Source organism: Cytobacillus sp. NJ13 (genome assembly GCA_030348385.1).
In the GTDB taxonomy this organism is placed as follows: Bacteria; Bacillota; Bacilli; order Bacillales; family Cytobacillaceae; genus Cytobacillus.
Genome location: JAUCFP010000006.1, coordinates 3,052,501 through 3,167,843, shown reverse-complemented (window position 1 = coordinate 3,167,843; position 115,343 = coordinate 3,052,501). Strand labels below are relative to the sequence as shown.

The window sequence follows — 115,343 nt, the reverse complement described above, 5'->3', positions numbered from 1 at the left end:
TGGATGCAGAGCGAAATCAACAGGTTAGAAAATTGTCCTATTCACAAAAAAGACGTGTCCATTTTGGCCGTATGCTTTTTCAGAACCCTGCATTGTATATTTTTGAAGAGCCTGACCAAAATATTGATTTGGAAACAAAGCGTGTCTTCATAAAACTGATAAGGAAACTTTGCCAAAATGGGAAAGGTGTTTTAATACTAACTGGTAATTTGGAGAGTGCTCTTGCAGTGACCAACAAGGTTTATAGGCTTGGTGAAACCGGTCTGCAGGAGCTTGACGTTTTACAGGATGAAGCGGATACAGCAGAAACAGCAGCGGCCCAGGAACAGCATGCTGGTCTGCTGAATGAAGAAACGCCAGCGGTACAGCCCGTTCGCTTCGAGAAAATCCCCACAAAAGTAAATGATAAAATCGTATTATTCGACCCGCCTGAAATTGATTACATTGAAAGCAGCGATGGCCAATCCAATATTTTTATAAAAGGTGAAGTGTATCCAAGTGTATTTACACTGGCAGAGCTGGAAAGAAAACTGCACCCCTATGGCTTCTTCAGATGTCACCGGTCCTATATTGTTAATTTGCAGAAGGTCCGGGAGGTTGTGACATGGACGAGAAATAGTTTTACACTGGTGCTCAATGATGCTTCTAAATCATCAATCCCTTTATCAAAAGGGAAAATGGCGGAGTTAAAAGAAATGCTGGGGTTAAGATAAGCTCCGTTCCACCTCTGTAGTGTTCCATTCAACCTCCATTTAGCTCTTTTCATCTTGAAGATAGTGTGGGGGTTTTCTCTATGGATTATGATGAATGCATAAAGAAAACGAATCGTATCTGCATAGGAGGATAAAAATGGAAAATATCATTGAGGTCAAATCATTAGCAAAATACTTTTCAGACAAACCGGCACTGGAAGATGTATCATTTAATGTAAAAAAGGGAGAGACTTTTGGGTTTTTAGGTCCAAGCGGATCCGGCAAAACAACTACCATTAAAATCTTAACCGCTCAATTAGCTCAGACAGATGGGGAGGCTTTAGTATTTGGGGTTAATGCTTCCAATCTGAAGAAAGAAGAATACCGTAAGAAAATCGGAATTCTGACTGATAATAGCGGTTTATATAGCCGTTTAACAATTTATGATAATTTGAAGCTGTACTGTGATCTTTATGATGTACCGGATAAGAGGATTGATGAGGTTTTGGGCATGGTCAATTTAATAGATGAAAAGAAGAAGGCTGTTTCTAAACTATCAAAAGGGATGACTCAGCGTGTGACACTGGCAAGGGCATTCTTGCATCAGCCTGAGCTGCTGTTTCTTGATGAACCGACTTCGGCACTTGATCCAGTAAATACAAAACATATATATAAAGGCTTAAAGGACTTAAAAGAAAAAGGAACCACGATCTTTTTGACCACGCACGATATGAATGAGGCTGAAACGCTATGTGACCGCGTTGCGTTCTTAAATAATGGGGCTATTCAATTGCTGGATTCACCTAAAGCGCTTCGCCGGAAATTTGCCGATCATACATTGACTGTTGAGCTGACCGATGGGAGCAAAGTAATTGTTGGTAAAGGACCTGGCGGAGCACAAACTGTGTATGATTACATGTCTGGAAATAAAATTGTTTCAATCTACTCGAACGAACCGACTTTAGGAGATATTTTTGTAGAAGTAACAGGGAGGAAATTAGCATGACTTTTTCAATGAAACGATCTATGGCCATCTTATATAAGGATTATAAAGATGTTTCAAAAAATTTATATGTTTCTACTACTGTCTTCCTGCCCCTTGTTATGGCCGCAATTTATGGACGCATGGGAATTGAGGGCATCGATGCACATTATATGGTCATCAATATGATTTTTAGTTTGGTAGCAGCCTATGTGCAGTGTTCACTAATTGCTGAGGAAAAAGAGAAAAATACATTAAGGGGACTTATGCTGTCTCCTGCAAGTACCCTGGAGATATTATTTGGGAAAAGTTTATTGAGTTTTATAAGCACCATTGCCGTCATCATAATCGCGGCATTTTTAACAGGTTATAATCCTGATAATCTAATAATAGTTGGTATGGCTATTATTCTATCTGCTGTCTTCTACATTGGAATTGGAACATTGCTTGGGCTGCTGACAAAATCCGTCATGGAAGCATCGGTTGTTATTTTGCCCATTATGATGATTTTTTCCTTTGGCTCGTTCTTGACCCCTTTTATAGAAAAATATCCTGTTTTAAAATTTATTGAGTATTTGCCGAATCTGCAGCTGATTGAGTTGGCTAATCAGGTTGAAGCGGGGGCTGGCCTAGCGGATGTATGGTTCCATCTGGCAGCAATAATTGTATGGACTGCTGCTGTGTTTGCTCTCGTGATCGCCGTTTACAAAAAACGAATGATGGATTGATGACAAGGCTGGCCGTTTTTCGCCGGCCTTCGTTTTTTGCCGACAGCCTCCTTGTCTAATTTCCCAGGAAAAGATGTTTTTCTGCAAAATTCGGCAGCAGCAAACAGAAGGAATGATGGGGAGCCATACAGAATTAGTAATTAGGTATTTAGAAAAAAAGGAGTGTTTATTAATGGAATTACTGGATTGGTTTCAAAAAGGGATAAGACTTCAAGAATACACTGAGGGAATGAAAGTAAATAAAGATGAAATGATGGGCATTTACGATCGTTTCTCTTTATCAGAAAAAGAGAAAGCAAGATTGGCAGAATTTAGGGACACTGGCATCAAAGTGATTGTACTCACTGAAGATTGGTGCGGAGATGCCATGCTGAATATTCCGATTTTATTAAAAATCACAGAGGAAACCGGAATGGAAGTCCGATTTATTTTGAGGGATCAGAACCTTGAGCTGATGGATCAATATTTGACTAACGGAACATCCAGAGCAATACCCATTTATATTTTTATAGATAAAGAGGGGAAGGAAAAAGCTGTTTGGGGACCTCGTGCCAAACAGATTCAGGAAATGGTTGATGATGAAAGAAGCAAGCTCCCCGCAAAGGATGCTGAAGACTTTAAGGACAAACAAATGGGCATGTACAGGAGATTAACTGCTTCCTATCAGGAGGATTCTAAGATCTGGCATTTTGTGGCTGATAGTATAATAGATGCTATTGTTTTGGGGAAATAAAGACGGAAGGATGTTTTAAATGGGATGGAACCGGAATTCCATAACTGCGATAATGGATATAAAATACCCTATTTTCCAGGCTCCTATGGCCGGAGGGATGACAACGCCGGAATTAATCAGCGCGGTGTCCAATTGTGGAGGACTTGGAAATATGGGTGCAGGCTATATGAGTTCAGATGAAATAAGGAACGATATAAAACGGATTCGGAAGCTGACAGATAAGCCATTTGGCATCAATCTCTTTGTTCCGGATAGTGAGGCTTCGGCGGATGCAGAGGAAATCAGCAGCATGGAGGATGTACTCGCCGGATACGGCAGTGAGCTTGGTATGAAGGAAAAACCTTCACTGCCAGAAAAGGATTATGTTGATTTATACAGTAAACAGCTTGATGTTTTGATGGAAGAACGGGTGCCTGTTTGCAGCTTTACATTTGGCATACCTGATTCTTCCATTATTTCTGAATTAAAGAAACAGGGTACGATTATTATTGGAACTGCAACCAATGTAAATGAAGCAGTAGAATGGGAAGAGGCTGGCGCAGATGTGATTGTTGCTCAAGGGGTTGAAGCCGGGGGGCACCGTGGAACTTTCCACAGCGAAGAAAGCGGGCTTATCGGTTCCATGGCTCTAATACCACAGGCAGCAGATGCGGTTGGCTGTCCTGTAGCTGCGGCAGGGGGAATAATGGATGCCCGCGGTATTGCTGCGGCTATGATACTTGGCGCAGCAGGAGCCCAGCTGGGAACAGCTTTTCTTACATGCAGGGAAAGCGGGGCTCACTCACTGTACAAGCACGCACTATTAAATGCAAGGGAAGATCAAACAGCTGTTACGAAAGCATTTTCCGGAAAGCTTGCAAGAGGGATTCGCAACAGGTTCATGGTAGAGATGAAGGGTCTGCAGGCATTACCTTATCCATTGCAGAATGATATGACAGCCCCTATCCGAAAGCAGGCAGCCAAGCTGGAGCGGCCGGAGTTTATGTCATTATGGGCTGGACAGGGATTGAGACTGGCTGAAAAGGTGACAGTTAAGGAGCTGATGATAAAGCTTGTTAAGGGGACAGAAGCTTTATTGGATAAGTAAAAAGCAGTGCCAGGTGCGGCACTGCTTCTGTCTTATTTGCCAGCTAATACGTTTGTAAGCGGCGGTACGATTTGCTTTTTGCGTGAAACAACGCCCTTTAATAAGGCACTGTTGTTTTCAAGTGTTACATCATAAGCTTTTTCAACTGCTGCAGCTTCTTTGCCAAGAGAGATGGCAACTGAGTCGTTGTTAAGGATGTCAGTTAAAACAAAAACAAAAAGATCAAGCTCTTTGTTATTGATATTTTCAGTAATGACAGCTTCCAATTCTTCCTGGCGGCTTAATACGTCATTTAGGTCCACAGCATTAACCTGAGCGATTTCTGTTTTATAGCTTCCCATTTGGAATTCCTTTGCGTCAAGGGAGATCAGCTCTTTCACGCTCTTCTTGCTTAAATCTGCTCCTGCTTTAAGCATTTCCAGCCCAAATTCTTCAGCGTTTACTCCCGCGATTTCAGCAAGCTCGCGAGCAGCTGCAACGTCCTGATCTGTGCATGTAGGAGATTTGAACAGCAAAGAATCGGAAATGATAGCCGAAAGCATTAAGCCAGCTGTTGCCTTGCTGATTTCTACTCCGTTTTCCTTGTACATTTTGTTCAGAATAGTTGCTGTGCAGCCAACCGGCTCTGCGCGGTAGTAAAGCGGATCGCTTGTTTCAAAGTTTGCGATGCGGTGGTGGTCAATAACCTCAAGGATTTTTACATCTCTGATATCATCAGCGCTTTGCTGGAATTCGTTATGGTCCACAAGAATCACTTCGCTTGCTTCTTTGGATACTGCCTCAACAAGACGGGGAGCTTCAGCCTTAAAATAATTTAAAGCATATTGTGTTTCCTCATTTACCTGGCCCAGGCGGATTGGCTCTGCATCAACGCCTAATTTGTTTTTTAATTCTGCATAAGCAAGTGCTGAGCAGATTGAGTCAGTGTCTGGGTTTTTGTGTCCGAATACAAATACTTTTGACATAAATCCTACTCCTTCTATATGTAATGTTGGTTTTGGCATGCTGTTATTTTACCATATTTCTAATGTAATGGTGGTACAGGGAAAAATCAAATTTTGTTTTTTCCAATTGTTAGAGGAAGCTTGGATGTTTTGGAGAAATAAATTAAGGATAGTAAGGAGGAGACATGCATGGGGAAAGTAGCCATAATTTCTGATATTCATGGAAATATCACAGCTCTGGAGGCGGTGCTGGACAATATCCGCGAACGAGGAATTGAGATTATATTTTGCCTGGGTGATTTGATAGGGAAAGGTCCCAACTCCCTTAAAGCCGTTGAAAGGATAAAAGAAACCTGTGAAGTGGTCCTCCTCGGAAATTGGGATGATTTCATGCAGAAGCCGCTGGACTTTGAAGAGGGGCAATGGCATCAGAGACAGCTGGGGGAAGAGGCGTTAGCCTATTTAGGAACACTGCCGTTTCATCACGATTTTTATATGAGCGGCAAATATGTCAGGCTCTACCATGCTTCCGCCAAAAGCATTTATCATCGGGTTGTGCCAATGCGGGATTCTTATGAAGAAAAGCTCGCTATGTTTGAGAATACAGAAAATATTAATGCCGGAGAGGAGGGACTAATTCCGGATGTTGTCGGTTACGGGGATATTCATGCTGCTTTGATTGAACCGATTCATCCGCAAAGGACACTATTCAATGCTGGAAGCGTTGGGAATTCCCTGGACATTCCTCAGGCAACCTATGCCATTTTGCATGGGGAATATTTATCGAAAGAGGCTGCGCCTTTCTCAATCGAAATTGTCCGGGTTCCTTATGATATTGAAAAGGAAATAAGCATTGCCAAGGATATGGGAATGCCGAATCTTGAGGCCTACGCGCTCGAGTTGCGTGAAGCGCAATATAGGGGGGGGCCTAAGAAAGTATAATCAACTGATAAGAACCTGTACGCACATAAATAAAATTATCCGCACTTAAAACAAGGCTATGCGCACATAAAAATTTTTATCCGCACACAAATCCTGGTTATTCGCACATAAATTACTGATTCAGACATTTTTTTGCACATTTAACTCAAAAAAGCTGACTTCCCGCCTGATGCGGAGTCAGCTTTTTCCGTTATTAAAAGATTTTCCGGCCTTTTTTGGACAGTGCATAATAAATGCCGTGCTGCAGGTTTGTGAAGCAGTTAAATTTAGAAAGATTAAAATTAGTTTCCGTAATCTTTGTGCCAAGTTCTGGTGAAATGCCAACCAGAATGGTTTCGGTGCCAATCAGGTTAGCTGCAGCTGCCAATTTGCTTAAGAATTCGACGGTATAGGCACTGATGGATTGATTTAACCCGGTTAGGTCCAGAATCAGGCAATCTGCCTGGTGCTTCGGCAGGCTGTGAAGCGTTTTATCCACGAGCTCTTCAGAGCGGAATTCATCGTATCTTCCCAAAAGAGGGACAACAACGATTCCATCCAGGACAGGAATAACCGGTGAAGAGATTTCTTTAACAAGCTGCTTTAATTCAATCGTCCGGTCTTCCACTAATTTTTCAAGCTCGCTGATTTTTTTTGATTCTTCGCGCCTCGCCAAAGCGTGTATATTTTCCTCAACAGTAACACTTGAAGGGAAGTAATCCAGCTCTGTATTATCCTGTCCGGCCAACTGGTCAGCTGCTTTTTTATACCAAAGGCTTGTTCCAAACACGGCGGAAAAGATTCCTGCAAAATGTCCCGGCAGGAATGTTCCAGACTCGTTTTTCCCTTGTTCTTTGTTAATCTTATATTCCCAGCTGTCAATTGCTCTGACCTTGGCGGTTTTCGCAGCGGGATCTAAATCAGTGATGATGAATTTTCCCCAGCCGGCAGAAGCATATATTCTGGGTATGATATTAGCCACTTCTTCTATGGGAAGTTTTAAATCCTTGAAAAATTTCCCTACAACCATTCCCTGCCTGAACCCGGTGGTCTCAAGTACAAGGCTGGAAGTTTCTTTTCCTGAAATCTCTTCAATCGTATCGAAGAAGCTTTTCATGGCGGATTTTATCCAAAATAGGACTGCATCATCGCCTTCAAAATTAAACAGACCTTTTTCCAGGTCCCAATTAAAATCAAAACCATCAATTTTTGTTTCAAGCACTAGGCTTTCTTCTGTCATACCATTACCCCCTGATATTGATATGTATAGTTAAGTCACTTTATTTGTCTCGTAAGTAACCAATGATATATACCCTCAGCTTCAAACCATAAACCTATTCTAGAAAATTACCTGCGCCTGTTTACATTCAATTTTTTCGACTTTTCATTTACATAAGCGTACATAATCTCTTTCTCATTCAAACTGTTTTGCTCCAGCTGCTCTAAAAGCCAATCTTTAGTCTGTCCCAGCAGCTGGAGATTACGCGTCTGAATCCTGCCATCCACAATAACCGCAATAGGGAGACCCTCATCCTGAATGGAGATATTTAAATGTTCGACGGTTACGGGCGTATTGGCCACTTTCGGTATGATGCTCACTTCACCTATAGGCTCAAGAATAGCGTAATCCACATCTGCAATTTTGGGATAGCCTTTGCTTCTTAAGATAGACAGCAGCTGAGTCATGGAGAGGTGGGATTTTTCCAGATTGTCTTCTAGGATTTCCCCATTTTTAATCAGCATCGTCGGTTCCCCAAGAAAAAATCGGTTGCCAATTTGGTTTAAAGTCAAATAGGAAAAGAGAATATGAAGGCCTACAAGAATAGCCAATACTGCTAATGTCGGCCAGTATTCAGTGCTGATGAGAGGCTCGGAGGCAACTGTGCCAACGATAATGATGGCGACAAGATCATACGGAGTCATCTGAATAATTGTCGACTTGCCCATCAGTCTCATAATCATGATCGTGATTAAGTAAAGACTTAAAATTTTTAAGATCAAGAACATATGCAAGCTCCCCTTTGACTGCACTTTTATTCAAAGGATTTGCTTAATGATCGGCTTTCATGTGAAAAATAATAAAAAAACCCGAATGCAGGATCCGGGTTTCGATTAGGCTCGTTTTTTATGATCTCTTGGAGGGATGCGGTCATCTTTCAGGCGCTTATCATTGATTTTAGGCTCATTTTTATCAATGAAGTTATTAATATTCGAACGGTGAAGGAAAATCAAAAATAATAGGAAAATAGAAAAGATAAGTTCATGTTCAGTGCCTTCGGTAAATAAGGAATAGATAAGTAAAGATGCACCCACCGATAAAGAGCCAAAAAATACATACTTCGTTGCGTAAATGACTGCGACAAAAGAAATGTAGGCGATTAAAAACATCCAAATATTTGCTGCAAGCAATACACCTGCCGTGGTTGCGATGGCTTTTCCTCCGCGGAATCCTGCAAAGATCGGGAAGCAGTGGCCGGCTACTGCAACCATCCCGACCATTAACGGATCGGGCTCAGCGTTCAGGATGACAGGCAATGCTGCAGCAGCTGCTCCCTTGCCCACATCCACCAGCAGAACTGCGATAGCTGCTTTTTTGCCAAGTACCCTTAGTGTATTAGTCGCACCAGGATTATTGCTGCCATGATCACGGATGTCGATCCCAAAGGCATATTTGCCGATCAATAAGGCTGTAGGAATTGATCCTATCAGGTACGCTGCCAAGTAAATAAGAAATGTCATCGTATCCATCCTTTTTCATCAATATATTCAATAATGGTTTAGAGTTGTCCATTATTTAAAAATATTTTCACTGCCCTCCTCATTAAGTAGTCATCGCTTACAGTTTACCATATAATGGTTTTGTTCGAAGCGGGAAAATAATTATTATTTTAATATTAATCAATGTAAAAATATGGAAATAAGAGCTTTTTGGAGAGGTTTTTTATAAAAAAAAGTATTGAATTATTCGATTCTCTCGATTATGATTGTTTCGGCACTCAAAAAGAAAGAATGTTATCCGAATAGATATAAAGGAAGCTGCTATATTCCAGGATTTATTTGATCAGCAAAATATCCAGCAGGATATTTTCATGTTCCAGATCACTCCGCTGTCAGGAACATTGGAAGGAGATGATTTTCATGGAGCACTTTTCATTGGAAGAATGGCGAAAATATGTGAAAAATGAGCTGTCAGAACCAGAGCGTGAACTCTATGAAGATCATCTCTATATATGTGATCAATGTCTGGAAGTATACCTCGAGGCAATGGACGAGGAAGAGGATTCCTTCCCGGAAATGCCGGGAGAAGATGAGTTTACCAATCTTGTTATGGCTCAAATTTCAGGAGGAATTCCGGAAGAAGCTGACAAGGAACACAAAGAACTTCCCAAAAAAGAATCCTGGTTTGAGCGCTGGTTTCCCATTGCATTTGCCTGCTTTATGCTGTTTGGGGGATTAGTAACTATGTACCGGGATAAAAACCAAATAGACCAGGATTAACTCTTAACAGACAGTTAGGAGTTTTTTTGTGTACAAAAAGTTTGAAAATTCATTTAAAAATACTTGCAATAAAAAGACTAATCAGTTTATTTTATAAGATAAGAATATGCATGGGGAGTGAGAAATATGGGAAGAAGGCAGGTTTCGCAGGAAATGCGAAAAATGAGCAAGAGCATCCATCTTGAGCAATGGATCTGGGACTTGGCAGCACAAATGCAGCCGTGCCGTTCAGCGGCTATCAGAGATTTATTTCTCGCTAAAGTAAAAGAAGACTTGGTAATGGCTGGATTGGCGGAGGAAAATACAGAAATCACGAGTGAACATGCCAGCCTGTATATAGAAGTAATTCTGAAAAGAAGTGACATCAGCCAAAAGTGCTGCTGATATTTAATACGCAGGAATAACTTGAATTTTCTCAGAGAATAAACCAAATACAATGGAGGGAGAGACTTGTCGCCTATCGTATCAGAGGAATATAAGCGGAAGAAAAAGAAAGAGATCCTGGCGGGCGCATTGGCCTGCTTTGCCAAAAAGGGATTTCAGGCAGCGACCATTGATGACATTGTCGCTTATTCAGGAATCAGCAAGGGAGCCATCTATAATTATTTTAAAAGCAAGGAAGAAATCTATCTGGAGCTTTTGAATGAGCAGACAGAATCAGCTAATGCAAGACTTGCTGAGAGAATATCCAGTTTCTCTTCAGCGGAAGAGAAACTGGAATATCTTTTTGATTTGTATAGGAATATGAGCCCATTCAGCCAGGAACGAAAAGATAGAATTACTGTACAGCTGGAATTTACACTGCATTCCTCAAGAGATGAAAACTTGAATCGAATTTTGAACGAAAGAGGAAAGAAGTTCTTTTTGAAATTGATAACAAATATTATGGAAGAAGGACAGACTGCCGGGGAATTCCGTCCGGATGCAGATCCAAATCATGTAGCGGGATTATTCTGGACTTTTATGGACGGGGCAATGCTTCATAGAGTAATTAATGAAGAATATCCATATAAAACCATTATTGACTATGTTAAGAGCCTTGTTTTGCAGGACCTGAAACAGGAATAATGCTCAACCGCATCCTGCTTAATATTGATTTTAGATGACATGTTCAAGAAATATAACTTAATTACGATACTTTTTTGCATAATGAGGGTATAATTCATTTGTGCATCTGACCACTTGTGAAAATAGCGGGAAGTGAATAGAATAGAAACGGACGGCAGTGAAAAATTGCTAAGCCGTGAACTGTTCGCTATGATGTTAAAAGATGGAATAATATATACGGATTAAGTTTAGATATTTCAATAATAGGATGATGGGCTATGAAAAGAGCAAGAATTATTTATAATCCGACTTCAGGCCGGGAAATTTTTAAAAGACATTTAGCAGAGGTTCTGCAAAAGCTGGAGAGTGCAGGATATGAAACCTCATGCCATGCCACCACAGGTGAAGGGGATGCGATTAAAGCTGCACGGGCAGCTGTTGAACGCCGCTTCGACCTGGTTATTGCAGCAGGCGGCGACGGTACGATTAACGAGGTGGTAAACGGGCTCGCTGAACAGGATTACCGTCCGCGTCTCGGCATTATCCCTACGGGCACAACCAATGATTTTGCCCGTGCGCTCCATATTCCAAGAGATGTGGAAGCGGCTGCTGAAATCATTGTAAAAGGAGATACCATTCCTGTCGATATTGGCCGCATAAATGAAAAATATTTTATAAATATTGCTGGTGGCGGAAGGCTGACAGAGCTGACTTACGAGGTGCCAAGCAAGCTTAAAACAATGATTGGCCAGCTTGCCTATTACCTTAAGGGAATCGAAATGCTGCCTTCCTTCCGTTCAACCGAAGTAAGCATCGAGTTTGACGGGAAAATCTTTGAAGGTGAAGCCATGCTTTTCCTTGTCGGTCTGACAAATTCAGTCGGCGGGTTTGAAAAGCTGGCGCCGGATTCCTGTATAAATGACGGGCTATTTTCCCTGCTGATATTAAAGAAAACTAATCTTGCTGATTTTATCCGGATCGCGACAATGGCTGTCCGGGGCGAGCATGTAAAAGATCCGAACGTTATCTATACGCAGGCAAACCGCATCAAAGTACAATCCAAAGAGAAAGTCCAGCTCAATCTTGACGGTGAATTTGGCGGGCTGCTTCCTGCTGAATTCGTAAACCTGTACAGGCATTTGGAAGTGTTTGTCCCAATTGACCAGATTCGTGAAGAAGACCGTCCGACCGATTGGGAAAGTTCCCACGAATAATAGGAAGTCCGCTCTCTAACAGAGGGCGGGCTTTTATTTTGTTAAACGCTTGTAATTGTAAACGATGCAAATAGACTGGAAAATATGCTAATAGACGGTTAAATTTTGCAAATAGGTATGCTAAAGGGTATGCAGGTTCAGAATCTGTTCCATATCCATTTCGTATTTAGCCCTGTTTTGTGATACAATCTGTCTAGTCAAAATAGGTCACGGAATTAAGCTGAAAAGGAAGAAAATGATGAGCAGAACATTACCGGTGCAAAAAAATGATTATATAGATGTTACATTTGAGGATTTGACGCATGAAGGGGCAGGAGTTGCAAAGGTGGACGGTTATCCGCTATTTGTGCCGGATGGGCTTCCCGGTGAGAGAGCAAAGGTAAAAGTGATTAAGGTGAATAAGGGATATGGATTTGGGCGCCTGATCGAGATATATGAAAGCAGCCCATATCGAGTAGAAGCACCCTGCCCGATTTATAAGGAGTGCGGCGGATGTCAGCTGCAGCACCTGAGCTATGAAGGCCAGCTTCTCGCCAAGGAAAAACAGGTCAGAGATGTTCTGGAAAGGATCGGGAAGCTTGAGGGAGTCAAGGTGCATCCGGTTCTCGGCATGAAGGATCCTTGGCGCTACAGAAATAAAGCGCAGGTTCCGATTGGCGAGCAGGAAGGCGGACTGATCGGCGGATTTTATCAGCAGCGCACCCACCAGATCATTGATATGAAGGAATGCCTCATCCAGCAGGAAAAAAATGATGAGGTTGTACAAAAGGTAAAGGAAATTTGCGGCCGCTATGGTGTCCGCGCTTATGATGAAGGCAGGCATAAAGGCGAGCTTCGCCACGTTATGGCGCGCCATGGGCTTGTGACAGGCGAAGTGATGATTGTCCTTGTCACAAGGACGAGCGAGCTTCCGCATAAGGAAAAGATTGTGGAAGAGATTGCATCAAGCATTGAAGGTGTTAAATCCGTCGTCCATAATGTGAATTCCAAGAAGACGAATGTGATCATGGGAGCTGTCACACGAGTCCTCTGGGGCGAAGAAGTGATCTATGATTTTATTGGCGATATTAAATTTGCGATTTCCGCCCGCTCCTTTTATCAGGTAAACCCGGAGCAAACAAAAGTTTTATATGATAAAGCTCTGGAATATGCGAATCTGAGCGGAGAAGAAAAGGTTATCGATGCGTACTGCGGAATTGGCACCATTTCGCTTTTCCTGGCCCAGAAAGCAAAAGAGGTGTTCGGTGTTGAAATCGTGCCGGAAGCTATTGAGGATGCGAAGAGAAATGCTGACCTAAACGGTATGACAAATGCTTCATTTGCAGTCGGGAAAGCAGAAGAAGTAATTCCTGAATGGTATAAAAAGGGGAACACCGCAGATGTGCTAGTCGTTGACCCGCCGCGAAAAGGCTGTGATGAAGCTCTGCTGAAAACCATTTTAAGCATGAAGCCAAAGAAAGTCGTCTATGTATCCTGCAATCCGGGAACATTGGCAAGGGATCTGCGTATTTTGGAGGACGGCGGGTACAGGACCATCGAAGTGCAGCCGGTGGATATGTTCCCTCAGACTATGCATTGTGAAGCTGTCGCGGGATTAGAATGGAGAGAGGGCAGCTGACCTATAGGGAAGCTGCTTTTTTAGGTTCTCTAAAGAATCCCCATGCTTTTTTTCTTATAATTCTGTAAAATATAGTTTATAGAGTTATAAATGGGGTGAGCTAATTGGTTAATGATTTCCCGATACTTGGAAATGATGGTGAATCGATTTATTCCAATCCTGATGAATTGCTCGATTTGTTCCTGAACTGTACGGCAGATGGGGTTGCCATCATTGATATGGAGAACCGTTTTATAAGGATAAATCATATGTATACGGTGATTTTTGGGTATACCGAAGAGCAAGTTATTGGCAGAAAGTTTACCGATTTTCAGAACCCGGAAGAAGTGAAGTGTATTATAAAACTGGTTAAACTGGGGAAAGTTTACAGCAATGTGATTACACAGCGCTATCATCAGGATGGTTCGGTACTGGATATATCGGTTTCGTATTCTCCTTTCAGAAATTCCAAGGGTAAAATCATCGCCGTTCTGGCTATATTCCGGGATATGACAGAGTTTAAAAGCATGGAGAGAGAATTAAGAAAAACCAGGGAACTGTACGATTTGATTACTGGGAATACGACAGATATGATAAAAGTCTTTACAAAGGATCAAACGGTGATTTATGCATCCCCATCTCATGAAAAAGCTTTGGGATATTCGCCGATGCAGCTTGTTGGGAAGACCTGCGGCACGTTCATATATACCGAGGAAGAGAGAGAAAAGTTTAGCAGGGTATGTCAAAAGCTGCTGGAAACGGGAGAACCTCAGATCCTTGAAACGAAGTTGGATACGGTTAATGGCGAAATCGTTTTCGTAGAGACAAGCATTTCCCCTATTTTAAACGATAAAGGTGAGATTGAATTATTTGTGGCAGTAGGCAGAAACATAACAGACAGAGTTAATAATGATGCGGCTTTGCGTAACTTGGACCGCCTGTCCATTATCGGACAGCTCGCAGCAGGGGTTGCACATGAGATCAGGAACCCGCTGACTTCATTAAAAGGTTTCTCAAAACTGCTCCAATCCAGCGTTAATCAGGAAAAACAGGGTGATTATTTATCGATTATCATGGAGGAGCTTGATCGAATTGATATCATTGTCAATGAGTTCATGTCCCTGGCAAAGCCCCAGGCAATCGAGTTTGAGAAAGGGAGCTTAATGTCAATTCTTGAAAGTACGATTAACGTACTTCATCCGCAGGCACTGCTTCACAATGTTCAAATTCATCTCAAACATCGTGAGAATGATGTCATGCTATTATGTTCACCTCTCCAGCTGAAGCAAGTGTTTGTGAATTTTTTAAAAAATGCGATTGAAGCGATGCCGAATGGCGGAAATGTATATATCAGTGCTGAAAGAATAGAGAGCAGGCGTGTGAGGATTGCTTTTGCAGATGAAGGAGCAGGCATTGACGATGAAATGCTGAAGTATCTTGGGACCCCTTTTTATACGACAAAAGATAAAGGAATCGGTTTGGGGCTCACAGTCAGCAATAAGATTATTCAGGAGCATCAAGGTTTGATGGCCATCGAAAGTCTTATAGGTGAAGGCACTACGGTGATTGTGGAATTGGATTGTATATAGTGTGTACAGCTCATCTCTATAGGGGTGGGTTTTTTATTTTCAAAAAATGAAACACTGCCTTGCAGCGCATAGCAAGGCAGTGTTATTAATCTAAAGCATCTTTTAGAACTTCACCCTCCAAAAAGTCCGGAGCAGGTATGTCCAGCAGCTTATAGACAGTTGGGGCAATATCCAGTGTGGTAATCGAGTCAATCCGGCTCTCCTTTTTAAAAGAAGAACCTTGTGCAAAGAATACGGCCCTGAGTTCTTTCCGATCAGGATTACCGCCGTGGCTTCCGAGTTCAATTGCCGGCATATGTGGACTTGTTAGGCTGCTGCCCATCATATAGCCCCTTGCGCCAAGCAGCAAAATGTCTCCCTGGTTAGGGTGCTTATTCTCTTTATTATTTCCATAGGCAATCTGATAAGGTTTTTCTTCCTTTCTTAAGAGGTGATGGAAAAACTGCTTCGCAGTTTGATTAAAATGGCTGAACTGCCCTTGCACTATGGAATCACCAGCTTCATCAAAATAGCCCTTTAGGATTTTCGTCTGAAATTCCGGCTTGATTTTATACTCGCTAAAGAGTTTCTCGACTTGGTCTGCAGCCTTTTCCTTCTCTTTCTTAGTGAGGTTTTCGTTCAGATAAATTTGTGCAGCTGACCCGCTGGCCACAGCCATTGCTTTGGAGTTCTCCTCATCCACTTTGCCTTTTTTATCTGTCTTTAAAAGGCCTGATTCTTTCAAAAGAGTGTTTGGAGCAAGGATGGTGTGAACTGGCTCCATGCCGTGGTCGGATACAACAAGAAGGTGGTCTTCTCCGCTAAGGCTATCCAACGTCTGTCCAACGACATCATCGGAAAGCTTGTATGCCCATTCAATGTATTTTTTATGTTTTTGAGAATTGTCCTCTGAATACCCAGGCTGCCGAGGATCTGTCAGCAGAAAGTGATGTGATTCATGATCAATTTGAGGTGTATAAAACATCAGCAAATCCGGCTGGTATTCTTCTTTAATATACAGAGACACATCAGTTGCCCAACTGACAAAACGTGAACTGATTTCTTCGTACTCTTCTCTAGTAATCCACTTTTTTTCGAATGCCTTTGTATCATCCTGAACTGGAAAAAAGCCGAATTCTGAAAGCAGCTCCTCTTCAAATCCGTCGGGTCCTTCAATGAGGGCTGAAGTAACGGCCGTCCGGTAAATGCTTGCTTTCTCAAGGCCAGGGTCCATTTTCAGCTTAAACCAGAATCCTGCAGATTCGCCATCGGCTTCAACAGGAATTGCCCCCCATTCATTGGCGTTGACAGTGACATCTTTGGGGTCTGCCGAACGGTTTTCCGAAAAAATGAATCGGTTATAGTTGGTCTTTCCATCATCTGAAGTGTCTAAAGCCAATATATAAATTTCTTTATTCTTTGCTTTTTTTAATGGCAGCTTCAATATAGCTTCCTTTAAAGGGCTAAAGCTGCTTTCGGTGTGCTTCCAGCTCTCTGCTTTTTTGAACTGAAGCTTATCCAGAGAACTCTCTGCCCAGGTTTCGCCATAATAGACTGCGTAATCAGCCTGTGTTCCTGCATCAGGATTTGACCCTGGAAACAGCACTGTGGCAGTTGTTTTGCCGTTTTTTTTGGCCTCTGCCCAAAGCGGGCTTTTATCGAGCGGCTGATGGAAGGCGCTTTCTCCATTTGCCAATTCTTTTTGGGGATCCTGCCACTTATTGCTGACCATGCCGGTTTCAGACGGGGCTGCACCTGAAGCAATTGCCGCATGTGAGGGGGCGGTCAGCGATGGGGTTACGGTTTTGGAATCCTTGGCGGCCACTCCATTCTTCATGAGTGCTTTAATGTGGGGGAGCTTGCCTTCCTTTACATACTCTTTTGTCAGGTCATTTCTCATTCCATCAAAGGAAATCAGCACAACCTTGTTTTCCTGTCCAACCCGATCCTCTGCATATCCTGAGGAAGGAAATACAATCGATCCTATTAATAAAATAACTATATAAAAATAGTGCTTATTCATTATGTTTCCTCCAAGGTGTAAGTAAATTGGTACAAGAGGTTATTCCCTGTATTTCTTATAAATAAACAAATAATCGGCTTTTTACTGGCTATGGCCACTCAATTGTATGTATGAAGAAGGAAGATATGCAGAGGCCAATTATCCCGAATCAGTTAAATAAAGTGATGCAATAGATTCAATAAAATTTTTCCAGTCCCAAAACGGTAGACTGAAAGTTTGCGAATCTATATTTTTAGAGTAGTCTGCAAAATTCGACAGAAATAGATTAGGGATATGGAGGAAAGTATATGGCAATGTTAAAAGGTTCATATGGAAACAGAGCTCTATTAAAAGGGACTGTTGCTGCAGCTATATTTGCAGTAGGAGTCATGGCACCAACAATTCCGAACTTTTCAAGCGAGACAGTGGCAGAAGCGGCATCATTTACTTATACGGTAGATGCGACCAGTCTGAATGTCCGTTCTGGCCCGGGGACAAATTATAGCCGGATCGGCAGTCTGGCCCAAGGCAGCAGTATCCAGGCAATCGAACGCCTTGCCAGCGGCTGGTACAAAATTAACTACAATGGCAAAACAGGCTATGTCAGCGGCCAATACGTCCGAACAAATGAAAAACTTTACCGGGTAAATGCTACATCATTAAATGTCCGAAAAGGTCCGGGAATAAATTACAGCAGTGTGGGCCTCATAAAAAACGGATCAGTATTAAGTGTCATACATAAGGAAAGCAATGGCTGGTATAAAATCTCCTACAACGGCAGCACGGGGTATGTAAGCGGTGATTATGTGACAGCCGGTGATCCCCGTCAGGCAAGGATCAATGTACCGCTCATTGCCCAGCGGCCGGAGCTGCCCAGCGGATGTGAAGTGACTTCCCTTGCCATGGCACTGAAGTTTTATGGGGTGAATGTCAGCAAAACAACACTTGCAAAAGAAATGCCATACGACTCAACCAAGCTGGTGAGAAATGCGGACGGTTCTATTAAAACCTGGGGTGACCCTGATGTCGGGTTCGTCGGAACGCCTTTTGGCAATGGCCACACGATAAATCCGGGACCGCTGAAAAAGCTGCTTGACCAATATCGTCCTGGTGGAGTAAACCTGACCGGAAAAGATTTTTCGGAAATCGAAAAGGCTGTTTCAGAGGGTAACCCTGTCTTGGCATGGTTTACAATCAGCCATGAAATGCCGAATAATAGAAGCTGGAAAACGCCTGCCGGCAAAACGATCAGCGCACCGACACCATTGCACTGCATAGTCGTAACCGGTGTGGATGCAGATTATGTTTACTTTAATGACAGTGAAGCAGTTAAGAAAGATGTGAAAATGCCAAAAGAGAAGTTCATTAAGATTTACAATGCAATGGGCAAGCGTGCATTGGCTGTAAAATAGCCAGAAAGCACCTGCGGAAAATTTCCGCAGGTGCTTTTTTTTGAAGATAAATATACGTCTTAGGTCTTAGCAAGGATTACTTTTGTGGTCTATGGCGGGCAATCGTGTTATTTTGTATCGTATAACTTGAGAAGTTTTTTAAAAATGTTTTAATAGATTTAAGGATGTACGCCTTTTTTGCGGAAAGATGTCTGTGGATGAAACTTTAGGTTTATAAATAACGTATAAATAAGTAGGACTATGAGTAGGAGTCGATAAATATGAATTCCTTTTTAACATTTGCATTTCGTTTGCTGACGGCTGTTCCTGTGTCTGTCAGTGTTTGGCTGGCAAGTTACTTTGCATTCGGGCAAACTTTCATTTTGTCAGGGATATATGGAGCTGGAGCAGGGCTTCTTACTTATTGGGCCGGGGGATTAATTCAGCGCCGCCGCTTTTTGAAAAAGCATGGATTGACGAAAAGGGAATACCAATACATTAAGCGAAATCTTGATGAGGCGCGCCGCAAGATAACCCGTTTGCACAAAGCGATGTTCTCGATTCGGCATTTCCCGACGCTTAAGCAGCGCATGGAGTTCATGAGGGTGACGAGAAGGATTTACAGACTGACCAGGAGTGAGCCGAAACGTTTTTACCAGGCCGAGCAGTTTTATTTTTCTCATCTGGATTCCGCGGTGGAGCTGGCGGAAAAGTATGTCTTTCTGTCTTCCCAGCCGAGAAAATCGCGTGAACTGGATCAGTCCCTCCAGGAGACCAGACGTACACTTGATGCACTTACCCATCATGTGGAGGAAGATCTTCACAGGGTTATAGCTGAAGATATTGATCAGCTTCATCTTGAAATTGATGTTGCCAAGAATTCGATTGAGAAGATAAAAGATTCAAGAATTCATGATGAAAGCAGGAGATTAAAATGAACGAAGAAAAACCGTCCCTGTTAAAAAACACTAATTTATTGGATGATCTGATGGCAGATCCTTTTGGGGAAAAGCAGGAGGCTGCTCCCTCGCCATTGCAATCGGAAAAGCGGACAAGGCTGATCGATGTGATTCCGGAAGAAAACCGGGAAAAAGCCTATCAGCTTGCAAAGCAAATCGATCCTGCCAATCACCAGGCGATGATCTCATACGGAACACCGGCTCAATCAAAGCTGCTGACGTTTTCTCATACAATGCTCGAGCATGTTCAGAAAAAGGACGTTGGTGAAGTGGGAACAATCATCAATGATCTGATGAAGAAATTCAATGATGTGAATCCGGATGAGCTGAAGCCGGAGAAATCATCCTTTTTTGCGCGTATGTTTGGAAAGATATCCGGTTCTGTTCAGGAAGTCCTATCCAAATACCAAAAAACGGGTGCTCAAATCGACCGCATCAGCGTCAAACTGGAAAGAAGCAAGAATGCACTTCTTTCCGACATTGTCATGTTAGATAAGCTTTACGAAAATAATAAAGAGTATTTTCATGCTTTAAATGTATATATTGCAGCAGGTGAACTGAAGCTTGAAGAGCTTCATGAAAAGACGATTCCCGAGCTGAAGAAGAAGGCAGAAGAGTCGAATGACCAGATGAAGTTCCAGGAAGTGAACGATATGATGCAGTTTGCCGACCGTCTGGATAAACGTCTTTATGACTTGAAGCTGAGCCGTGAAATAACGATTCAAAGCGCACCGCAGATCCGTCTGATTCAGAATACCAATCAGGCATTGGTCGAAAAAATCCAGTCTTCCATCATGACGGCCATCCCGCTTTGGAAAAACCAGGTGGCCATCGCATTGACATTGCTTCGCCAGCGCCATGCCGTCGAAGCCCAGAAGAAGGTCTCAAAAACAACTAATGATCTTCTTTTGAAAAATGCAGAAATGCTGAAAATGAATACAATTGAAACGGCACGTGAGAATGAGCGGGGCCTTGTCGACATCGAAACGTTAAAGAAAACACAGGAGAACCTGATTTCCACTCTTGAAGAAACCCTGAGAATCCAGGAGGAGGGCCGCCATAAACGCCGGCAGGCAGAACACGACCTGGCCAATATGGAAAATGATTTGAGGCAGAAGCTGCTGGAGATTAAGGGAAATTAGAGGGATAAAAAAAGAGCGATGTTCAATCAAACGTTTGATTGAAATCGCTCTTTGCTGTTTAAACTGTTAATCCTGCTTCAGGGGCAGGTGTTTGTTTTTTTATAGGCAGCTTGATGACAGCTTCTGTTCCTCTCCCTTTTTCACTATTGAAATAAATGGATCCATTATGAGATTGGACAATTTTGAAGCTGACTGTAAGTCCGAGGCCGGTGCCTTTCTCTTTCGAAGAATAGAAAGGTTCACCGATCCTGTTAAGGCGTTCTTTCGACATGCCGCAGCCATCATCCTTAATCAGGATAGTCATCTGCTGGTCTTCCGCCTGCAGTGTAACCGTTACTTTACCGCCATCTCTTGATGCTTCAATGGCATTTTTTATTATATTAATAAAAAGCTGCTTTAGCTGATTTGGTTCACATTCAATCATATACACATCCGATTTTAATAGAAATTCTATCTGGACATTGTGCATGCTGGCTTCTGTTTTCAAAAGCGAAATGACATTAAAAAGGATTTTTTGAACATCCGCTTTTGTAAAACAAATATCCTGAGGCTTGGCAAGGAGCAGCAGCTCTCCGACAATATGGTTGATCCGGTCCAGCTCCTCCTGCATGATCTGATAATAGAATTGATGCTTTTCATCTTCCAGCTGCATGAGCTGTACGAAGCCTTTTAAAGATGTCAGCGGATTTCTGATTTCGTGCGCAACACTGGCAGACAGCTCGCCAACAACAGAAAGTTTTTCGGTGCGGCGCAATCTTTCTTCAGCTTGCCGAAGCTTTGTCACATCTTTTCCATATCCGATGATTCCGGCAATTTGACCGTTCACAATGAGCGGAAGTGCGGTGCATTGAATAGTGAGCTGGCTGCCATTTTTATGATTGAATTCAAATTCACAGGTTTTCGGCTGTTTATCTTTAAGGATGCCTGTAAAGTCTTCAATGGCCTTCATTTTATAAGGAGCTGGTATGATATCATCGATGCTTTTACCCAATGTCTCATCAGGACTGTAGCCTGTCACCGCTTTGAATTGGGGATTTACTTTCGTGATGGTGCCATGAAGGTCAGTCATAAAGACAATTTCAGTATTATATTCAAACAAGGATTTATATTGCTGCTGGCTTTCGGCAAGAAGCTTCTCCACATGCTTTCTTTCTGTAATATCCCGGCCGATAATAACCAGTCCTTTTCGGCTTCCATCGGCATGAAAGAGCGGCACTTTAATTGTATCAAAAGTTTTTTCAGTTCCGTCAGGCAAAGGAATGACTTCTTCAATGCGGGTAATTTTACCGTTTATCCAGGTTTCTTCATCTGAAGTTTCACAGTAGCGAAGTGCGTCACCATAAAAATCAGTGTACTCGGCCAGTTCAGAGTCCTTCTTGCCTTTATAATCGACATTTTCAAGATTGAACAACTTAAGTCCAAACTCATTAGACTCAATCCAGCGGCCCTGTCCGTCTTTAAAATTTACAAAGTCAACCATGGAATTGATTAAAGTGGAAAGGCGCTTTTCATCTTCCCTCGAGGCACTGAGCTCATCTCTTTTGCCAATAAAATAATAGAGCAGCCAGCCTGTAACGATAATGTACAGAAACTCTTTTGCTCTAAAAAGTAAACTGACAAGAGAAGAGGGCTCAAGCATATGCAAAAGGTAGTTCGTTCCGAATACCCAAATAAGGCTGATAATTACATATAAGCCCAATACCTTTTTTTTATTCATTAGCTTATATTTCTCCTGTTCTCTATCTGGCTGAAAAAAGAGCTGGAATTCAGTCAAATAAGTATTTTTTCGCTGTATAATAAAAGAATATAAGTTGCATATGCAAATTATTTACAGATTCTATTCTATATGATTTTAGAAGAGTCTTCTAGTGCCTAGAAATTTGTAAAACCATATTATAAGGAATAAGAAAGGGAAGGACAAGAATGTATCTTACTATAAAAGAAACCGCAGAATATTTATCCTACCCTGAATCATATGTAGAAAGCTTGATTCAGCAAAAGAAAATACGTGCCATTTATAACGGAGAACAGTATTTAATATACAAGGAACAGTTTAATGCCCATTTGAAGCAGGTGGAAAAATACAGGGAGCTGGTGGAAGAAATTCTAAATGAGCCGATACCCGAGGATCGGGATATCAAAGATGAGGATTAAATTGGACAATTTTCCTCGAATCACATTATTTTACAATGATTATTAGTTTGGATAAACTATAAGTAAATAATGTGTTAAAGGAGGAAGTATGGATGTTTGATATCTTAATTGTGGGTGCAGGCCCTGCTGGTGCAAGTGCTGCACTATTTGCTGCAAAAGCGGGCAAGAAGGTAGTGGTTGTGGATAATGATAAAAGCATGACTAAACGGGCGTGGGTTGAAAATCATTATGGCGTTATGGAAATCACTGGGCCAGAACTGATCGAAACAGGCAAAAAGCAAGCTGCTAAGTTTGGGGCAGAGATTGCAGAAGGAACTGTTGAAAACATTGAAAAAGCTGAAGGAAGTTTTACAATAACAGCAGGAGAAAAATCGTATTCAGCGAAGCATGTGATTTTAGCAGCTGGCGTATCTACTGATTTAGCAGAAAAAACCGGTTTGAAGACTAAAGCAGGCACCGAGCCCCGCATTAAAACGGTTCTGGATGTGGATGCTGACGGCAAGACGAATGTCGATGGCATTTGGGCAGCAGGAACAGTTGCAGGAGTCAGCGTCCATACAATCATTACAGCTGGTGATGGTGCAAAAGTTGCAATTAACGTGATCAGTGAATTAAACGGCGAGCGCTATGTGGACCATGATATAATGAAATAATAGGGAAAGAAGGCTTACCTGGGGCAGCCTTCTTTTTTTTGTCTATTTTTCCTATTAGTTATTTACTAATATTAACAATTTAACCAAAATATAGATGTTTTTACCCAGTGTACTCTAGTATCTTGTACCCTTATGATAGTTTTCAAAACATTATAAAATTTAATGAGCAGAATCTATTATTCTATTGGAGGTACTAGATGAGAAAACCAATTTTAAAAGTGGCATTAGCTTCGACTCTTATCTTTGGAGCTATTGGGACACAAGCAGTTTTTGCACATCCGGCAGACGTTAACCAGACTCAGCCGGTAAATGTATTCGATAAGAAGGCAGTCAATAAAATTAAGGCAGAAAATATCTATAATACTATTGATTATCTTTCACAAACACCGCGTGTAGCCGGTACGGAATCGGAGTATAACGCGGTTCAGTATATTAAAAGCCAATTCGAATCCTATGGCTACGAAACAGAGATTCAGCCATTCACGTTTTATGGATATACTCCTCCGAGCAGTATGGAAGTGACCATTAATGGTTATGAAGGGGAACTGCAGCCAAGATCCTTTACCTATTCAGTCAATGGGAATGTGAGCGGGGAGCTGGCATTTGCTGGGCTAGGCACACCGGAAGAACTGGAAGGCGCTGATCTTACAGGCAAAATTGCTCTTATCCAGCGCGGTTCCATTTCTTTTGCCGAGAAAGTTTTAAATGCAGCAGAAAAAGGGGCTGCCGGAGTAATTATTTTTAATAATGCAGAGGGTCCATTAAGCGGCACGCTTGGAGCCCATAATGAAGAATATGTTCCGGCGTTAACCCTGTCAAAAGCAGAAGGTGAGGCAATTCTTGCATTTCTGGAGAACGGTGAAACATTAACAGCTTCCCTATCTATTGAAGGTGCGGATGCAGGAGAAAAAATTTCCCACAACGTGATTGCCACAAAGAAACCAACCAACAAAAAGAAAGCAAACGACGACATTATTGTGGTTGGCTCTCACCATGATTCTGTAGCGGGGGCTCCTGGAGCGAATGATGATGCTTCCGGAACAGCGATGACATTAGAGCTGGCACGCGTATTCAAGGATATTCCGACAGATACAGAGATCCGGTTTGCAACATTCGGAGCAGAAGAGCTGGGATTGATTGGATCTTACCATTATGTTGACAGTCTTTCTGATGACGAAATCAGCAGAACCATTGCAAACTTTAATCTTGATATGGTGGGAAGCAAGGATGCGGGCGATTTAGTAATGATGACTTTGGATGGAGAAGAAAATCTTGTAACAGAACTTTCTCAAGCATCCAGTGAAAGGCTGAACGGTGAGCCGACGCCAGTATATCAGGGTGGCAGAAGTGACCATGTGCCTTTTGCTGAAGCAGGCATCGCAGCCGCGTTATTCATTCACAGCCCAACTGAACCATGGTACCATTCTCCGGAAGATACCATTGATAAGATCAGCAAAGAAAAGCTTCAGGATGCAGCGGAGATTGTGGGTGCAGCCATTTATGCTAAGGCACGTTTTGATAATATAGGCCCTAAACCGAAAAAGCAGCATAAAATAAAAGCAGCACCTGAAATGGTTCACGAGTTAGATGTAAAATAAGCAGAAGAGCAGCTGTTTCCTTTTAATGGGAGGCTGCTCTTTTACTATTATCCAGTTTCTTTTGCCCTTTTATGACCATTCATTCGCTGAAATCCAAGCATTAAAACTCATTATCCCAATTAATTATGCTAAAATGATACAAATTAAGAACTTGGATTTTTTGGAAAGAAGGATCGATGTGAAAAACATAAAAACATACATTCTCCTCACTTCCATCATGGCTTTGTGGGGATTGAATGTCAGCATTATAAAAATTCTTGTCAGTTATTTTCCTCCGGTTTCGATTACTTCTTTGCGAATACTAAGTGCGGGTATAACCGTGTTTTTGATATTAAGCATAATGGGAAAAGTGAGAAAGCCGAGCTTGAGGGAAATCTCGTATATTGTATTTGGCGGCCTATTAAGTGTTGTTAGCCACCATCTTTTTCTGGCTATAGGCCTAACGGGAACAAGTGCGGTGAATGGGGGGCTTATTCTAGGTGCCGGTCCGCTCTTGACAGCCATACTGTCTTCCATTCTGCTGCGCCATAAGCCTACAGGTATTCAGGTTATAGGTTTTCTGCTTGGCGGTGCAGGCGTGACTTTTATTGTCCTTTCAGGGAATAAAGGGATATCGAGCTTAACTCCGGGAGATTTCCTTGTGTTCCTGTCCATTCTTTCACAGGCTCTCAGCTTTATTGTAATCAGCAAGGCTTCGAAAACGCTTGATCCGCGATTGCTGACAGGCTATATGCTGATTTTTGGAGGCGTGATCCTTTTTGTAATGGCCAGCCTTATGGAACCCGGCGGACTTAAGGGCATAACCGAAGCCCCAGCCTATGTATGGGGTGCATTTGCCGCATCTGCCGTATTGGCAACAGCTATCGGCCATATGGTTTATAACACAGCCATCCGTAATATCGGGCCTGCAGAAGCCAGTATTTTTTTGAACCTGAATACCTTCTTCTCATTGGCAGGCTCAGCGTTCATTCTTGGTGAAGTAATTACTATAAACCATATGCTCGGGCTGGTTCTGATTGTGGGAGGTGTCCTTTCAGGATCTGGAGCATTGGAGGATTTAGTATTCAGGAAGCGGAGAAAAGAAAATAGCCAGTATATGTAAAGTGATCTCTTGACATAGAGATCACTTTTTTTGCAAAAAGTGGAATAGGGGAAAAGGTGTATTCAAAGTCTGGTAAGGGGAATAGAGAGGCTATAGAGAGAGGAGGAGCATGGATGTATTTATCAATAACAATAAAAATGGCTGTTGGACTAGTTGCCTTGTTAGCTGTAACCCGTATTCTTGGAAAGAAGGAGCTTTCACAGGTAACTCCGTTTGATTTTGTCTATGCGGTTGTTCTTGGAGGGATTATTGAGGAAACCATTTATGATGACAAAGTAACAACGCTTCAAGTGATCTATTCGGCTTTATTATGGGGAGCATTTATTTACATTATTGAAATCCTGGCAAAAAAGAAAAATATATTCAGGACGATTTTAAAGGGAAGGGAGTCGGTCCTTGTCAAGGATGGCAAGCTGAATGTGAAGGAGATGGAGAAAAACCATCTTGAAATGGAACAGCTGAGAACAATGCTGCGCCAAAAAGGAATATTCAGCATGAATGAAGTTAAATACGCTTACCTTGAGACCAATGGCGGCTTAAGTGTAATGAAATACCAAAAACAAGAGCCTGTCACTCATGAAATGATGAAACTTGAGGTGAAGGAAAAAAATCCTTCAACTTTACTGATTGATGAAGGAGAAGTAGTGGAACACGGCCTTAAATTACTGGGGAAAGATGGGGAGTGGCTGAGGGAGTCTATTAAAACGGAAGGCTATCATAATATCAAAGATATTTTCTGTGCAGAGTGGTCAGAGGAAGAAGGGTTTTATATCGTAGCTTATAAAAAATGAGCCTTGCAAATGCTGCAAGGCCCTCTTTGTTAATATCCCTTTTTATAATCTACTTGATTAATGCCGGGAGTACCGCTGTTTATGTACTCCTTTAAATTAGGAATGAATATATCTTCAATCACACGCTTGGTATAGTATTCCGTCGATCCGGCAGTATGCGGAGTAATGATGACATTATCAAGTTCCCATAGAGGGCTGTCTTCAGTAAGCGGTTCTTTTTCAAATACATCCATCCCTGCACCGGCAATCTGTCCGTTCTGCAGTGCGGCAATCAAATCTGTTTCTTTTACAATTTCACCCCGGCCGATATTGATGAAGAAAGCAGAATCCTTCATGCGGGAAAACTGTTCGGCTCCGAATAGCTGCCGTGTTTCCTGTGTAAGCGGAAGTGTGACCACAACATAGTCACATAGAGGCAGCACATCGTTCAGCTGACTGGAGGTATACATTTCATCTATATACTCTTCAGGTTTACCGGAGTGCCGAACTCCAATCACCTTCATGCCGAATGCTTTGGCAATCCTGGCAGTTTCCTTCCCGATGGCTCCTGTGCCAATCATGCCGATGGTTTTATTATGAATTTCAAGCTTCATTCCAGAATGGTGCCATACCTTAGCTTGCTGATTTTTTACATATGTATGGATTTTGCGGGTGAGCCCAAGCATTAATGCGAAAATCGTTTCTGAAATGGGGTTAGCATGTACGCCATTTGCGCTGGTAATCTGGATGCCCTGTGATTCCATTTCTGCCAGGGGCAGGGAATCGACCCCGGCACTCCAAGACTGGAACCACCGGAGATTGCTGTTTCCCTCAAGGACCATCTCTTTTAGTTCCTTTTTCCAGCCGGCGATAACTTCGGCTTCTTTCATCACATTGTGCCAGCTTGCTGAATCTTTTCCGGAAATGAGCTCCCAATCAGGGATGATTTCTTTAATTTTATCAATCTGTGAGGGTTCCAGATCATGTGTGACGATACAGGTTCTTTTTGACATGTGTGTTCCTCCAATTTATATTTTTAGAAAAGTCGGTAAATATATCATAATCTATAAAACTATAAATGTGAACTTTACTAATAAAATGAAAAACTTGCAAAGAAACAGGGGAATACTAACAAATAAATTGGGGTATTTAGCAAAGAAAACAAAAAAACATTAAACAAGTCCATAATTCTGCAAATAAACTAGTTCACGGCGCTGCTGTACGAACAAAAAAGTCCCCGGGCGCAGGCACCGGGGGCTTAACTATCTTTTAAGAGGGCTGAAAACCTATTAATTTTGCTTTCTTATCAACACCGAGTGTCTGTTTATCCGGGAAGGTAATGACAGAACTGATATAATCCCAGCGGATCAGAAAATGGGTGACGCAATCTTCTTCCTTTTGCTGTTCTTCCGGGATGTCGGTACCGTCTTCCTCTTTGACCATAGTACGTTTGAAGCAAGGATTCTCAACCCATATTCCCATACTTTCTGTCTTGATCAGTTTAACAAGGTACCATTCATCGGGCTGATAAATGCCTGTGATGGAGCCGACGAGATCATTTGGAAAGTTCTTGAATTTTATTTGAATTTTTTGTCCTGTAAAGTTTTCAAGATGCATATATGAACCTCCTGAACTATTAAAATTCGTTTTTTTATACTCTTCCTTTTTTTGATTGTTTTAAACATCAAAAAAGCAAGATCCACACGATTTGCTGGACCTTGCTTTTTTTTCTAACGTTCTCCGTCTACATATTTTCCGTGGTCAGGGACGGCAATTTCATCAAATTCATTGACGAGCCTGGCGAGGCTTTCCCTTAATACAGCGGCAGCCATTGGAATGCCGTGGCCTGTGATGGCGACATCTGGCTGAAGGGCTTCAAGTTTCTGTACGGAAGTCCGGGCAGAATCCCAATCAGTTGTCAGGTAGCGGGGCGGGCCGCTGATTTCCTGTTCCTGGGTAAGCACACTGTATAAGGACTCCTGCTTCACTGTTACGAAAGCGTCACCTGCAATCAGCACGCGATCCGACTCCCTGAATAAGGAGACATGGCCGGGAGTATGACCTGGTGTGTGAATCCATTTCCATCCTTCCATATAGGGAACATTTCCGTCATCAGGCAAAGGCTGAACATGGGTTCCGAGATCAATGCCTTCATGCGGAAAAGTGGGAGACATCTTTGCGACAAGTCCGCCTTCAACACTCGCGTCAGGTTTTGGATAATCCTGCTGTCCCGTTAAGAATGGCATTTCGAGTGTATGAGCGTATACAGGAAGCTGCCAGCGCTCAACCAAATCGATAATTGCACCAACATGATCAAAGTGGCCATGTGTAAGAATAATGGCTTTCGGTCTGGCATTCTCTCCAAAGAGTTCTTCCGCCGCATCCATAATTTTCTCTGCAGATTTTGGCATGCCTGCGTCAACCAGAACCCAGTCGCCAGGCTTTTCTGATATTCGCACAAAACAAACATTCACAATCTGTACTGTCAGGCAGTAGACTCCATCCGCTTCATTAACAATCATTCCGCTCGTGGAGGAAGTCATGGGCATATAGCGTTCAGTAGATGAACTTTCCTTCAAGGATATTACCTCCTTAGTAATTTTAGAAATAACAGGGCCTTTATCTTTTTGAGTATACCCTCATGTGATCTTTGTATGCGGCATATTCAGGAGGAGCAGGGAATAAATGCAAAAAAGCTCTGCCTGAAATTTGGCAGAGCTATGTATATTACATATTAAGATAGAAATTCATGCGGGTTTAATCCAAGTTCCATGCAGATCTCTGTAACAGCCTGTTTTTCATTCTGATCAAAGTTCCCATCAGCATAACCGATCGCGATGCAATAACGGGCTACAAGGCGGGCGATCTCAGGCTTATTTCTTACCCGGCCAACTGCTTTGAAGGCTTCGGCCCGGCCGATGATCGGGTCCATCTCAATCCGCTGGACGAACATATTGAATTGCTGTATCACTTTTTGTGTATCAAATACTTTTAATTCCTGGCTGTTGTTTACAAACTCGACCATCTTTTGGCGTTCAGTTGGATCAAGCCTGCCATCTGCCATGCCGACAAGAGCACATGAAGCTACAACGGCGTCCAGGACATCCTGGCTCTTGAATCGTGTAAACAGCTCCTGGGCACGGCGCTTTTGGTCATTGGCCCACTGTGCGTAATCCGTCTGATTAGGCGACCATGAATTGCCGCAGGAATTACAGGTGAGCTTCAGCTGGTTTTTTCCGATAAAGCCGCCAAGAAGTCCTACAGGCCCAAGGATGAGTCCTCCAATCGCCGCTTTTCCAAGGCCAAATCCTTTTTGGCCGGTCCGGATGTTAGTGGATCCGCACCGCGTGCAGGCAATATTTCCATCTGTATAGGATTGAGCCTGGACCGGCTGCCCATTCCCTGTCTGCCCGCCAAATGAAGATGGCTGCGAAGGTGGCGTGTTATAAGAAGTCTGATTGTAGGCAGGCTGGCCAAAGGACGAAGAGCTGTAGCCTGATTGTGCCTGCTGGCTATATTGCTGCTGGTTTTGCTGTGGACTGAATCCTTGAGCTGGCTGGCCAAAATGGGCTTGCTGCTGATATTGGCCCTGGCTGAATGAGGGCTGCTGACTTGGAGCAGGCTCATCATCTACGGAAACACCGAAATTGCGGCAAAGGGCAGCTAATCCACCCTGGAATCCGCTTGCAATGGCATTGAATTTCCACTCGCCATTGTGACGGTATAGCTCTGCAGTGACGATGGCTGTTTCAACAGTAAAATCGCGCCCAAGGTCGAAGCGGAGAAGCTCTTCATTTGTCATGGCATTAAAAATTCTCACATAAGCATTGGAAACTTGTCCAAAATTCTGTCCTCTCATCTGGGCATCATGAATGGTAATAGTAAAAGCAATTCGATGGATATGCTGCGGCACCTTATTTAACTCGATGCGGATTTGCTCATCATCCCCGCCACCGGCCCCTGTTCTATTATCACTGCTGTAAAGGATCGATCCGTTTCCGCCGGATGGATTATTATAAAACACAAAGTCGCTATCACTTTGCACTTTGCCGGATGCACCTGTTAAAAAGGCTGAAGCGTCCAGGTCATATTGCGATTGATTATGGCTGACATCCCAGCCCAATCCTGCCACCACAACCTGCAAACCAGGATTGGTTTTGGTCAAATCTACTTTTTGTCCCTTGCTCAATCGAACTCCCACAGATTTCACTCCTAATTCGTTTTTATGTATGAATATCTTGTTATACGTTTAGAGAAGAAAGAAGTTTCATAGTTTTCATTATAAGGGAATTGAATTCGAAGTGAAACTTGAGCGGCTATTTGAGGATGAAAAAATGGTTTTGAGGCTGGGAGTAGAATAGATTATTAATAATGATGTTATTGTCATAGGAGGAGATATTTTGAATAAAAGGGCAAAAGTTTTTGCGCACCGTGGCGTCAGCGGACATTTTCCAGAAAACACGATGGCCGCTTTCCAGGCTGCATTGGAGGCAGGGGCAGATGGAATTGAATTGGATGTGCAGATGGCGAAGGATGGAAAACTCGTGATCATTCATGATGAAACGGTGGATAGAACGACGGGCGGCACCGGTTATATAAAGGACTTGACCTTTGAAGAAATCCTGCGGCTTGATGCAGGGAGCTGGTTTGGGAATGTTAACCCCGGTGAAACAATTCCGGATCTGGAGCAGCTTTTACAATGGGCAGTTATGGAAGGCAACGAACTGCTGATTAATATTGAATTGAAAAATGATTTGATTGAATATCCCGGGATGGAAGAAAAGGTTATTGACCTTATCCTAAAATATAATTTGGAACAGCGTGTCATTATATCATCTTTCAATGCAGAAAGTCTGAAGAGAGTCCGGGACTTGCATGCAACTTTGCAGACGGGCTATTTAATAGAAGGGATTCCTGAAAACACTATCGAAATGGCAAAAAAAATCGGGGCAAACAGCATTCATTGTGAAGAAGGGTTTGCACTATCGGAGTTTGGCAGGAAAGCAAAAGAAGCAGGGTTTCCCCTGCGGGTATATACCGTAAATGATGAAACCCGCTGCAGATTTTTAAACAATGCCGGAGTCGAAGTAATCATGACGGATTTTCCGGAAAGGTTTTTGATATAAAGAGTTTATTGCCTGTGTAAATTCCGTTTATCCTCGAAACTCCGGATTTATCCGCGGAAATTAGGAATTCATCAGTGAACATTCGAATTTACCCGCAAATTCGAATGGCATGCCTCAAAATGGCATCAAAAAAACAAGCGCGGATCTCCAGCGCTTGTTTTTAGTTAACTCTACCAAAGCACAGGCTTGGCGACCATGAACCAGAGCATGAGCATTAATAGAAAAAGGTAGATCCAGACAGAGCGGGTAAGTTTTCTGATAAGGAAATGATGATCTGCTCCCGGCTCATCAAATTTCCTCAGAACGGGTGTAAAGGCACGGGCAAGAAAAAAGACGGAGCCTCCCATCACTGCCAGGGTCGCAACGATCCAGGATGTCGTCCAGTCCCAGTGGCTGTTCACAATAAGAAGGACACCCGAGCCTACAAGTACATGTCCTGCATGCTTGACAAGGCGCACGGATGTCCTGAAGATGCCTATGTATGCCTGCTGAACCCCTGGCTGAACCGATTCCAATTTATTGACGATTGGAATCAGAACAAAAAATGGCCCTACAGAAAGAATAGCACTGCTGACATGAATATACAGCAGTATTTGGTACAGAATGTCCATCTTGGCAGATTACTTCTTCACTGCGCTAAATTCATGAACCCATACACGCATTTGCGGCAGCCAAGGCATTCCCGGATGCATAGAAAGGATTGATTGTTTGTAGTCTTCTAAGCTTTCAAAGCCTTCCTGGCGGGCATGCTCGTCTGTTAACTCTCCTAGAGATTGGGAATAAACTTTTTCTACTGCGAAATCCTGGCCCTCAAGCGTCATGATTTCCCCGACATCAGCATAGCGGCCATTGCGGCGTGTAGCTGTTTTCTTTCCTGCAAGAACCTTTTCAATGTCCTCTTTTACTGTCACCATGCGGTCTACTGAACATGTTTTCGGCGGTAATGTATTTGGGTCATGCTGGTTTGACATGATATTATTCCTCCTTATGTAAATGTTTACTTTTAACACCTTACCATATTTTTAAGCGGGAAGGTAGTTTATGAATAAAAGTAACTTTAACGGGCAGAAAAGGCTTGAGGAAACGAATCCCTCAAGCCTATGGATTATTTTAACTTAAATGAACTTTTCAGCGATACAATCCTGTTAAATACAGGTTTTTCTGCTGTTGTGTGTTTCGGGTCGACATTGAAATAGCCATGACGGAAGAATTGAAATTTATCCTGGGCTTGTACATCCTTCATGTTAGGTTCAATGAAACCATGAACAATTTCAAGTGAGTTCGGGTTCACGTAGTCAAGGAACGTTTTTCCTTCAGCTTCGTTTTCAGCAGTATCATCTGTGTCTGCCTCAGCGTTCTGATCGGCATCTTCGTCAAGAATCAATGGCTCGTATAAACGGAATTCAGCCGGAATGGCACTCTTTGCATCCACCCAGTGAAGCGTACCCTTTACTTTTCGGCCGGTAAAACCTGTTCCGCTCTTCGTTTCAGGGTCATACGTGCAATGCAGCTCAACAACATTGCCATCCTCATCCTTGATGACATCGTTGCACTTGATGAAGTATGCATGCTTTAAGCGTACTTCATTGCCAGGGAAGAGGCGAAAATATTTTTTCGGCGGGTCTTCCATGAAATCGTCCTGTTCTACATAAATCTCCCTGGAGAAAGGAATTTGGCGCATGCCCATCTCCGGATTTTCTGGATTGATTTCCGCATCAAGCATTTCAGTCTGATCTTCCGGGTAGTTTGTAATCACAACCTTTAACGGGCGAAGCACACCCATTGTACGAGGGGCTTTCAATTTCAGGTCTTCGCGGACATAATGCTCAAGCATGGCTTCATCCACTACACCGGAACCTTTTGAAACACCCGTTTCTTTTACGAACTCTCGGATTGCTTCCGGAGTATAGCCCTTGCGTCTTAGACCGGAAATTGTCGGCATGCGCGGGTCATCCCAGCCATCAACATAATTCTCTTCCACAAGCTGCTTCAGTTTTCTTTTGCTCATAACTGTATTAGAAATATTCAGGCGGCCAAACTCGATTTGCTGCGGTGTACTTTCCATTTCACACTCTGCGACAACCCAGTTATATAGCGGACGCTGATCTTCAAACTCGGTTGTACATAAGGAATGGGTAACTCCTTCGATTGCATCCTCAAGCGGGTGGGCGAAAGCATACATCGGATAGATGCACCACGTATCACCCGTATTGTGGTGAGTTGCATGTGAAACACGATAGATAACCGGATCGCGCAAGTTCAGGTTCGGTGAAGACATGTCGATCTTTGCTCTGAGAACTTTTGCTCCGTTTTCAAATTCACCTTTACGCATGCGTTCAAATAAATCAAGATTCTCTTCAGCTGAACGGCTGCGGTATGGACTTTCTTTTCCAGGCTCTGTCAGTGTTCCGCGGTATTGGCGGATCTCTTCCTGGCTTAAGTCATCCACATATGCTTTTTCTTTCTTAATTAAAAGAACTGCACGGTTATACATTTCCTCGAAATAATTCGAAGCAAAGTGAAGCTCCTCCCACTCGTATCCAAGCCATTTAACATCTTCTTTAATGGCATCCACAAATTCCTGATCTTCCTTAAGCGGATTTGTATCATCAAATCGGAGGTTCGTCTTTCCGTTAAAATCATCTGCCAGGCCGAAGTTGATGACAATCGATTTGGCATGTCCGATATGAAGATAACCGTTCGGCTCAGGCGGGAAACGGGTAATGACCTCTTTACGCTTTCCCGACTCCAGATCCTCTTTAATAATCGTTCGTATAAAATTTGAATTGTTTTCCAAACCGGTATCAGCCTTTCTGTTTATGTAGTTAGTACTTATTTTAATAATATCGGGAAGGAAAATAAAGCGAAACTTCCCTTTGCTGCGCTCCTAAGGCTTGCTTTTGGTTTATAGGGCAATGCTGCTTATTTCTTTATTCATTCTATCTATTATAAACAAGACGATGCTGGAAAAAAAGTTTTTCTGAAGACTGGATGCGAAGTTTTACAAAAATGTTAAATACTTTCAAATAAGGAGGGATAGAGGGAGGTGAAAAGAATATCTATTAATAGGAATTAATCTATTGAATGGAGGAAGGAACATGTCTGAAAAGTATCCGATTTTAGAAGGCGCGGACCCTTTTTATTTTGAAGGAAATGAGATTGGGATTTTAGTTTCGCACGGCTTTACCGGTTCAACTCAAAGTATGCGTCCGCTTGGGGAAGCTTATGCAAATGCAGGGTATACGGTCTGCGGTCCACGGCTGAGGGGACATGGCACTCATTATGAAGAAATGGAAACAACGACCTATCAGGACTGGATTCACTCTGTTGAAGAAGGCTATCAGTGGCTGAAAGAGCGCTGCAGCACGGTATTTGTTACAGGTCTGTCGATGGGGGGTACCCTGACATTATATATGGCCGAGAAATATCCGGAGATTAAGGGGATTATCCCGATTAATGCAGCTATTGAAATTCCTGATATGGCGTCAGCATCCAGCCTGGAGGATGTCCGCTTCCTTGATGCAATTGGTTCAGACATTAAAAATCCTGATATAAAAGAGCTTGCCTATGAAAAGACACCGGTTAAATCACTTGGTGAAATAACGGAACTGATGAAGAAGGTCAAAGCCGATTTAGGAAAAGTGGCTTGTCCTGCGCTGATTTTTGTCTCAAAAGAAGATCATGTAGTTCCGCCTTCCAATTCGCAGGAAATATACAGCAGCATTATATCAGCTGCAAAGGAATTGGTCACCCTGGAAAACAGCTTTCATGTGGCAACACTGGATAACGATCAGGACATCATTATAGAAAAAACACTGCTTTTTCTGCAGCGGGTACTGGAAACAAGCAGTCTTCAGGGGTGACGGGGGAGCTTAATCAGGCTCCTTTTTTTATGGACTTTAATAGGAGATTTTCATTGTCTCAATAAAGTTCTATCCCTTGATGTGGTGCAAATTCCCGTTCCTTTTTCCAATCAGTTATGGTAGTATTTAGTGATGCGAAATAATTAACTGGTTTGTTCTGGAGATAAAAGGAAAGCGGGGGATGCAGTTGATAAAGGATGTAAAAGAGACTTTGTGGACAAAGTCTTTCATTATGCTGATGGTCGGGAATTTATTTGTCTTTATGTCGTTTCAGATGCTGATTCCGACACTGCCTCCATATATAAAGTCCATAGGAGCAACTGGTCTTGAAATTGGGCTGGTTACGGCGCTGTTTTCGATTGGAGCCGTTTTGAGCAGGCCTTTCATCGGATTTATGCTTGAATATAGAGCAAGGAAGCAGCTGGTGCTGATTGGGGCAGCGGCACTTCTGGCCATAACGGTTATTTATCCGCTGTCAAGCGTGGTGATGATTTTCCTGCTGTTCCGATTCATCCACGGGCTCGCTTGGGGATGGTCAACTACTGTGAACGGGACAGCAGCTGTAGATGTAGTGCCTAATTCCCGTCTTGGAGAGGGAATGGGTTATTATGGCCTAAGTGTTACAATCGGGATGATCATCGCTCCGAGTCTTGGAATCTATCTATATCAGATTACCTCTTTTACCAATCTTATATATATATCGAGTATACTCGGCTTAATTGCCATTGGGCTCCTGTCTATAGTTCGCTACGAAACGCCTGAAGCTGTTCTGAAAACAAGGAAAGAGGATCTGAAATTTTCTTACTTAGGCTCTTTAATCGAAAAATCCAGCTGGTTTCCTGCCTTTATCACGATTATTGTGACATTTGGGTATGGTTCCATCGTAACGTTCATCGTTATTTTTGGAGAAGAGCGCGGCATTGATCAGATTTTCCTTTTCTACCTGTTCAATGCGATCATGGCATCGCTTTCGAGACCGATTGCCGGAAAATGGTTTGACCAGCGAGGGCCAAAGGGACTTGTGCTGGTCTGCACGTTCCTGACCTTCATCGGCATGTGGGTACTTTCTTTCGCTCATTCGAATTTGTTTATTATCATAAGCGGAATATTGTTCGGAATTGGCTTTGGATCATTGATTCCTACTCTGCAGTCATGGACGCTGTCGATGACACCACCCAACCGCCGGGGTGTGGCAAATGGAATGTTCTTCTCATCCATCGACCTTGGCATTGGACTAAGCGGCCTTGTTTTTGGGGTGCTTGCACAGTTTGTGGAAACGGCAGCACTATTCCAAATATCAAGTGTGTTCCTGATCCTTGGCATGGCTGTTACAGTCCTCTATGGCAGACGGCGCTCAGCCGCCCGCACGCAGCAAGCCTCTTAATGAAGAATGAAAACTGGCAGGCAGGAATATATATTTCTGTCTGCCAGTTTTTATTTTGATTTGGGGTGGTATTTATAAATAGAAGCAGGTTCTAACTATTAAGAATATTACACAGGAATACAGAAATGTTTCAAAAATGATAGAGAAATGAAATTTTTTGCAGAAAAATTTTTGCTACAATATAAGGATAAAGGATGAAAATTGGCGCATTATGCGTTTTTTATAAAAGCATGCTGATAAAGTCCTATGAAATTAGGAAATCAGCAGGCTGTTCAATAAAATTCTTTTAAAAGCCGGCGCCTTTTGGCGCACTTTTAAAAATAGCACTGCGGGGGATCAAGATGACTTTAGAAAAGCAGCTAATCAGCAAAACCTTTTATGAGACCTTCATGGAACCTAATGAAAATGTACATCCGATCAGGGTTTTGGGTGAACTGTATGTGGCTGAGCAGCAGAACGAAGTGCCCGATTTAACCAATATCCGTTTCGCCCAGGGTGAGGTGTATTTCCTTAACAAAGATTATGAAGCGGCCATTTTTAAATGGGAGAGCATTCCGAATGAATTGGCGCCATGGGCACAGAAAAATATGGCTGATGCCTATTTTGAATTGGATTTGCTTTCAAATGCAGAGGACTTTTACAAATCCATTGAAACAGATTCAGAGGTGCTGAAAACCGAAGTCCTCCTTCATCTGTTTTCACTTTACATACAGCGCGGCAAGCTTGAACTGGCTGTTGAATCCATTAAAGATTCGGTCCGATTAAATCCGGATTATCCGGATGTGACCGATCTGGCACGCGGATTCTTTGAAGAACACAGCGATTGGGGAAATGCGGTGGAGCTGGCTGTTAATGAAGCAATCAGGACGGAATCCCTATCCTGGTTTGAAGTTCTTCACTCGTATGTGGAACAGGGGCGGACAGCTAAAATGGAGCCGGACTATTTCAGTGAGGCGCTTTCGGTGTTATACCGTGTGGACGAGGCTCATTTTGAAAGTTTATCAGCGGCTCTGTGGAATAGCTACAAGAAATCAGATCTGTATTTCTCATGGCTGAAAGAATATAACCATCTTCTTCTAAATATGGAGCCAGGGCGCTCACATACATGGAGCCTGCTTTCCGAGCTTTACAAGGATACTTATTTTGAACTAATCAGCGGTAAGCATCTAATCCGGGACTTATCACACCTGATACCGAATCATATAACTAACTGGGTGAAAATAGCTGCACCTTCGCATTCCCTTGTTTCGGCCTCGGCAGTGCTGGCGTGGAGCGAAATTTTCCCGTCCAATATTGATTCTTCAGCTGTCAGCGAGGCAGAAGGCCTTGTGAATCGCTCTGTCCGCTATCAGGATGGCTTGGAGGAAAGCTTCAAGCTATTTGAAAATGTCATGAAATGGGCGAAGGAAAAGGGCGTGCTGATGGGTGAACGCTTTGAATGGATGGTCCGTGAGCTCCTTGATTTGGATGCCGGGCATTTGCTGATTGCCGGTGCGGCTTCAAATGGAAAATCCTCGTTTGTGAACACTCTTCTCGGTGAAGAGCTGATGGGAGATTCCACTTCTGCTTCAGTGCTGTTCAAGGATAGTGATGAAGCGGAAATTCATGCCGTTACGGACGAGGAAGTTCGGAGTATTTCTGACCTTGAGGACTTTAGGCAAAGCGCAGAAAATAGCCAGCAGACGCTTATCCGCTGCAGAATGCCTCTCGCCTTTTTACAGAATAATAGACTTGCTGTCATAGATACACCAGGTCTTGCGGGGCAAAGCAAGTTCAGGAATGGTGTGTTCCAATATCTCCATTTTGCAGACAGCATGCTGTTTGTCCTGAATGCGGATTCGCCTCTGACAGATAAAGAGCTGGATCTAGCTGTAAGAATGAGAGAACAGGCTCCGGAATTGCCTATTCATTTCCTTCTCAGTAAAATGGACCGGATTCCAGACAGCCAGGATGCCATGGATCTTCTGGATGAAACGCAGTCCCGTGTTCATACCTATTTTCCAAAAGCAAAGGTGTTTGCTTTCTCCGCCTATTATGAAAGCGAAAGCCAGCTGAATGATTTAGCAGTCTTCATCAAGTCGATGATGGATGAACGGAACCGGAAAGAAGAGCGTACAGCAAAGGTCCTTTACTATATTAAAAAATCCATCAAATTCCTTCTTGAAAAACGCGTTGAGATGGAAAACAGCTTGATTGATACTATTAAATGGAACGAAGAAATGGTAACAAAGCTTAAGGGTGCCAACAATCAGCTGAGTGATATGGAAGAAGAAAAGGTCCGGACGATTAAAAAGTCCTACAGCCAAATTAAAGATGAAATGAGACAGGATCTTGAGAAAAAGATTCCGGAACTGCTTCGGAATTGTTCTGAAATGGTGACAGAAGACAGTGATTTTGGAAGAATCCACACTGAACTTAATGACGAAATGAATAATCGGGTACATGAATATATTGAAGAGACGGTTTTGCCGGATTTCCATGTTTCCATTCAGGAATGGATTGCTGAAAGTGAAGGAGAGTTCAGAAGCAGCCAGGCATATCTGGATGAAATGAGCGAAAGCTTCAATGAGCTATATGGCGAGGAGAAGATCTCGCTGGACTGTGACTTCAGGGTTCTGGATGACTGGCGCCGCGACGCGGATCGAATGACGCGGGGAAGTGTTCAGCTGGAAAAGGCCAACATTCTAAACCGCTTTTCGCCATCGCAGTTCCTGCTGAAGAGTGCAGGCAAGCTGCTTGGTGCGATTCAGCAGAATAAAGCCATGCTCCATAATAAATATAAACAGTTTATTGAACATGAAGACTATAGCGAGATCGCAGAATCCATCACCAATAAATTCATGCAGCAATTTGAGCTTTTCGAGAAATCGCTTGAACGGGATATTAAAATGTTCTTCAGAAATCCGTTCGATGTATTGAATCATACGGTTGAAGAGACCTATACGGACATTGCAGAAAATAAAGAAGCTTTAAGTGATATGCGCAAAAATCCTGAGATTTACCAGGATCCTCTTACACTATTTGACCTGAAGCTCCGCCAGTTTGAATGGATGACTTCAGCAGGGGAAAAAGTTAAGGAATATCGTTAAACATTAGGAAGGGGTTTTCCTTCCTTTTTTTTATGAAAAAAATACAAAAAACAGGTTTGGTTTATAACGAATAAGGGTAAAGAAGCTAGGCTATTAAAATCTTAAACTCATAAAAGTGAACATGAACTTGAAAAAGGAAACAAAGATAAAGAAAAATTGGGGGAAAGAAGGAGAGAACAGGTGAGCTTTAAGAGAAAGCAAATAATGGGTTTGGGCCTAACTGTATTTTTTATGTTTATTCTAATGTTTGTCATTCTGTCTATGGTGAACGGAATGAAGGCCAACATGCTGGAAATTGTGGAGGATCGCTATTATAAGGTAAACCAGGCTACAGAGATCAGACAGCTTTTTTACCAGACAGATCAGCAGCTGCTGAGTGTGCTCACCGACATAGAATCGGCAGATCCAGCCATGACTGCTGAATTGATTGAGGCAAACCATGAAGGGATACAAACCCGGATATTGAAATTGGAAGATGAATTAAATAGACAGAAGTCCAGTCTGCTATTAAAGGAAGTAGAACAGGCATATGAATCATATGCCCAAATGCAAAACAGCTTCATTGGATTAATGGGAAGCGGAGATCTGGATTCCTTGGAAAATCTGTACAGGGGTGAAAGGGAAAACCGAAACTCTCTTCTAGTAAAGCTGGCTGAATTTAAAGAATATCAGGAATCCATCATGGCTGATTCGCTGGAAAGTGCAAATGAAACGTATAGCCAGTTAGTATCGACTTTGGTTGCTGCGGTTGCAATAGCCATTATTTTAATCGTCGGAGTGACGGTTTGGGTGATCAGAAGCACAGGCAGAAGCATCAGCATAATTACAAAAGGGATTAAGGATATTGATTATCAAGATCTTTCTTCCATTTCAAGGCTGAATATCGAAACAAAAGATGAGATCGGTGAAATCGCGAAAGCCTTCAACTCTATGGCTGATTCCCTCGAGACCTATTACGAAAAAGAACAGCGCTATTCGGCTGAAATCAGTGAGCAGAATTGGATTCAAAGCCATTCTGCTGCGTTAGTAAGCATCTATAGCCAGCATGTGACCATAGCGAATTTGGCAGATGATTTTATTTCCAGGCTGGCACCTGCCTCCGGAGCCAATCTCGGAGTCATTTATGTGAAAGATGACAGCGGAAGCAAACCTGTATTTAAAAAACAAGCTGCTTATGCAGATGGGGCGGAAGATGCAGGAAGAGACTTTTTCCTTGCTGGGGAAGGAATAGCAGGGCAAACAGTCAGGGATAAAAAAACAATATTCCTTCAAGATGTTCCTGAAGATTACAAGGTCCTATCAACTGGTTTGGGAGATGTCAGGCCGAAAAGCATCATGATGGCACCCGTCATGCTCAAAGACGAGGTCGTGGCAGTTGTGGAATTGGCAAGTTTGAGGACATTCACTGATGCACAGATCAAGCTCCTCGAAAAAGTAATTGAAACATTAGGAATAGCCATTACGAATATTTCAGGAAGAATGGAGATCGAACGCTTATTGGCAGAATCTCAGGCACAGACAGAGGAACTGCAGGCACAGGCTGAAGAGCTGCAGTCCCAGTCAGAGGAGCTGCAGGCGCAATCTGAAGAAATGCAGAGTCAATCCGAAGAGCTGCGTATGATTAACGAACAGCTTGAAGAGCGCTCCAGAGATGCGGAAATGAAATCCGAAGAACTTCAGGCTGCCAAGGAAGAGCTGGAGGAAAAAGCAAAGCAGCTGAGTTTAAGCTCAAAATACAAGTCAGAATTCCTGGCAAATATGTCGCATGAGCTGCGCACGCCGCTTAACAGCATATTGCTTTTATCAGAGATGCTGGCAGAAGACCCGGATCAAATCCTCACTGAGGAACAGAAGGAGTTTTCCAAGGTTATTCATACATCAGGACAGGATTTGCTTACCCTGATCAATGATATTCTGGACCTTTCAAAAGTAGAAGTAGGAAAACTGGAGATCAGCTTTGAGGAAGTCAATTTAGGTGAAATGTCGCAGCGTATGAAGCAGCATTTTACACAAGTGGCCAAGCATAAAAACCTTGAGTTTACTGTAAGCTCTTCAGAAGAAGTGCCGCCTGTATTCCATACCGATGAGCAGCGGCTGCAGCAAATTGTGAAAAATCTCCTGTCAAATGCATTTAAATTTACGGAAGAAGGTTCAGTAGCAGTCACTTTTGAAAAAGCCGCACAGAGCGATTTCTTTGGCTTGCCGTTATCCGCCTATACAGATGATTGGCTTAAAATAACAGTGCTGGATACAGGCATTGGCATTCCAGCAGAAAAGCAGCAGCTGATTTTTGAAGCCTTCCAGCAGGCTGATGGAGCCACGATGAGAAGATATGGCGGAACGGGGCTGGGATTGTCCATCTCCAAGGAATTTGCCCAGCTGCTCGGCGGCATTTGCAAAGTGGAGAGTGAAGAAGGAAAAGGAAGCCGTTTTACACTGATCATTCCAAATCTGCCAAACGGCATGCCTGAAATAGAGGCAGGTACGCTTGCTTTTGAAGAGGCTGCTGTAACCGCTGAACCTATGGAGGAAGTGTCTGAGGCTGCAGAACCCCCAGTTTCTGAAGAAAATAGTGAAGCAGAGCATCAGCATACAGGTACCGAGCTCAAAGATAAAACAGTCATTGTCGTAGATGATGATCACAGAAATATTTATGCGCTTAAAAATGCTTTGAATAAAGAAGGCATGAATGTCCTTACAGCAGAAAACGGGATGCAATGCCTGGATTTAATAATGGGTACAGAAAAGATTGATATTGTGCTGATGGATATTATGATGCCGGTTATGGATGGTTATGAAACCATGAAGAGGCTTCGCGGACTGGACAGGCATCAGGATGTTCCAATCATTGCCCTTACTGCCAAGGCAATGAAAGGCGATAGGGAAAAGTGCATGGAAGCTGGTGCAACAGATTATATCAGCAAGCCATTAAAACTGGACCAGCTGCTGTCCGTTATGAGGGTGTGGCTTTCATAGATGGAACTAGGGGGCACCAGTCCTGACATAGGACACTGTCATCATAATTTTATTCTCGAAAGTTGAGGAATGAATAGAATTGAAAAAGGAAGAATTAGAGATAGATTTGCTTTTAAAGGCTATTTACGGTTTATCCGGGTATGATTTCCGGCAATATATGCGCTCTTCTATTGCGAGGAGGATCCAAAATCGCCTTAGCAGGGATCGGCTGCCCAATATTACAAGTCTCACGGAGAAGGTAATACATGAAGAGGGGTATCTGCAAAAGGTTCTGAGCGATTTTTCAATCAATGTTACAGAAATGTTCCGGGACCCTTCGTTTTTTAAAGCTTTTCGTAATGAGGCTGTTCCGATGCTTAGAGAATTGCCTGAGATCAGAATTTGGCATGCAGGGTGTTCGACTGGAGAGGAAGCCTATTCCATGTCTATTTTGATGGAAGAAGAAGGTCTGGGAGAACGAACTAAAATTTATGCCACAGACATCAATGAAAAAGTGCTGGAAAAGGCAGAGAGCGGAATGATCCCTCTGCAAAAAATGCAGCTCTATACAAAGAATTACATTATGGCAGGCGGAAAAAAATCATTCTCCGAATACTACACAACCGATTGTGAAGCAGCTTATTTGAATTCATCCCTGCTTGATCGAATGGTTTTTGCACAGCATAATCTGGTGACCGATGGTTCTTTTAATGAATTTCATGTGATTATATGCCGCAATGTCATGATTTATTTTAATCCTGATCTGCAAAGCCATGTTTTTAATCTTTTTAATGAAAGCCTCAGCATGGGAGGGTTTCTGGGAATTGGAAGCAAGGAAGCGCTGAGGATGGAAGTGCCTGTATTTGAAGAAATCAACCTGCAGGAAAAGATTTTCAGGAAAACCGCTCGAGCATAAGAAAAACAGAGTGCGGACCCTATTTGAGGGACTGCACTCTGTTTTTTTGCAAAAATATTATGTATACACCCTAATCTGCCTGAACCAGAACAACACACATATCATCATCAGCGCTTGCCTGCTGCAGTTTAGTCAGAATCATATCAATTGGTTCTGCTGTTCTGGCAGCATTCCAATGGAAGGATGCGAAGCGCTGAAGATATTCACAAGGGTTAAGATTATTCTGCTCTACTGCTTCTTCCACTCCGTCCGTAAACAAGAGCAGCTGGATGGAGTCTATATAGGGGATTGTTTCTTTTTGTATCGTAATATCTTCAAAAAAGCCTACTGCACACATATTGCTGGATAAGCTGACCATTTCCTTTTTATCTGTGAGTGCATATCCGGCTGGATGTCCAGCATTTACATATTCGACGGTTTTGTCTTTTTTATTAAGGACGAGATAAATGGCTGTAAAATAATATGGAATTCGCTGATTGCGCTGATTAAGGGAGTTCATCCACCGGTTTAGTTCCTTCATGACGTATTCAGGGTCGCTGCATGTTCTGATGGCATCCCTTAGAACAGAAGAGATAAACATGCATACAAGTGATGCTGAAATTCCGTGGCCCATCATGTCCAGCTGAATGGCTGCAAAGCGGTGTTCATCTATTTGGTGCCAGTAATACATATCCCCTGCAAGCTTGTTGGCTGGCAGGTAGGACGCTTTTAACAGTGTATGTTCATGATAAATGGGCTCGCTCAGCATGCTGGTCTGAACCTGCATGGATAAATCCAATTCATTCTTGATTTTATTTTCCTGCTCCTTATGCCAGTCCTTTTCATATTTAAGCCTTAAAGCAGCACGAATCCGGGCGAGCAGTTCCGTTTTATTTATGGGCTTCATAACATAATCAGTTCCGCCCGCATCAAGAGCTTCTGCTACTTTATTTGAATCTTCCAGTGCAGTTACAAAAATCACCGGTATATCCTTTAAATGCGGAATCTGCTGAAGCCGCCGGCATGCTTCAATTCCATCCATCTCCGGCATCATAATATCCATTAAGATAATGTCTGCTTTTATATCAGCTGAGAAAGGTGAATATCCCTGAAGATGCTGAAACATATCCTTTGCAGAAGAAAACGTTAAATGGTCTTTATACCCGGCGCGTTTTAATATATGCTGAATAACAAACAAATTGGCTTGATTATCGTCCACAACTAGGATTCCCATAGACTTTTTCCCTTCCCGTGTTTTTACGATTTAATTCTTTATATAAATATCCTTAACATATACCCCGTTTTGGAAAGGGGAAAACCATAATATTAATAGTTTTTTTGCTTTGGGTAATCCGGCAGGCCGGCATAAAATAAACTAAATATTGTAAGCGTTTTCTTTTATTTTACTGAAATAATATTATAAAGCGATATAATTACACAAATTGATCATATTTAATATATTTATATATCTTTGTGTATTTTTATGGTGAACAACTGTATTTTCAGGATAGAATTTTCTCTTGATTTCTTTTCGGATAAGAGTAAAATAAAGATTAAATTTTCAGAGATTAGGAGATGTCAGGATGAAAGTCGTGAAGTTCGGAGGATCTTCTTTAGCATCCGGAAAGCAACTCGAAAAAGTTTTCAATATTGTAAATGCTGATCCAGAGCGGAAGATAATAGTCGTCTCGGCTCCTGGAAAGCGATTTTCAGCAGATAATAAGGTTACTGATTTATTAATCGCGTGTGCAGAGAAACGGATTCAGGGGGAAGCAGCAGATGACTTGGCTGAAGCTGTATTGGATCGGTATGGCCAAATAGCTGATGAATTGGAGCTGGGTCTGGACATTAAAGATATCATTAGGGAGGATCTTTTTACAAGGCTCTCCAGCGATACAGATGATCCTGAAGTTTTTATGGATCTGATCAAGGCGAGCGGCGAGGATAATAACGCTAAGCTTGTTGCAGCTTATTTTCAGCAGCAGGGAGTGGAAGCAAGGTATGTGAACCCGAAAGAAGCGGGATTGCTCGTAAGCCCAGAGCCCGGAAATGCACAGGTCCTTCCTGAGGCATATGAGAATCTATATTCCTTAAGGGAACAGCACGGGATTATCATTTTTCCAGGCTTCTTTGGATATAGCAGGGATGGGCAGGTGTTCACATTTTCAAGAAGCGGATCGGATGTGACAGGTTCCATTTTGGCTGGGGCAGCCAAAGCGGATTTGTATGAAAACTTTACAGATGTGGATGCTGTATATTCGGTAAATCCATTTATTGTGGAAAGGCCTAAAGAAATCAAGGAACTGACATACCGAGAAATGCGGGAGCTTTCCTATGCAGGTTTTACAGTCCTGCATGATGAAGCACTTGTGCCGGCATTCAGGGCTGGAATTCCTGTGCAGATTAAAAATACGAATAATCCATCTGCTCCTGGCACCAGGATTGTGAACGAGCGCGATAATACAAACGGACCTGTGATCGGGATTGCAAGTGATCAGGGATTCTGCAGCATATACGTCGGCAAATACTTAATGAACAGGGAAGTCGGCTTCGGGAGGAAGCTGCTGACCATTTTGGAAGAGTATGGCCTCAGCTATGAGCATACGCCGTCAGGAATTGATGACATCTCCATTATTCTTCGTGAAAACCAATTTACTGATGGTATGGAGGAAGAAATACTTAGCCGCATTCAACATGAACTTCACGCAGATGAGGTGAAAATCCAGCACAGCCTGTCGCTTATCATGGTGGTTGGTGAAGGGATGCGCCAAAATATCGGAACAATGGCCCGCGCCTCCAAAGCCCTCGCTAAAGCGAAAGTAAATATGGAAATGATCAATCAGGGCTCATCTGAAGTGAGCATGATGTTTGGCGTACAGGCAGTGGATGAAAAACGCGCGGTACAGGCGCTTTACAATGAGTTCTTTGCTGCGGTAGCAGTGGTGTGATAACTATGCAATAGATAATTTGGTTTATCCGAGGGTAAATCTTATTTATTCGAAAGTAAAATGTTTTATCTGAAAGTAAATATGCGTTATATGCAAATAAGTGTAATAAAATTCCCATTTCAGCGAGCTGCGGTAAAAATAAATCAAACGTTTGATTGAAAAGGCTTGAGGCATAAACCTCGGGCTTTATTTTTTTGGAATGAAAAATCTAAAGATAATCAAAATAAGAAGGAAACTTTTTTTATTATGGAAGGAGAATGGACATGAAGAAATTACTGATCATAGGAATACTGCTTCTTTTGCCGCTGAATATGCTGGCAGTTCCAGGCAATGCAGCTGCACAGAAACCGTGCATCACCCAATCAGAGGTTAAGTTTGAAAATGAATTCCGCAGATTATGGATCGACCATGTATTATGGACAAGCAATTATATTACAAGTGCTACAACAGCCGGGGCGGAGGATCAGAAGCAGGTTCTGGCAAGGCTCTTGAAAAACCAGGAGGACATCGGCAATTCAATAAAGCCTTATTATGGAGATGCTGCAGGAAATAAGCTTACAGAGCTGCTTAAGGAGCATATCGTTATTGCCGGAGATATTGTTGAAGCTGCCAAGAGCGGGCAAGGCGCCAAAGTGAATCAGCTGAACAAAGAATGGCATCGGAATGCCGATGATATCGCTGCATTTCTAAGCGGAGCCAATCCTAATTTGAAAAATGAAGATGTGAAAAAATTACTATACACGCATCTTGAATTGGTGACGGATGATTTAACAGCAAGCCTGGTTAAAGATTGGGATGCCAGAATCGTTTCGATTGATGATGGAATTACGCATATTATCATGATGGCAGATGCTATTTCTGATGCGGTTGTGAAGCAATTCCCGGACAAATTCAAGGGGTAAATACAAGAGGCTTCAGCACATGCTGGAGCTTCTCTTTTTTTTCCTTTGACAAAGCAGCCCGTCTCATTATAAGCTATTTAGCGTGCCGAAAAAAATAATGTAAATTTTTCACATATAGAAGGAGGGGTATCCGCTATGTCAGGGGATCAAAAGAAAAAGATGATCATATTGATGATCAATATGTTTATTGCGATCGGAAGCTTTGGGATTATCATTCCGATTTTGCCGGCTTATTTGGAATCCATTAATCAGGGGGGAACGGCAGCAGGCCTGATGATTGCCATTTTTGCGGGTGCCCAGCTGATTTTTTCTCCCATTGCGGGGAAATGGGCTGACCAGTATGGCCGCAGAAAGATGATTATCTACGGATTAGCTGGTTTGACATTATCCATGCTTGTCTTTTATGCAGTAGATTCCATTTGGCTGCTTTACTTTTCACGTGTCATTGGAGGCATTGGGGCAGCCTTGCTGATTCCTGCTATTTTTGCTTACATTGCTGATATTACTACCATGGAGCAGCGTGCAAAAGGGAATGGCCTTGTCTCAGCTGCGATGTCACTTGGAATTGTGGTTGGGCCTGGAATTGGCGGGTTTTTAGCAGACTTCGGCTTGAAAATGCCATTTCTGATTTCAGCGCTTGTATCTCTAGTGGCTGTTATTTTTTCAATTGTGCTCCTTGAAGAAAGCAGCACATTGCAGACCGTGCCAGGAGAGATGCCTGAAGAGGAACCGATGGTCAAGAAACTGGCAATGTCTGTTAAGAAGCCTTATTTTATTCCGCTTGTCATTACATTGGTGATGAGTTTTGGGCTAATGGCGTATGAATCTGTGCTGGGACTGTACCTTGATAATGAGTTTGCTGCTACTCCGCAGGAAATAGCCATTATGGTGACTTCAACGGGGGTCATTAGTGTTATTGTTCAGTTATTTGTAGTCGATCGGGTGGTTAATAAATTCGGAGAAGGAAAGGTATTGAATATCTTTTTGGCTGTTGCAGCGTCAGGATTCCTTGTCTCGCTGTTTGCAGGAAGCTATGCGCTTTTCTTCGTTATTTCGCTGATCATATTCCTTGCCACTTCCATCCTGCGTCCGGTTTTAACCACACTAATATCAAAAATGGCCGGCAATGAGCAGGGATTTGCGATGGGTATGAATAATGCTTATATGAGTATTGGAAACGTGCTTGGTCCAACGATTGCCGGTGTACTTTACGATGTGCGGATAACCTATCCGTTTGTTCTCGGTCTGGCCCTATTGATCGTTACACTGTTTATCACGATTGCCTGGCAAAAAAAGGAGCCAAAACCGAAAGCGGCTGTATAGAAAACTGCTTGGAGACATTGTCTTCAGGCTTTTTTTTATCAGCCCTTTATTCTAAAGCAAATTATAACGATCTTGTAAGAAAATAGTCAGATTATAATTGTGGCAATTTTGTGAAAGAAACGCAGTACGATTGACATAGTTTAAATAATGTATTATTCTGAAAATAACGAAAATATTGAGCGAATGACGGCTGCGGGAGAGAGCATTCAGTAGCCACCGAAGGAGCAAGCTTCAAAAATACCCTTGAAGCCAATCTCTCAGGTAGACAGAACCGCAGTCGGACGCATCTCTGGAGAGCGCGCAGGAATCCTGCGACACCAAAGGGGTCAAACTCTCAGGTAAAAGGACAGGGAAGGGGGATGAAGAAGCCGCCTTTTTTCTGTCCTTTTTATATGGATGGCAGCTTCAGGAATTGCAGATGGAGGAATCTATATGAATACAAATATTAACGCAAGCCGGGCGACATTGCTGATATCCTGTCCTGAGAGGCCAGGCATTATCTCCACAGTCTCCAATTTCCTGCTGGAGCATAAGGCTAATATTGTCCATTTTGACCAGCATACAACCGATCCGCTGGCAGGCATCTTCTTTATGCGGATTGAATTCGATATGAATCATTTTGATGAGTCTTTTTCAAAACTGAAAGAGGATCTGCCTGAAATGGCCAGGGATTACTCGATGGAGTGGAAGCTGAGCGGCAAAGGCGAGCGCAAGCGGATGGCCATATTTGTTTCTAAAATGGATCACTGTCTGCTGGAGCTGCTATGGCGCTGGAAATCGAAGGAGCTTGAAGTGGATATTCCCTTGGTGATCAGCAATCATCCCGACATGAGGGAAGTGGTGGAGGGTTTCGGAATACCTTATCATCATGTTCCGATTACGCCTGACACTAAAGCTGAAGCCGAGCAAAAGTCGGTGGAGCTGCTGGATGGAAAAGTGGATTTCATTGTACTGGCGAGATATATGCAGATCCTTTCGCCTAGCTTTATTTCCAAATATCCAAACAGGATTATCAATATCCATCATAGCTTTCTGCCAGCCTTCGTGGGAGCCAATCCTTATGCACGGGCGTTTAACCGCGGAGTAAAGCTGATTGGGGCAACAGCTCATTATGTAACGAATGATTTGGATGAAGGCCCGATCATTGAGCAGGATGTCCAGCGGGTTAACCACCGACACACTGCACAGGATCTCAAAATTGCAGGACGTCACGTGGAAAGACAGGTTCTCGCCCAGGCAGTCGCCTGGCATGTGGAAGACAAAGTCATTGTTCATGGAAATAAGACGATCGTTTTTTAGGTGACAGACAGACACCATACTCTGTCAAAAAAAATAGATTCAGCATCCAGGAGATTACAGACATCATGAGAGAAGGTGAGCAGAAATGAAAAAGAAAAAATTATCAATGCTTGAAATGATTAAGGCAAATAAAGAAGAGCTTTTAAAAGATAGCCGGGAGCTTGAGAAAATCGAAAAGAAAATAGACGATAAATATGCAAAAGCACAGTAAGAATGAACACCCGGCCTGGGAATAAAACAGGCCGGGTGTTTTTTTGAGCTGAGTTAAAAAGTGAAAATGGAGGGAGATGTATTTAGGATTAGTGCCTGTAGGAAGAGCAGGGAAAGAACGATGGGAGCTAATGAGGGATAATAATGCCTTTGAGGAGAAAAAAGAGGGAGTGAAGGGAACAAATAAGGATGAATAGTGCCTTTGAGGAGAGGCAAGAGGGAATGAAGGGAACAAATCAAGGTGAATAGCGCCTCAGAGGAGAGAAAATAGGGCGAAGGGAACTAATGCAGATAGGTAGTTTCCTCTTGATAGAAAGAATTAAAAACGCCCAGGGAATCCCTGGACGCCAACTTCTTATTTTTGTTTAAAGAAATCTGTGAATGCATGGTACATTTCCATTCCCTGATAAAAGAACAGGCTGGAAGCTGTTAATGAAAATAACCCAATCATTAAGAATCGAATCCACATTATTCGTTTCCTCCTTTAATTGTTTTGTTGGACAATTAAGGAGTGTGGATTACATAATTCGCCTCGTAGAAGATGGGAGTATAGAATATCTTTTTCCTGCGGGCGATGATGTGCAGGGCACTGTATATAAAAAGGATAATGGTTAGGATTGTGATGGCTAAAGAAATCAGATCCTGCATGAAGATATGTTTTTTAGGATCATCTTTTAATAGAAAGCTCTCGGTAGAGTCTGAAACAGTTACCGCTTTGCTTTGGTCCATTGGAATATCATTAAAATGAACACCAGGGTACTGGGTGATGAGGAAGGTTAAAAATACAGACAGCATTAAGAATGGCATTAACTTCATTTTTTTCATTCCCTCACCCCTTTTGAAGATTATAACTATCATCATAACCACTATTTATAGATTAGTAAACTAAAAGATTTTGACAGGATTCGTTAATATTCTATGTATATATTGTAAAAATAGTTGGGACAAATGATACAGGGGAACAAAGGCATTTTGGCTGCAAGTCTGGATTATAGGTTGAATGAATAACCAAATCCTTACAAAAGTCCTGATAAAATAGGCAGAGGTATTGTCATTCTCCTTTACACATCTTCATATTGCTTTAAAAAATGCCTCTTATAATCAAATGTGAATCCAGATTGAATTAAGAGGTGAAGAAAATGAACAATGAAAGGTCGATTGATGATTTAATCAAGAAGTTTAATGAAGAGAACTTGAAGAGGGACATTGACCGCCGGAGCTTTTTATCTGGTGCAGGGAAAATTGCCGGTTTCTCGCTTGCCCTGGCTATGGCGCAATCATTAGGGGTGGGCAATTTAACTGTTGATGCTGCCCCTAAGTTCAGCAGGTATCCTTTTACACTCGGTGTTGCTTCAGGAGATCCTCTTTCAGACAGTGTAGTTTTATGGACAAGGCTTGCACCAGATCCGCTTAATGGAGGCGGGATGCCTAACCATGCTGTACCGGTCAATTGGGAACTTGCTGAAGATGAACACTTCCGTAAGGTTGTTAAACGCGGAACAGAAATTGCAGTGCCGGATTTGGCGCATTCAGTGCACGTGGAGGCAGAAGGCTTAATGCCGGACACTGTCTATTATTATCGTTTTAAAAGCGGCAATGAACTAAGCCCAATCGGCAAAACAAAGACGCTTCCGGCTGCGGGTGCCAAAGTATCCGGGCTATCATTTGCATTTGCTTCATGCCAGCAGTATGAACATGGATTTTTTACAGCCTATCAGCATATGGCAAAGGAAAATCTGGATTTTGTCATTCACCTTGGCGACTACATATATGAATATGGACCAAATGAATATATTTCACCAACCGGAAACGTTCGCCACCATAGCGGACCGGAAATTATCTCTATAGAAGATTACCGGAATCGCCATGCCCAGTACAAAACTGATCCGCATCTGAGAGAAGCTCATGCTGCTTTTCCTTGGGTAGTAACTTGGGATGACCACGAGGTGGAAAATAACTATGCAGCAGGGATTCCGGAGAAAGGCCAGTCAGCTGAAGAGTTCATTAAACGCCGTACGGCTGCTTATCAGGCATACTACGAGCACATGCCGCTCCGGCTATCTTCCATGCCAAACAGTGATGGTATGCAGCTGTATAGGGAATTCAGCTATGGCAGCCTTGCATCCTTCCTTGTGCTTGATTCACGCCAGTATCGGGATGACCAGGCAAATGGGGATGGAAGCAAGCCTCATACGCCGGAGTCGCTTGATCCAAACCGCACTCTTCTCGGCAAAGAACAAGAACAGTGGGTTGAAGGCAATCTTAAAAGCTCCAAAGCTCATTGGAATGTATTAGCACAGCAGGTATTCTTTGCGCAGAGGAATTTTGGGACAAGTGCTTCGCCGAAGTTCAGCATGGATTCCTGGGATGGTTACCCTGCTGCCCGGCAGCGTTTGGCTGATTTTGCTGCTTCAAACAATATCGGAAACCTAATTGTTCTGACTGGGGATGTTCATGCAAGCTGGGCTTCCAATATTCTAACAGACTATAATGATCCAAATGCAAAGCTGATTGGGGCCGAATTTGTCGGAACATCTATCACATCAGGTGGCAACGGATCAGATGTGAGAGCGGATACGGAAAAGACGCTTGCAGAAAATCCGCATATTAAGTTCTTTAATAATTATAGAGGCTATGTCCGCTGCCAGGTAACACCAGAGCAATGGCGTGCAGATTATCGGGTTCTTCCTTTGGTAACAGAGCCTGGGGCGGATATTTCAACGAGAGCATCCTTTGTTTTTGAAAAAGATCAGGCTGGCTTGAAGCAGGTTTCGGCTTCAGCTGTCCCTCAGGGAGTTCGAATATCTGCTGAGGTGGAGGAAGACCGCCATCACGCCCATACCCGTGCACATGAAAAGCAGCTTAAGAAAAAGCGTGAAAAAGTATTACATTAAAAGGACGGTGAGAAGATGATATCCAACATTGGCATTCCAGGCTTAATTCTCGTTCTTGTCATTGCATTGATCATATTTGGGCCATCCAAGCTTCCCGAAATCGGGAGGGCATTTGGGCGGACCTTAACGGAATTTAAAAGTGCCGCAAAAGATTTAGTGTCAGATGAGGTAAAGAATGAAGAGAAAAAACCAGTACTTTCAGCTCTGAAAAAAGAAAAGTAGCAAATTAAAATACAGGCGGATTCACTTCGCCTGTATTTTAATTGCATGTATTATGTGAAACATTTCACATAATGTTCATTTTTGAATAATCCACAGTATAGAAAAGTATAATATATTAATACCGTGCTTATATTGTTTATATAATTTTTAACTGCCATCAAGGAGGCACGATCATCATGAGAAAAATATTCCAATTTTTATTAATATCAGGATTAGTCATGACGCCTTTTTTTACAAGTGCTCATGTGAAATGGTTCACGAATGTGACACCTCAAAAGGAAACGATTGAAAATATATTGTCACCTTTATTTATGGGACTGGCACTGACAGCTGCAATTGTACTTGCGATGCTGACATTGATTATCCCAAGGACAGCGCAATGGGGCAAAGTTAAAAAGCTGGATGACTGGCTCTCAGGATTCCGCAAATACAGCAGGTATATCCTTAAGTATGGTACAGCCGCTGCTTTAATAATCCAGGTGACAAATGGAACATTATTTGCGCCTGAATTTCATTTAACCAATACGATTGCCATGATTCTAACTTGGGCAGCGATTGGCTTTCTGCTTATTCCGCATCATATCTCTACAAAGGCCGGAGCCATTATTTTACTGGGACTATTTGTGTACGTTACCCTTCAGAATGGCATCTTCCATATGCTTGATTATGGATATTATGTTGCCATTATTGGTGTCTTGCTGGTCGGCAGCACGAAGCTTGAGAAGGTTGGATTTCCATTCCTGTATTTAGGCACAGGTTTATCTTTATGCTGGGTGGCTGTTGAAAAATGGGTATATCCAAGCATGTCTCTCGATATTGTTGCCAATCACGGAGTTTCCACATTCGGTTTTGCACCTGCTGCATTCGTTGTTATGGCTGCATTCATTGAGTTTGTTGTCGGTTACCTTCTAGTGGTAGGGATCCTTAACCGTGTAGTTGGCTTCGTCGTGACGGTTATTTTTATCACAACCACAATGCTGTTTGGAATGACAGAAGTAATCGGTCATTTTATGATCCATATTGTGCTGATTATCTTCATCATTGAAGGGGTGTCTTTCTATAACCCGCCTATTAAGCTGCATAAAACCAAGGCTGATCAATTTGTGTTTGTATTCCTGAACTTTATTTTCGTCCTTGCGACATTCATTCTGATTTATTACCGATTTGCTTAAGGGTTGACACCGTAAGAAAAATAGAATATGATTAACGTATAGTTGAATAGTTTCTCCTAAAGGGGAGTAGCTTTTACAGCAGAGTCGTCATTTCGGAGTTAAGAGCTCCCGGCTTTGTTGGCAACCTTAACGTTGTTAGCAAGACCTTTGCCTGTTTCGGGTAAAGGTCTTTTTGTTTTTTTAAAACCTTTACCGCTTGCTGGTAGAGGTTTTTTTATTGCCTGATAGAGCTTGGCAATGGAAATCCTCAATCGACATAACTGCAGGGAAACAGTGCGAAGCTTTCAATACTTAAAAAAAATAGAAGGAAAGGAGACCAAGATGAAAAAAGCTAAAGTATCATTTGCAGAATTAATTAAGAGAAACAAAGAAGAGCTGCTGAGAGATCAAGAATTGCTGGCTAAAATTGAAAAACGTTTAGACGAAAAATACACAAAGGTGAAATAAGGGAGGGTGTTTAGATGGAATTATCTCTAATACTTGAGTATGGATGGGTATTGCTGCTGCTTGTGGCGCTGGAGGGTTTATTGGCTGCTGATAACGCGCTGGTGCTGGCGATTATGGTTAAGCACCTTCCGGAGGAGCAGAGGAAGAAAGCTTTATTTTACGGGTTGGCTGGAGCGTTTGTTTTCCGTTTCGGATCGTTATTTGCGATTTCATATTTAGTAGATGTATGGCAGGTTCAAGCCATTGGAGCGCTATACCTTCTGTTTATCGCGGCTAATCACATATTAAGAAAATTTCTTGTAAAAAAAGGCGAGGAAGAAGCAGAAGTAACGAAAGAAAAGAAACAATCTGGTTTTTGGCTGACAGTTTTTAAAGTTGAGCTAGCTGATATAGCATTCGCTGTAGATTCCATTCTGGCAGCGGTCGCTCTGGCAGTGGCTCTTCCGGATTCAGGGCTTGGCCATGTAGGCGGACTTGATGGCGGAAAGTTCTTTGTCATCTTTGCCGGCGGTATGATCGGATTGATCATTATGCGTTTTGCTGCAAACCTCTTTGTGGATCTGCTTCACAGGAGACCTGGACTTGAGGTTGCAGCATTTGGTATTGTCGGCTGGGTTGGTGTCAAACTGGCTGTCTATACAATGTCCCATCCGGCGCTGGCGATCCTGCCTGAAGGATTTGCCAAGTCGACCGAATGGAAAGTTACTTTCTATGCAGTCTTAATTGGAATAGCACTAGCTGGATGGTTCCTTTCCAAGGAAAAACAGGAAGTGCCAGCTGAAGAAAGAGCAAGCTAAATCAAGCAGGGCGGAGTATATCCGCCCTGTTTTTTTATGTAGAGATAATTCAATCAAACGTTTGATTGAATATCCCTGAGCCCTAAGCTGGCCTGCCATTCAGCTTTCAGGATGCTCATTTCTATTAAGTTCCAATAATCATTTCTAACTTTATTGGTCTGCCTGAGAAGTCCTTCTTTTTGGAAACCTGCCTGCTCGTATATCTTAATAGCAGGCAGATTAAAATCGAAAACCCCGAGACTGATTCTATTTAATTTCAGCTCTTGGAACGCTAAGTTCAGGATTTGATGAATCATTTCTGAAGCATACCCTTTCCCCCGTGCTGCGGGGCAGATGAAAACCTTGCCAATCCTCGCAGTTTCGTTGACACGGTCAACTCTGCCAAGAGAAATATGACCGACGATTTCATCGTCTGCCATAACTTTATAGATATATTCCGAGCTGGTTTCCAGATTCGCAGAGCTAATATAACTAGCAAGCTGCTCATGATCAAGCGGGAATTTGAAATGGACACCGCTCCACTGAACCATTAATTCCTGTGTGCTGATCCAGCTGATGAGCAAATCGAAATCTTTTTCTGTAAAAGGTTCTAATTTTACCATGGGAATCTCCTTCTTATTAATTAAAGGAATGATTGAAATACTTGGTTTAAAAATGATAGTCGGGATGGACTGCCAGCTTTATTTTTGCCTTTTCTTTTTCCACGGACGCAAGACAGATATCGCAAAAATGAAAAGGGTGACTGCAATTTGAAAGTAGACGGCATACTGGCGAACAGTATGATTATCTATGAAAACAGGATTTGTCAGCGCCTTGCTGCCTTCTGCTTCAAGCAGAGCCAGATTTTCCACCATTAATTCATCGACGATTGTAATGCCGACAATAGTTTGGATAATAAATAAAATCCATTTAATTGTTACCCATCTGTGCTTGAAAAACCCCCAATTTGTAAAAAGTCCATAAATAAAGCCCACTAGTAATGTGCCGACAGCACCAGTCCGCACAATATAGTCGCTGATAGCCACCACGTTTTGGTACATATCCAATGTTTGATCATAAGCAGCTAACTTCATGTTGAAATTCAAAACGAGTGAGCTCATAATCCCTCCGAAAAATAAGGAAACCAGAACGATATGAAGAATTTTTAGCCATCTGGCTGCTTTTGTTCCCATCTTTTTCAACCTTTTTCCCTCCTTGTTAAACCACTTTATAAGTGTAGCAAGGGAAAAAGACTGTCCATATCAGCCTGAGCAGTAATTTGAGATAGGGCTTGGGGCTTAGTTTCCTTATTCACCTTTATGAATCACGGTGAATGCACTCAGCAGTTTTCCATTGGGATCCAATCTTCCGTTTTGTGGTATATCAACATATTAATCCTTCCTTTCAATTGCTGTTTTACCTATTTTACAAAGGGTCGGAAAAATCCTTCTATATATGCGTGAAATGCAAGTATTGGTACATATTAATTTAGAGAACATAAGGAAGGAGCAAATGAATTGACCAGAAGAGACGAGCAAAATAAACAACAGGCTCAAGGCCCAAAAGAGGAGAGGGAGCTTGTCAATGAGTTTGGAAAACATGAAGGAAATCAGCCTGTTCCGCAGCCTAAGGATTATGATGAGATAGAGTATTAGAAAAAGCAGGATATGCCCTGCTTTTTTTAATATAAGTCTCTGGCCTTAGATTATTTTAATGCCAGGGGAGCTTAATTCTCCTTGTATTCTTTTCTAAACTATAGTTAAGAAAAGCAAGAAGGGGAAAATGTATGAATGGAAAAATGGAAGTTAGTTTGCATGGGCTTATCATTTTATTAGCGTTGTATATATTGTTTAATTTAATGCCGACACTTTTGCCGGCTTATAAATGGGTTATCATTACAGGCATGGCTGCCATATTAGTGTTGGATTTTTACTTTTTTACTGCAGGCAAGTTGTCTCGCTTAAAATACAGCAGACTGGCACTGATGTTTATGTTCAGTCTGCTGTTAATTGTTTTTATTACCTTTTATTTAACAAAGATACTCGTTCTGACTGATGCCTATGGGCTCGAGAGTATGCTGAGGGAATATGAAGCGGAAGGGAAGCTCATCTTTTTCTTGGTTTGCTTTTTACAGCCCATTCTATTGCCGCTTCCCGAAGCCGTAACACTGCCTGCCGGAAGTGCCGTTTTCGGTCCCGCTGCCGCTGCCCTTCTTGGATTCACAGGAACAATTTCCGGGATTATTGTTATGTTCTGGACTGCAAGGATAGGAGGGTTAAAGCTTGTATCGAGGTTTATAAAGGAACGGCATCTGATAAAATACCAAAAATACATGGAGAAAAATGAGAACACCATACTAATGCTGCTGTTTGTTATTCCGATATTGCCAGATGAGATCATTTGTGTTGGAGCAGGAATGGGTGGTGTTTCATTTAAAAAGTTCCTGGGAATTGCGTCTATTTCCAAAATAGCAACTTCCTTGCTGCTGGCTTACTCACTTTCTTTGGCAGATGCCTTATCTTTATCTGGCTCACAGCTTTTATTAGTCGTTTCGGTTGTGATAGGGGTATTTTACAGTGTATCTTTCATGTATAAAAAGAGAGAAAGAAACTATAAGAATTGCGAGTAACCCTACACCCAAATACGGACAGCAAATGCTGCTGTCCGGCTGACAATGATTATTTCACCATTTTTATATTCACATACCCAAGTAAAATGACATAACCCACTAGCAAAATGGGAAAAAGTATCTGGGCATCCGGATGGTTTATGAAACCCCCTCCTATCAGCAGCAGCCCCATTACAATATTGTAAACACCAACAAGCTTTGCCAGTTTATCTTTATCACTGACTCTTTGCTGGTTGAATCCCGATAGAAGCCATGTTTGCTTTTTTACTCCGATTAAATATCCAAGAATTAGCAAAATTAATCCGATAACGATAAAATGCTGATTCAAAAAAATCTCCTCCTTATCTTCTTTTTATTATGGAAGGAACGATATAAAAACCTAAAAATAATGTTATGGCCAAATACAAGGTTAAAAGTTCAATATTAATCGAAATGTTATTTAATATTTGGCTGGAGACGATGAGATAACTCAAGAGGAGGACAAGGGATCCAGAGTAAACATATAGGGAGGACTGCAAAATATTGAGGTTTACCCTTTCGTCGTACTCTAGCTCTTCCTTGGCTTCCTTTCTTTTAATCCTTATCCACTTGAAGCCGCCAACGCTTATTGTTAATCCAGTGATAAACCCCCATTTAATATTGTCTGTCATAAGTGTGATAGCCAGAAAAGCAAGAAAAGCTCCTAAACAGACAGTCCAGCTATTTACTTTCATTTACCCTTCCTCCTTTAATGGTTCTCATCAATCCAAAACAGCTCATCTAACGGTGTCTCTAAGTGTTTGCTGATTAACAGGCAGACACGTATGGTTGGGTTATATTTTTGTGCTTCAATCAAATTCATCGTTTGCCGGGTTACGCCAACCAGCTTTGCAAGTTCTCCCTGAGTTAAACGATCTTTTTCAATACGCACAAGCTTCACCTTGTTTTTAATAGTGAACTCTTTCAAGTGCCTCACTCATTTCCGTTTCTTGCCTTTATTGTAATATATATTTATAAAAAGTAAAATATATATTACATTGTTTTGTAAAAAAAATCCTGTTGAGGCTCTTAGAATGTTTTTTCGAGCAAGATCTGTTATTTATTTTCCATAACTAATATCATCAATTTGGCTTATACATGCTCTATAGGGAAATTCCCTTATTTTAGATAGATGCGAAGATTCCCGATGCTTTGGCTACCAGCTGATCCTGGTCGTTATAAATCAGGCAGTCTGTATGGTTGAGGGTGCGCCCTCTTTTCACAAGGTGAGCATTGGCGATAAGAAATTCACCTGTCGCCCCCTTTAGGAAAGTGACCTTTAAATCAGCCGTCACCACGGATTGCATTTGGTTTTCATCCGGCTCGAAAATATTCCCCATCGCTACATCCGCAAGAGTGGAAATGATGCCTCCATGAACCAGCCCCGCGCTGTTAATAAAGAGCGGCTGGATTGGCAAAGTGACTTTCATATTGCTTTCACTGACTCTTTCGTAATGGAATTTCAGAAATTCATCAAAAGGCTGTTTGATTAGCATTTTGTACACTCCAATTTCATTAAGGTTAAAATGTTTATTCCCGATTTTTTGTGAAATCCCTGCTTATTGCTGCTAATTTGTATAGGAAAGGCTGCATTATCTCGAATTTATGATTTTATTACATGGTTTCTTAAAATCAAAAAAAGTGTTATTATTTTCAATAAATTCAAAAAAAGGCAGGTCTGGAATATGGCAAAAGTAGAGAATATTAGTTTCGCAGAAAACTTTCCTATTTCATTTAAGGAACTGGAAGAAGAAGCAGAGAAAGTGATGGGAGCTGGCGGATTTGGCTATGTCCAATCAGGAGCCGGAGGAGAAGAAACGCTGAAAAAGAATATTGAATCCTTTGCAAAATACTCAATTGTACCGAGAATGCTTAGAGATGTCTCAATTCCGGATATAAGTGTGAATTTATTTGGAAAAACGTATCCTTATCCAGTTTTCCTGGCACCGATTGGAATGCAGCGCCTTGAACACAGTGAGGGAGAGATTGCATCTGCCAGGGCGGCAGCTTCGTTTGGAATTCCTTTTATCCAGAGCACGGTATCCAGTTATTCCATTGAAGAAATCGCTAATGCAACAGGCACGAGCCCCAAGTGGTTCCAATTATATTGGTCCAATTATGAAGATGCTGCGTTCAGTATGGTGCGCCGGGCGGAGGAATTAGGCTATGAAGCCATTGTGTTAACAGTTGATACCGTGATGATGGGATGGAGGGAAGCAGATCTAAGAAACAATTTTTCACCGTTAAAGCTTGGCTATGGAAAAGCAAATTATGAGAGCGATCCAGTCTTTATGGCCTCTCTTCATGATGGTGATGTAGTTCAGGGAATCCTTGATAATATCCATCATCCAACATTAAGTTGGGAGCATATTGCAAGATTAAAAGAGAAAACAGATCTGCCGATTCTATTAAAGGGTATTCTCCATCCGGAAGATGCCAGGCAGGCCGTTGAAAAAGGGATAGACGGAATCATAGTCTCTAATCATGGCGGCAGGCAGCTTGATGGAGTGATTGCGGCGATTGATGCGCTGGGACCGATCGTGAAGGAAGTCAAAGGACGGATTCCAATATTGTTTGACAGCGGCATTCGCCGCGGTTCAGATGTGGTCAAAGCTCTGGCATTAGGAGCCGACGCAGTTTGCCTGGGACGGCCGTACGTGTACGGTTTGGCCATTGGCGGGCAGGCTGGGGTTGAAAAAGTACTTGCCAACTTAATTGAAGAAACGAAAGTGTCGCTGTCTCTGGTAGGGGTGGGGAGCCTAAAGGAGCTGGCAGGTCTGCAGCTAATTCGATAGTTTTTCATCTTTTAAAAATACCTGGTCAGTTGACAGTTCAGATTGTGTTTACTAATATACCTATAGCGGTACATGATTATTATGCCGATACTAAAGGAGATGCAGTCATGTTCGATTACACAGTTGAAACCGAAAAATCAATTGAAGAAGCAATATCCTCACTTGAAGGAAGTCTGAAGGAAGAAAAGTTCGGAGTTTTATGGCAGTTTAACGTTCAGGAGAAGCTGCAGGAAAAAGGATTGGAATATAACGAGGCATTCCATGTTTTAGAGGTATGTAATCCAAATGAAGCACATCGCGTTTTAACACAGAATAAATTGGCCGGCTACTTCCTGCCTTGTAAAATTGTTGTGTATGAAGATGAAGGCAAAACGAAAATTGGCATGCCTAAGCCGACAAGCATGATTGAACTAATCAAAGACGAATCTGTTCAAAGCTTCGCAGCAGAAATTGAAGAGCGCTTAATCCAGTGCATCAAGAAAAGCATTTAAGCAAAAAGATTGATGACAGTGACGGAATAATTTGTTAAGCTTGAAACAGCTTATCAAATTAAATATCTATGCAACTACTAGGGGTGCCCCGAATGTGCGGGCTGAGAGGAAAGCGCGTTATAGCTTTCTGACTCTTATGGACCTGATCTGGTTAATGCCAGCGGAGGGAAGTAGGATTTGACTGTATGTCAATTCATATACTTATACCAAGCCAGGTCCTTATGGGGATCTGGCTTTTTTGTATACATACTTCTCATCCTGATAAGCAATCAGGCGGCCCTTTAGAAAGGAGGTTTAGATGAACAGAACCCGATTGTTAACTACGATGGCTTTATTTGTGGCAATTGGGACACTGGGATCCCATTTGCTCTGGTTTCCGGCAGGTATAGCCAAGGCCTATCCGGTTCAGCATGCGGTGAATGTATTGGCAGCGGTGACGCTTGGACCACTGCCTGCAGCAGCCGTGGCTTTTATGATTGGTCTGCTTCGTAATTTGCTTGGATTCGGAACGCTGCTTGCGTTTCCAGGCGGCATGATCGGTGCGTTTTTGGCTGGTGTGCTTTATTTGAAGTTCGGCCGGAAAATATGGGCTGCTGTTGGAGAGGTGGTGGGTACCGGCATAATCGGTGCATTGTTTGCTGTTCCATACGCAAAGTTTCTCATGGGAAGCGCAGCTGGCGCATTCTTCTTTGTACCGCCATTCCTGGTCAGCAGCATTGCCGGTGCGGCCATAGGCTGGATGGTTTTGGCGAAGGTTAAAGAGAAGAATTTGGTTCAGAATATGTGATGATTTTGGGATGACGAAGCTAGTTGAGTAAGCAGATATGCGGAGTGCAGCATAGCAATCTGACTTTATGAGCGATTTTCAAGAGTTATGGGCGAAATTCAAAATTTATGAGCGAAAAACCACAAGTTAGACCATCGGTAAAAAAACAATTAAAAATGTTAGAAAACTGCTAGGGGCGCTACGGCTGAGATAAGGAGCTTTTCCTTTGTCCCTTGGAACCTGATCTGGATAATGCCAGCGCAGGGAAGCGGTGAGGACCTCGATATATATCCTCATGCTTTTTCCCCGGCAGCTTCTGTAATTAATAAGGAGGCTATTTTTAATGACTTTTTCAGAGATTCTGCGCAAGGAAAATGAAGATTTGTTTCAGCTGATATTTGAGCATCCATTTGTTCAGGGTATCGGGAGAGGGGATGTGCCGAAAGAGGCGCTGGCCCATTACATTAAAGCGGACTTTGAGTATTTGAATGCGTTCATGCATATTTATGGGATTGCCATTTCAAAGTCAGCAGAGCGTAAGGATATTGCTTATTTTAATCAGCAAATAGAATTTGTATTGAACAGTGAAGTACATCCCCACCATAATTTTTGCCAGCAGATTGGCGTGGATTACGAAGCATTGCAGGGCTATCCGCTCCCGCCAACAGCTGATCATTATGTTAAGCATATGATGTATCATGCCCATACAGGCGGCATGGGTGAAATCCTTGCTGCATTATTGCCTTGTCCATGGACTTATTGGGAGATTGGGCTTGAGCTCATGAAGCAATATGAGCCGGATGAGAACCATCCGTTTTATACATGGATCTCTTTTTATGCAAATATAAGGGTCGAAGCTGTGACCATGAATATGAGAAACCGTTTGGATGAGCTTGCTGATGCGGCATCACCGGAAGAAAGGCAGCGAATGAAGGACGCTTTCCGAAAAAGCTGCCAGCTGGAGCTTGGCTTCTGGGAGATGGCTTATACCTGCGAAGAGTGGCCGGCGGGCAATCCGGCAGCAGTAAGATAAGAAAAGCGCAAGCGCCTGTTCACCCCCGACACCTCGAGGGGGTAGGCTGCTTGCGCTAGACAGTTATATCGAAGTTCAAAATTTTATACTTTCTTATTTAATAATAAAAACGCCTGCATCTGCTTTATGGCAGTGCAGGCGTGTTTTCAAAATCCCATCTGTAATGAGCGGTAATAGGAGTCTTAAAAGAAGAGAGTTTTACTTCAGCTGCGAATGGCGTGGAGTTATGTATGACGTAGGGAATGCCATTTTTCGTCCGTTTGTCAGATATGATTGCAACATGGTCGAATTTAGGAGAAAGAAAAACCACGATGTCACCCGGATGCCATTGCTGAAGGTTCTTAACATCTCCTGGTATTAGTTCTGTTGTTAATGACTTTGCGAAGCGGCTAAAAAAGACATTCTGGTTTGGCACCCGCCGAAAATCAATGTTCGGATCCGGCTTGCCCTTCACTCTTGAATACAAGTCCGTATTCTCGGCGATATCCTGATCAATAAGATCCTTTATGGTTACATCAGCCCCCTGGAATCCCCTCCAAATCACATCTGTACAGACACCTTCGCCATCAGGCGGATAGCCTCCCGCATAGTAGGCGCTTTTATATGGCGTGCGCTGGTCCACTTCTTTTCTGGCTGACAGGACCATATCAAGTGGATCGGCAATGCCGTTTTGATTCGAATCGGCCTGTGAATAATCAGAAGGCATTGCCATTTTCTTTGCCAGAGGATTTTCAAAATGAATGCCGATGTAATCCAGAATGATTCCGCTTCGGAAAAAAAGAATGAATAATAACAGTACTCCGATGATGGAAGCCCCCACTTTTTTAATCATAAAAGTCTCCTCATATATTTTAATGATTAGACGGTACTATTTTCCAATAAGTTACATGGAGGTATGATAAGATTGTTATAAAAATACCTAAGAGAGGGATATCATGGTTCATCATATAGGGATATCGGGAAGCGTCATTTTGTCAGACAGCAAGTTGTTTCATGTACTTTTTAAACGTCATTTGCCGCATATTGAGATAGGCGAATTTCAAGATGAGGAATCCTTCCGTCGCTTTATTGAAATGCTGGGCAAAACAAACAAAAACTTTGGTCTTCATTCGCCTCTTTTCCGGGGACAAAGCAAATACGATCTTCTGGAAAAGATCAGTATGAATCCGGAGGAAGCCTGGATTCAGTTTGAGACGGAAGTGGAAAGGATGTCCGGGCTTGGAGCTGAATACATTTTGGTGCACTTCCCTTACTTTAAAAAAGAAACCAGTGGGAATCCGGCAGAGATCATTGAGGAGGGACTCAAGAAACTCAGTGCTCTTCAGAGAAAATATGGGATTATGATTGTGTGTGAACCTAAATTGGGATTCAGGCAATCGCCAGCAGGAATTCAATATCTTGACCGTTTTCCTGTAGAGACATGGAGGAAATACGGACTCGGCCTTTGTGTTGATATCGGGGATTATATATTGGCCGCAGGCGAGAAGGCCATAAATTACATAGAAAAATGGTCCGAGTTTGTGAGAGTCGTTCATTTACATAATGTTGAATACCAGGGAGATAAATATATTTGGGTGCCTGTGCATCCATCTCATGAGAATGATGGCTGTCATTATAAAATTAAGAAGCTGATGGATTTTTTAGCAAAGGAATGTAAGGATGTATTTTTTGTCATGGAGTATACACCACACACGAACCCTCCGGAAAAAATGGTAGAAGAAGGGATTTGGTGGGCAAAAGAGGTGATTGAGGCCGGGTCTGTCAGGTAGGGCAGCGGCCGCCTGGCATTCATTCTGCTCTGGTTGAAAAGGAAGAATTAATTATATTATTTATTATAGTGAGTATGGGAATTACCTTGAAAGTATACTAAGATATATGTGAAATTATTCACAATAAAAAGAGGAGGTTAATTTATTCTTATGCTGGGATCAAAACTAAAAACGGCCCTGCAGGCTTCCATTCTTTTTACTTTTGGTTTTTGGCTTCTCTTTTTCTTTTCTGAAGGGAGACTGTTTTCTTTCTTCCTGATTATGATTTTTTTATACTGCTTTTTCGGAAATGTTATATACGGTGTTCCAGTTTCGCTGCTTTCTGAGTTTTTTACTAAAAATCTAGCAGTATGGCGGTTTCCCGCGGCGGCATTTATACATACCTTTTTGGCTGCTGTGACTTATTTTATTTTGGAAGGGTTTGCTTTTTTCGTTTTAATTGCTGCGGTGCTTTTCTTTTTAGTGGATGAGTGGCGGAAATGGGACCGCGAGATGCCGGGCGGCAGGAATATTACCTTGAATGCGGCAGGTTTCCTCATCGCTTGCCTGCTGCCGATGGGGTTCTTTTGGATGCTCCAGCAGGCAGATCTGGAAGAAAAAACTCATGACCTATATCTGATTCCAAAAGGGTATGCTGGTCAGGTGAGAATTGTTCATGAAATAGAGAATGCCCCTGTGCCTGAGACAGAAGGGGAGTACGATGTATTTAGGGTGAATGATAGAGGATATGCAATTACCTCTTTACCGCAAAGTGAAGGGTATATTGACGACTTGTACTATTATGTGGATGAAAAAGGAAAGCGTGAAGCTATACCACAAAGCTGTACTTCGCATGGCGGATCAGGCGGTGTACAGGGAGATGGATATGAATATTCGTATACCTATTTTTCGGTTGGCTGCGATGAGGACATGTATGATCAAGGAAATAGCCCTGGTATTGAGGATATTCTTTATGAAGAGGGTTTGATCAATCAAACGTTTGATTGAAATGGAAAACAGCCTGGAGATTCCAGGCTGTTAATTATTTATCGCAGTCTTACTTCCAAAGCCCCGCTGATCGAAGTTTCACTTTATAGTTGGAATGGCTCTTATGGAATGAACAGTTTCAGGCGTTTTTCTGCCAGTGCTTTTAATTGAAATGAAGATGGCATAGTCCAATGGGCAAGTGACTTTTGCCAGATAGGAATCTATGTGTTTTCTTAGACTAAGTATAGCTTCTTCATTATTAAGCTGTTCAGCAATGTGCTTGTCATTAATGACAAGCACCAGATTTTTCTCAAGTAAATAGTCCAAATTGATTTCCTCTTGTCCGGGGAGTGAGGTATGGACCAGAATCGGAAGTTTCTTTTGCAGTGCTTCACTAATTGTAACTCCACCTGGTTTGGTCAAAATAGCATCTGCTTTATTATATAGCTGGTTCATTTCAAAAGGGTCATCAATATATCCAATGGGCTCGATCTGCTTTGAATCAAGTGCTTGGAGCGAGCTATATAATTCGTCATTATTTCCGCAAAGGATCAGAAATCGAATATGGGGAACCTTCTGCATAGCTTCTATGAAATCACAGTTTACTAAGCCGCTGTTCCCTCCTGCAACCAGAATATGGCGTATCCGGTTATCTTTCTTAAATGGAACCTGGAGGTGATAGGCAGAATGAACCGGAATACCCGTTACAAAAATTTGCTCATCAGGAATATGGTGTTTTTTGATAAGTTTTTCCTTCGCCTCCGGATGAGGAACGAAATGAAAATCAATTCCCCGTTTTCCCCATATATCATTAATGAAAAAGTCCGTGTAAACATTGACCGCAGTGATGTCCCGGTATCGTCCCTTTTGCTTTAGTGAACTGATGATTCCAGATGGAAAAGAATGAGTGCAAAATATTAAATCCGGATTTTCTTCATCAAGGAACTTCTGCATCTTTCTTTCAAAATAATAGGATAGAACCTGTAAATCAGGCTGCAATTTAAAAGGATGCTGCTTATACATAATGGTGTAATATAATGCCCTGTAAAGGAAAGGGGCACCCAAAAAACCTTTTAAATATATACTTGAGACCAGCTTTTCAAGGTTATCACTGCAATAGGAAAGAAAGTCGACTATTTTGATTTCCGCATCAGGATATTGGCTTTGAATATGGTCCTGAAGTGTTTTTGCAACTTTTGAATGTCCCGTGGGGAATTGAAATAATGGGAGCAGGAGAACTTTCATAATACCCTCCTTTCTGTTACTTGAATTTATTTTTTGCATACTTAAAGAGCATGTAGATTACGAATACAACTAATAACACAATCCCTAGATATGGAACATATTCAGGATTTATATCAAAAAAGCTTCCTGCAAAGTATCCCGCGGCAATTATAGGGAGCACCCAGCTAAGGGAACCTGCTGCAGAATATAGAAGGTACTGATGAAAAGGAACTTTTGAAATGCCGGCAAAGTAAGGACTTATCTGTCGTATTCCCGGCATATAAAAACCCGCAAAGATCATAAAACGATGATTTTCCAAGTATTTTTTCTGGGCGGTATTCCATCTTCTTTCCGTGATCCCAATATATCTGCCATATTTTTTGAGAAAGGGCGTACCTGCTTTTTTTCCGATCCAATAGGCTGAAAGCATTCCAAGCAGCACACCTGCTTCTGCACAGACAGCAGATTCGGCAAAGCTTAATTGGTGATTTCCAATTAACACGCCAATCAGGAATAATAGCGATTCTTCAGGAGCAGGTATGCCGACAATCCCGAAAAATAAAAATAAAAAGATGATCCAGTAACCGTAGGACGAAATAAATTCAATAATAGTTTCAGTACTCATGTACGATGCCCCTGATATCCATCTTTTAAAGAAATAAAATGGATCCCTTTTAGTGCGGCCTGCTGCAAATACTGGTCGAGATGGCCAATCATATATTCAGGTGCACTGCAGTCAGCGCCAAGAGTTTCACCGCTGTCGTGGAGAAGAAAAATCCGGCCAGGCACGGTTTCTTTAGCTAACGACTCTGTAAGGGTGTCCCTGATTTGTTTGATCTTCCAATCCTTGAAAATGCCCGACCACATAATAATCTTATACTTCCTTGCCATCCAGAGGGTAAATAAATTGAAGTGGCCCCATGGCGGACGATAGAAATAGACTTCTTCATTAATCGTTTCTTCAATAATTTTTTTTGTTTGCTCCAGCTGTTTTTTTAAAGATCCCGGTGAAAGGATCCAGCTTGAGATATGCCGATAATGATGGATGCCAATTGTATGCCCATCTGCCTGCATCCTTTTAAGCAGCAATGGATGCTTGGCTGCTTTTTCCCCAACAACGAAAAAGGCTGCCTTAGCTTCATGCTTTTTTAAGACATCCAGAAGCCTTGCAGTATACTGGGGATCAGGACCATCATCAAAGGTTAAAGCAATGGAATGTGGCTCCGTTATTTCTTTTACAATTCCCCAATTCAGCGAACGTATGAGTACAGTGGGCAGAACTGCGTAACTAATAAATATAATCAGTGCGGCGGTAAAAAAATAAATCATGCAAACTAGATCCTTTCCGGCGGTGTATCACTTATTTTCATTCCCCTTTTATAGTGAGGGTAACCTTAATGTTCAGAGTGAATGTAAGGAAAATAAAATTAGATTTATTATTACTTTATCCCAGAATAAAGGGAAGTGAGATACATATTTTATCATATAAAAGGTGAAGTTAAGAGTTTAATATCAGAAAATTGATTTGATTGCCGTTATTCTTCATACAGCTTGGAGAAAACATAAAATTTATAAAAAATGACGTGCTGGATATGCACGCCATTTTAATAGTATTGTTTATTTTTTTAACAGTAAATACATGAAATAAGGAGCACCGATCAGCGCAACCATAATGCCGGCTGGCAGGCCGTCAGGATCAACCAGGTTCCGGCCAAGCGTGTCGGCGAATAAGAGAAGCCATCCTCCTAAAAGAATAGCGATCGGAATGAAAAGCTGATTCCGCGGTCCAACAAGTGCTTTAGCCATGTGCGGCGCAATTAAGCCGATAAAGGCGATTCCGCCGGTTACAGACACCGCTGAAGCGGCCAATGCAACGGCTGTAAGCAGAAGGATGATCCGTTCTTTTTCAATGGAAACCCCTATTCCGATGGCGACAGGCTCGCTTAGGCTTAATAGATTCAAGCGATTTGCTTTATATAAAGTAAATGGAATAAGCAGAAGAAGCCAGGGGAGGAGTGCCCAAATGAACGGCCAATCCGTTCCCCAGATATTCCCTGATAGCCATTTAGCTATGAAATCGACTTTCTCTCTTTCCGCTGAAGAAATCAGGACAACCATGACACCGGAAAGCGCCATGGAAAATCCAACCCCGACCAGCACCATCTTAACAGGCTGAAGCCCCTCGCTTTTCTTATAGGAAAAAGCATAGATGAAGATTGCAGTAAGTAAAGCGCCGAAAAATGCGCATAAAGGCAGCATGTATATGAAAGTGCCAGCTTCAATCGGGAAGAACAGAAAGAAAACCGCTATAGCAACCCCGGCACCGGAGTTTATGCCAATGATGCCTGGATCTGCCAGGTCATTGCGTGTAATCCCTTGTAAAATGGCACCGGATAATGCGAGTGCCATGCCGGCCAAGACAGTGATAAATACCCGCGGCAGCCGAATGGAAAATAACACAAACTCTTCTTTGAATGTGCCCTGTCCCATAATAGTCGGGATCAATCGGTCATATGAGAGGGAGGCGTAGCCTAATCCCATTCCAATCACAATGGTAACAATAATAAGTGCTGATAAAACAGCCATTAAAATTCGCTGTTTTTTTACTAACTCTGGCTGAATCATGAGAACGCCTTACCTCCTTTATGAACAATAAAAAGGAAGAAAGGGAGCCCCATAACGGCGATAATGGCCGCTGCCGGTGTTTCGTAAGGAGCGTTGATGGTTCTCCCGAGTGTATCGGCCAGAAGCATAAAAGCAGCTCCTGTGAGTGCGGACATGGGAAGAATAAAACGGTAGTCGGTACCTACAATAGCACGGACAATATGAGGCACCATCAGCCCCAGAAAAGCCATGTTGCCGACCAGTGCAACCGATGCGCCAGCAAGCAGTGTCACTAAAATGAAAAGGATGGTTTTAACCTGAGTTGTATTTTGCCCCAGCCCCACAGCTACTTCCTCATTTAAGCTTAAAATAGTCAGCTGCTTGGACAGAAAAAGCGAAACAAGAATGCCAATAGAAATAACCGGGACAATCACTTGCAGCTGGCTCCAGGATGTGCCGATGATTCCGCCTGCAGTCCACATGCTGACATCTTTTGAAATTTTAAAGTAGATGCCGACTCCTTCGGCTATTGCGAAAAGGAAGGCAGAAACCGCGGCTCCGGCCAATACGATCCGAATAGGAGAGAAACCTCCTTTTTTCATGGCGCCTATGCCAAAAACCAGCCCTGCTCCGACAGCTGCACCGATAAAACAGGCGAACAGAATCCCTATGTAATTTGCTGAGGGAATGAGCACAAGAGTTAATGCAAGTGCGGCATTTGCTCCAGCCGTTAATCCGAGCAGGCCTGGATCGGCGAGAGGGTTTCTTGTCATTCCCTGCATAATGGCCCCGGAAATGCTAAGCGCAGCTCCAACGAAGATCGCAGCAATTTCACGCGGCAGACGGATTTCACGAATAATCGAAATTTTTTCTCCGGAAGCATTGGAAGTAAGCGCCAGCCAAACATCTCTGACCGTGACATCCGCAGCTCCAAACACACACGCAGCCACAAACATGCCGGCAAAGATAACAAAGCCTGCGGCGAGTTTATAGATAAATGGAATGAAGGGTTGAGCATCTTTTGTCATTGTACTCTCATCTTTCTTTATGGGATCAGAACTGTCTTAAACTTCGAAAACTGTCCAGCTCCAGCTGACATGCGGGAGCTATGTGCTGTTCTTATAATAACAGAATTGATTCTTTTCGGGGACAAGGCGCTTCCGCTTTTCTAAATAGGAAAGAGGAATTCCCCAAAATAAGAATCCCTCCTGCAGTATTACTTTCCTAAAAATGATTCTTTAAAGAACTCCAGCTGTGCATCAAGTGTGATTGGATCACTGAAGGAAGCACCATTGCCTTCCATTTCAAAGACGCGGTTATTTTTTACAGCAGGGATATTTTTGTACGTATCAGTTTCCTGGAACGAATGGTCAGCTTCAGCGTATTTGCTCAGAATAATATAATCTCCGGAATACTCTGGAAGAACTTCTGTAGAAATAGCGTAATAGCCATCTTTTAGAGCCATTTCTTTAACTTTTTCAGGCATTTTTAAGTCCATTGCCTGGTACAGTATTTCAGTTCCGCGTGCCCAGTTATCGCCAAACACATAAAGCTGTTTATCAAAGATTTCGAATACAGAAACGGTTGCATCTTCACCTATTTTTGCACGGATGTCTTCACCAGCTGCTTCAGCACGCTGTTTGAAGTCTGCCACCCATTTCTTTGCTTCTTCTTCTTTATTAAGAAGCTTGCCGATTTCCTCATGCTGTGACAGATAATCTAACTTACCCCAAGTATAAGTTACAGTTGGTGCAATTTCTTTAAGCTTATCGTAGTTTTTAACAGTAGATAATGCAATGATCAAGTCTGGTTCTAATTCAATTATTTTTTCCAGGTTATCTTCAGATACTTCTTCAGCATCTTTCAATTCTTCTTCAAAACGAGGGTTATTTTTGGACCATGTATCCACTCCGACGATATTTACGCCTAATTGCATTACATTTCCTGTAAAGCCGGAAAGGAGGACAACTCTCTTAGGATCAGCCGGGACTTCAACTGGTCCAGTTTCAGATTCATAAGTAAAGGTGCCTGATTTTTTGTCTTCTTTTGGTTCTGCTTCTTTTGATTCTCCTTGCTCTGTATTGCCGCAGGCGCTAATAAGCAGAAGCAGCAAGATCGTAAACGGGATTAATAGTTTCTTCATGTTGATTTTCTCCTTTTAATAAATTATAAGTAATACACATTGGCTTGTTTGTGCGTGGGTCACGTCCGATGACTGCATCAATATTGAACACTTTCCTTAAGACATCCTGTGTAATGACTTCCTCATAGCTTCCTGATTTAACAATTTCACCATCTTTTAATGCAACGATATGGTCAGCAAAACGGGCTGCCTGGTTTAAATCATGAAGGACCATCACAATGGTGCGCTCCTGTTCCTGGTTCAGCTTTTGGAGAAGCTCGAGAACTTCAAGCTGATGGGCCATATCCAAGTATGTGGTCGGTTCATCAAGGAAAATGATGTCTGTTTCCTGTGCAAGAGCCATTGCGATCCAGACTCTCTGGCGCTGGCCGCCGGAAAGGGCGTCAACCGGGCGAAATTTGAAATCCTTTGTTCCAGTAACATCAAGAGCCCAATCAATAACTTCATAGTCCTTTTTCGTTAATCTGCCAAAGCCTTTCTGATAAGGAAAGCGTCCGTATGAGACCAGTTCGCCAACTGTTAAACCGCTTGCACTTTCGGGTGTTTGCGGCAAAATCGCCATTTTCTTGGCTAGGATCTTTGTATTTTCCTTTGAAATGTTTTCGCCATCCAAAATGACAGTACCTGATTGATGAGAAATGATTCGTGTAATCGCTTTTAAAAGGGTAGATTTTCCGCAGCCATTCGGGCCGATTATGGTCGTGATCTTTTTATCGGGAATCTGGACACTAAGGTCTTTCACAATCAAGCGTTCACTATATCCAATGTTCAAGCCATCTGTATATAGGCGGACCATTATGTAACCTCCGTTTAGTTGAGAATATATTTTAGTGATAATGATTATCAGTATCGGTTCTTTTTTACTATAAGTCTATCTGATTTTTATGTCAATAGTATATAAAGGAAAAGTATTCAGAAAAAAATTTCATTGTCAAAGGAGAAAAAAGGTCGTATAGTTGAAGTGAGAATGATAATCAATAGTAATTGGTTATAGGAGTGGACGGTAAATGAAAAATGCTGAAGTGTTTGATGTGACGGTCATTGGAGGCGGACCTGCGGGTCTTTATTCCACTTTCTACAGCGGATTAAGGAAAATGAAAACAAAGCTGATTGAGTTTCAGCCGATGCTGGGCGGTAAAATTCATGTATATCCGGAGAAAATGATCTGGGATGTGGGCGGCCTGACTCCGACTCCGGGAGCTAAGCTGATCGAACAGCTGGTGGAGCAGGGACTAACGTTTAACCCAACGGTTGTTCTTAATGAAAAGGTAGAATCCATTGCCAAAAATGAAGATGGTCTATTTGTCTTAAAAGGCTCTTCTGGAGAAGAGCACTATTCGAAAACCGTCATTGTAGCTGTTGGCAGCGGTATTTTAAAGCCGCAGAAACTGAAGATAGAAGGGGCAGAGCGTTTTGAAGTTTCCAATCTGAATTATACAGTCAAGTCGCTTAAACATTTTAAGGATAAGACTGTAATTGTTTCCGGCGGAGGAAATTCTGCAGTAGACTGGGCAAATGAATTGGAGCCGGTTGCCAAGCAGGTATACATCACTTGCAGGAGAGATGCTTTGACTGGCCATGAAGCTCAGGTTTCACAGCTGATGAATAGTTCGGTTATCTGCATTAACCATACGTCCATCACAAAATTACTTGCCGGCGGAAATCACGAGGAAATTGAACAGGTGGAATTGACTAATAATGAAACGGGCGAAGTTTCTTATCTGAAAATAGATGAAGTAGTAATTAATCATGGCTATGAACAGGATACGGAACTCTTAAAAAATAGCAATCTCAACATTGAAATGCTGGAAGATTTCTATATTGCAGGCAATGCAAACAGCGAAACGTCAGTTGAAGGGCTATATGCTGCAGGGGATATCCTAAAGCATGACGGCAAACTTCACTTAATTGCCGGAGCATTCCAGGATGCTGCCAATGCAGTAAACAAAGCGAAGCAGTACATTGAACCGGATGCTGCCGCAGCTGCGATGGTTTCTTCTCATAATGATGTCTTTAAAAAACGGAATCGGGAATTGGTGAAGCAGCTGGTGCACTAGGGTAAAAGACTAAGCGCACATAAATTTTTTTATCCGCACATAAAACTGGGTTATGTGCACAGAAAAAATTTTATCCGCACATAAAATAAGGCTATCCGCACATAAACTGAAAAAACGTTTGGAATTAAGGCGAAATAGCAGCGAAAAACCGGCCCACACGATGTGGACCGGTTTTTAAAGATAAGATTTATACAATCTGAAGTCTGACAACTGTCTAGCTTCAGCGCCTACCCCCTCGAGGTCACAAGCTTGTCTAGCTGCGGCTCCTAGGGACTCGGGTTCATAAGCCATTTCCTTTCAGAAGGAAAGACGCCTTCTTACAGGAACCGTCTTATGCCTGTCGTCCCTGGGCAGTCGCCTCCACATTTCGGTCAATCCTCCCAAAAAGGCAAAGAACGCCTTTCCGTAAGGCTCGTCTTGTGCTTGAGGCCCCCAGGATGGGGGTCATGCAGACGTTGCCACAGGACGTGGCGTTCTTAGTCTGCGTTCCTTCGTGGGCAAGGCGCTTCCGCTTTTCTTACGTACTGATCTTTTCTTTAACCTGAACTTCTGTCCTTATTTTCCTGAATTTAGCAAAGAATGCTGCCGTCATGATCAGCGACAGTATTCCAAAGATCACGACCATTATCTGAAGGCCGACAGCATCCAGAAGGAATCCGGTCAGAAGCAGGACAATCTGAAAAGTTACACGGTCAAGCATGTTTCGGAAGGAGAAGAATCTTCCGTGAAATTCCTTTGGCACTCTTGTTTGAAAAATGGTGGCGGCAGTCGGGAAGAAACAGCCGACGGCAAACCCAAAAATAAAGAAAGCCAAGATGGATAAAACAGGTACATCTGCAAAGTACAGAAGCAGCTGTGATAGACCGATGATGAAGGAGAAGAAAAACAGGATCGCATAAGGCGAACGTTTTTGACTGATTTGTTTAACAATGAATGCGCCAAGCATGAAGCCGAGTCCTTCTGCCGTATAGATCAATCCTTTAATGGATGAGCTGTCCTGAAGCTCACTGATATTAATGACCATTAAGTTAAAGCCGCCAAGGAACAGAAGCGGAACCAAGGTTAGGATCAATGTCATAAACACAATGGGCAGACCTTGAATAATCGGGAATACTTCCTTGAATCCTCCGCTGCCTCTGCTTGAGTTTCTACCTGTGCTTTCCTTCGAGACAGATTCTTCAAAATCCATAAAAAAAGTGATTAAAAAGAGAATCAGATAGGCGACAAGCGAAGCGATGTAAAGCATTGATAATGGCAAGATGACTAACAAAACGCCAGCTAAAGCAGTACCTAAAATTCTCGAAAGGGTGGACACATTCATATGGACTCCATTCAGCTGCAGCAGATCTTTATCTTCCACTACCAGCGGAATCGCAGCCTGCAGAGCTGGAAAATAGAAGGCTGCCGAGATTTGCAGGAATACCAGAAAAATAACCATCCACCAGACAGACCCGGTTTGTATGGCAATTAACATAAAAATAACGCTTAATGCCCGGGCGAAGCCAGACGCCAGCATGACCGTCTTCTTGCTGATTTGGTCAGTTATTCTTCCTGCCCAGGGTCCAACAGCAATCCCAGCCAGCAATCCGCCTGCCAAAATAAGCGACTTTAGAAAATCTGAGGGAACCTTTTCCTGCATAAATTCGAGATTCCCTATTATACCTAGCCACAAGCCCAGCCCTGCTATAAACTCCCCAGTTAATAAAATCCATACATTTTTATTTTTCCACATAATTGAGCCTCATTTTCTGATTAGTTCGATAATCTAAACATACTATAAATTAATAAAATAATGAATCTATTTTTTAAAATAGTTGAAAATGAAAATCGTTATCAATTATAATAACAGAAAAGAAGCAGGGGAGGAACAGGTATGTTTATTCAATTAAAAACGATTACGGTGAAAGAAGGCCATTCCAATAAGTTAGTCGATCGCTTTGCAGGGGAAGGCATAATCGAAGAGCAGCCTGGATTCGTTGATTTGAATGTTTTAAAGAAGAAACAGCGCAGCGGGGATGAAGAAGTGGCCGTCATGATTCGCTGGGAATCGGAAGAAGCCTGGAAGGCGTGGGAAACAAGTGATGTACATATTGCTGGGCACAAGGCAAACCGCGGCAAGCCGAAGCCGGAATATATTGTTGATAGCCGTCAGGATGTCTATCATTCTTTGGGCCAGAAGCAATACCGTGAGCCAGCTGAAATTAAATAAAGTGCAATGCCCATTCATAAAGGGATTTTTGAATGGGCATTTTTTATGTGATTGATATCTATTAAGCTTTCAATCCTGTTCCTTTCCGGGTGAGAAGCATGATAATCAGATAAGGAGCTCCAATGACTGAGATTACGATTCCAACCGGGATATCAGCAGGTGCAAGGAGATTTTTCCCTATCATATCTGCAATGAGAACAAGCGCTGCGCCTATTAATGCAGATAAAGGCAAATTGCTGAAGTAGTTGGGGCCGCAAAGGCGGCGTGCCAGATGTGGTGCCAGAAGGCCAATGAAAGCAATTCCGCCGCCAGCTGCTACACATGCTCCGGCAAGAGCCGCTGAAAGACAGAGAAGCAGCCGGCGCTCGGATTCGACTCTTAAGCCGAGTGCAACAGGAACTTCCTGTTTGAATTGAAGGATATTCATTGTTCTTGCCTTTATAAAGGCGACTGGCATCAGAACAAGAATCCAGGGAAGGAGTGCCCATACATACGGCCATTGAATACCCCAGATGCTGCCAGTCAGCCAAATGGCTGCCTGCTGAAAATCCTTTGGATCCATTTTCAGCTGCAGGATCAGCAGCAAGGCACCGCATAGTGCATTAAATCCAAGGCCAACGAGAAGAAGCCGTTCCGGGTCTATTCCGCCTTTCCACGAAAATCGGTAGATCAGAGCTGCAATGGCAAGTGCTCCGGCGAAAGCAAATACGGGAAGGAAGAACGGTTTAGCCAGAAGGCTTCCGCCCGATTGCCCGAACAGGTAGATTGAGAGAACAACTGCTAATCCGGCCCCGGCATTAATGCCGAGAATACCGGGGTCAGCCAGGGAATTCCGGGATAGCCCCTGAAGGATGCTGCCGGAAAGAGCAAGGCCTGCTCCTATTAGAAGGGCAATGATCATTCTTGGCAATCTTAGCTGAAGCAGCACGAGCTCCTGCTTCGGAGTGCCGCTGCCTGAGAGAACAGCCATAATTTCATTCATTCCGACTGGCATCACTCCAGTCGCGAGACTTAGCACAAAAGTAACCAGGATAAGGAATATAAAGGCTGCCATCCAGCCCCATGATTGGAGTAAAGCCTGTTTCCAATCCATTACATATACCCCCTTTTCCTTCTGGACAAATATAAGAAAAATGGAACACCGATTAGTGCAGTAACAGCACTGACAGGAGTCTCAAACGGCGGGTTAATCATCCGTGCCCCGATATCTGCCAATACAAGAAGCAAGGCACCTGCAATGGCACTAAGCGGGATGAGCCAGCGGTAGTCAGATCCAATCAAAAGCCGGACCATATGGGGAACTACCAGTCCGATAAAGCCTATAGCTCCGGCAATGGAAACGGCCGCCCCTGATAATAGTATAACCGCTGCAAGCCCAATCCAGCGGACTTTCTGCTGAGATTGACCAAGCCCTGCAGCCACTTCTTCTCCCAGAGCTAGGATTGTCAGGGAGCGGCTAATCCAAAGGGACAGGAGCAAGCCTAAAAAAACGGCGGGAAGCAAAATATACACATGGCGCCATTGTGTTCCTGAAAGACCTCCCGCAAACCAGAAGCTCAGGTCCTGGGCAGTCTGAAAGTAAAGGGCGATGCCAGTTGAAAGAGCGCTGAACAGGGTGCTTAATCCAGCGCCTGCCAGTGTCAAAGTGACAGGTGATATCCGCTCTTTTGAAAGCATGGAGAAAGATAATACAAGCAAGGCTCCAGCAGCGGAACCTGCAAATGACCAGATAAGCAGAACCCAGTATGATCCGCCGGAAAGAAAGGCAAGTGCAATTGCGATGGCCAGGCCTGCTCCATGTGTAATGCCGATTATAGAGGGATCTGCCAGCGGGTTGCGTGTAATTCCCTGCATAATGGTGCCGGCTACAGCAAGTGCTGCGCCAATAAGTGCCCCGGTCAGTGCCCGGGGAAGCCTGACTTCTCTGATAAGCTGATGTTCAATTTGACCTCCCTGAAAGGAGACAAATGACTCCCACACCACGGAAGGGGGAATCCAGATTGCACCCAGCCCGATCGATGCAAGCAGCCCGATAAGCACCAGCACAATTCCTGCCAGGCCCCATTTTATAGATTTTTGGTGTACAGGCTGCATGTGCTCTGTTATGTCAGCTGCAGTTCTGGCCATTACATTCAGTCCTTTTCTATGTAAATTTTGAGTGAAAATGATAATCGTTATCGTTCTAAATAATCGTAATTAATCTACTATCCTTTCACAGCTTTTGTCAATTCTTATTTAAGGAAAAAGAAGGGAGTATTTTTTGTATATGCTGAGCGGCAAACAATTCGAACCGTATGAAATTGCAGTATCAAGCTTGAGAGAGGGATTGTCGAAAACCATCAATGAAAATCGCAATGATTTTACACTTATATATATTTCAGCGGGGAGAGGCACAATCGAAACTCACAACCGCCTGCTGAAGATAGAGGCGGGGAAAAGCTGCTTTTTCTCGGAATGTGGCATAATTACCTCCGCATCAGCAGATCTGTTAACGGTTTATAATCTCACATGGGCAAAGGATAAAGATGTGCTTTCCGGATTTCTTTCCGGGATCCTGGCTAATCAGGAGCCATCAAAGATGGTGCCCTTGTGGGAAGAGCTGAGGAAAAGGAACAAAGAAAAATCTATATCTGCTGAGTGCAGATTTCAGTCCCAGCTGTGGAATATGATGTCTATTCTGACAGACAAGACAAAAGTAGACGGGATTGAAGAAGCGGTGGACCTGATCAGAAATAATCTTTCCCAGCCGGTTACTGTGGCAGAGCTGGCATCTAAAGCAAACATGAGCCCAGTTTCGTTTACCAGGGCCTTTCGAAAAAGAACCGGGATGGCGCCGAAGGAATTCCTGAATGGAGAAAGAATGAGAGCAGCCAAACAGCTGATGATGCAGAAGAAAGGGATTACAGCAAAAGAAGTGGCACTGCAAATCGGAATGCAGGATGAATTTTATTTCAGCCGTCTTTTTAAAATGAAAGCAGGCTTGCCGCCATCTGTATTTATGAAAAGGGCTAAGGAAAGAATTGCGGTGGTTAGTCAGCTCTTTTTGCAGGACCATCTCCTTTCGCTGGGTGTACAGCCTGTTGCAGCGCCATCCTATCCAACTGTTTATCCTGCCAGCAATGGAGTGCCGAGCTATCTTCAAAAAGAATTGGAGGGCACCATGCTCCTTAATGCAGAAAAGCTCTTTCAGCCAGAGGATATTCTCTTATCTCAGCCAGATCGAATCATAAAGACGCCTTTACATAATTATCAGCTCCAAAATGTGCTTCTCTCACAGCAGGAGAAGGTCCATCATATTCAGCTGCAGCCGGACTGGCGGCAGTATCTTTACGAAATTGCTTCTATGGTAGGATGTACAAGCCGGGCAGAATGCATAGAAAAAGACATCCACTGCCTTGAATTTAAAGTAAGGGATAAGCTATGTCCATTAACGAAAAAAGGCAGATGGGCAGTCATTTGGATCCGGCCGGAGGAAATACGTCTTTACGGACAGGGCGGGCATGCTCTGCTCAATCTGTTCTTTCAGAATTTGGGTTTTGAGCCTCATCCTGATTTGTATTTTGAAGGATATCGGAATGCAGACCTGAAGGATGTGGCTGATCTCAATCCTGATAAGCTTCTCATCTTATGGAGTCATGAAAGAGATGTTTGGAGAGCTGCTCATACTCCTGAATGGAATAAGATCCGTGCTGTCCAAACAGGTGAAGTATACTATCCTGACAGCCATGAGTGGGATCCTTGGGGACCGCTTGGGAGAAAGAAAATGCTTGAGGTATTTCCGGACGATTTGCTGAGAGCAAAACTTAAGGCTTAATTAATGCGAACAAGGGTCCAGCTGTTTTTTCAGCTGGACCCTATTTTTAGTGGAATGTAAGTTTTGTCCATGTAAGAAGTTGTAAAAGTCCATGTTAAGCTAATGTGATAATGATTATCATTGAGAATGAATTTCATTATTGCTTAGGAGGAATTATCCATGAAGAAGTTCTGTGCTCCATGGAGCATTGTTTTCATGTTATTTTTATTAATTTTAACAGGATGCGGTAAAAGTGAAGAGGCCTCTACAGAAGCAGCTGAAAAGAAAGAGGAAGAACAGACAGAGGAAACCAGAACGGTTGAACATCTTTTAGGAAAAGCAGAAGTGCCCGCCGAACCGAAAAAAGTAGTTTTGCTTTCACATGTTTCCTGGGAAGGATCGCTTGTATCAGTAGGGGTAAAGCCTTATGCAGTAATGGCATACGATAATGAGTTCCCGCCGCATTTAACGAAGGAGCTTGAAGGTGTTAAGGCGCTCCCATATGCCGATGAAATTAATTCAGAAGAAATTGTGAAGCTTGATCCGGATCTTCTTATCATAAGTGATCGCTATAAGCCTCTCTATGATCAGCTTTCTGAAACCATCCCAACAGTTGTTGTTGAAGTTGGCGGCGACTGGAAGGAAGATCACCTGAAAGTTGCAGAAGCTGTAGGCAAGCTTGACGAAGGAAAGAAAGTCATTGAAGATCTGGAGAAGGAAGCAGAGGATATCGGAAAACGAGTCCGTGAAAAAACAGGAGAAGAAACTTTCATGGCAGTGGCAATCAATAAAAAAGATATTCGTGTTTTTGGACTGACAAACCACGCAACCAACTCATTATTATTTGATGATCTGAAATTAACTCCAGCTGAAAACCTTCCAGAGGATTTTGGCGAAAATATCTCAATTGAAGGGTTAGCAAAATATAATCCTGACAATATAATTGACCTTACTTTCTTTAACAGCGGTGAATTTTACGATTCAGTCACCCAGGGTGAAGTTTGGAAAAGCCTGAAGGCTGTTCAGAATGACAACGTACATACTCTGTCCACTACTTGGGGATTCTGGGATCCGATTGAGCGCCAAAAAGGTTTGAAAGAAATTGAATCGCTTCTATTAAGCGAATAATTTTAGGCGGGAGGCCGGGATTTGCACCCGTCCTCTCCATTATCTTGATTCTTTTCATGGAAAAGGATCAAATTTTTTAACTGTTATTGAGAATGGTTATCAATTACTAGGTCTAAAGACTCGGTGAAAGGATGGAATTATGCATCATTCAGCCAAACAAATTGCAGAAAATGCAACGTTTCAAGCTTTTATTAATAGTTATTTGCGGGAAGTGGACAGCGGGCATTGGATGGAGAGCAGGGAGTGGATTCAGGAACAGCAGCTATCCATCCCTCTTTCAGGGGAGTCGGTAGCAGAAATAGAATTATCTGGTCAGTCCGTTAAATTCGCTGTCGAAGTCCTTTACCGTTCACGAACAGGAAGACATGTAATCGGCCATGCACTTAAATATTGTTCTAATCGGCGGGAATGGATTCATCAGGATAGACTGCCGATGATGATTTCACTTATCCATGAGATGCATTTAATGGCCAAAGCTAATGGCTGTCATGAACTTGCATCCCATTTTGATGAACTTGTGCTGAGGATGATTGAGAGCTACCAAACAATGGCGGCATATATTGAAGCGAGAATGAATGATGAGGACAGCCTGTATTCCGAAGATTGTACTTTCATTGAAGCAGAGCAATCGCTCCTGTTTGGGCACTGGCTTCACCCTACACCGAAAAGCAGGCAAGGAATGACTGGATGGCAGCAGCCAAGCTATGCGCCAGAATTAAAGGGACAGTTTCAGCTCCATTATTTCCAAATTGACCGGGAGATGATAAAAGAATCCTCTAATGACCAGGAAACTGCAAGTCAAATGATCCTTCAATCGATAAGAAAATCAATGCCGCACCTTACTGTTCCGGAAAAGGAATGCCTCATTCCAATGCACCCTCTTCAGGCCCAATGGCTTCTGCAGCAGGACTATGTCAGAGAGGCAATAGAGAAGGACCTTATAAAGGACCTTGGCAGTATGGGGCCTTATTATTCAGCTACTTCTTCCATCAGGACTGTTTACAATCCTGAAGAGGAATGGATGTATAAATTTTCGGTCCCGGTAAAAATCACAAATTCGCTAAGGAAGAACCGCTTCCATGAGCTAAGGGCAGGCACCGCCATGGCGGAGTTAATAAAGAAAATCCGATTTACAGAAAAACATCCTGTTTTCCGGATGATCGATGATCCAGCCTATATTACTGCCTTATTTCCTGGTCAGCAGGAATCAGGCTTTGAAGTTATTCTGCGATCCAATCCATTTCAGGAAGAAAAACAGAGGGGGGTAACTTCCATTGCTGCATTGGTTCAGGATCCTTTGCCTGGCAAACGTTCAAGGCTGCATCGGACCATTGAGAGAATAGCCGGAGAGGAATCTCGTGATATTCGGGAGGTCAGCATGGAATGGTTCCGGAAATATTGGAATTGTGCAGTGGAGCCGCTCATCCATTTATATGATGAACATGGGCTGGCATTGGAGGCACATCAGCAAAATAGCGTTTTGGACCTTTCTTCTGGATACCCGGAGGCTTATTATTACCGTGATAATCAAGGGTATTATCTATCAAATCTCCATAGAGAAACTTTATGTGAGCTGCTGCCTGTACTGGAAGAATGCCAGGAATTATTCTATGAGGATGCTCTCATTCAGGAAAGGTTTACGTATTATCTGTTCATGAATCAGCTTTTTTCAGTCATCTCAAGACTTGGGCAGGATGGTCTCATCAGTGAGGACCGTTTAATCAAATGGTGTCGAAACCAGCTTAGCTCTCTGGAAAAAGGGCTATCTGGACAGGGGAAGGATTTCATTCGGCATATTCTTCAATCTGAGAAATTATCTTATAAAGCCAATCTTTTAACCCGCTTTCATGATGTTGATGAGCTGATGGCAAAGAACGAACAAGCGGTTTACACCTATCTGCCCAATCCATTCGCCGTCAAGAAGAAGGAGGAAAACTATGCTGAAGCTGCATCCGCCGTTGTCTAAAACTTTTGAGAGAAGAATAATCAGGCAGCTCATGGAGGCCATCATTTTTGAAGGATTAATGGATTATGCCAAGTCGGCTGACCGGCCAGAAGATCCGCACTTACATTTTACGATTTTCGGAAACGAGCGAACATACTGCTGTGAGGGAAAAATTGCTTCATTTGACCGTGTGCGTTTAATAGAAGGAAGCATTCGCTCAGTCCACCATGATGGCTCACGAACGGAAACCACGATTGAGGAATTGGCTGAAGACCTTATTGCAGATCCGGAGAAAAGGAGTCAGCTTATTAATGAGCTGGAACAAACCGTTCTGCTGAGTGAGTGGAACGAAACTCATCTAATGCATTCTATTTCCAGGCGAAATTTCAGCTATGAAGAACTGGAATCAGAGATATGGGAAGGACATCCCTACCATCCCTGCTATAAGGCGAGGAGCGGATTTACACTTGGGGATCATGCTGCATATGGGCCGGAAGCAAGGCAATCATTCGAGCTGCAGTGGGCAGCCGTCAGACGTATGAATGCCAGAATAGAATTGCTGGAAGATGAAGAAAGCTTCTGGGAGCGGGAACTTGGCCCTTCCATGTTTGGACAATTGCTTTCTGATTTGCAGGATATCGGCAAAACCTTTGAAGAATACACATTTCTGCCCATTCACCCCTGGCAGGTGAAGTTTGCAAATGCTGATGCAGATATAGTACTTCTGGGAAGCAACGGAGATTTTTATCGGTCAACACAGTCCGTCCGTACTCTATGGAATATGACAAATCCAGATAAAGCTCATCTGAAACTTTCGATGAATATGGTGAACACATCATCGCTAAGAACTCTTGACACACACGCGGTTTGTGCCGCACCCCATATTTCCAAATGGATTGCAGATACAGTGAAAGGAGATCCATTTTTAAAAGAGGAAGCTTCTTTGGTCATTTTAAAGGAATACGCAGGAATTGCTTATCATCCCGGGGAGAAAGAAACTTGCGCAAAGCTCGGAGCTATATGGAGAGAGAGCATCCGGCTTTATATGGAAGAAGATGAAGAGGCGGTGCCATGTACGGCTTTGCCATTAATGGAAAGGGACGGATTTCCGTTTATTGACGAATGGCTGAAGCGCTATGGAATTGAAAAATGGCTGAAAAGGCTTGTGGAAGTATGTGTGGTTCCTGTCTGGCATTTGCTGTCCGCGCATGGAATTGCTGTTGAGGCGCATGCCCAGAATATGATTCTTCTTCATAAGGACGGCTGGCCAACACGTGTCGCACTGAGGGATTTCCATGACAGTGTTGAGTATTGCGACGACTTTTTGGCGGAGGCAAGCCCTATTCCAGACTTTGCGGGCATTCATGACCAATTTAAAAAAGGCAGGGAAGATCAGTATTATTGGATGTCTTCTATTGAATCGCTTAGAGAACTGGCAATGGATACATTATTTGTTTTTCATCTGTCTGAACTGTCCTATGTACTTGAAGAGCAATATGGCTTAAGCGAGCAGCGATTTTGGAAGCTGACAGGAGAAGCCTTAATGGAGCACCTGAGCTGTTATCCGGAATTGATATTCCGAAATTATCTGCTGCAGCATACTGCGCCGGTAATCTATGCGGAGTCACTCCTGAAGAGAAAAGTTCAAAAAGAAGAGGCGGGCGGTTTTCGCCATTATGTCAAAAACTCTTTAAGATAATCATTCAAAGGAGAATTGAGATGTTTTTTGTAAATGAACATTACTATACATTAGATGACCTTGAGCAGCAATATACAGAATTTGAAAACACTCCTCATTTAAGAGATTGCGGGAATAGAAGATTAGCTGTTTGTATGCCGGATGTGTTTCAATGGCTCGCTCTTTGTTTATTTGTACGCAGAAAAGGAGGATCCATTGTTCCGATCCATCCTTCCGTGCCGAAAGAAGGGGCAATCCGAATGGCTTCATCGGCTGGAAGCCATATCTTGCTTTACGGAAATACTCATACACCGATCGAACTGTCAGAACAAAAAAATGCCCGTGAAGGTGTCCTGGTCCAAATGAGTTCGGGTACGACCGGTGCACCTAAGTGCATTGAACGCAGCTGGGATTCCATCGAGCTTGAACTGGAAAGCTATGTTTCTGTATTGCCGGCAGATCATCAGACAACTTCTATTGTTGCCTGTCCGGTTACTCATTCATATGGGCTGATCTGCGGCGTATTTGCAAGCTTAAGACGCGGTGCAGAACCGGTCATTCTGTCAAATATGAACCCTAAGTATGTGCTTAAAAAAATAAAGGAATATCCGAAGCATATCCTTTATGGAGCACCTGCGCTTTTGCATACATTAACACTTTTGATTCGGGATGGCGGGCGGTTCGATTGTGTGATGACATCGGGCACCCTAATGCCATCCGGCTGGCTGGAATCTTTAAAGAGTGTTTCAAACCGGGTTCTGCAGCAGTATGGATGTTCGGAGGCCGGGTGTGTGGCCATTCACCCGGATGTAAGTGATCCCCGTGAAATGGGCTATCCTCTTCCCCATGTAAAAGTGGAAGCTGGAAGCAGAGAATACCCTGGTGAAATTATCATCCGTGATTCTGAGAAAACCATCTTTACTAAGGATCTTGGCTATATGGAAGACGGTGTCCTGACCTTTCTTGCAAGAATGGATGACACCATTAATGTAGCGGGATTGAACGTATATCCGCAAGAGGTGGAAGATGTCCTGATGGCAGAACCAAGAATTGCAGAAGCAGTGGTTTATAAAAAAATCCACCCGCTTTCCGGAGAAAGAGTCTGTGCACAGTATGTATGCACCCAGCCAATAGAGGAGCAGGAACTCCGGGAGTGGTGCAGGGAATATCTCGCACCTTACCAAATCCCGATGGAATTTATCCGGACAGAAGAAATCAAAAAGCTCCCGAATGGCAAGATCAGCAGAAAAAGGCTGGGAGAAGGAGTGCTGGCATGACAAGAGAAGAAATTTTACAGGCCTTACACGATATTCTGCAGCATCAAATAGAACTGCCTTCGATGGCTGCCTTTCATGAGGATGCCCGTTTAAATGAAGATTTATATATGGACTCCATCATGATCCTGCAGCTTATCCTTCATTTGGAAGTGGATTTTGGCTTTGATATCCCGGATGAAATGCTGGTGCCTAAAGATTTCAGAACCGTAGGAAGCCTGGCCGACTTTTTGAATCGCCTGCAGAAGCCTGTCACAGCGGAGCCTTCTTATGATTAAAGTTCATTGTTTTGTGAGCTGTGTATGCGAGGCAGTCAAAAAGACTGAAGGGGCCGATCACAGACCTTATTATTTCGGAGTGTGGGATGCAGATTTCGATGTATTGGATAATGGAGTTCTGACCTATCATTCCAAACGGATCGACCATGATTTTTTCCATCAATGGTATGAAATGCTGTATGGAATTAAGCTATATAGATGGTATGACGAAAAACGCAGCAAACAGGAAAATATAAACAAGCTTCTGAGCCTGCTTGAGAACAAGAAGCCCCACGAGTATGTAATGGTGATGCTTGATTTGTCCAAGCTGCCTGAAAGGGAGAATAAGTTTCATCAAAGTCCATTTCCGCATTATGTGATGCTGGAATTGACAGGGAACGAAGGGGAATGGTTTATGTATGATCCGGACTTCCGCTGGGAAGGAATTCTGCCAAAGGATAGGATTGTGGCAGCTATCGAGGATCCTTCTGCTGAAGGGGGATATTTCTTTGATGCCGCCAATATTATTCCGCCATCTGCAGAAACAGTGGAGGCATATTTTAATACATGCATTAAGCTTGACTGCAACCCAATGACTGATGCTGTTGGAAAGATTGTCGATCTATATACATCCGGAAGCGAAAACTACCCTTTATCAGGATTGACATTGGCCTTAAAAGAACTCCCTGTCCTCGCCATCCGAAAATACGCCTATGAACATGCTTTTGCGTTTTTCTGGGATTCACTTGGGTATATTGAGGAAGGCTTTGAAGCCTGGTGTGATGAAATTGAGAAGCTCGTAAAAGGATATACGGTTATCCAATATCGGGCGATGAAGCTTGCCATGACAGGAAACCTGGGTTTGAAAAATGAAATCTCTGTAAAACTGGATGAACTGAATATCCTGGAGTTTAAAATCAAGCAGGGATTGCAGAAAAGCTTTGTGGCCTGGGTTAAACTGCATGGATCCCAAAATATTAAGGAGGCAATTCTATGAAGCTATCTCTCTGCACCATCTCATTCCGTCATCACCTTCAGTCCATTGACCAAATCGCACATTATGCCCAGACAAATGGATTCCAGGGGATAGAACTATGGGGTGTGCATGCCAAAAACCTGGCAGAAGACATTCATTATGGCAGTGAGTGGCTTAGTTCCTATAATCTTGAAACGACCATGCTGAGCGACTATTTGCCTCTTGATGCGCCTCTTCCGGTTTTAATGACAGAAATGCAAAGAGTATGTGCACTGGCGCATAGGTGGGGAACGAAGAAAATAAGGACGTTTGCCGGGACAAAAGGCAGTGCAGATATCAGCAGGCTGGAAAGAATCGAACTGGTTTCACGCATGAAAATGCTCTGCAAAATGGCTGAAGCCGAGGGGCAGATGCTTCTTGTTGAAACTCATCCTAATACACTGACAGACAACCCATCCTCTACGCTTCAGCTCATTGAGGAAACGGACCATTCAGCGCTAAGAGTTAATTTTGATGTGCTTCATATATGGGAATCAGGAGTGGACCCGCTCTTTGCGCTAAAACAGCTGCGGCCATATATTTCGCATTTTCATTTTAAAAATATACAATCCCGATCCCAGCTTGGTGTGTTTGCCCCTAATAATGTCTATGCAGCAGCGGGCAGCAGGGAAGGCATGGTTTCATTATTTGAAGGAGCGGTAGATTACAGGATGTTCTTAAGAGAAGCTTCGGATCTGATAGAAATGGATGCTTCCCTGGAATGGTTTGGTCCAAATGTGAAAGGCATACTGACAAAAGACAGCAAGGAAATTATGAGAATTCTTCAGGCTCAGAATGCCTTATAGCAGACTGAAAAAGTCAATCAAACGTTTGATTGATTAAGGATGCAGTATGTTTTCACCTAGAATTTCTCTTAAATGAAAAGATGCAGGGAATAATATCCTGCATCTCATAAATTACATGGAAAAGAGAAAGGTTTATAGTACAATCAAAAAAAGCTTTAAGGATGTCTTAATCACCTTAAAGCTTTTTCGATTGCTTCTGCTGCTGATTCTATGTGGCGGAAATTTTTCTTTATATTCGTTTCTGTGTAGGTAATTTCAAAAGAATGATTGTTTTTCAAGTAACAGACAGATAAAACCTGCTGTTTGTCATTTGAAAAGGTCTGAGTGATTTGAGAGTCACAATAATATTTCAATGTTTCAAGCATGTTAAGTGTGTGATCTGATGACATAGCCTTTAGCCTCCTTTTGGATTGGCATGACTAACTGAGATCTTAATTCCATTATAAGGAATCCAACTTCTTGTTTATATGGATAATTTGTCACATTTTATCATAAGATTTGGGTTTTAATAGGGGCTATAATCAAGATTTGCAGTAAAAAGGCCAGTCTCCATAAGACTGGCCTTTATTTATGCAAGCTGCTGCTCCGCAAACGCGCGGTATAAATCGTGGGTTTGTGTCAATTCGGAATGTGTGCCAATGCCTGTGACACGGCCTTTTTCGATGAAAACAATTTGGTCTGCGCCGACAATTGTGGAAAGGCGGTGTGCGATGACGAAAGTTGTCCGGCCTACCATTAGGCGGGTAAGGGCCTGCTGGACGATGCCTTCAGATTGGCTGTCGAGGCTTGCGGTAGCTTCGTCCATCATCAATATTTTAGGGTCGCGCAGGAAAGCCCGCGCTATAGCAATACGCTGCCTTTGTCCCCCGGAAAGCTTCACACCCCGCTCACCAACTTCTGTATCAAGCCCTTTCGGAAAGTCGGCAATGAATTGATTGGCGTATGCCATTTTCGCCACTTCCCATAACTTCTCATCCGCAATGCTTTCGGAATCTTCGAGTCCATAGCATAAATTCTCACGGATTGTACCCGCCATCATGGCGCTTTCCTGTGAAACATAGCCAATTTGGCTGCGCCAGGATTTAAGGGATATCTGCTGGATGGGTATATCGCCAATTTTGATTTCACCAGCAGCTGGCTCGTAAAATCGTTCAAGCAAACCAAAAAGGGTGGTTTTTCCGCTTCCGCTTGGTCCTGCCAGTGCAATCATCTGACCTGGCTGGGCTTCCAGTGAGATATTTTCAAGAACACTCTCTTCTGTACTATAGGAGAAAGAGACATTGTCGATTGTAATCGGCTTGCTGCTGATATCCATTTTGATGCCGTCTTGTCCATCTTCCAATGGCTCCTCCAAAATTTCAATGATCCGTTCTGTTGCGCCTTTCGCTTTTTGCAGCTGAGTAAAAAACATCGCAAATGAGGTAATTGGCATAATAATCTGGAACAAATACAGCAAAAAGGCTACAAGAGAACCCGTTGACATCGTTCCGCTGGCCACACGCATGCCTCCATAGGCGATGATCATGACAATAACAACCATCATGATCAGGTACATAGTCGGGCCAATCATCGCAAAAATGCGGGCTTCCCGCAAGCCGTAGCCAAGCAGTTTGTCGATGCCATCCAATCCTTTTTCTTCTTCATTTTGTTCTGCAGCAGAAGACTTCATTAAGCGGATTTCACCGAGTGTTTGGGTAATGTTTCCGGTAAAGATGGCAGTTTCATCTTGAAGGCCCCGAGATATTTTTGCCATCTTTCGGCCAAGTGGAATCATAATTGCCAGTGTAATAGGAACAGAAGTGAGCATCAGCAGTGTCATTTTCCAGTCCATCACAAGCAGGATAATAATTGCACCGATAATACTGATAATACCGGTAATAAATTGCGGAAAGTGATTGGTAATCAGCTCCCTGACAATGCTAGTATCATTAACTACGCGGCTAACAGTCTGGCCGCTGGATTGCTTATCATAATAACTGACCGGAAGCCTTATGAGCTTCATCCACATCCGGTCCCGAAGCCGCGCCACCACTTTTTGGCCGACATAGCTGAGCAAATAGATGGAAATTCCGCTGATGATGGCCTGGACGATAAAGGCTGCCCCAATTCCGGCCATGAGCGGAATGCTTATGGATTCAACAGAAAAACCGTCCACCAGGTTTTTGGTCAGCAGCGGTACGAGAAGTCCAGTCAAGGTGGTTAAAATGCTGGCTGTTAAACCAATGATGAGGGCAATCTTTGGTATTTTTGTTGATAGAATGAGTGAAATGAATGGTTTTAGGCTGGTTTGGTGTTTATCCATGTTTTGAGGCTCCTGTTACAATTATTAATAATGAAGGGAGAAAATACTGCCTGATAATTATTAGTGAATTTTACATTATCGCCCTAAACTTTATTATGTATTCTTTCAGAGCAAAAGGAAAATTTAACGAATTCTTTTAGAAAAAATAAGTCAATAAATTATTTGAAAATTTAAATTAGTGTGTTAAACTAGATTTAGGTTTAAAATTTAAAACCTGGTTTACTATATTAAACCGGTTTGAGGTGGAAGGTATTCATGAAAGAAAAATATTGGGTTCCAGCATTAGAAAAGGCAAATAACATTTTAGCTCTCATTGGCGAGCGTCCCAATCAATTGCGCCTGATCGACATATCCAAGCAGCTGGGTATTAATAAGAGCTCTTTATTCTCCTTGTTAAATACGTTAGAAACCCTGCGTTGGATTGTGAAGGAAGAAGGCGATACATATTCACTTGGACCTGCATTGGGTGCGCTAAGTGCTGCGTACTTTAAGCAGTTCAATATATTGCAGTCCTTTTATAAGGAAGCGAGCGTGTCTGTTTCAAAAATAAATGAGCATATCCAGCTGGGAATGTTAGAAAAAGGAAACGTTGTCTATTTAGGGAAAATGGAAGGGGATTCAAGAGTCCGGCTTGTAACAGATCCCGGCATGCGTTTTCCTGCATATGCCTCTGCGATCGGTAAAATTCAGCTGACTCAATATGACAAAAATGAGCTAGAGGAGATATTTCCAAGCAGCCAGTTTGTGAAGAAGACACCTTTTACAATCTCCAATATCGACGATCTCTATGAGAACGTCAATGCAGCAAAGAAGAATGGCTATGCAATCGAGAACCAGGAAGCCTCACTAGGGTTTCATTGTGTGGCTGCGCCGGTCTATAACTACGAAAATAATATTATTGCAGGAGTCAGTTTTACAATGATGACGAATAGCTGGGAGCAGAAAAAGGATGCAGCGAAAGAGGAAATATTAAACCTCGCAAACCGGTTATCCCAATATGCCGGTTATACGGGCAATCAGAAACAGATGATTGAATAAATCTTAAAAAGGAGCGGAGAAAGGATGCAAATTGAAATCAAAGAGAAAGTCTATCAAAATTTTATTAATAACGAGTGGATAGAGTCAGGAACGAAGGAATCGATCAAAAGTTTTAATCCGGCAAATAAAGATGAGATAGTAGGTATCGTCCAGAATTCTTCCCGTGAAGATCTCGAGCATGCAGTTCAGGCAGCACATAAGGCGAAAAAAGCGTGGCGAAGGCTTGGCCAGGCAGCACGGGGGCAGTTCTTATACAAAGCAGCTAACATATTGGAAGCAAACTTGAATGATATAGCTGAAACAATGACAAGAGAAATGGGTAAAACCCTTCCTGAAGCAAAAGGGGAGACTGCCAGAGGGATTGCTATCCTCCGTTATTATGCAGGAGAAGGGATGAGAAAGGAAGGAGATGTCATTCCATCAACAGATAAAGATGCTCTCATGTTTACTAAAAGGGCGCCATTGGGTGTGGCAGGTATTATTACACCTTGGAATTTTCCTGTAGCCATTCCTATTTGGAAAATAGCCCCTGCTTTAGTTTACGGAAACACGGTTGTGTTCAAACCTGCTTCCGAAGCGGCTGTAACTGCGGCGAAGGTAGTGGAGTGTTTTGCTGAAGCTGGGCTTCCAGAAGGAGTTCTTAATTTTATTACTGGGTCAGGCTCTGTTATAGGTCAGGCTCTTATTGATCATAAACTGTTAAATGCTATTTCCTTTACAGGGTCTGAAACCGTTGGGGAAGGAGTTGCTAAATCAGCAGCGGGCCGCGGAATCAAATTCCAGCTGGAAATGGGGGGGAAGAACCCAGTTATTGTTGCTAAAGATGCTGATTTAGATGCAGCTGTTGAAGCGGTAATCAGCGGCGGATTTCGTTCTACCGGCCAGAAATGTACAGCTTCCAGCCGCGTAATTGTTGAAGCGGATGTGTACGATGACTTTAAAGAAAAACTAGTTGCAGAAACAAAAAAGATAACCGTAGGCGATGGCATGCAGGAAGGGATCTGGATGGGGCCTTGTGCAAGCGAAAGTCAGTTTCATACAGTAAAAAAATATATTGAGATGGCAAAGAATGAGGGTGCTTCACTAGTATATGGAGGAGAAGCTTTGACCGGAGGAGAGCTTAAAAAAGGATATTTTATCTCTCCGGCTATTTTTGAAGATGTAAAGTCTGAGATGACAATCGCACAGGAAGAAATCTTTGGTCCAGTTATTGCTCTTATAAAAGCAATTAATTTAGAAGAAGCAATCGCAATTGCCAATGATACAAAGTATGGCTTAAGTGCATCCATCTTTACTTCCAATATTAGCTCATTCCTTGAATTTATTGATGAGATTGAAGCAGGCCTTGTCCGCATCAATGCTGAAAGTGCTGGAGTTGAGCTTCAGGCCCCGTTTGGAGGGATGAAAGCATCAAGTACAGGATCCCGTGAACAGGGAGAAGCAGCAAAGGAGTTCTTTACTGCTATTAAAACCGTATTTATAAAAGGATAATGCCGGTAAAGCCAGGGGATTTTTGTCCCTGCTTTGCCATCTCAAATGATAAGGGTTGATTGGAGGGAAGAATGAATGCGGTTTCATGGAATCATACCGCCGGTTGTTACATTGTTCGATGAAGAAGGAAATCTGGATTTGGACTTAAACAAAAGATATCTCGATGAGTTAATTAACGAGGGTGTGCATGGCATTTTATTAATGGGCAGCACAGGTGAATTTACCTCGTTAACCATGGAGGAACGGAAATTATATGTAAAAGAAATGATTAAGTATATAAATCAGCGGGTTCCTGTTTTGGTGGGAATAGGACATACAGCCTTATGCGAAGTGCTAAATTTGTGCACTTTTGCTGAGGAACATGGAGCCGATGCAGTGCTTGCAGTCAACCCGTACTATTGGCCGCTTTCAGAAGTACAGCTATATGGTTTTTATGGAGCTATTGCTGAAAATACATCCCTGCCAGTCATTTTATATAATATTCCTTCTCTTAGCGGACAATCGCTCTCGGCAGACCTTGTAAAAAAATTATCGATAGATTACCAGAATATATGCGGGATTAAGGAAACTATAAATGACTTTGGCCACATTCGCCAGATGATCAAGGAAGTAACAAAGGTCCGAAGCGACTTTATGGTTTTTACCGCATTTGATGAGCATTTATTGCCGGGCCAAATGATTGGAACGGCAGGGAGTATAAATGGGACAGCCAGCTTTGCTCCTGAAATTTCGGTCAGTTTATATGAAGAATACCGGAATGGCAATCTGGCAAAGGCCGAACAGCAGCACCGAAAATTATCACATTTAATGGATATTTACACGCTCTGCCCATCATTTTTTATTGCAGTGAAAGAGGCGGTGCACCAAAGATGGTTTCATGTTAAAGCAGGCAACCGCCCTCCATTTGATCTATATCCTAAGGAACTGTCAGATAAGGTAGCAGCACTCATACAAACTATTGAAACGAAAGTAGGGTCAAATAATGAAAGAATCTAGAGAATTACTTGAAAAACTAGGTTATCCATCCACAGACTTATCAAAACTGCCTTCTTCTAACAAAACATTTCCAGATGGTGCACAGTACAGAATTGAACTGCCAAGTGTCGAAGGCCCGGCTGCCTTAAAAGAAACGTTAAAAGAAATCGATCATTATGGCCTGACCATTCACCGCATATCCCAGGGAAGCGGAATCATGCTGCAAACAGATGAAGAAATTCTGGAAATGTGCAGCCTGACTGCAGAAAGAGGAATAGAGCTCAGCTTATTTGTTGGGCCAAGGGGAACCTGGGATATCAGTTCAGGTCCATTAACTAGTGCCGGCAAGGCTCAAGCTCTGCGCCATGAAGGTGCGGACCAGCTTGTCTACGCAATGGAAGATTTAAAAAGAGGTGCCCGGTTAGGACTAAGAGGTGCATTAGTGGCAGATGAGGGACTGCTGTTAATGACAAAAGAAATGAAAAAAGCAGGTCAGCTTCCTGAGGATTTTGTCGTAAAAGTATCGGTGCAAATGGGCTCAGCTAACCCGGTTTCGATCAAACTAATGCAAGACCTGGGGGCAGGAACTTATAATGTACCTACAGCACTGACCCTGCCAAAACTAGCCTCAATCCGCCAGGCAATTGATATTCCAATAGATTTATATGTTGAGGTTCCAGACAACTTTGGCGGTTTTCTCCGATACTATGAAATTCCGGAATTTATCCGTGTGTTAGCACCTGTGTACATTAAGTTCGGCCTCCGCAATCACCCGGATGTGTATCCTTCCGGTAAACAGTGGGAAGCAACAAATATTTCTCTTGTACAAGAACGTGTGCGCCGGGCGGCTATCGGTGTTCAGATGATTGAACGCTATTATCCTGAAGCCAAAACTTCAAAACTAGGCGCTGAAGGTCTTGGAATTGCAAAAATTATCACTGCAGCTGCAGCAAATTAAAAGAAGGAGAGAAGGTTAAATGAAACTTGCCGCTTTTCGAATCGACTCAGAGACACGTACTGGTGTTTTAAAAGAAAACCATATAATAGATTTAAATGCCTTAGAAACCAAGATTGATAGTTCCTCAGGATTGAAAATTCCGAGGGATTTAAAGCAGATTATTGAACAAAGCGAAAGCATTCTTCCTGCTATCCAGTCACTCCTTGAGCAAAATGAACTGGATCTGGAGGACAGGGATGTATCGTTTCCCCTTTCAGATGTGGAAATACTGGCTCCTATTACACAGCCCGAAAAAATCATTTGTGTCGGTTTAAACTATCTTGACCATTGCAAAGAAACAGGATTGGAACCTCCAGCATCCCCCGTTATTTTTTCAAAATATGCAAATACAATCATTGGGGAAGGCGATGCCATTGAACTTCCTATCAACTCCTGCCAGGTGGACTATGAAGCGGAATTGGCAATTGTTATTGGGAAGGAAGCAAAATGTGTTTCAGAAGAAGAGGCAGAGGATTACATCTTTGGCTATACCATTATGAATGATGTGAGTGCCAGGGATCTTCAATTTGCAGATGGCCAATGGTCGCGCGGAAAATCAGCTGATACATTTGCGCCAATTGGGCCTGCTGTCGTAACAAAGGATGAAGCAGGAGATCCGCATAATCTAAATATCTCTTTACGTTTAAATAATGAAATCATGCAGGATTCCAATACGAAGAATTTGATCTTCAAGATCCCATATATTGTCTCTTTCCTCTCTCAGTCGATGACATTAAAACCAGGAGATTTAATTGCTACAGGTACACCGCCGGGCGTAGGCATGGGAAGAGATCCGCAAGTATGGCTAAAAGAAGGGGATCAGATTTCTATTACAATTGAGAACATCGGAACGTTAAACAATATAGTAGAAAAACATAAGCTTTTGCAAAAAAAGAACACCTGCAAAGATCCGCAGCTAACCTCTAAGTAATTCTCTCGCCTTTGTTTGGGGATTTTATTTGGCAGCCATAGTCAAAAAGGTTCACTTGAAACTTCATGAAAAATATCACACTCATCTTAAGAGCCGCTATATTAAAACAAATTGTAAACGATTTCATATATAGAAATCACATTTTTAATATGAATAAGGAGAGTGTTAAGATGCAAATCAAGCAGACAATTGACAAAGTTCCAGGCGGTCTGATGGTTGTGCCATTATTGTTAGGAGCCTTATTAAATACAATTGATCAGCTTCATCTTCCTTTTATTATGGAGTTGCTCAAAGGTTTAGGTGTAGCGCCTACACCGGACGGAAACTATGAATTTTTGAAAATAGGGGGCTTCACGCAGGCATTGTTTAAAGACGGTGCGTTAACCCTGTGTGCTTTATTCCTGTTCTGTGCCGGAAGCCAGATGAATCTCCGGGTAGGAGGAAAAGCTTTAAAAAAGGGTGTTCTATTAACAACATCGAAATATTTGGCTGGTTTTTTCATCGGAATGCTTTGGGGTATAATGTCAGATCCGGTGAATGGGTTCCTTGGGTTATCAACCATGGCGATCATCGCAGCGATGACAAATGGCAATGGCGGGATGTATGCAGCATTGACCGGGCAGTATGGGAATCGTTCGGATGTGGGGGCTACAGCTGTTCTCTCTTTGAACGATGGACCGTTTTTCACACTAATGGCTTTAGGATTAATGGGAGCTAACTTCCCGCTTATTGCCTTTATTGCAGTTCTGCTGCCAATTTTAATTGGAATGATTTTAGGTAACCTTGACCCTGAGATCCGAAATTTTCTTGCAGCCGGTGAAACACTTGTTATTCCTTTCTTTGCCTTCGCATTAGGTGCGGGTATGAATCTGGCAAGCTTCTTTAACCCGGAAGTTGTAGGAGCTGGAATTGTCCTGGCGTTCATGACAGTAATCTTCTCAGGGGGAGCAATGGTACTTACATTCAAGCTTTTCCGGGAGAAAAGCTATATCGCTCCATGGGCTGAGGCTTCAACTGCCGGCAATGCAGTAGCAACGCCCGCTGCCATTGCAGCGGCTGCATCGGTTGCAGCCGGATCTGGCTTAATGACAGCAGCCGAGGCTCAGGTTTATCAGGATTTAGTAGCTGTTGCCTCTGCTCAAATTTCAATCGCAACTATCAGTACGGCATTGCTTGTTCCAATCGCAGTAATTCTTGCAGATAAGTATCAGAAGAAAAAAGGCATTGATGGAAAAGTGGAATCGTTTGAAGGGAGCCAAAAAGCAAAACAAGATCCAGGAATTGAAGATCCTGCTGTTTAAATTTTTGTAATTTTTATATAATTCATGCAAATGGAAGGGGAGTTTGGTGTTGGAATATTCTTTTGAAGGTTTTATCAGAGAAGACGGAACTGTAGGAATTAGAAATCACATTGGAATTATCTGTTCAGTTGTTTGTTCCAGTGTCGTAGCCAAAGAAATCTCGGATAAGGTTCCCGGTACGGTTCCGTTCGTTCATGGCAATGGCTGTGCACAGCTTGGAGATGATTTTAAATTAACTAAGAACATGCTCGTTGGCATCTCCTCAAATCCGAATCTGCACTCAGCCCTTCTTGTCGGATTGGGCTGTGAAACAAATCAAATCAGCGGACTGCTTGAAAGCATACCAGATACAAAGCCTGTGAAAGGTATAGGAATTCAGCAGATGGCCGGAGGAGAGAACACAATTAAAAAAGGTGTCGAAATAGCTGAGCAATGGGCAAGAGAAGCAGCTGGCCAAGAGCGTCAGCGCATGCCGCTATCTTCACTGACAGTAGGAATTTTAACAGCTGACCTTGACGAAGACTCCTTATTTAAGATGGCTCCAGTAATAGGAGAAGCTGTTGACAGATTGGTCCATAATGAGGCCAATGTCATAGTGGGCCTCTCTAAAACTTTAGAGCCAGCAGGGGGACTTCTGTCAGAAAGATCCGCAAGGGAAGAGGTTAAAAATAGATTAAGAGTAATGGGAGAAGGGCTGCAGCGGAAACGCTGGAAAGAGATAAGCACTGAAGCCCCTGCTTATCAGGGATTTTCCGAAAAGGAAAGGTCACAAGCAGTTCTTGAAGCAGAGATAACTGGCACCAGCCCGATTAAGAGTTTGCTTGGATATAGTGAAATTCCTGCCGAAAGAGGCGTGTATCTGATCACCGTTCCGGGAAATATTGTTGAGGCATTGTCAAATATGGCATCAAGCGGATGCAATATAGTCATGATTGTGAGCAGCAGGGGAGTACTTACCGGTTCAGCCGCTTTGCCATGTATGACGATAACACCTAAAAATCAAGATGATTATTTTGACGAGCTTGTTGATTTTAGAGTCGGCGAAGGAGAGGTTTCGGATCAGGCGGAAGCCGTAATAGCCGATCTGCTGGAAATCTGCTCGGGAAAACAAACAAGCTTGGAAAAACTGGAATTAGGGGAATTCTCTATTCCTCATATAGGTACAACATTTTAATGCCAGGAATGGAGGTAGTATGATGAGCCAAAAATACAATGCGATCAAGCTGGACAGAAAAGACAATGTAGCAGTTGCACTCAGAAGCATAAAGCCGGGCGAATTCCTGGCAGTACAGGGCGAACATGAAGCAATCGAAATCAAAGAGAATATCCCGTATGGGCATAAGATTGCCGCCATTTATATCCCTAAAGACAGCAAGATCATTAAATATGGGGATTGCATGGGTATCTCAACGGAAGAAATTAGTCCTGGTTACCATGTTCACGTTTCCAATGTCCGCGGATTAAAAGAAGAGGAACGATTGAGTGCTCTTATGGAGGTGCAGCAGCGATGAAAACATTTGAAGGATATCGCCGGGCAAACGGGAGTATTGGTGTAAGAAATCATGTAATCGTTATTAATACGGCTGGTGAATTGGCCGGCCTTACGAAGAAAATGGCCCAGCTTGTACCGGGTGTAATTCCTGTAGCACATCAAGCAGGAAAGGCCCAATACCCAGAGGACTTAGAACAGACGATCCGAACTCTTAGAGGGACAGCCGGCCATCCAAATGTCAGCGCCGCACTTTTTTTAGGGATGGGTGAGGGTGACCCCGCTGAAGAAATTGTTTCAGCGCTGAAGAAGGATGGCCACCATGTACATGCGATTACTTTTCAAAAGGGACAGTCCATATCGGTCGTCCTTAATGAAGGAAAACTTTGGCTTGAAAAGGCAATGGAACGAAGCCGGAATGAGCAAAAAGAAACAGCTGATATAACTGAATTAACGATTGGCCTTGAATGCGGCGGATCGGATGCCTGGTCTGGAATAACGGCAAACCCTGCAATCGGGGTGTGCTCTGATGCGGTTGTAAGAGATGGCGGCACTAGTATTTTAGCCGAAACAACAGAAGCAATCGGAGCGGAGCATATATTAGCCAATCGGGCTGTAAATCCTGGAGTAGGAGAGAAATTCCTGAAAATTGTAAAGGACTATGAGATGAGAATCAGGGATACGGGTGAAGATATCAGATCCGCAAATCCTACCCCAGGAAATATGGCCGGCGGTTTAACGACACTGGAAGAAAAATCATTGGGATGTATTAAAAAAGGCGGCAATTCTCCTTTAATGGAAGTAGTGGCTTATGCTCAAAAGCCAGCTGAAAAGGGATTTATCTTTATGGATACACCGGGTTATGATGTGGAGTCGGTAGCCGGGCTTGCGGCAGGAGGAGCGCAAATTGTGCTATTCTCCACGGGAAAAGGCTCCCCGACCGGTTCGCCAATTGTACCGGTGATAAAGATTGGAACAAATCCAAAACTGTACGAGATCATGTCCGAACATATCGATGTAAATGCAGGTAAAATCATTGATGGTTTGAACACGATTGAAGAAATCGGAGAAGAAATCTATCGAAAAGTGATGGAAGCAGCGAATGGAGCACCCACAGCAGCAGAAAAACATAATAACCAGGAATTTGCGATTTGGAGATTGGCGGAAACGATTTAGGAACCGCGGAAAAAAGTGAAGGATATCTTTTAAAATAGCCAGTTTTTGCTGCAGAATTATTATAGCAGCAGGAGCTGGCTTTGTGTGTTTGGGAAGAGGTGTGATCCAATATGCCCTAACTTGAATAGGATAGTTAAAAACCCAAAAAGGATGGATTACTGTGGCAATAAACTTTCCAGCAGGCATCAAAACGATGACGATCAGCACCGGGCCCACCAAAGTGGTCTATTACCCCCGTGTGACTGGGATGCAAAACAGGCAGCTTCAGGATCTTATAAATAGCACGATAGTGAAGGAGAATCAGCAGCTCATTACCCAGCAAACAGGTGCCATGGATACGACAGTAGTAGACTTATATGGATATTATGAGATTAAAAATAATCAGCGAGACGTCCTGAGCTTGTCTTTATCCAATTACGTGTATCATTATCATGCGGCACATGGTATGACGGTTATAAAATCTCTGACGTTTGATCTGCAAAAGGGGAATCAGGTTTCCTTAAAGGATTTATTTAAGCCGGGCAGTGATTATGTAAAACGCCTGTCTGAGCTGATCTCAATTCAAATTAAACAGCGAGACATTCCACTGCTTGTAGACTTTCAAGCCATTAAGCCTGATCAGGACTTTTATATAGCAGACAAAGCACTGATCATCTATTTTCAGCTCTACGAAATAACGCCATATGCCTATGGATTTCCGATGTTTCCGATTTCCGTTTATGATCTGCAGGATATTATTGATGAGAATGGACTGCTGGGGAGGATGGCGGTGAATTAAATGGATAAAGCCTAACAGGCATTCAAGCTTAATAAAATGGATTCCATCCGCCATCTTTGTAAAAAGGTTTTAGATGATCTTATTGATGCAAAGAAGGAGTATTGGCCACCACTCGAGAATATAATGAAGGTTTATTGGTTCACTGATAGGAATGATGGGAGCACAGTTATGCTGTGCCTTTTTAAATTTCAATCAAACGTTTGATTGAAATAGAAGACTGTTGCCTTTCAACTTGTCAAAAGAGTTGGTTTAACCAGAGTACTTAAGCAAAAAGCCTGAACCTAATGCTCATTCGGACAGCAGAAGCATAAAACCAGGGAAGTGAGTCCGAACTTAGTGCTCATTCGGACAGCAGAAGCATAAAACCAGGGAAGTGAGTCCGAACTTAGTGCTCATTCGGACAGCAGAAGCATGAATCCGGGGAAGTGAGTCTGAACCAAATGCTCATTCAGACAGCAGAAGCATAAAACCAGGGAAGTGAGTCCGAACTTAGTGCTCATTCGGACAGCAGAAGCATAAAACCAGGGAAGTGAGTCCGAACTTAGTGCTCATTCGGACAGCAGAAGCATGAATCCGGGGAAGTGAGTCTGAACCTAATGCTCATTCGGACAGCAGAAGCATAAATCCGTGGAAGTGAGTCCGAACTTAGTGCTCATTCGGACAGCAGAAGCATAAAACCAGGGAAGTGAGTCCGAACTTAGAGTAAGATACAATGGCCCACTTTGCACAAATGGGACCTTTTAAAAATAGCCAGATAGAAAAAACCGCTCCTGCAAAGCAGTAAGCGGCTTAGTTTCGAAAATTAATTACGGATCAGATAATCAAACGCACCTAGAGCGGCCGTCGCACCAGATCCCATGGAGATAATGATTTGCTTATAAGCACTGTCTGTACAGTCTCCTGCAGCAAATACACCAGGGATGTTGGTGGCACCGCGCTTGTCCACAACGATTTCACCGAAGCGGGTACGCTCGATCTGGTCGCCTAACCAATCTGTGTTAGGAACCAGGCCGATTTGGACGAATACACCTTGCAGTTCAACATGGTGTTGTTTTTCTGAATCACGATCCATGTATGAAATACCGTTTACTTTGTCAGTTCCGGTAATTTCAGTTGTCTGAGCATTTGTGACAACCGTTACGTTTGGAAGGCTGTTCAGACGCTCCTGCAGAACGGCATCTGCTTTCAATTCAGGATTGAATTCGATAACCGTTACATGGTTAACAATCCCTGCAAGGTCAATGGCCGCTTCTACACCAGAGTTGCCTCCGCCGATAACCGCTACGTCTTTGCCTTCAAATAAAGGGCCATCACAGTGAGGGCAGTAAGCTACCCCTTTGTTTTTGAACTCTGCTTCGCCTGGCACGTTGACATTTCTCCAGCGTGCACCAGTTGAAAGGATGACTGATTTACTTTTCAGAACAGCACCGTTTTCAAGTTCGATTTCAACAAGGTCCTTCTTTTCAAGTCTCTTTGCACGCTGCAGATTCATGACATCGATGCCATAATCTTTCACGTGTTCTTCAAGGCTTGCGACAAGCTTAGGGCCTTCTGTATGCTTCACACTGATAAAGTTTTCGATGCCTAAAGTATCCATTACCTGGCCGCCAAAGCGTTCAGCAACGATGCCGGTGCGGATGCCTTTGCGTGCAGCATAGATTGCCGCGCTTGATCCCGCAGGGCCGCCGCCAATGACAAGCACATCATAAGGATCCTTATCTGCAAACTCTGATGCGTCAGGGCCTGTTCCCATTTTCGCCAAAATTTCTTCAAGGGACATACGGCCGCTGCCGAATGATTCGCCATTTAGAAGAACTGTCGGCACTGCCATGATTTCTTTAGCATCTACTTCTTCTTTGTAAGCTGCACCATCGATCATTGTGTGTGAAATATTAGGATTAAGGACACTCATGACGTTAAGAGCCTGTACCACATCAGGGCAGTTGTGGCAGCTTAAGCTGACATAAGTTTCAAAACGATATTCGCCCTCAATCTTCTTCACCTGGTCGATGACTTTCTGATCAACCTTAGGTGCCCTTCCGCTAACTTGAAGCAGAGCAAGCACTAAGGAAGTAAATTCATGTCCAAGAGGAATGCCGGCAAAGGTAATGCCAGTATCTTCACCTGGACGATTTACACTAAAGCTTGGCGTCCTTTGTAATTCAGTACGCTCAACTTTAATGTGGGAGGACATATTGGCTAGCTCATCTACTAAAGCCAGCATGTCGCTGGATACTTTATCTGATCCAGCGCTGACTTTTAGAAGGATGTCGCCCTCCATCATCTGAAGATATTGAGCTAATTGTGCTTTTATATCTGCATCAAGTAACATGATTATCGTGCTCCTTAGATTTTACCTACTAGATCAAGGCTTGGCTTAAGTGTTTCAGATCCTTCTTTCCACTTAGCCGGGCAAACTTCACCTGGGTTGTTGCGTACATATTGAGCTGCTTTAAGCTTGCTTACAACCTGGCTTGCGTCACGGCCAATTCCGCCAGCGTTGATTTCAACAGTTTGGATGATGCCATCTGGATCGATGATGAATGTTCCGCGTTCTGCCAGTCCATCTTCTTCGTTCAGAACTTCGAAGTTGCGGGAAATTCTCTGGTTAGGGTCACCAATCATAACGTATTCAATCTTGTTGATTGTTTCTGAGTTATCGTGCCATGCTTTATGAGTGAAGTGAGTATCAGTTGATACAGAATAAACTTCTGCTCCCATATCTTTTAAAGTTGCATATTCATTTTGAAGGTCTTCTAATTCAGTAGGGCATACGAATGTGAAGTCTGCTGGGTAGAAGCATACTACGCTCCACTTTCCTTTTAAGTTTTCTTCAGTAACATCGATGAAATCACCGTTATGGTAAGCTTTTGCTGCGAATGGTAGTACTTCTGAACCGATTAATGCCATGATAAAATTCCTCCTTAAATGGTTGAGTGATATGATTATTAATTAAATAGCGAACTATTTAATAATAATTCTAATTCGGTAATAATTATCATATACGATATATTTTTTGTCAAGGGATAAGCTGTGAAAATTTGCTCCTTTTCGGCTGAAGGGCGGAAACTTTAAATGACAAGATAAGACTCCAATGTTTAATTACGCTTTTTTTAGGGTGAAATCATTTCGGAATGGAACTTTCAAAACAGTCTTGAGCTCCTTAATAACAGTATAACTCTTCCTTATTTTAAATACCCTTTTTTTGCCTGCATCAATCTCAACTAATATGAAATTTAAGTTTATAATTGAGAATATGTTAAGCGTAAGTTTTAGATAAAGCCGTTTTGATAAAACGGCGGCCAATGGTCAGGCACTGGTCCACATTAACTTATGATTCCCTCTTTGGCTAAAAACAATCGATATGGCAGTAAAAATAGTTCAATCAAACGTTTGATTGATTAGAAAAAAATTACCTGGTTTTTACAATAATACCTTGCATTACAATATAGTGAGAGTTATAGTAAGAGTATATCTTGTATTGCAAGGTATTTAACTGCAGGTGATAATCTTGTAATACAAGGTAGTGGAAGGAGTAAGGTCAATGTCAGATACCACGCAAATGTTAAAAGGAATTCTGGACGGCTGTTTATTAGCCATAATTAAAGAAGGGGAGATATATGGGTATGAATTGGCGGCGAAATTGGATTCATATGGATTTCGCTCATTGAGCGAAGGCACCATTTATCCGCTGCTTCTGCGTATGCAAAAAGAAGGGCTGATCAGTGCTACTTTGCGAAAGTCAACAGCTGGACCTAAACGAAAATATTACACATTAACTGAAAAAGGCGAACAGGAGCTGGAGCTGTTTATTGGGCGCTGGGAACAGGTAAGTTCATCTGTTGACAATGTATTGAATAAAAAGGGGGATATGAAGAATGGTCTCAAAAGAGTCTGAACAGTTTTTGACAGAGCTTCGTTTTTACCTGATGTCAAAAGGGAAAAACGATGATGAAATAAATGAAATAACTGAAGAGCTTGAAGTGCATTTAATGGAAGCTGAAGCCGATGGTAAAGATGTGTCTTATATTATCGGAGATAGCCCAAAGCAATATATGAAAAGCATCGGAGAATCAATGAGTACCGATTATCGTCAGATGGCGGGGCTGGTGCCGCTGATGATCCTTTTGCTGGGTGCTTATGTCAGCATAGGTCCTGCAATTGAAGGGGAATTTTCTTTATCCAAAGGTACACTTTGGATCGCTATTATCGCAGGAGTAATTGCAGTCGGAGCTTATGGTCTTCTGATTTTCAGAGTGCTTCCTAAATTTCTTCATTCCAAGTGGAGTGCAGTTCTTCTTTTAGGAGCTAGCGTTGCTGTGACAGGCTTAATGGTTATGTTGTTACTTTGGAATCAGAAACAGGGGTTTGAACCGGTTTTTACAGCAACGCCCTTTCAGAATAATGTGATTGTGGCAATTTGTGCGGTTATATTTATCGTATCTGCTATTTATACGAAAACATGGTTTACGATTATATTACCCCTGTTTTTGTCTGCGGGATCCATTGCCAATCGGTTTATTCCTCAGGATGTGAATGAAGATTCAACCTATATCTTATATACTGTTATAGCATTCATTATTATAGCGGCTGTCATGATATTCGTATTCATGGCTAAACGGAAAAAAATGCTGAACAATGGAGGAAAACGAAATGTCTAGCTTGCCTAATTGCCCGAAATGCAGTTCAGAGTATACGTACGAGGACGGGCTGCTCTTTGTATGTCCGGTATGTGCACATGAGTGGACAGCTGAATCCGAAATCAACAGTTTTGAGGACGAAAAGGTGATAAAGGATTCTAATGGAAATGTACTTACTGATGGAGATACGGTATCAGTCATTAAAGATCTTAAAGTGAAAGGCACTTCTTCCGTTATTAAGATTGGAACCAAGGTGAAAAATATTCGCCTCGTGGATGGGGATCATGATATTGACTGTAGGATCGATGGCTTTGGCGCAATGAAGCTGAAGTCGGAGTTTGTGAAGAAAGTTTAACGAAAAAGGGCCTATCCTTCCAGGGCTCGGCCCTTTTTAAATCAGTTCCAGCATATCCTATAGAGGCTCCTAAAATAGTAGTGGAAAGGTCATCACCTCTGGTTTATGATAAAGAAAGAATATTAAGAATTTCTCAAAATAGGTGGGAGCCTCATTGATACTATTAGACTACATTGTTAATCTCTCCATTTTTTCATTATTGGTCAGTGTGCCTTTAATTCTCCGCTCGTTTATCAATCATAAACCGCTTAAGGACCAGCATCTTTTGGGCGGCCTCTATGCAGGAATTATTTCTGTCATTCTTGTGGGTTTATCTTTTAACGAGCAGGGTTATTCCTATGATATTCGTTACGCCATTCTGATTTTGGTATTTTCCTATTTGGGGCCAAGGGCAGGGTTTATTACCGGAATAATTGCCCTTGTATCAAGGCTTGTAATCAGTGAGAATTGGCTGCCAGCCATAATAGGATTATCGCTTATTTTAATTGTTTTCACAGTCGTACATAGATATAGCCGCCACCTTAAGGCGGTTAGAAAAACGGCCATATTATATGGTGTATATTGTGGCATTTATATTATAACGGTACCGATAATTTTTAACGTTTTTAGGAACAGCCCTATTTTTCATCTGCAATATATTCTGTTTGTGGGTCTGGGTGTCATTGTTGGGAGTTTGCTGATTGAATCCTATGAAAGATTGATACGAATCATCACAGAAAAAAAACGGATGGAAAAGACGCTGGAGGAAAGTGAGTCTAAATACCGGCTGATCGCTGAAAATACATCAGACTTAATTGCGGTAATGGACAGGGATCGCAGTTTGAGTTATCTATCACCATCACATGAGTTTGTTTTAGGATATGAAGTGCTTGAGCTGCAAAAGCTGGAAGTGGATATTGTTATTCATCCGGATGAAGCGGATAATTTCCAGGCAGGCATGCAAAGGATATTCGAAAATAATGTGCGAATGGCAATGGAGTTCCGCCTAAAACACAGAGAGGGCCATTGGATTGAATTTGAGTCACGCTGTATGCCGGTTGAAGGTGAAAAGGGTGTAATCGAGCATGTTGTCATGATCAGCAGGGATATTTCTGAGCGGAAAAAAGCAGAGGAATTTCTTTTGCAGTCTGAGAAATTATCGATTGTCGGGGAACTGGCAGCCGGGGTGGCCCATGAAATCCGAAACCCGCTTACAACCATTAAAGGTTTTCTGCAGCTTTATAAGAGCGACAATAGGCAAATTAATGAGTTACTGCTGAGCGAACTGGAACGAATTGAAAATATCACTACTGAAATGCTTTCGCTTGGAAAACCGCAGGCTATACAAATGGACACGGCTGATTTAACGGATATTATAGTGAATACAGTAGAGTTATTATCCCCTCAGGCAAATATGAACGGTATCCAGTTCAAGCTGAATTATGCTGATAGTGATTTTTTAATTTCATGTGAAAAAAATCAAATCAAACAGGTTTTTTTAAATATTTTAAAAAACGCCATGGAGGCTATGGATAAAGGCGGAGATATTGAAATTTCCCTCAAGAATAATAAAGACGGAGAATGTATGGTTTCCTTTCAGGACCAGGGCTGCGGAATCCCTGATGAATTTCTGCCGAGATTGGGTGAACCTTTTTATACATTAAAAGAAAAAGGGACAGGCCTTGGACTTATGATTTGCCATAAAATCATTAAGCAGCATCATGGCAGCATTATTTATAAAAGCAAGATTGGTGAAGGCACATTAATAGAGATTACATTGCCGCTTTTAAGGAAAAAAACCATTAAATAAATAGGAAAAGACGAGAAGCTAGCTGCTCCTCGTCCTCCTTTTTTAGAAATCAAAATTGTCGGGATCAGGTCCGACGCGTAAATGCTCATTTAAGGAATCAATCAATTCCATATCTTGGTGAGATAGTTCAAAATCAAATAAATCTGCATTTTCTTTGATGCGATGAGGTTTTGTTGACTTAGGGATGACGATAATGCCGTTTTGCAGGTGCCACTTTAAGACAATTTGTGCAATGGATTTTCCGTGTTTTTCAGCCATTTCAGTCAGGACCTCGTTTTCGAATAATCCGCCTTGCATTAGTGGGGCCCAAGCTTCAATGTGCATATCATGTTTGGCAGCAAAGTCACGAAGTTCAGTTTGAGCCAATTTCGGGTGCAATTCAATTTGATTAATCATTGGTTTGATTTCAGCTGTTTTCAACAGATTTTCTAAATGGCTGATCTGAAAGTTGCTGACGCCAATCGCTTTGATTTTACCTTCTTTATATAAATCTTCCAGTGCTCTCCAAGTTTCTGTGTATTTCCCCTCAACAGGCCAATGGATCAAATAAAGGTCAAGATATTCAAGTCCCATTTTTTCCAACGAGGTGTTAAACGCCTTAAGCGCTGCTTCATAGCCTTGATCAGAGTTCCACACTTTTGAAGTGATAAAAAGTTCCTCTCTATTAAAGCCAGACTGGCGGATGGCTTCTCCCACCCATTCCTCGTTGCCGTAGATGGAAGCTGTGTCGATGCTTCTATATCCAGTTTCAATTGCTGCTTTAACAGCGGTTATTAGTTCTTCTTCCTTTTCCACTTTAAATACGCCAAGGCCAATCCTAGGCATTTTAACTCCATTTGCAAGTGCTGCAGTACTTGATAAAGATAGATTATTCATATAAGACACTCCTTAATTAGTTAGTTTGTTTTTTTCTCAAGTTTTTTTAGCCATCCCGTCAGAAATACGGCCCCTAGCACCATTACTCCGCCAATCCACGGTGTGTGAATCAAGCCGATAGAGTCGACGATCAGTCCGCCGGCAAATGAGCCGATGGCAATTCCGATGTTAAAAGCTGCAATATTTAAAGCGGAAGCAACATTGACAGCAGAAGGAACATATTTCTCAGCCAGGTTCACCACGAGAATTTGAAGGCCGGGCACATTCATGAAAGCAAATAAGCCCATTAGGAAAATAGCAATAAGCCCAATAATTTTAAAAGGTGCTGTAAAGGTAAGCAGGCCCAGAATAATGGCTTGCAGAGCAAACATCCAAAACAATGCATTTAATGGATCTTTGTCAGAAGCTTTTCCGCCAAGAACATTGCCAATCGCCACGGCCACTCCGTAAGCAAGCAGAATAATGCTGACCCATTTTGCGCTAAACCCTGTTACATCTTCGAGAAGCGGAGTCAGATAGGTAAAAGCAACAAATGTTCCGCCATATCCAAGTGCGGTAATACTAAAAGCTAAAAGCAGTTTTCCGCTGCTTAAGATTTTCAGCTGTTCACTGAACCTGGAAGCTGGTGCTTGTTTAAGATCTTTAGGAACAAGTATGGCACTGGCGATAATTCCAATTACCCCAAGCAGCGCCACTCCCCAGAATGTGGCTCTCCAGCCAAATGTCTGCCCGATAAACGTTCCGAGCGGGACGCCTGTCACGGTTGCGACAGTCAGACCGGTGAACATAAAGGCTATCGCACTGGCGCGTTTGTTCTCAGGAACTAAATCAGCCGCAATGGTCGAGCCGATTGAGAAAAAGATGCCATGTGAAAAAGCTGTAATAAAACGTGCAGCCAGCAAAAGGGGAAAAGAGGTGGACAGGGCTGCGACGGAATTACCGATGATAAACAAAACCATTAATGACATGAGCAGAGACTTTCTGTTCATTTTACTGGTCAAAGCAGTTAGTACAGGTGCTCCGATGGCAACTCCCATGGCATAGCCGGAAATTAATAAACCGGCCAATGTAATGGAAATTCCCAAATCACCTGAAATGGTCGACAAAAGGCCGACAGGCACAAACTCTGTGGTGCCTATTCCGAAAGCACTGATTGCGAGTGCAAGCAGGGCTGGTGTGCCGCCTTTTTCTTTTTGTGCATTTATAGCAATAGAACTCATTGGCAATGAATCCTCCTTATATTAAAAGTATTGAATGGAGCAAAGACATCATAGCCAGGCGCCTTGGCCATACAGTCTTGATGAAAGATATTATGGAGCATGCCAAACATGGTGAACAGTACGTACTTTAAAGTAATGCAGGCACTAAAAAGTAACCTATGGTCAATTTCACCATTTTGTTTTATGCTTCCTTATGCTATTATGGATGGCATGATTCGAAATGAATAGTACGCACTTTAAAGTAATGTAGGTACTTTTTAGTGCCTATGAAACAGAGGGGGAAGGAAGTTGGCTTACAATATTCCGGTAGAAGCTACATTAGATGTGATTGGCGGGAAGTGGAAAGTTGTAATCATGTGTCATTTAATTAAAGGTGAAAAGCGAACTAGCGAGCTTAAGCGGCTTATGCCTGGGATTACACAAAAAATGCTGACTCAGCAGCTGCGCGAGCTTGAAGCGGATGGCGTTGTAAACCGTGCTGTTTTTGATCAAGTTCCTCCTAAGGTCGTCTATTCCTTAACAGATTACGGATGGTCACTTCGCCCAATCCTGGATGCAATGTGCAATTGGGGGGAAGGACATATTGAATTAACAGGCGGAGAGCTTATGGAACAATAAAAAAACAAGGACTCGTATGCTTAAGGCAAACGAGTCTTTTTTATGTGGCAGAGCTATTTACTCTTTATTTGTTCGCGGATACTCTCAAGCTCCTCAAGCGATAATGAGCCAAGTGATTTCTTTATTTCTTCCTCGATTTGTTTCTTATTATTTTCCCTGTATCGGTCCCACCATTCCCGAAGGCCTTCCGTATTTGCAAGCAAATACTCGATATCGATTTCTTCCACCTCATCATCCGATAGATAATTCAAGACAGCAGCTAACATCCGATTCAGCTTGCTGACTTCATTTTCACTTTTTTCATTTGCGCTTGATGATCCTGCTGTATCTTTTTTGCTTTCATCATCCCTTGCTTCTGCAGCTGCTTTCTTTGGCATGAAATCACCACCCTTTCTATTGCAAATAAGATTTGCAATTAGTATTGCCTTAAAAAATTTAATAAAAAACTGAACGTTATTTATTAGTAAGCGTCTTATACGTAAAGCCGTTACAGAGGGGTGCTTGATAATGAAAGAACGAGAGGCTGATTTTAATACAGATGTAAATCTAAAGGGAACAGTGAGCTTTCCGAAAGAGTCGGAAGGAAAGCTTCCCCTTGTTGTTATATTTCATGGCTCAGGTCCAGTTGACAGGGATGGCAATGCAAAGGTTATGCAGATGAATGCTTATAAGATGCTTGCTGAGTTTTTTGCTTCCATTGGGGTGGCAGTTCTCAGATATGATAAGCGGGGAGCAGGAGTAAGCGGCGGTGATTTTTATGAAACAGGAATGTGGGATTTAGTTAATGATGGGATAGCCGCCGTGAAGGCGGCGCGAGAGCTGCCGGAAATCAATCCGGAAAGAATCTTCCTGCTGGGTCATAGCGAAGGATGCTCCTTAATTCCTCCTATTAATAGGCAGGCAGATACTGCGGGAATAATCCTGCTTGCCGGTCACGCCGATAATGTCAGAAAGGCTTCTGAATTACAAGCAAGACTGCTGGAAGAGGAAGTTAAAGAGATGAAGGGGGTTAATGGTGTTCTTCTTCGAGCTTTAAAAGTTCATAAAACTGCTGTCTCCAAACAAAAGAAGGTTTTCGATGAATTGATGGAATCGGAGAAGACGGTGATGAAAAAAGGATTTACAAAGATTAATGCAAAATGGGCACGAGAGCATTTTCAATATAATATAAAAGAAGATTTGGCCGCGATTACATGTCCAGTTCTTGCAATTACCGGGAAGAAAGATGTTCAAGTAAATCCTGATCATGTGCATCTTTTTGCTGAAAAAGTGAATGGCTCGGCCGAGAGCTATAATGTGCCGAAGATGAACCATCTCCTTAGGGACCAGGAAGAAGAAGTTTCCATTGTTAAACTGAAGTCAATTTATAAAGGGAGTCTTTCAAAGCCACTGAGCACTGAAATGCTGGACATAATTGAAGATTGGGCTAAAAGGTATATTCTTTAATGAAGAGAAACTGTATGCTCGTAGTGTGTGAGAAAAAATTATTGCGCATGCAATTTTTTTTAAAAAGGTATTGACTACTGGTTCTATATTATTGTAAGATAGTTTTTGTCGCTTAGAGGTATCAACACAGCGGCGGCAGATATAAGCTTTCAAAACTGTTTGAACATCAAACAGAAAAAGCAAAAAAGATTGTTGACTTCTTAAAGAGAAGATGATAAGATAAATTTCGTTGTCACTTCGAAAGAAGTTAGCGCATTAGTTCTTTGAAAACTAAACAAAACAGAAACGTCAACGTTAATTCTTTAGTCTTTTTTGAAAAGACAACTTATGAGCTTAATCAACTCTTATATGGAGAGTTTGATCCTGGCTCAGGACGAACGCTGGCGGCGTGCCTAATACATGCAAGTCGAGCGGACAGATGGGAGCTTGCTCCCTGAAGTCAGCGGCGGACGGGTGAGTAACACGTGGGCAACCTGCCTGTAAGACTGGGATAACTCCGGGAAACCGGGGCTAATACCGGATAATTCTTTCCCTCACATGAGGGAAAGCTGAAAGATGGTTTCGGCTATCACTTACAGATGGGCCCGCGGCGCATTAGCTAGTTGGTGAGGTAACGGCTCACCAAGGCGACGATGCGTAGCCGACCTGAGAGGGTGATCGGCCACACTGGGACTGAGACACGGCCCAGACTCCTACGGGAGGCAGCAGTAGGGAATCTTCCGCAATGGACGAAAGTCTGACGGAGCAACGCCGCGTGAGTGATGAAGGTTTTCGGATCGTAAAACTCTGTTGTTAGGGAAGAACAAGTACCGGAGTAACTGCCGGTACCTTGACGGTACCTAACCAGAAAGCCACGGCTAACTACGTGCCAGCAGCCGCGGTAATACGTAGGTGGCAAGCGTTGTCCGGAATTATTGGGCGTAAAGCGCGCGCAGGCGGTTCCTTAAGTCTGATGTGAAAGCCCCCGGCTCAACCGGGGAGGGTCATTGGAAACTGGGGAACTTGAGTGCAGAAGAGAAGAGTGGAATTCCACGTGTAGCGGTGAAATGCGTAGAGATGTGGAGGAACACCAGTGGCGAAGGCGACTCTTTGGTCTGTAACTGACGCTGAGGCGCGAAAGCGTGGGGAGCAAACAGGATTAGATACCCTGGTAGTCCACGCCGTAAACGATGAGTGCTAAGTGTTAGAGGGTTTCCGCCCTTTAGTGCTGCAGCAAACGCATTAAGCACTCCGCCTGGGGAGTACGGCCGCAAGGCTGAAACTCAAAGGAATTGACGGGGGCCCGCACAAGCGGTGGAGCATGTGGTTTAATTCGAAGCAACGCGAAGAACCTTACCAGGTCTTGACATCTCCTGACAACCCTAGAGATAGGGCGTTCCCCTTCGGGGGACAGGATGACAGGTGGTGCATGGTTGTCGTCAGCTCGTGTCGTGAGATGTTGGGTTAAGTCCCGCAACGAGCGCAACCCTTGATCTTAGTTGCCAGCATTCAGTTGGGCACTCTAAGGTGACTGCCGGTGACAAACCGGAGGAAGGTGGGGATGACGTCAAATCATCATGCCCCTTATGACCTGGGCTACACACGTGCTACAATGGATGGTACAAAGGGCTGCGAGACCGCGAGGTTAAGCGAATCCCATAAAACCATTCTCAGTTCGGATTGCAGGCTGCAACTCGCCTGCATGAAGCCGGAATCGCTAGTAATCGCGGATCAGCATGCCGCGGTGAATACGTTCCCGGGCCTTGTACACACCGCCCGTCACACCACGAGAGTTTGTAACACCCGAAGTCGGTGGGGTAACCATTTGGAGCCAGCCGCCTAAGGTGGGACAGATGATTGGGGTGAAGTCGTAACAAGGTAGCCGTATCGGAAGGTGCGGCTGGATCACCTCCTTTCTAAGGATATTTACATGAAACGTGACGCGTTTTGTTCGTTCAGTTTTGAGAGTTCAATCTCTCATTGAAAGATTTGTTCTTTGAAAACTAGATAATGTTATTGAAGAAGCAATAACCGAGTAATCGCCATTTTAGTGAATTCTCTCTATGTTAAATAGAGTTAAAAACCTTTGATCTTGTTCATCTTCGATGAACCTGTCAAATACGGTTAAGTTAGAAAGGGCGCACGGTGAATGCCTTGGCACTAGGAGCCGATGAAGGACGGTACTAACACCGATATGCTTCGGGGAGCTGTAAGTAAGCTTTGATCCGGAGATTTCCGAATGGGGAAACCCCCTATCCGTAATGGGATAGGATCTTTACCTGAATACATAGGGTATGGAAGGCAGACCCGGGGAACTGAAACATCTAAGTACCCGGAGGAAGAGAAAGCAAACGCGATTCCCTGAGTAGCGGCGAGCGAAACGGGATTAGCCCAAACCAGGAGGCTTGCCTCCTGGGGTTGTAGGACACTCTACACGGAGTTACAAAGGAACGAGGTAAATGAACAGGTCTGGAAAGGCCGGCCAGAGAAGGTAAAAGCCCTGTAGTTGAAACTTCGTTCCCTCCAGAGTGGATCCTGAGTACGGCGGGACACGAGAAATCCCGTCGGAAGCAGGGAGGACCATCTCCCAAGGCTAAATACTCCCTAGTGACCGATAGTGAACCAGTACCGTGAGGGAAAGGTGAAAAGCACCCCGGAAGGGGAGTGAAAGAGATCCTGAAACCGTGTGCCTACAAGTAGTTAGAGCCCGTTAATGGGTGATAGCGTGCCTTTTGTAGAATGAACCGGCGAGTTACGATTACATGCGAGGTTAAGTTGAAGAGACGGAGCCGCAGCGAAAGCGAGTCTGAACAGGGCGAATGAGTATGTGGTCGTAGACCCGAAACCAGGTGATCTACCCATGTCCAGGGTGAAGTCCAGGTAACACTGGATGGAGGCCCGAACCCACGCACGTTGAAAAGTGCGGGGATGAGGTGTGGGTAGCGGAGAAATTCCAATCGAACTTGGAGATAGCTGGTTCTCTCCGAAATAGCTTTAGGGCTAGCCTCATGTAGTAAGAGTCTTGGAGGTAGAGCACTGTTTGGACTAGGGGCCC

General features: G+C 42.8%; 110 protein-coding genes, 2 rRNA genes and 3 riboswitches (2 of these 115 only partly in view). Of the genes, 73 read left to right on the top strand and 39 right to left on the bottom strand.

Annotated elements, in window-relative coordinates:
• From QUF73_15800 to QUF73_15780, 5 genes are all read left to right on the top strand, one after another.
• On the top strand, positions 1-713 hold the 3' portion of the coding sequence (locus QUF73_15800) for a LytTR family transcriptional regulator DNA-binding domain-containing protein (GenBank protein ID MDM5227646.1). Its footprint begins 352 nt before the window's first position; the window shows 713 of its 1,065 coding nt (coding positions 353-1,065); its start codon lies beyond the left edge, outside the window; its stop codon occupies positions 711-713.
• 136 nt (positions 714-849) lie between these two features.
• On the top strand, positions 850-1,698 hold the full coding sequence (locus tag QUF73_15795; protein ID MDM5227645.1) for an ABC transporter ATP-binding protein: 849 nt from the start codon (positions 850-852) through the stop codon (positions 1,696-1,698).
• Positions 1,695-2,402 carry an ABC transporter permease gene (locus QUF73_15790; protein MDM5227644.1) on the top strand — a complete coding sequence of 236 codons (708 nt, stop codon included), beginning with the start codon at positions 1,695-1,697 and terminating at the stop codon, positions 2,400-2,402. Before QUF73_15795 ends, QUF73_15790 begins: the two co-directional genes overlap by 4 nt.
• Before the next feature lie 172 nt (positions 2,403-2,574).
• On the top strand, positions 2,575-3,135 hold the full coding sequence (locus QUF73_15785) for a thioredoxin family protein (protein MDM5227643.1): 561 nt from the start codon (positions 2,575-2,577) through the stop codon (positions 3,133-3,135).
• Between the two features lie 19 nt (positions 3,136-3,154).
• Positions 3,155-4,222, top strand: coding sequence for a nitronate monooxygenase (locus QUF73_15780; protein MDM5227642.1), 1,068 nt, complete (start codon positions 3,155-3,157; stop codon positions 4,220-4,222).
• Positions 4,223-4,254: 32 nt separating this feature from the next.
• Here the strand turns inward: QUF73_15780 and QUF73_15775 are convergent, their stop codons facing one another.
• On the bottom strand, positions 4,255-5,187 hold the full coding sequence (locus QUF73_15775; protein ID MDM5227641.1) for a manganese-dependent inorganic pyrophosphatase: 933 nt from the start codon (positions 5,185-5,187) through the stop codon (positions 4,255-4,257).
• 168 nt (positions 5,188-5,355) lie between these two features.
• On the opposite strand from QUF73_15775, the gene QUF73_15770 reads away from it, so the two are divergent.
• Positions 5,356-6,108 carry a metallophosphoesterase family protein gene (locus QUF73_15770; GenBank protein ID MDM5227640.1) on the top strand — a complete coding sequence of 251 codons (753 nt, stop codon included), beginning with the start codon at positions 5,356-5,358 and terminating at the stop codon, positions 6,106-6,108.
• 193 nt (positions 6,109-6,301) lie between these two features.
• On the opposite strand, the gene QUF73_15765 is transcribed toward QUF73_15770, so the two are convergent.
• The 3 genes from QUF73_15765 to plsY all read right to left on the bottom strand — a co-directional run bounded on the left by QUF73_15765 (position 6,302) and on the right by plsY (position 8,826).
• Positions 6,302-7,327, bottom strand: a complete 1,026-nt coding sequence (locus QUF73_15765; GenBank protein ID MDM5227639.1) for an STAS domain-containing protein — start codon at positions 7,325-7,327, stop codon at positions 6,302-6,304.
• A gap of 107 nt (positions 7,328-7,434) precedes the next feature.
• Positions 7,435-8,094 (bottom strand): DUF421 domain-containing protein, encoded by a 660-nt coding sequence (locus QUF73_15760; protein MDM5227638.1) that lies wholly within the window; start codon positions 8,092-8,094, stop codon positions 7,435-7,437.
• A 105-nt stretch (positions 8,095-8,199) separates the two neighbouring features.
• Positions 8,200-8,826: a glycerol-3-phosphate 1-O-acyltransferase PlsY gene (gene plsY / locus QUF73_15755; GenBank protein ID MDM5227637.1), complete on the bottom strand. Its 627-nt coding sequence runs from the start codon at positions 8,824-8,826 to the stop codon at positions 8,200-8,202.
• Between the two features lie 399 nt (positions 8,827-9,225).
• On the opposite strand from plsY, the gene QUF73_15750 reads away from it, so the two are divergent.
• From QUF73_15750 to QUF73_15725, 6 genes are all read left to right on the top strand, one after another.
• Positions 9,226-9,585, top strand: coding sequence for a hypothetical protein (locus QUF73_15750; GenBank protein MDM5227636.1), 360 nt, complete (start codon positions 9,226-9,228; stop codon positions 9,583-9,585).
• 126 nt (positions 9,586-9,711) lie between these two features.
• Complete coding sequence (locus tag QUF73_15745; GenBank protein MDM5227635.1) at positions 9,712-9,969, top strand: hypothetical protein; 258 nt, start codon at positions 9,712-9,714, stop codon at positions 9,967-9,969.
• 66 nt (positions 9,970-10,035) lie between these two features.
• On the top strand, positions 10,036-10,653 hold the full coding sequence (locus QUF73_15740; protein MDM5227634.1) for a TetR/AcrR family transcriptional regulator: 618 nt from the start codon (positions 10,036-10,038) through the stop codon (positions 10,651-10,653).
• Between the two features lie 257 nt (positions 10,654-10,910).
• Positions 10,911-11,846 (top strand): diacylglycerol kinase, encoded by a 936-nt coding sequence (locus tag QUF73_15735; protein MDM5227633.1) that lies wholly within the window; start codon positions 10,911-10,913, stop codon positions 11,844-11,846.
• 238 nt (positions 11,847-12,084) lie between these two features.
• A complete protein-coding gene (rlmD, locus tag QUF73_15730; GenBank protein MDM5227632.1) occupies positions 12,085-13,464 on the top strand; it encodes a 23S rRNA (uracil(1939)-C(5))-methyltransferase RlmD in 1,380 nt (459 codons plus the stop codon).
• Positions 13,465-13,568: 104 nt separating this feature from the next.
• Positions 13,569-15,032 (top strand): PAS domain S-box protein, encoded by a 1,464-nt coding sequence (locus tag QUF73_15725; GenBank protein MDM5227631.1) that lies wholly within the window; start codon positions 13,569-13,571, stop codon positions 15,030-15,032.
• An 85-nt stretch (positions 15,033-15,117) separates the two neighbouring features.
• On the opposite strand, the gene QUF73_15720 is transcribed toward QUF73_15725, so the two are convergent.
• Positions 15,118-17,034 carry an alkaline phosphatase family protein gene (locus QUF73_15720; protein ID MDM5227630.1) on the bottom strand — a complete coding sequence of 639 codons (1,917 nt, stop codon included), beginning with the start codon at positions 17,032-17,034 and terminating at the stop codon, positions 15,118-15,120.
• Between the two features lie 287 nt (positions 17,035-17,321).
• Here QUF73_15720 and QUF73_15715 point away from each other — a divergent pair, with 287 nt between their 5' ends.
• The 3 genes from QUF73_15715 (at position 17,322) to QUF73_15705 (ending at position 20,505) form a co-directional block, all read left to right on the top strand.
• Positions 17,322-18,425 (top strand): C39 family peptidase, encoded by a 1,104-nt coding sequence (locus tag QUF73_15715; protein MDM5227629.1) that lies wholly within the window; start codon positions 17,322-17,324, stop codon positions 18,423-18,425.
• Between the two features lie 260 nt (positions 18,426-18,685).
• Positions 18,686-19,342, top strand: coding sequence for a 5-bromo-4-chloroindolyl phosphate hydrolysis family protein (locus QUF73_15710; GenBank protein MDM5227628.1), 657 nt, complete (start codon positions 18,686-18,688; stop codon positions 19,340-19,342).
• The gene (locus QUF73_15705) at positions 19,339-20,505 is read left to right on the top strand and encodes a toxic anion resistance protein (protein MDM5227627.1); all 1,167 of its coding nucleotides are present in this window, start codon (positions 19,339-19,341) and stop codon (positions 20,503-20,505) included. The genes QUF73_15710 and QUF73_15705 overlap by 4 nt, the downstream gene beginning before the upstream one ends.
• Before the next feature lie 58 nt (positions 20,506-20,563).
• Here the strand turns inward: QUF73_15705 and QUF73_15700 are convergent, their stop codons facing one another.
• A complete protein-coding gene (locus tag QUF73_15700) occupies positions 20,564-22,222 on the bottom strand; it encodes a PAS domain S-box protein (GenBank protein MDM5227626.1) in 1,659 nt (552 codons plus the stop codon).
• A gap of 206 nt (positions 22,223-22,428) precedes the next feature.
• Between QUF73_15700 and QUF73_15695 the strand changes: the two genes are divergently transcribed.
• The 5 genes from QUF73_15695 to QUF73_15675 all read left to right on the top strand — a co-directional run bounded on the left by QUF73_15695 (position 22,429) and on the right by QUF73_15675 (position 26,803).
• Positions 22,429-22,659, top strand: a complete 231-nt coding sequence (locus tag QUF73_15695) for an excisionase family DNA-binding protein (GenBank protein MDM5227625.1) — start codon at positions 22,429-22,431, stop codon at positions 22,657-22,659.
• Between the two features lie 92 nt (positions 22,660-22,751).
• Positions 22,752-23,312, top strand: coding sequence for an FAD-dependent oxidoreductase (locus QUF73_15690; GenBank protein ID MDM5227624.1), 561 nt, complete (start codon positions 22,752-22,754; stop codon positions 23,310-23,312).
• Between the two features lie 197 nt (positions 23,313-23,509).
• On the top strand, positions 23,510-24,910 hold the full coding sequence (locus QUF73_15685; protein MDM5227623.1) for a M28 family peptidase: 1,401 nt from the start codon (positions 23,510-23,512) through the stop codon (positions 24,908-24,910).
• Positions 24,911-25,043: 133 nt separating this feature from the next.
• Positions 25,044-26,012: a DMT family transporter gene (locus QUF73_15680; GenBank protein MDM5227622.1), complete on the top strand. Its 969-nt coding sequence runs from the start codon at positions 25,044-25,046 to the stop codon at positions 26,010-26,012.
• A 113-nt stretch (positions 26,013-26,125) separates the two neighbouring features.
• Positions 26,126-26,803, top strand: coding sequence for a DUF421 domain-containing protein (locus QUF73_15675; protein MDM5227621.1), 678 nt, complete (start codon positions 26,126-26,128; stop codon positions 26,801-26,803).
• Positions 26,804-26,832: 29 nt separating this feature from the next.
• Here QUF73_15675 and QUF73_15670 read toward each other — a convergent pair whose 3' ends face one another.
• The 4 genes from QUF73_15670 to QUF73_15655 form a co-directional block, all read right to left on the bottom strand.
• On the bottom strand, positions 26,833-27,795 hold the full coding sequence (locus QUF73_15670) for a D-2-hydroxyacid dehydrogenase (GenBank protein ID MDM5227620.1): 963 nt from the start codon (positions 27,793-27,795) through the stop codon (positions 26,833-26,835).
• A 256-nt stretch (positions 27,796-28,051) separates the two neighbouring features.
• Positions 28,052-28,399 (bottom strand): hypothetical protein, encoded by a 348-nt coding sequence (locus QUF73_15665; GenBank protein MDM5227619.1) that lies wholly within the window; start codon positions 28,397-28,399, stop codon positions 28,052-28,054.
• Positions 28,400-28,512: 113 nt separating this feature from the next.
• Positions 28,513-29,331 (bottom strand): MBL fold metallo-hydrolase, encoded by an 819-nt coding sequence (locus QUF73_15660; protein MDM5227618.1) that lies wholly within the window; start codon positions 29,329-29,331, stop codon positions 28,513-28,515.
• Between the two features lie 185 nt (positions 29,332-29,516).
• Complete coding sequence (locus tag QUF73_15655; protein ID MDM5227617.1) at positions 29,517-30,983, bottom strand: TerD family protein; 1,467 nt, start codon at positions 30,981-30,983, stop codon at positions 29,517-29,519.
• A 199-nt stretch (positions 30,984-31,182) separates the two neighbouring features.
• Here QUF73_15655 and QUF73_15650 point away from each other — a divergent pair, with 199 nt between their 5' ends.
• On the top strand, positions 31,183-31,908 hold the full coding sequence (locus tag QUF73_15650; protein MDM5227616.1) for a glycerophosphodiester phosphodiesterase: 726 nt from the start codon (positions 31,183-31,185) through the stop codon (positions 31,906-31,908).
• Between the two features lie 170 nt (positions 31,909-32,078).
• Here the strand turns inward: QUF73_15650 and QUF73_15645 are convergent, their stop codons facing one another.
• From QUF73_15645 to QUF73_15635, 3 genes are all read right to left on the bottom strand, one after another.
• Entirely contained in the window at positions 32,079-32,519 is a 441-nt protein-coding gene (locus QUF73_15645; GenBank protein MDM5227615.1) for a hypothetical protein, read from the bottom strand.
• A gap of 9 nt (positions 32,520-32,528) precedes the next feature.
• Positions 32,529-32,879, bottom strand: a complete 351-nt coding sequence (locus tag QUF73_15640; protein ID MDM5227614.1) for an ASCH domain-containing protein — start codon at positions 32,877-32,879, stop codon at positions 32,529-32,531.
• A 134-nt stretch (positions 32,880-33,013) separates the two neighbouring features.
• Positions 33,014-34,705, bottom strand: a complete 1,692-nt coding sequence (locus QUF73_15635) for a glutamine--tRNA ligase/YqeY domain fusion protein (protein ID MDM5227613.1) — start codon at positions 34,703-34,705, stop codon at positions 33,014-33,016.
• Positions 34,706-35,006: 301 nt separating this feature from the next.
• On the opposite strand from QUF73_15635, the gene QUF73_15630 reads away from it, so the two are divergent.
• The 5 genes from QUF73_15630 (at position 35,007) to QUF73_15610 (ending at position 44,115) form a co-directional block, all read left to right on the top strand.
• Positions 35,007-35,771: an alpha/beta fold hydrolase gene (locus tag QUF73_15630; protein ID MDM5227612.1), complete on the top strand. Its 765-nt coding sequence runs from the start codon at positions 35,007-35,009 to the stop codon at positions 35,769-35,771.
• A gap of 181 nt (positions 35,772-35,952) precedes the next feature.
• On the top strand, positions 35,953-37,155 hold the full coding sequence (locus tag QUF73_15625; protein MDM5227611.1) for an MFS transporter: 1,203 nt from the start codon (positions 35,953-35,955) through the stop codon (positions 37,153-37,155).
• 341 nt (positions 37,156-37,496) lie between these two features.
• The gene (locus QUF73_15620; protein MDM5227610.1) at positions 37,497-40,244 is read left to right on the top strand and encodes a dynamin family protein; all 2,748 of its coding nucleotides are present in this window, start codon (positions 37,497-37,499) and stop codon (positions 40,242-40,244) included.
• A gap of 180 nt (positions 40,245-40,424) precedes the next feature.
• Positions 40,425-43,220 (top strand): ATP-binding protein, encoded by a 2,796-nt coding sequence (locus QUF73_15615; protein ID MDM5227609.1) that lies wholly within the window; start codon positions 40,425-40,427, stop codon positions 43,218-43,220.
• A gap of 79 nt (positions 43,221-43,299) precedes the next feature.
• Positions 43,300-44,115, top strand: a complete 816-nt coding sequence (locus QUF73_15610; protein MDM5227608.1) for a protein-glutamate O-methyltransferase CheR — start codon at positions 43,300-43,302, stop codon at positions 44,113-44,115.
• 70 nt (positions 44,116-44,185) lie between these two features.
• Here the strand turns inward: QUF73_15610 and QUF73_15605 are convergent, their stop codons facing one another.
• Positions 44,186-45,328, bottom strand: coding sequence for a fused response regulator/phosphatase (locus QUF73_15605; GenBank protein MDM5227607.1), 1,143 nt, complete (start codon positions 45,326-45,328; stop codon positions 44,186-44,188).
• A gap of 349 nt (positions 45,329-45,677) precedes the next feature.
• On the opposite strand from QUF73_15605, the gene QUF73_15600 reads away from it, so the two are divergent.
• The 5 genes from QUF73_15600 (at position 45,678) to QUF73_15580 (ending at position 50,777) form a co-directional block, all read left to right on the top strand.
• Entirely contained in the window at positions 45,678-47,042 is a 1,365-nt protein-coding gene (locus QUF73_15600) for an aspartate kinase (protein MDM5227606.1), read from the top strand.
• A gap of 263 nt (positions 47,043-47,305) precedes the next feature.
• Positions 47,306-47,944, top strand: a complete 639-nt coding sequence (locus QUF73_15595) for a glycosyltransferase (GenBank protein ID MDM5227605.1) — start codon at positions 47,306-47,308, stop codon at positions 47,942-47,944.
• Between the two features lie 135 nt (positions 47,945-48,079).
• Positions 48,080-49,267 (top strand): MFS transporter, encoded by a 1,188-nt coding sequence (locus QUF73_15590; GenBank protein MDM5227604.1) that lies wholly within the window; start codon positions 48,080-48,082, stop codon positions 49,265-49,267.
• A 183-nt stretch (positions 49,268-49,450) separates the two neighbouring features.
• A riboswitch (glycine riboswitch) is annotated at positions 49,451-49,551 on the top strand.
• Between the two features lie 148 nt (positions 49,552-49,699).
• Complete coding sequence (gene purU, locus QUF73_15585; GenBank protein MDM5227603.1) at positions 49,700-50,566, top strand: formyltetrahydrofolate deformylase; 867 nt, start codon at positions 49,700-49,702, stop codon at positions 50,564-50,566.
• A gap of 85 nt (positions 50,567-50,651) precedes the next feature.
• Positions 50,652-50,777 (top strand): FbpB family small basic protein, encoded by a 126-nt coding sequence (locus tag QUF73_15580; GenBank protein ID MDM5227602.1) that lies wholly within the window; start codon positions 50,652-50,654, stop codon positions 50,775-50,777.
• A 503-nt stretch (positions 50,778-51,280) separates the two neighbouring features.
• Here QUF73_15580 and QUF73_15575 read toward each other — a convergent pair.
• Positions 51,281-51,601, bottom strand: a complete 321-nt coding sequence (locus QUF73_15575) for a hypothetical protein (protein MDM5227601.1) — start codon at positions 51,599-51,601, stop codon at positions 51,281-51,283.
• A gap of 314 nt (positions 51,602-51,915) precedes the next feature.
• On the opposite strand from QUF73_15575, the gene QUF73_15570 reads away from it, so the two are divergent.
• The 5 genes from QUF73_15570 to QUF73_15550 all read left to right on the top strand — a co-directional run bounded on the left by QUF73_15570 (position 51,916) and on the right by QUF73_15550 (position 56,308).
• The gene (locus tag QUF73_15570) at positions 51,916-53,670 is read left to right on the top strand and encodes an alkaline phosphatase (protein ID MDM5227600.1); all 1,755 of its coding nucleotides are present in this window, start codon (positions 51,916-51,918) and stop codon (positions 53,668-53,670) included.
• Positions 53,671-53,685: 15 nt separating this feature from the next.
• Positions 53,686-53,892, top strand: coding sequence for a twin-arginine translocase TatA/TatE family subunit (locus tag QUF73_15565; GenBank protein MDM5227599.1), 207 nt, complete (start codon positions 53,686-53,688; stop codon positions 53,890-53,892).
• 176 nt (positions 53,893-54,068) lie between these two features.
• A complete protein-coding gene (locus QUF73_15560) occupies positions 54,069-55,064 on the top strand; it encodes a hypothetical protein (GenBank protein MDM5227598.1) in 996 nt (331 codons plus the stop codon).
• A 321-nt stretch (positions 55,065-55,385) separates the two neighbouring features.
• Entirely contained in the window at positions 55,386-55,511 is a 126-nt protein-coding gene (locus QUF73_15555) for an FbpB family small basic protein (protein MDM5227597.1), read from the top strand.
• 14 nt (positions 55,512-55,525) lie between these two features.
• A complete protein-coding gene (locus tag QUF73_15550) occupies positions 55,526-56,308 on the top strand; it encodes a TerC family protein (protein MDM5227596.1) in 783 nt (260 codons plus the stop codon).
• A gap of 53 nt (positions 56,309-56,361) precedes the next feature.
• Here the strand turns inward: QUF73_15550 and QUF73_15545 are convergent, their stop codons facing one another.
• Both QUF73_15545 and QUF73_15540 read right to left on the bottom strand, forming a co-directional pair.
• A complete protein-coding gene (locus QUF73_15545) occupies positions 56,362-56,910 on the bottom strand; it encodes a GNAT family protein (protein MDM5227595.1) in 549 nt (182 codons plus the stop codon).
• Positions 56,911-56,988: 78 nt separating this feature from the next.
• Positions 56,989-57,480 carry a DUF2269 family protein gene (locus QUF73_15540; protein ID MDM5227594.1) on the bottom strand — a complete coding sequence of 164 codons (492 nt, stop codon included), beginning with the start codon at positions 57,478-57,480 and terminating at the stop codon, positions 56,989-56,991.
• 324 nt (positions 57,481-57,804) lie between these two features.
• Between QUF73_15540 and QUF73_15535 the strand changes: the two genes are divergently transcribed.
• On the top strand, positions 57,805-57,942 hold the full coding sequence (locus QUF73_15535) for a hypothetical protein (protein MDM5227593.1): 138 nt from the start codon (positions 57,805-57,807) through the stop codon (positions 57,940-57,942).
• A gap of 131 nt (positions 57,943-58,073) precedes the next feature.
• Positions 58,074-58,916, top strand: coding sequence for a VTT domain-containing protein (locus QUF73_15530; protein MDM5227592.1), 843 nt, complete (start codon positions 58,074-58,076; stop codon positions 58,914-58,916).
• Between the two features lie 49 nt (positions 58,917-58,965).
• Here QUF73_15530 and QUF73_15525 read toward each other — a convergent pair whose 3' ends face one another.
• From QUF73_15525 to QUF73_15510, 4 genes are all read right to left on the bottom strand, one after another.
• Positions 58,966-59,244, bottom strand: coding sequence for a DUF3784 domain-containing protein (locus QUF73_15525; protein MDM5227591.1), 279 nt, complete (start codon positions 59,242-59,244; stop codon positions 58,966-58,968).
• 13 nt (positions 59,245-59,257) lie between these two features.
• Complete coding sequence (locus tag QUF73_15520) at positions 59,258-59,629, bottom strand: hypothetical protein (protein MDM5227590.1); 372 nt, start codon at positions 59,627-59,629, stop codon at positions 59,258-59,260.
• Positions 59,630-59,643: 14 nt separating this feature from the next.
• Positions 59,644-59,862, bottom strand: coding sequence for a helix-turn-helix transcriptional regulator (locus tag QUF73_15515; GenBank protein ID MDM5227589.1), 219 nt, complete (start codon positions 59,860-59,862; stop codon positions 59,644-59,646).
• Positions 59,863-60,058: 196 nt separating this feature from the next.
• Positions 60,059-60,430, bottom strand: coding sequence for a PaaI family thioesterase (locus tag QUF73_15510; protein MDM5227588.1), 372 nt, complete (start codon positions 60,428-60,430; stop codon positions 60,059-60,061).
• A gap of 189 nt (positions 60,431-60,619) precedes the next feature.
• On the opposite strand from QUF73_15510, the gene QUF73_15505 reads away from it, so the two are divergent.
• The 4 genes from QUF73_15505 to tenA all read left to right on the top strand — a co-directional run bounded on the left by QUF73_15505 (position 60,620) and on the right by tenA (position 64,019).
• Entirely contained in the window at positions 60,620-61,729 is a 1,110-nt protein-coding gene (locus tag QUF73_15505; protein MDM5227587.1) for an alpha-hydroxy-acid oxidizing protein, read from the top strand.
• A 107-nt stretch (positions 61,730-61,836) separates the two neighbouring features.
• Positions 61,837-62,220 (top strand): DUF302 domain-containing protein, encoded by a 384-nt coding sequence (locus tag QUF73_15500; protein MDM5227586.1) that lies wholly within the window; start codon positions 61,837-61,839, stop codon positions 62,218-62,220.
• Positions 62,221-62,289: 69 nt separating this feature from the next.
• Positions 62,290-62,406, top strand: a riboswitch (TPP riboswitch).
• Positions 62,407-62,518: 112 nt separating this feature from the next.
• Positions 62,519-63,007, top strand: a complete 489-nt coding sequence (gene thiW, locus QUF73_15495) for an energy coupling factor transporter S component ThiW (GenBank protein ID MDM5227585.1) — start codon at positions 62,519-62,521, stop codon at positions 63,005-63,007.
• A 161-nt stretch (positions 63,008-63,168) separates the two neighbouring features.
• Positions 63,169-63,270, top strand: a riboswitch (TPP riboswitch).
• A gap of 59 nt (positions 63,271-63,329) precedes the next feature.
• A complete protein-coding gene (tenA, locus tag QUF73_15490; GenBank protein ID MDM5227584.1) occupies positions 63,330-64,019 on the top strand; it encodes a thiaminase II in 690 nt (229 codons plus the stop codon).
• Between the two features lie 124 nt (positions 64,020-64,143).
• Here the strand turns inward: tenA and QUF73_15485 are convergent, their stop codons facing one another.
• Positions 64,144-64,851 (bottom strand): DUF1287 domain-containing protein, encoded by a 708-nt coding sequence (locus QUF73_15485; GenBank protein MDM5227583.1) that lies wholly within the window; start codon positions 64,849-64,851, stop codon positions 64,144-64,146.
• A 103-nt stretch (positions 64,852-64,954) separates the two neighbouring features.
• On the opposite strand from QUF73_15485, the gene QUF73_15480 reads away from it, so the two are divergent.
• Positions 64,955-65,788 (top strand): TIM barrel protein, encoded by an 834-nt coding sequence (locus QUF73_15480; GenBank protein MDM5227582.1) that lies wholly within the window; start codon positions 64,955-64,957, stop codon positions 65,786-65,788.
• Between the two features lie 150 nt (positions 65,789-65,938).
• Positions 65,939-66,775, top strand: a complete 837-nt coding sequence (locus tag QUF73_15475) for a hypothetical protein (GenBank protein MDM5227581.1) — start codon at positions 65,939-65,941, stop codon at positions 66,773-66,775.
• A gap of 78 nt (positions 66,776-66,853) precedes the next feature.
• On the opposite strand, the gene QUF73_15470 is transcribed toward QUF73_15475, so the two are convergent.
• From QUF73_15470 to QUF73_15440, 7 genes are all read right to left on the bottom strand, one after another.
• A complete protein-coding gene (locus tag QUF73_15470) occupies positions 66,854-67,999 on the bottom strand; it encodes a hypothetical protein (GenBank protein MDM5227580.1) in 1,146 nt (381 codons plus the stop codon).
• A gap of 16 nt (positions 68,000-68,015) precedes the next feature.
• The gene (locus QUF73_15465) at positions 68,016-68,603 is read right to left on the bottom strand and encodes a DedA family protein (GenBank protein ID MDM5227579.1); all 588 of its coding nucleotides are present in this window, start codon (positions 68,601-68,603) and stop codon (positions 68,016-68,018) included.
• Positions 68,600-69,307: a polysaccharide deacetylase family protein gene (locus QUF73_15460; protein ID MDM5227578.1), complete on the bottom strand. Its 708-nt coding sequence runs from the start codon at positions 69,305-69,307 to the stop codon at positions 68,600-68,602. Before QUF73_15460 ends, QUF73_15465 begins: the two co-directional genes overlap by 4 nt.
• A 288-nt stretch (positions 69,308-69,595) precedes the next feature.
• A complete protein-coding gene (locus QUF73_15455; GenBank protein MDM5227577.1) occupies positions 69,596-70,603 on the bottom strand; it encodes an iron ABC transporter permease in 1,008 nt (335 codons plus the stop codon).
• Entirely contained in the window at positions 70,600-71,610 is a 1,011-nt protein-coding gene (locus QUF73_15450; protein MDM5227576.1) for an iron ABC transporter permease, read from the bottom strand. The genes QUF73_15455 and QUF73_15450 overlap by 4 nt, the downstream gene beginning before the upstream one ends.
• Positions 71,611-71,798: 188 nt before the next feature.
• Positions 71,799-72,725 (bottom strand): iron-hydroxamate ABC transporter substrate-binding protein, encoded by a 927-nt coding sequence (locus tag QUF73_15445; protein ID MDM5227575.1) that lies wholly within the window; start codon positions 72,723-72,725, stop codon positions 71,799-71,801.
• Positions 72,676-73,521: an ABC transporter ATP-binding protein gene (locus QUF73_15440; protein ID MDM5227574.1), complete on the bottom strand. Its 846-nt coding sequence runs from the start codon at positions 73,519-73,521 to the stop codon at positions 72,676-72,678. Before QUF73_15440 ends, QUF73_15445 begins: the two co-directional genes overlap by 50 nt.
• Positions 73,522-73,732: 211 nt before the next feature.
• Between QUF73_15440 and QUF73_15435 the strand changes: the two genes are divergently transcribed.
• Positions 73,733-74,782 carry an NAD(P)/FAD-dependent oxidoreductase gene (locus tag QUF73_15435; GenBank protein ID MDM5227573.1) on the top strand — a complete coding sequence of 350 codons (1,050 nt, stop codon included), beginning with the start codon at positions 73,733-73,735 and terminating at the stop codon, positions 74,780-74,782.
• 517 nt (positions 74,783-75,299) lie between these two features.
• Here the strand turns inward: QUF73_15435 and QUF73_15430 are convergent.
• Positions 75,300-76,514, bottom strand: a complete 1,215-nt coding sequence (locus tag QUF73_15430) for an MFS transporter (GenBank protein MDM5227572.1) — start codon at positions 76,512-76,514, stop codon at positions 75,300-75,302.
• Between the two features lie 141 nt (positions 76,515-76,655).
• Here QUF73_15430 and QUF73_15425 point away from each other — a divergent pair, with 141 nt between their 5' ends.
• Entirely contained in the window at positions 76,656-76,991 is a 336-nt protein-coding gene (locus tag QUF73_15425; GenBank protein ID MDM5227571.1) for an antibiotic biosynthesis monooxygenase, read from the top strand.
• Positions 76,992-77,052: 61 nt separating this feature from the next.
• Here the strand turns inward: QUF73_15425 and QUF73_15420 are convergent, their stop codons facing one another.
• Complete coding sequence (locus QUF73_15420) at positions 77,053-78,084, bottom strand: iron ABC transporter permease (protein ID MDM5227570.1); 1,032 nt, start codon at positions 78,082-78,084, stop codon at positions 77,053-77,055.
• Positions 78,084-79,118, bottom strand: coding sequence for an iron ABC transporter permease (locus QUF73_15415; GenBank protein MDM5227569.1), 1,035 nt, complete (start codon positions 79,116-79,118; stop codon positions 78,084-78,086). The genes QUF73_15420 and QUF73_15415 overlap by 1 nt, the downstream gene beginning before the upstream one ends.
• 139 nt (positions 79,119-79,257) lie before the next feature.
• Between QUF73_15415 and QUF73_15410 the strand changes: the two genes are divergently transcribed.
• The 8 genes from QUF73_15410 (at position 79,258) to QUF73_15375 (ending at position 88,887) form a co-directional block, all read left to right on the top strand.
• Positions 79,258-80,805, top strand: coding sequence for a helix-turn-helix domain-containing protein (locus QUF73_15410; GenBank protein ID MDM5227568.1), 1,548 nt, complete (start codon positions 79,258-79,260; stop codon positions 80,803-80,805).
• Between the two features lie 159 nt (positions 80,806-80,964).
• Positions 80,965-81,912, top strand: coding sequence for an ABC transporter substrate-binding protein (locus QUF73_15405; GenBank protein MDM5227567.1), 948 nt, complete (start codon positions 80,965-80,967; stop codon positions 81,910-81,912).
• 139 nt (positions 81,913-82,051) lie between these two features.
• Complete coding sequence (locus QUF73_15400; GenBank protein MDM5227566.1) at positions 82,052-83,878, top strand: IucA/IucC family protein; 1,827 nt, start codon at positions 82,052-82,054, stop codon at positions 83,876-83,878.
• Positions 83,850-85,556 (top strand): IucA/IucC family protein, encoded by a 1,707-nt coding sequence (locus QUF73_15395; protein MDM5227565.1) that lies wholly within the window; start codon positions 83,850-83,852, stop codon positions 85,554-85,556. Before QUF73_15400 ends, QUF73_15395 begins: the two co-directional genes overlap by 29 nt.
• Positions 85,557-85,576: 20 nt before the next feature.
• Positions 85,577-86,812, top strand: coding sequence for an AMP-binding protein (locus QUF73_15390; GenBank protein MDM5227564.1), 1,236 nt, complete (start codon positions 85,577-85,579; stop codon positions 86,810-86,812).
• A complete protein-coding gene (asbD, locus tag QUF73_15385; GenBank protein ID MDM5227563.1) occupies positions 86,809-87,087 on the top strand; it encodes a petrobactin biosynthesis protein AsbD in 279 nt (92 codons plus the stop codon). Before QUF73_15390 ends, asbD begins: the two co-directional genes overlap by 4 nt.
• Positions 87,080-88,063 carry a DUF6005 family protein gene (locus QUF73_15380; protein MDM5227562.1) on the top strand — a complete coding sequence of 328 codons (984 nt, stop codon included), beginning with the start codon at positions 87,080-87,082 and terminating at the stop codon, positions 88,061-88,063. Before asbD ends, QUF73_15380 begins: the two co-directional genes overlap by 8 nt.
• Positions 88,060-88,887 carry a sugar phosphate isomerase/epimerase gene (locus tag QUF73_15375; GenBank protein MDM5227561.1) on the top strand — a complete coding sequence of 276 codons (828 nt, stop codon included), beginning with the start codon at positions 88,060-88,062 and terminating at the stop codon, positions 88,885-88,887. The genes QUF73_15380 and QUF73_15375 overlap by 4 nt, the downstream gene beginning before the upstream one ends.
• A 170-nt stretch (positions 88,888-89,057) precedes the next feature.
• Here the strand turns inward: QUF73_15375 and QUF73_15370 are convergent, their stop codons facing one another.
• Both QUF73_15370 and QUF73_15365 read right to left on the bottom strand, forming a co-directional pair.
• The gene (locus QUF73_15370; protein ID MDM5227560.1) at positions 89,058-89,276 is read right to left on the bottom strand and encodes a hypothetical protein; all 219 of its coding nucleotides are present in this window, start codon (positions 89,274-89,276) and stop codon (positions 89,058-89,060) included.
• Between the two features lie 179 nt (positions 89,277-89,455).
• Positions 89,456-91,189, bottom strand: coding sequence for an ABC transporter ATP-binding protein (locus QUF73_15365; GenBank protein MDM5227559.1), 1,734 nt, complete (start codon positions 91,187-91,189; stop codon positions 89,456-89,458).
• Between the two features lie 255 nt (positions 91,190-91,444).
• On the opposite strand from QUF73_15365, the gene QUF73_15360 reads away from it, so the two are divergent.
• The 10 genes from QUF73_15360 (at position 91,445) to QUF73_15315 (ending at position 101,365) form a co-directional block, all read left to right on the top strand.
• Complete coding sequence (locus QUF73_15360; GenBank protein ID MDM5227558.1) at positions 91,445-92,227, top strand: IclR family transcriptional regulator; 783 nt, start codon at positions 91,445-91,447, stop codon at positions 92,225-92,227.
• 24 nt (positions 92,228-92,251) lie between these two features.
• The gene (locus QUF73_15355; GenBank protein ID MDM5227557.1) at positions 92,252-93,718 is read left to right on the top strand and encodes an aldehyde dehydrogenase family protein; all 1,467 of its coding nucleotides are present in this window, start codon (positions 92,252-92,254) and stop codon (positions 93,716-93,718) included.
• A 75-nt stretch (positions 93,719-93,793) separates the two neighbouring features.
• Positions 93,794-94,714, top strand: a complete 921-nt coding sequence (locus QUF73_15350) for a dihydrodipicolinate synthase family protein (protein MDM5227556.1) — start codon at positions 93,794-93,796, stop codon at positions 94,712-94,714.
• The gene (locus QUF73_15345) at positions 94,701-95,651 is read left to right on the top strand and encodes a U32 family peptidase (GenBank protein ID MDM5227555.1); all 951 of its coding nucleotides are present in this window, start codon (positions 94,701-94,703) and stop codon (positions 95,649-95,651) included. The genes QUF73_15350 and QUF73_15345 overlap by 14 nt, the downstream gene beginning before the upstream one ends.
• 19 nt (positions 95,652-95,670) lie before the next feature.
• Complete coding sequence (locus QUF73_15340; GenBank protein MDM5227554.1) at positions 95,671-96,621, top strand: fumarylacetoacetate hydrolase family protein; 951 nt, start codon at positions 95,671-95,673, stop codon at positions 96,619-96,621.
• A 170-nt stretch (positions 96,622-96,791) separates the two neighbouring features.
• Positions 96,792-97,922, top strand: a complete 1,131-nt coding sequence (locus QUF73_15335; GenBank protein MDM5227553.1) for a 2-keto-3-deoxygluconate permease — start codon at positions 96,792-96,794, stop codon at positions 97,920-97,922.
• Between the two features lie 49 nt (positions 97,923-97,971).
• Positions 97,972-99,096: a UxaA family hydrolase gene (locus QUF73_15330; GenBank protein ID MDM5227552.1), complete on the top strand. Its 1,125-nt coding sequence runs from the start codon at positions 97,972-97,974 to the stop codon at positions 99,094-99,096.
• A gap of 19 nt (positions 99,097-99,115) precedes the next feature.
• Positions 99,116-99,433, top strand: coding sequence for a UxaA family hydrolase (locus QUF73_15325; GenBank protein ID MDM5227551.1), 318 nt, complete (start codon positions 99,116-99,118; stop codon positions 99,431-99,433).
• Complete coding sequence (locus QUF73_15320; GenBank protein ID MDM5227550.1) at positions 99,430-100,587, top strand: UxaA family hydrolase; 1,158 nt, start codon at positions 99,430-99,432, stop codon at positions 100,585-100,587. Before QUF73_15325 ends, QUF73_15320 begins: the two co-directional genes overlap by 4 nt.
• 160 nt (positions 100,588-100,747) lie before the next feature.
• Entirely contained in the window at positions 100,748-101,365 is a 618-nt protein-coding gene (locus QUF73_15315) for a DUF3298 domain-containing protein (protein ID MDM5227549.1), read from the top strand.
• Between the two features lie 802 nt (positions 101,366-102,167).
• Here the strand turns inward: QUF73_15315 and ahpF are convergent.
• On the bottom strand, positions 102,168-103,697 hold the full coding sequence (ahpF, locus tag QUF73_15310) for an alkyl hydroperoxide reductase subunit F (GenBank protein ID MDM5227548.1): 1,530 nt from the start codon (positions 103,695-103,697) through the stop codon (positions 102,168-102,170).
• Positions 103,698-103,711: 14 nt separating this feature from the next.
• On the bottom strand, positions 103,712-104,275 hold the full coding sequence (gene ahpC, locus QUF73_15305) for an alkyl hydroperoxide reductase subunit C (GenBank protein ID MDM5227547.1): 564 nt from the start codon (positions 104,273-104,275) through the stop codon (positions 103,712-103,714).
• 634 nt (positions 104,276-104,909) lie between these two features.
• On the opposite strand from ahpC, the gene QUF73_15300 reads away from it, so the two are divergent.
• From QUF73_15300 to QUF73_15285, 4 genes are all read left to right on the top strand, one after another.
• Positions 104,910-105,263, top strand: coding sequence for a PadR family transcriptional regulator (locus QUF73_15300; GenBank protein ID MDM5227546.1), 354 nt, complete (start codon positions 104,910-104,912; stop codon positions 105,261-105,263).
• Entirely contained in the window at positions 105,244-106,026 is a 783-nt protein-coding gene (locus tag QUF73_15295; protein MDM5227545.1) for a hypothetical protein, read from the top strand. Before QUF73_15300 ends, QUF73_15295 begins: the two co-directional genes overlap by 20 nt.
• On the top strand, positions 106,019-106,360 hold the full coding sequence (locus QUF73_15290) for a zinc ribbon domain-containing protein YjdM (protein MDM5227544.1): 342 nt from the start codon (positions 106,019-106,021) through the stop codon (positions 106,358-106,360). The genes QUF73_15295 and QUF73_15290 overlap by 8 nt, the downstream gene beginning before the upstream one ends.
• A gap of 154 nt (positions 106,361-106,514) precedes the next feature.
• Positions 106,515-108,149: an ATP-binding protein gene (locus tag QUF73_15285; GenBank protein MDM5227543.1), complete on the top strand. Its 1,635-nt coding sequence runs from the start codon at positions 106,515-106,517 to the stop codon at positions 108,147-108,149.
• 42 nt (positions 108,150-108,191) lie between these two features.
• On the opposite strand, the gene QUF73_15280 is transcribed toward QUF73_15285, so the two are convergent.
• Positions 108,192-109,025, bottom strand: coding sequence for an aldo/keto reductase (locus QUF73_15280; protein MDM5227542.1), 834 nt, complete (start codon positions 109,023-109,025; stop codon positions 108,192-108,194).
• A gap of 20 nt (positions 109,026-109,045) precedes the next feature.
• Entirely contained in the window at positions 109,046-110,245 is a 1,200-nt protein-coding gene (locus QUF73_15275) for an MFS transporter (protein MDM5227541.1), read from the bottom strand.
• Here QUF73_15275 and QUF73_15270 point away from each other — a divergent pair.
• Together QUF73_15270 and QUF73_15265 are read left to right on the top strand one after the other, a co-directional pair.
• Entirely contained in the window at positions 110,245-110,376 is a 132-nt protein-coding gene (locus QUF73_15270; GenBank protein ID MDM5227540.1) for a hypothetical protein, read from the top strand. The two genes, QUF73_15275 and QUF73_15270, sit on opposite strands and share 1 nt — an antisense overlap.
• Positions 110,377-110,533: 157 nt before the next feature.
• A complete protein-coding gene (locus QUF73_15265) occupies positions 110,534-110,863 on the top strand; it encodes a helix-turn-helix domain-containing protein (protein MDM5227539.1) in 330 nt (109 codons plus the stop codon).
• A gap of 53 nt (positions 110,864-110,916) precedes the next feature.
• On the opposite strand, the gene QUF73_15260 is transcribed toward QUF73_15265, so the two are convergent.
• Complete coding sequence (locus QUF73_15260; protein ID MDM5227538.1) at positions 110,917-111,240, bottom strand: hypothetical protein; 324 nt, start codon at positions 111,238-111,240, stop codon at positions 110,917-110,919.
• A gap of 130 nt (positions 111,241-111,370) precedes the next feature.
• Between QUF73_15260 and QUF73_15255 the strand changes: the two genes are divergently transcribed.
• From QUF73_15255 to QUF73_15245, 3 genes are all read left to right on the top strand, one after another.
• A complete protein-coding gene (locus QUF73_15255) occupies positions 111,371-112,309 on the top strand; it encodes an alpha/beta hydrolase (protein MDM5227537.1) in 939 nt (312 codons plus the stop codon).
• A 345-nt stretch (positions 112,310-112,654) separates the two neighbouring features.
• Positions 112,655-114,204, top strand: a 16S ribosomal RNA gene (locus QUF73_15250).
• A gap of 206 nt (positions 114,205-114,410) precedes the next feature.
• Positions 114,411-115,343 (top strand): 23S ribosomal RNA (locus tag QUF73_15245); it runs 2,003 nt beyond the window's last position.
• The 16S and 23S rRNA genes sit together here, the layout of an rRNA operon.

What these genes read in the sequence shown, in the direction of transcription:
- QUF73_15520 (MDM5227590.1), bottom strand. Translation starts at nt 59,629, where the DNA reads ATGAAAGTAAATAGCTGGACTGTCTGTTTAGGAGCTTTTCTTGCTTTT.
- QUF73_15750 (MDM5227636.1), top strand. Translation starts at nt 9,226, where the DNA reads ATGGAGCACTTTTCATTGGAAGAATGGCGAAAATATGTGAAAAATGAG.
- QUF73_15325 (MDM5227551.1), top strand. Translation starts at nt 99,116, where the DNA reads ATGATGAGCCAAAAATACAATGCGATCAAGCTGGACAGAAAAGACAAT.
- QUF73_15480 (MDM5227582.1), top strand. Translation starts at nt 64,955, where the DNA reads ATGGTTCATCATATAGGGATATCGGGAAGCGTCATTTTGTCAGACAGC.
- asbD (MDM5227563.1), top strand. Translation starts at nt 86,809, where the DNA reads ATGACAAGAGAAGAAATTTTACAGGCCTTACACGATATTCTGCAGCAT.
- QUF73_15555 (MDM5227597.1), top strand. Translation starts at nt 55,386, where the DNA reads ATGAAAAAAGCTAAAGTATCATTTGCAGAATTAATTAAGAGAAACAAA.
- QUF73_15380 (MDM5227562.1), top strand. Translation starts at nt 87,080, where the DNA reads ATGATTAAAGTTCATTGTTTTGTGAGCTGTGTATGCGAGGCAGTCAAA.
- QUF73_15425 (MDM5227571.1), top strand. Translation starts at nt 76,656, where the DNA reads ATGTTTATTCAATTAAAAACGATTACGGTGAAAGAAGGCCATTCCAAT.
- QUF73_15455 (MDM5227577.1), bottom strand. Translation starts at nt 70,603, where the DNA reads ATGATTCAGCCAGAGTTAGTAAAAAAACAGCGAATTTTAATGGCTGTT.
- QUF73_15790 (MDM5227644.1), top strand. Translation starts at nt 1,695, where the DNA reads ATGACTTTTTCAATGAAACGATCTATGGCCATCTTATATAAGGATTAT.
- QUF73_15545 (MDM5227595.1), bottom strand. Translation starts at nt 56,910, where the DNA reads ATGGTAAAATTAGAACCTTTTACAGAAAAAGATTTCGATTTGCTCATC.
- QUF73_15640 (MDM5227614.1), bottom strand. Translation starts at nt 32,879, where the DNA reads ATGTCAAACCAGCATGACCCAAATACATTACCGCCGAAAACATGTTCA.
- QUF73_15465 (MDM5227579.1), bottom strand. Translation starts at nt 68,603, where the DNA reads ATGAGTACTGAAACTATTATTGAATTTATTTCGTCCTACGGTTACTGG.
- QUF73_15595 (MDM5227605.1), top strand. Translation starts at nt 47,306, where the DNA reads ATGAAGAAATTACTGATCATAGGAATACTGCTTCTTTTGCCGCTGAAT.
- QUF73_15340 (MDM5227554.1), top strand. Translation starts at nt 95,671, where the DNA reads ATGAAACTTGCCGCTTTTCGAATCGACTCAGAGACACGTACTGGTGTT.
- QUF73_15505 (MDM5227587.1), top strand. Translation starts at nt 60,620, where the DNA reads ATGGCAAAAGTAGAGAATATTAGTTTCGCAGAAAACTTTCCTATTTCA.
- QUF73_15295 (MDM5227545.1), top strand. Translation starts at nt 105,244, where the DNA reads ATGGTCTCAAAAGAGTCTGAACAGTTTTTGACAGAGCTTCGTTTTTAC.
- QUF73_15660 (MDM5227618.1), bottom strand. Translation starts at nt 29,331, where the DNA reads ATGCCCATGACTTCCTCCACGAGCGGAATGATTGTTAATGAAGCGGAT.
- QUF73_15680 (MDM5227622.1), top strand. Translation starts at nt 25,044, where the DNA reads ATGATACAAATTAAGAACTTGGATTTTTTGGAAAGAAGGATCGATGTG.
- QUF73_15350 (MDM5227556.1), top strand. Translation starts at nt 93,794, where the DNA reads ATGCGGTTTCATGGAATCATACCGCCGGTTGTTACATTGTTCGATGAA.
- QUF73_15785 (MDM5227643.1), top strand. Translation starts at nt 2,575, where the DNA reads ATGGAATTACTGGATTGGTTTCAAAAAGGGATAAGACTTCAAGAATAC.
- QUF73_15485 (MDM5227583.1), bottom strand. Translation starts at nt 64,851, where the DNA reads ATGATTAAAAAAGTGGGGGCTTCCATCATCGGAGTACTGTTATTATTC.
- QUF73_15695 (MDM5227625.1), top strand. Translation starts at nt 22,429, where the DNA reads ATGTATCTTACTATAAAAGAAACCGCAGAATATTTATCCTACCCTGAA.
- QUF73_15275 (MDM5227541.1), bottom strand. Translation starts at nt 110,245, where the DNA reads ATGAGTTCTATTGCTATAAATGCACAAAAAGAAAAAGGCGGCACACCA.
- QUF73_15460 (MDM5227578.1), bottom strand. Translation starts at nt 69,307, where the DNA reads ATGATTTATTTTTTTACCGCCGCACTGATTATATTTATTAGTTACGCA.
- QUF73_15530 (MDM5227592.1), top strand. Translation starts at nt 58,074, where the DNA reads ATGAATGGAAAAATGGAAGTTAGTTTGCATGGGCTTATCATTTTATTA.
- QUF73_15775 (MDM5227641.1), bottom strand. Translation starts at nt 5,187, where the DNA reads ATGTCAAAAGTATTTGTATTCGGACACAAAAACCCAGACACTGACTCA.
- QUF73_15470 (MDM5227580.1), bottom strand. Translation starts at nt 67,999, where the DNA reads ATGAAAGTTCTCCTGCTCCCATTATTTCAATTCCCCACGGGACATTCA.
- QUF73_15580 (MDM5227602.1), top strand. Translation starts at nt 50,652, where the DNA reads ATGAAAAAGAAAAAATTATCAATGCTTGAAATGATTAAGGCAAATAAA.
- QUF73_15390 (MDM5227564.1), top strand. Translation starts at nt 85,577, where the DNA reads ATGTTTTTTGTAAATGAACATTACTATACATTAGATGACCTTGAGCAG.
- rlmD (MDM5227632.1), top strand. Translation starts at nt 12,085, where the DNA reads ATGAGCAGAACATTACCGGTGCAAAAAAATGATTATATAGATGTTACA.
- QUF73_15565 (MDM5227599.1), top strand. Translation starts at nt 53,686, where the DNA reads ATGATATCCAACATTGGCATTCCAGGCTTAATTCTCGTTCTTGTCATT.
- QUF73_15630 (MDM5227612.1), top strand. Translation starts at nt 35,007, where the DNA reads ATGTCTGAAAAGTATCCGATTTTAGAAGGCGCGGACCCTTTTTATTTT.
- plsY (MDM5227637.1), bottom strand. Translation starts at nt 8,826, where the DNA reads ATGACATTTCTTATTTACTTGGCAGCGTACCTGATAGGATCAATTCCT.
- QUF73_15370 (MDM5227560.1), bottom strand. Translation starts at nt 89,276, where the DNA reads ATGTCATCAGATCACACACTTAACATGCTTGAAACATTGAAATATTAT.
- QUF73_15645 (MDM5227615.1), bottom strand. Translation starts at nt 32,519, where the DNA reads ATGGACATTCTGTACCAAATACTGCTGTATATTCATGTCAGCAGTGCT.
- QUF73_15400 (MDM5227566.1), top strand. Translation starts at nt 82,052, where the DNA reads ATGCATCATTCAGCCAAACAAATTGCAGAAAATGCAACGTTTCAAGCT.
- QUF73_15715 (MDM5227629.1), top strand. Translation starts at nt 17,322, where the DNA reads ATGGCAATGTTAAAAGGTTCATATGGAAACAGAGCTCTATTAAAAGGG.
- QUF73_15375 (MDM5227561.1), top strand. Translation starts at nt 88,060, where the DNA reads ATGAAGCTATCTCTCTGCACCATCTCATTCCGTCATCACCTTCAGTCC.
- QUF73_15570 (MDM5227600.1), top strand. Translation starts at nt 51,916, where the DNA reads ATGAACAATGAAAGGTCGATTGATGATTTAATCAAGAAGTTTAATGAA.
- QUF73_15445 (MDM5227575.1), bottom strand. Translation starts at nt 72,725, where the DNA reads ATGAAGAAACTATTAATCCCGTTTACGATCTTGCTGCTTCTGCTTATT.
- QUF73_15550 (MDM5227596.1), top strand. Translation starts at nt 55,526, where the DNA reads ATGGAATTATCTCTAATACTTGAGTATGGATGGGTATTGCTGCTGCTT.
- QUF73_15625 (MDM5227611.1), top strand. Translation starts at nt 35,953, where the DNA reads ATGCAGTTGATAAAGGATGTAAAAGAGACTTTGTGGACAAAGTCTTTC.
- QUF73_15300 (MDM5227546.1), top strand. Translation starts at nt 104,910, where the DNA reads ATGTCAGATACCACGCAAATGTTAAAAGGAATTCTGGACGGCTGTTTA.
- QUF73_15540 (MDM5227594.1), bottom strand. Translation starts at nt 57,480, where the DNA reads ATGGGAACAAAAGCAGCCAGATGGCTAAAAATTCTTCATATCGTTCTG.
- QUF73_15780 (MDM5227642.1), top strand. Translation starts at nt 3,155, where the DNA reads ATGGGATGGAACCGGAATTCCATAACTGCGATAATGGATATAAAATAC.
- QUF73_15735 (MDM5227633.1), top strand. Translation starts at nt 10,911, where the DNA reads ATGAAAAGAGCAAGAATTATTTATAATCCGACTTCAGGCCGGGAAATT.
- QUF73_15760 (MDM5227638.1), bottom strand. Translation starts at nt 8,094, where the DNA reads ATGTTCTTGATCTTAAAAATTTTAAGTCTTTACTTAATCACGATCATG.
- QUF73_15430 (MDM5227572.1), bottom strand. Translation starts at nt 76,514, where the DNA reads ATGTGGAAAAATAAAAATGTATGGATTTTATTAACTGGGGAGTTTATA.
- QUF73_15685 (MDM5227623.1), top strand. Translation starts at nt 23,510, where the DNA reads ATGAGAAAACCAATTTTAAAAGTGGCATTAGCTTCGACTCTTATCTTT.
- QUF73_15510 (MDM5227588.1), bottom strand. Translation starts at nt 60,430, where the DNA reads ATGCTAATCAAACAGCCTTTTGATGAATTTCTGAAATTCCATTACGAA.
- QUF73_15690 (MDM5227624.1), top strand. Translation starts at nt 22,752, where the DNA reads ATGTTTGATATCTTAATTGTGGGTGCAGGCCCTGCTGGTGCAAGTGCT.
- QUF73_15710 (MDM5227628.1), top strand. Translation starts at nt 18,686, where the DNA reads ATGAATTCCTTTTTAACATTTGCATTTCGTTTGCTGACGGCTGTTCCT.
- QUF73_15575 (MDM5227601.1), bottom strand. Translation starts at nt 51,601, where the DNA reads ATGAAAAAAATGAAGTTAATGCCATTCTTAATGCTGTCTGTATTTTTA.
- QUF73_15500 (MDM5227586.1), top strand. Translation starts at nt 61,837, where the DNA reads ATGTTCGATTACACAGTTGAAACCGAAAAATCAATTGAAGAAGCAATA.
- QUF73_15355 (MDM5227557.1), top strand. Translation starts at nt 92,252, where the DNA reads ATGCAAATTGAAATCAAAGAGAAAGTCTATCAAAATTTTATTAATAAC.
- QUF73_15745 (MDM5227635.1), top strand. Translation starts at nt 9,712, where the DNA reads ATGGGAAGAAGGCAGGTTTCGCAGGAAATGCGAAAAATGAGCAAGAGC.
- thiW (MDM5227585.1), top strand. Translation starts at nt 62,519, where the DNA reads ATGAACAGAACCCGATTGTTAACTACGATGGCTTTATTTGTGGCAATT.
- QUF73_15600 (MDM5227606.1), top strand. Translation starts at nt 45,678, where the DNA reads ATGAAAGTCGTGAAGTTCGGAGGATCTTCTTTAGCATCCGGAAAGCAA.
- QUF73_15395 (MDM5227565.1), top strand. Translation starts at nt 83,850, where the DNA reads ATGCTGAAGCTGCATCCGCCGTTGTCTAAAACTTTTGAGAGAAGAATA.
- QUF73_15365 (MDM5227559.1), bottom strand. Translation starts at nt 91,189, where the DNA reads ATGGATAAACACCAAACCAGCCTAAAACCATTCATTTCACTCATTCTA.
- QUF73_15720 (MDM5227630.1), bottom strand. Translation starts at nt 17,034, where the DNA reads ATGAATAAGCACTATTTTTATATAGTTATTTTATTAATAGGATCGATT.
- QUF73_15415 (MDM5227569.1), bottom strand. Translation starts at nt 79,118, where the DNA reads ATGGCCAGAACTGCAGCTGACATAACAGAGCACATGCAGCCTGTACAC.
- QUF73_15420 (MDM5227570.1), bottom strand. Translation starts at nt 78,084, where the DNA reads ATGGATTGGAAACAGGCTTTACTCCAATCATGGGGCTGGATGGCAGCC.
- QUF73_15620 (MDM5227610.1), top strand. Translation starts at nt 37,497, where the DNA reads ATGACTTTAGAAAAGCAGCTAATCAGCAAAACCTTTTATGAGACCTTC.
- QUF73_15705 (MDM5227627.1), top strand. Translation starts at nt 19,339, where the DNA reads ATGAACGAAGAAAAACCGTCCCTGTTAAAAAACACTAATTTATTGGAT.
- QUF73_15405 (MDM5227567.1), top strand. Translation starts at nt 80,965, where the DNA reads ATGAAGAAGTTCTGTGCTCCATGGAGCATTGTTTTCATGTTATTTTTA.
- QUF73_15795 (MDM5227645.1), top strand. Translation starts at nt 850, where the DNA reads ATGGAAAATATCATTGAGGTCAAATCATTAGCAAAATACTTTTCAGAC.
- QUF73_15675 (MDM5227621.1), top strand. Translation starts at nt 26,126, where the DNA reads ATGTATTTATCAATAACAATAAAAATGGCTGTTGGACTAGTTGCCTTG.
- QUF73_15670 (MDM5227620.1), bottom strand. Translation starts at nt 27,795, where the DNA reads ATGTCAAAAAGAACCTGTATCGTCACACATGATCTGGAACCCTCACAG.
- ahpC (MDM5227547.1), bottom strand. Translation starts at nt 104,275, where the DNA reads ATGGCATTAATCGGTTCAGAAGTACTACCATTCGCAGCAAAAGCTTAC.
- ahpF (MDM5227548.1), bottom strand. Translation starts at nt 103,697, where the DNA reads ATGTTACTTGATGCAGATATAAAAGCACAATTAGCTCAATATCTTCAG.
- QUF73_15360 (MDM5227558.1), top strand. Translation starts at nt 91,445, where the DNA reads ATGAAAGAAAAATATTGGGTTCCAGCATTAGAAAAGGCAAATAACATT.
- QUF73_15560 (MDM5227598.1), top strand. Translation starts at nt 54,069, where the DNA reads ATGAGAAAAATATTCCAATTTTTATTAATATCAGGATTAGTCATGACG.
- QUF73_15765 (MDM5227639.1), bottom strand. Translation starts at nt 7,327, where the DNA reads ATGACAGAAGAAAGCCTAGTGCTTGAAACAAAAATTGATGGTTTTGAT.
- QUF73_15450 (MDM5227576.1), bottom strand. Translation starts at nt 71,610, where the DNA reads ATGACAAAAGATGCTCAACCCTTCATTCCATTTATCTATAAACTCGCC.
- QUF73_15290 (MDM5227544.1), top strand. Translation starts at nt 106,019, where the DNA reads ATGTCTAGCTTGCCTAATTGCCCGAAATGCAGTTCAGAGTATACGTAC.
- QUF73_15475 (MDM5227581.1), top strand. Translation starts at nt 65,939, where the DNA reads ATGCTGGGATCAAAACTAAAAACGGCCCTGCAGGCTTCCATTCTTTTT.
- QUF73_15435 (MDM5227573.1), top strand. Translation starts at nt 73,733, where the DNA reads ATGAAAAATGCTGAAGTGTTTGATGTGACGGTCATTGGAGGCGGACCT.
- QUF73_15770 (MDM5227640.1), top strand. Translation starts at nt 5,356, where the DNA reads ATGGGGAAAGTAGCCATAATTTCTGATATTCATGGAAATATCACAGCT.
- QUF73_15700 (MDM5227626.1), bottom strand. Translation starts at nt 22,222, where the DNA reads ATGAATAAAAAAAAGGTATTGGGCTTATATGTAATTATCAGCCTTATT.
- QUF73_15280 (MDM5227542.1), bottom strand. Translation starts at nt 109,025, where the DNA reads ATGAATAATCTATCTTTATCAAGTACTGCAGCACTTGCAAATGGAGTT.
- purU (MDM5227603.1), top strand. Translation starts at nt 49,700, where the DNA reads ATGAATACAAATATTAACGCAAGCCGGGCGACATTGCTGATATCCTGT.
- QUF73_15440 (MDM5227574.1), bottom strand. Translation starts at nt 73,521, where the DNA reads ATGGTCCGCCTATATACAGATGGCTTGAACATTGGATATAGTGAACGC.
- QUF73_15605 (MDM5227607.1), bottom strand. Translation starts at nt 45,328, where the DNA reads ATGGGAATCCTAGTTGTGGACGATAATCAAGCCAATTTGTTTGTTATT.
- QUF73_15665 (MDM5227619.1), bottom strand. Translation starts at nt 28,399, where the DNA reads ATGCATCTTGAAAACTTTACAGGACAAAAAATTCAAATAAAATTCAAG.
- QUF73_15345 (MDM5227555.1), top strand. Translation starts at nt 94,701, where the DNA reads ATGAAAGAATCTAGAGAATTACTTGAAAAACTAGGTTATCCATCCACA.
- QUF73_15590 (MDM5227604.1), top strand. Translation starts at nt 48,080, where the DNA reads ATGTCAGGGGATCAAAAGAAAAAGATGATCATATTGATGATCAATATG.
- QUF73_15255 (MDM5227537.1), top strand. Translation starts at nt 111,371, where the DNA reads ATGAAAGAACGAGAGGCTGATTTTAATACAGATGTAAATCTAAAGGGA.
- QUF73_15260 (MDM5227538.1), bottom strand. Translation starts at nt 111,240, where the DNA reads ATGCCAAAGAAAGCAGCTGCAGAAGCAAGGGATGATGAAAGCAAAAAA.
- QUF73_15410 (MDM5227568.1), top strand. Translation starts at nt 79,258, where the DNA reads ATGCTGAGCGGCAAACAATTCGAACCGTATGAAATTGCAGTATCAAGC.
- QUF73_15320 (MDM5227550.1), top strand. Translation starts at nt 99,430, where the DNA reads ATGAAAACATTTGAAGGATATCGCCGGGCAAACGGGAGTATTGGTGTA.
- QUF73_15335 (MDM5227553.1), top strand. Translation starts at nt 96,792, where the DNA reads ATGCAAATCAAGCAGACAATTGACAAAGTTCCAGGCGGTCTGATGGTT.
- tenA (MDM5227584.1), top strand. Translation starts at nt 63,330, where the DNA reads ATGACTTTTTCAGAGATTCTGCGCAAGGAAAATGAAGATTTGTTTCAG.